96 protein-coding genes and 5 pseudogenes (1 of these 101 only partly in view) are annotated in these 113,823 nt (G+C 72.0%); 54 read left to right on the forward strand and 47 right to left on the reverse strand.

The window, feature by feature from the left end; all coding sequences use genetic code 11:
- Positions 1-38 precede the first annotated feature (38 nt).
- From ACFC1X_RS17145 to ACFC1X_RS17155, 3 genes are all read right to left on the reverse strand, one after another.
- Positions 39-290 carry a hypothetical protein gene (locus ACFC1X_RS17145; RefSeq protein ID WP_376354231.1) on the reverse strand — a complete coding sequence of 84 codons (252 nt, stop codon included), beginning with the start codon at positions 288-290 and terminating at the stop codon, positions 39-41.
- Positions 291-515: 225 nt separating this feature from the next.
- Entirely contained in the window at positions 516-2,000 is a 1,485-nt protein-coding gene (locus ACFC1X_RS17150) for a pyridoxal phosphate-dependent decarboxylase family protein (RefSeq protein ID WP_376354233.1), read from the reverse strand.
- A gap of 11 nt (positions 2,001-2,011) precedes the next feature.
- Entirely contained in the window at positions 2,012-3,448 is a 1,437-nt protein-coding gene (locus tag ACFC1X_RS17155; RefSeq protein WP_376354235.1) for an amidase, read from the reverse strand.
- 64 nt (positions 3,449-3,512) lie between these two features.
- On the opposite strand from ACFC1X_RS17155, the gene ACFC1X_RS17160 reads away from it, so the two are divergent.
- Complete coding sequence (locus tag ACFC1X_RS17160) at positions 3,513-4,172, forward strand: TetR/AcrR family transcriptional regulator (protein ID WP_376354237.1); 660 nt, start codon at positions 3,513-3,515, stop codon at positions 4,170-4,172.
- 143 nt (positions 4,173-4,315) lie between these two features.
- Here ACFC1X_RS17160 and ACFC1X_RS17165 read toward each other — a convergent pair whose 3' ends face one another.
- The 4 genes from ACFC1X_RS17165 to ACFC1X_RS17180 form a co-directional block, all read right to left on the reverse strand.
- The gene (locus ACFC1X_RS17165; RefSeq protein ID WP_376354240.1) at positions 4,316-5,443 is read right to left on the reverse strand and encodes an alpha/beta hydrolase; all 1,128 of its coding nucleotides are present in this window, start codon (positions 5,441-5,443) and stop codon (positions 4,316-4,318) included.
- A gap of 291 nt (positions 5,444-5,734) precedes the next feature.
- Positions 5,735-6,448, reverse strand: coding sequence for an SDR family NAD(P)-dependent oxidoreductase (locus ACFC1X_RS17170; RefSeq protein ID WP_376354243.1), 714 nt, complete (start codon positions 6,446-6,448; stop codon positions 5,735-5,737).
- Between the two features lie 66 nt (positions 6,449-6,514).
- Entirely contained in the window at positions 6,515-7,537 is a 1,023-nt protein-coding gene (locus ACFC1X_RS17175) for a zinc-dependent alcohol dehydrogenase family protein (protein ID WP_376354246.1), read from the reverse strand.
- Positions 7,538-7,694: 157 nt separating this feature from the next.
- A complete protein-coding gene (locus ACFC1X_RS17180) occupies positions 7,695-8,963 on the reverse strand; it encodes an MFS transporter (RefSeq protein ID WP_376354248.1) in 1,269 nt (422 codons plus the stop codon).
- Between the two features lie 137 nt (positions 8,964-9,100).
- On the opposite strand from ACFC1X_RS17180, the gene ACFC1X_RS17185 reads away from it, so the two are divergent.
- A complete protein-coding gene (locus tag ACFC1X_RS17185; protein WP_376354250.1) occupies positions 9,101-9,997 on the forward strand; it encodes a helix-turn-helix domain-containing protein in 897 nt (298 codons plus the stop codon).
- A gap of 128 nt (positions 9,998-10,125) precedes the next feature.
- Here ACFC1X_RS17185 and ACFC1X_RS17190 read toward each other — a convergent pair.
- The 3 genes and pseudogenes from ACFC1X_RS17190 to ACFC1X_RS17200 form a co-directional block, all read right to left on the reverse strand.
- Positions 10,126-10,479: pseudogene (locus ACFC1X_RS17190) on the reverse strand (transposase family protein); the annotation flags it as partial.
- 423 nt (positions 10,480-10,902) lie between these two features.
- A pseudogene (locus tag ACFC1X_RS17195) lies at positions 10,903-11,253 on the reverse strand (winged helix DNA-binding domain-containing protein); the annotation flags it as partial.
- 209 nt (positions 11,254-11,462) lie between these two features.
- Positions 11,463-12,179: a TetR/AcrR family transcriptional regulator C-terminal domain-containing protein gene (locus ACFC1X_RS17200; RefSeq protein ID WP_376354252.1), complete on the reverse strand. Its 717-nt coding sequence runs from the start codon at positions 12,177-12,179 to the stop codon at positions 11,463-11,465.
- Positions 12,180-12,456: 277 nt separating this feature from the next.
- Between ACFC1X_RS17200 and ACFC1X_RS17205 the strand changes: the two genes are divergently transcribed.
- The 6 genes from ACFC1X_RS17205 (at position 12,457) to ACFC1X_RS17230 (ending at position 19,126) form a co-directional block, all read left to right on the forward strand.
- Positions 12,457-13,941 carry an MFS transporter gene (locus ACFC1X_RS17205; RefSeq protein ID WP_376354255.1) on the forward strand — a complete coding sequence of 495 codons (1,485 nt, stop codon included), beginning with the start codon at positions 12,457-12,459 and terminating at the stop codon, positions 13,939-13,941.
- A gap of 33 nt (positions 13,942-13,974) precedes the next feature.
- Complete coding sequence (locus tag ACFC1X_RS17210) at positions 13,975-14,991, forward strand: isopenicillin N synthase family dioxygenase (protein WP_376354257.1); 1,017 nt, start codon at positions 13,975-13,977, stop codon at positions 14,989-14,991.
- 266 nt (positions 14,992-15,257) lie between these two features.
- The gene (locus tag ACFC1X_RS17215) at positions 15,258-16,235 is read left to right on the forward strand and encodes an isopenicillin N synthase family dioxygenase (protein ID WP_376354260.1); all 978 of its coding nucleotides are present in this window, start codon (positions 15,258-15,260) and stop codon (positions 16,233-16,235) included.
- A 35-nt stretch (positions 16,236-16,270) separates the two neighbouring features.
- Positions 16,271-17,032 carry a class I SAM-dependent methyltransferase gene (locus ACFC1X_RS17220; RefSeq protein ID WP_376354263.1) on the forward strand — a complete coding sequence of 254 codons (762 nt, stop codon included), beginning with the start codon at positions 16,271-16,273 and terminating at the stop codon, positions 17,030-17,032.
- Between the two features lie 53 nt (positions 17,033-17,085).
- Positions 17,086-17,814, forward strand: a complete 729-nt coding sequence (locus tag ACFC1X_RS17225) for an NAD(P)-dependent oxidoreductase (RefSeq protein WP_376354265.1) — start codon at positions 17,086-17,088, stop codon at positions 17,812-17,814.
- Positions 17,815-17,956: 142 nt separating this feature from the next.
- Positions 17,957-19,126: a hypothetical protein gene (locus tag ACFC1X_RS17230; protein ID WP_376354268.1), complete on the forward strand. Its 1,170-nt coding sequence runs from the start codon at positions 17,957-17,959 to the stop codon at positions 19,124-19,126.
- A gap of 377 nt (positions 19,127-19,503) precedes the next feature.
- On the opposite strand, the gene ACFC1X_RS17235 is transcribed toward ACFC1X_RS17230, so the two are convergent.
- The 4 genes from ACFC1X_RS17235 to ACFC1X_RS17250 form a co-directional block, all read right to left on the reverse strand.
- Positions 19,504-20,838 (reverse strand): FAD-dependent monooxygenase, encoded by a 1,335-nt coding sequence (locus tag ACFC1X_RS17235; protein ID WP_376354271.1) that lies wholly within the window; start codon positions 20,836-20,838, stop codon positions 19,504-19,506.
- On the reverse strand, positions 20,835-22,472 hold the full coding sequence (locus tag ACFC1X_RS17240; RefSeq protein ID WP_376354274.1) for a class I adenylate-forming enzyme family protein: 1,638 nt from the start codon (positions 22,470-22,472) through the stop codon (positions 20,835-20,837). Before ACFC1X_RS17240 ends, ACFC1X_RS17235 begins: the two co-directional genes overlap by 4 nt.
- A 40-nt stretch (positions 22,473-22,512) precedes the next feature.
- A complete protein-coding gene (locus ACFC1X_RS17245) occupies positions 22,513-23,010 on the reverse strand; it encodes an SRPBCC family protein (RefSeq protein WP_376354277.1) in 498 nt (165 codons plus the stop codon).
- Positions 23,011-23,178: 168 nt separating this feature from the next.
- Positions 23,179-24,183, reverse strand: coding sequence for a 3-oxoacyl-ACP synthase III family protein (locus tag ACFC1X_RS17250; protein ID WP_376354279.1), 1,005 nt, complete (start codon positions 24,181-24,183; stop codon positions 23,179-23,181).
- Positions 24,184-24,398: 215 nt separating this feature from the next.
- Between ACFC1X_RS17250 and ACFC1X_RS17255 the strand changes: the two genes are divergently transcribed.
- Positions 24,399-25,400: an amidohydrolase family protein gene (locus ACFC1X_RS17255; RefSeq protein ID WP_376354282.1), complete on the forward strand. Its 1,002-nt coding sequence runs from the start codon at positions 24,399-24,401 to the stop codon at positions 25,398-25,400.
- Positions 25,401-25,412: 12 nt separating this feature from the next.
- Positions 25,413-26,213: an arylamine N-acetyltransferase gene (locus tag ACFC1X_RS17260; RefSeq protein ID WP_376354285.1), complete on the forward strand. Its 801-nt coding sequence runs from the start codon at positions 25,413-25,415 to the stop codon at positions 26,211-26,213.
- Between the two features lie 71 nt (positions 26,214-26,284).
- Here the strand turns inward: ACFC1X_RS17260 and ACFC1X_RS17265 are convergent, their stop codons facing one another.
- Complete coding sequence (locus tag ACFC1X_RS17265) at positions 26,285-26,680, reverse strand: YybH family protein (protein WP_376354288.1); 396 nt, start codon at positions 26,678-26,680, stop codon at positions 26,285-26,287.
- A gap of 221 nt (positions 26,681-26,901) precedes the next feature.
- Here ACFC1X_RS17265 and ACFC1X_RS17270 point away from each other — a divergent pair, with 221 nt between their 5' ends.
- Entirely contained in the window at positions 26,902-27,570 is a 669-nt protein-coding gene (locus ACFC1X_RS17270) for a flavodoxin family protein (protein WP_376354291.1), read from the forward strand.
- Positions 27,570-28,346: a VOC family protein gene (locus ACFC1X_RS17275; RefSeq protein WP_376354294.1), complete on the forward strand. Its 777-nt coding sequence runs from the start codon at positions 27,570-27,572 to the stop codon at positions 28,344-28,346. The genes ACFC1X_RS17270 and ACFC1X_RS17275 overlap by 1 nt, the downstream gene beginning before the upstream one ends.
- 146 nt (positions 28,347-28,492) lie before the next feature.
- Here the strand turns inward: ACFC1X_RS17275 and ACFC1X_RS17280 are convergent, their stop codons facing one another.
- A complete protein-coding gene (locus ACFC1X_RS17280) occupies positions 28,493-30,094 on the reverse strand; it encodes a carboxylesterase family protein (RefSeq protein WP_376354297.1) in 1,602 nt (533 codons plus the stop codon).
- Positions 30,095-30,362: 268 nt separating this feature from the next.
- Here ACFC1X_RS17280 and ACFC1X_RS17285 point away from each other — a divergent pair, with 268 nt between their 5' ends.
- From ACFC1X_RS17285 to ACFC1X_RS17300, 4 genes are read left to right on the forward strand one after another with little or no spacing between them, the layout of a single operon-like run.
- Positions 30,363-31,571, forward strand: coding sequence for a 3-deoxy-7-phosphoheptulonate synthase (locus ACFC1X_RS17285; RefSeq protein ID WP_376354299.1), 1,209 nt, complete (start codon positions 30,363-30,365; stop codon positions 31,569-31,571).
- A gap of 5 nt (positions 31,572-31,576) precedes the next feature.
- On the forward strand, positions 31,577-32,380 hold the full coding sequence (locus ACFC1X_RS17290) for a 2,3-dihydro-2,3-dihydroxybenzoate dehydrogenase (RefSeq protein ID WP_376354301.1): 804 nt from the start codon (positions 31,577-31,579) through the stop codon (positions 32,378-32,380).
- Between the two features lie 24 nt (positions 32,381-32,404).
- Positions 32,405-33,088, forward strand: a complete 684-nt coding sequence (locus tag ACFC1X_RS17295) for an isochorismatase family protein (protein WP_376354303.1) — start codon at positions 32,405-32,407, stop codon at positions 33,086-33,088.
- Positions 33,085-34,983, forward strand: coding sequence for an anthranilate synthase family protein (locus ACFC1X_RS17300; RefSeq protein ID WP_376354306.1), 1,899 nt, complete (start codon positions 33,085-33,087; stop codon positions 34,981-34,983). Before ACFC1X_RS17295 ends, ACFC1X_RS17300 begins: the two co-directional genes overlap by 4 nt.
- Before the next feature lie 10 nt (positions 34,984-34,993).
- Here ACFC1X_RS17300 and ACFC1X_RS17305 read toward each other — a convergent pair whose 3' ends face one another.
- A complete protein-coding gene (locus ACFC1X_RS17305; protein WP_376354309.1) occupies positions 34,994-35,971 on the reverse strand; it encodes an NADPH:quinone reductase in 978 nt (325 codons plus the stop codon).
- A gap of 165 nt (positions 35,972-36,136) precedes the next feature.
- On the opposite strand from ACFC1X_RS17305, the gene ACFC1X_RS17310 reads away from it, so the two are divergent.
- The 3 genes from ACFC1X_RS17310 to ACFC1X_RS17320 all read left to right on the forward strand — a co-directional run bounded on the left by ACFC1X_RS17310 (position 36,137) and on the right by ACFC1X_RS17320 (position 41,263).
- Complete coding sequence (locus ACFC1X_RS17310) at positions 36,137-38,119, forward strand: FAD/NAD(P)-binding protein (RefSeq protein ID WP_376354542.1); 1,983 nt, start codon at positions 36,137-36,139, stop codon at positions 38,117-38,119.
- Positions 38,116-39,510, forward strand: a complete 1,395-nt coding sequence (pcaB, locus tag ACFC1X_RS17315) for a 3-carboxy-cis,cis-muconate cycloisomerase (protein WP_376354311.1) — start codon at positions 38,116-38,118, stop codon at positions 39,508-39,510. The genes ACFC1X_RS17310 and pcaB overlap by 4 nt, the downstream gene beginning before the upstream one ends.
- 547 nt (positions 39,511-40,057) lie before the next feature.
- Positions 40,058-41,263, forward strand: coding sequence for an IS701 family transposase (locus tag ACFC1X_RS17320; protein ID WP_376354314.1), 1,206 nt, complete (start codon positions 40,058-40,060; stop codon positions 41,261-41,263).
- Positions 41,264-41,343: 80 nt separating this feature from the next.
- Here ACFC1X_RS17320 and ACFC1X_RS17325 read toward each other — a convergent pair whose 3' ends face one another.
- Positions 41,344-41,499: a hypothetical protein gene (locus ACFC1X_RS17325; protein WP_376354316.1), complete on the reverse strand. Its 156-nt coding sequence runs from the start codon at positions 41,497-41,499 to the stop codon at positions 41,344-41,346.
- Positions 41,500-41,685: 186 nt separating this feature from the next.
- Between ACFC1X_RS17325 and ACFC1X_RS17330 the strand changes: the two genes are divergently transcribed.
- The 6 genes from ACFC1X_RS17330 (at position 41,686) to ACFC1X_RS17355 (ending at position 47,100) form a co-directional block, all read left to right on the forward strand.
- Complete coding sequence (locus ACFC1X_RS17330) at positions 41,686-41,919, forward strand: hypothetical protein (RefSeq protein ID WP_376354319.1); 234 nt, start codon at positions 41,686-41,688, stop codon at positions 41,917-41,919.
- A 767-nt stretch (positions 41,920-42,686) separates the two neighbouring features.
- A complete protein-coding gene (locus tag ACFC1X_RS17335; protein ID WP_376354321.1) occupies positions 42,687-43,181 on the forward strand; it encodes a hypothetical protein in 495 nt (164 codons plus the stop codon).
- Positions 43,091-43,897: a serine/threonine-protein kinase gene (locus tag ACFC1X_RS17340; protein ID WP_376354323.1), complete on the forward strand. Its 807-nt coding sequence runs from the start codon at positions 43,091-43,093 to the stop codon at positions 43,895-43,897. The genes ACFC1X_RS17335 and ACFC1X_RS17340 overlap by 91 nt, the downstream gene beginning before the upstream one ends.
- 1,158 nt (positions 43,898-45,055) lie before the next feature.
- Positions 45,056-46,048 (forward strand): dihydroxyacetone kinase subunit DhaK, encoded by a 993-nt coding sequence (gene dhaK, locus ACFC1X_RS17345; protein ID WP_376354325.1) that lies wholly within the window; start codon positions 45,056-45,058, stop codon positions 46,046-46,048.
- Positions 46,049-46,097: 49 nt separating this feature from the next.
- The gene (gene dhaL / locus ACFC1X_RS17350) at positions 46,098-46,697 is read left to right on the forward strand and encodes a dihydroxyacetone kinase subunit DhaL (protein ID WP_376354328.1); all 600 of its coding nucleotides are present in this window, start codon (positions 46,098-46,100) and stop codon (positions 46,695-46,697) included.
- Entirely contained in the window at positions 46,690-47,100 is a 411-nt protein-coding gene (locus ACFC1X_RS17355) for a PTS-dependent dihydroxyacetone kinase phosphotransferase subunit DhaM (protein ID WP_376354330.1), read from the forward strand. The genes dhaL and ACFC1X_RS17355 overlap by 8 nt, the downstream gene beginning before the upstream one ends.
- Positions 47,101-47,197: 97 nt before the next feature.
- On the opposite strand, the gene ACFC1X_RS17360 is transcribed toward ACFC1X_RS17355, so the two are convergent.
- Positions 47,198-47,989 carry a glycoside hydrolase family 75 protein gene (locus tag ACFC1X_RS17360; protein WP_376354333.1) on the reverse strand — a complete coding sequence of 264 codons (792 nt, stop codon included), beginning with the start codon at positions 47,987-47,989 and terminating at the stop codon, positions 47,198-47,200.
- A gap of 383 nt (positions 47,990-48,372) precedes the next feature.
- Here ACFC1X_RS17360 and ACFC1X_RS17365 point away from each other — a divergent pair, with 383 nt between their 5' ends.
- On the forward strand, positions 48,373-49,392 hold the full coding sequence (locus tag ACFC1X_RS17365; protein WP_376354336.1) for a fibronectin type III domain-containing protein: 1,020 nt from the start codon (positions 48,373-48,375) through the stop codon (positions 49,390-49,392).
- A gap of 521 nt (positions 49,393-49,913) precedes the next feature.
- On the opposite strand, the pseudogene ACFC1X_RS17370 reads toward ACFC1X_RS17365, so the two are convergent.
- A pseudogene (locus tag ACFC1X_RS17370) lies at positions 49,914-50,498 on the reverse strand (N-acetylmuramoyl-L-alanine amidase); the annotation flags it as partial.
- A 1,121-nt stretch (positions 50,499-51,619) separates the two neighbouring features.
- Between ACFC1X_RS17370 and ACFC1X_RS17375 the strand changes: the two are divergent.
- Positions 51,620-52,171: a hypothetical protein gene (locus ACFC1X_RS17375; RefSeq protein ID WP_376354339.1), complete on the forward strand. Its 552-nt coding sequence runs from the start codon at positions 51,620-51,622 to the stop codon at positions 52,169-52,171.
- On the opposite strand, the gene ACFC1X_RS17380 is transcribed toward ACFC1X_RS17375, so the two are convergent.
- From ACFC1X_RS17380 to ACFC1X_RS17395, 4 genes are all read right to left on the reverse strand, one after another.
- Positions 52,159-52,722, reverse strand: a complete 564-nt coding sequence (locus ACFC1X_RS17380) for a PadR family transcriptional regulator (protein ID WP_376354341.1) — start codon at positions 52,720-52,722, stop codon at positions 52,159-52,161. The genes ACFC1X_RS17375 and ACFC1X_RS17380 overlap by 13 nt on opposite strands.
- Positions 52,723-52,762: 40 nt before the next feature.
- Complete coding sequence (locus ACFC1X_RS17385; RefSeq protein WP_376354344.1) at positions 52,763-54,778, reverse strand: FAD-dependent oxidoreductase; 2,016 nt, start codon at positions 54,776-54,778, stop codon at positions 52,763-52,765.
- Positions 54,779-54,910: 132 nt separating this feature from the next.
- Positions 54,911-55,282, reverse strand: coding sequence for a hypothetical protein (locus ACFC1X_RS17390; protein ID WP_376354346.1), 372 nt, complete (start codon positions 55,280-55,282; stop codon positions 54,911-54,913).
- 56 nt (positions 55,283-55,338) lie between these two features.
- Positions 55,339-56,232, reverse strand: a complete 894-nt coding sequence (locus ACFC1X_RS17395) for a hypothetical protein (protein ID WP_376354349.1) — start codon at positions 56,230-56,232, stop codon at positions 55,339-55,341.
- Between the two features lie 253 nt (positions 56,233-56,485).
- Here ACFC1X_RS17395 and ACFC1X_RS17400 point away from each other — a divergent pair, with 253 nt between their 5' ends.
- Positions 56,486-58,564, forward strand: coding sequence for a SpoIIE family protein phosphatase (locus ACFC1X_RS17400; RefSeq protein ID WP_376354351.1), 2,079 nt, complete (start codon positions 56,486-56,488; stop codon positions 58,562-58,564).
- Between the two features lie 16 nt (positions 58,565-58,580).
- Here ACFC1X_RS17400 and ACFC1X_RS17405 read toward each other — a convergent pair whose 3' ends face one another.
- Positions 58,581-59,420 (reverse strand): putative protein N(5)-glutamine methyltransferase, encoded by an 840-nt coding sequence (locus ACFC1X_RS17405; RefSeq protein WP_376354354.1) that lies wholly within the window; start codon positions 59,418-59,420, stop codon positions 58,581-58,583.
- A 220-nt stretch (positions 59,421-59,640) separates the two neighbouring features.
- On the opposite strand from ACFC1X_RS17405, the gene ACFC1X_RS17410 reads away from it, so the two are divergent.
- The 6 genes from ACFC1X_RS17410 to ACFC1X_RS17435 all read left to right on the forward strand — a co-directional run bounded on the left by ACFC1X_RS17410 (position 59,641) and on the right by ACFC1X_RS17435 (position 64,312).
- Positions 59,641-60,123 (forward strand): MarR family winged helix-turn-helix transcriptional regulator, encoded by a 483-nt coding sequence (locus ACFC1X_RS17410; protein WP_376354545.1) that lies wholly within the window; start codon positions 59,641-59,643, stop codon positions 60,121-60,123.
- A gap of 64 nt (positions 60,124-60,187) precedes the next feature.
- Positions 60,188-60,793, forward strand: a complete 606-nt coding sequence (locus tag ACFC1X_RS17415) for a sulfite oxidase-like oxidoreductase (RefSeq protein WP_376354357.1) — start codon at positions 60,188-60,190, stop codon at positions 60,791-60,793.
- The gene (locus ACFC1X_RS17420) at positions 60,786-61,562 is read left to right on the forward strand and encodes a ferredoxin reductase (protein WP_376354360.1); all 777 of its coding nucleotides are present in this window, start codon (positions 60,786-60,788) and stop codon (positions 61,560-61,562) included. The genes ACFC1X_RS17415 and ACFC1X_RS17420 overlap by 8 nt, the downstream gene beginning before the upstream one ends.
- 162 nt (positions 61,563-61,724) lie before the next feature.
- A complete protein-coding gene (locus ACFC1X_RS17425) occupies positions 61,725-62,309 on the forward strand; it encodes a hypothetical protein (protein ID WP_376354363.1) in 585 nt (194 codons plus the stop codon).
- 97 nt (positions 62,310-62,406) lie between these two features.
- Positions 62,407-63,372 carry an acetylxylan esterase gene (locus tag ACFC1X_RS17430; protein ID WP_376354365.1) on the forward strand — a complete coding sequence of 322 codons (966 nt, stop codon included), beginning with the start codon at positions 62,407-62,409 and terminating at the stop codon, positions 63,370-63,372.
- 196 nt (positions 63,373-63,568) lie between these two features.
- On the forward strand, positions 63,569-64,312 hold the full coding sequence (locus ACFC1X_RS17435) for a GntR family transcriptional regulator (protein ID WP_376354368.1): 744 nt from the start codon (positions 63,569-63,571) through the stop codon (positions 64,310-64,312).
- Between the two features lie 11 nt (positions 64,313-64,323).
- Here the strand turns inward: ACFC1X_RS17435 and ACFC1X_RS17440 are convergent, their stop codons facing one another.
- Both ACFC1X_RS17440 and ACFC1X_RS17445 read right to left on the reverse strand, forming a co-directional pair.
- Complete coding sequence (locus tag ACFC1X_RS17440; RefSeq protein WP_376354371.1) at positions 64,324-65,049, reverse strand: class I SAM-dependent methyltransferase; 726 nt, start codon at positions 65,047-65,049, stop codon at positions 64,324-64,326.
- 4 nt (positions 65,050-65,053) lie between these two features.
- On the reverse strand, positions 65,054-65,641 hold the full coding sequence (locus ACFC1X_RS17445) for a PadR family transcriptional regulator (protein ID WP_376354374.1): 588 nt from the start codon (positions 65,639-65,641) through the stop codon (positions 65,054-65,056).
- Between the two features lie 71 nt (positions 65,642-65,712).
- Between ACFC1X_RS17445 and ACFC1X_RS17450 the strand changes: the two genes are divergently transcribed.
- The 4 genes from ACFC1X_RS17450 to ACFC1X_RS17465 all read left to right on the forward strand — a co-directional run bounded on the left by ACFC1X_RS17450 (position 65,713) and on the right by ACFC1X_RS17465 (position 70,113).
- Positions 65,713-66,123: a nuclear transport factor 2 family protein gene (locus tag ACFC1X_RS17450; protein WP_376354376.1), complete on the forward strand. Its 411-nt coding sequence runs from the start codon at positions 65,713-65,715 to the stop codon at positions 66,121-66,123.
- A 377-nt stretch (positions 66,124-66,500) separates the two neighbouring features.
- Positions 66,501-67,640 carry a transcription termination factor Rho gene (gene rho, locus ACFC1X_RS17455; protein WP_376354379.1) on the forward strand — a complete coding sequence of 380 codons (1,140 nt, stop codon included), beginning with the start codon at positions 66,501-66,503 and terminating at the stop codon, positions 67,638-67,640.
- A 126-nt stretch (positions 67,641-67,766) separates the two neighbouring features.
- Complete coding sequence (locus ACFC1X_RS17460) at positions 67,767-68,948, forward strand: D-alanyl-D-alanine carboxypeptidase family protein (protein WP_376354381.1); 1,182 nt, start codon at positions 67,767-67,769, stop codon at positions 68,946-68,948.
- A 106-nt stretch (positions 68,949-69,054) separates the two neighbouring features.
- Positions 69,055-70,113, forward strand: a complete 1,059-nt coding sequence (locus ACFC1X_RS17465) for a fatty acid desaturase family protein (protein WP_376354382.1) — start codon at positions 69,055-69,057, stop codon at positions 70,111-70,113.
- Positions 70,114-70,125: 12 nt separating this feature from the next.
- On the opposite strand, the gene ACFC1X_RS17470 is transcribed toward ACFC1X_RS17465, so the two are convergent.
- Genes ACFC1X_RS17470 through ACFC1X_RS17485 form a run of 4 tightly spaced genes read right to left on the reverse strand, consistent with a single transcriptional unit; the run spans position 70,126 to position 72,127 of the window.
- Positions 70,126-70,962 carry an undecaprenyl-diphosphate phosphatase gene (locus ACFC1X_RS17470; protein ID WP_376354384.1) on the reverse strand — a complete coding sequence of 279 codons (837 nt, stop codon included), beginning with the start codon at positions 70,960-70,962 and terminating at the stop codon, positions 70,126-70,128.
- Between the two features lie 39 nt (positions 70,963-71,001).
- Positions 71,002-71,376, reverse strand: a complete 375-nt coding sequence (gene crcB / locus ACFC1X_RS17475) for a fluoride efflux transporter CrcB (RefSeq protein WP_376354387.1) — start codon at positions 71,374-71,376, stop codon at positions 71,002-71,004.
- On the reverse strand, positions 71,373-71,792 hold the full coding sequence (locus tag ACFC1X_RS17480; RefSeq protein ID WP_376354390.1) for a CrcB family protein: 420 nt from the start codon (positions 71,790-71,792) through the stop codon (positions 71,373-71,375). The genes crcB and ACFC1X_RS17480 overlap by 4 nt, the downstream gene beginning before the upstream one ends.
- A 47-nt stretch (positions 71,793-71,839) precedes the next feature.
- Complete coding sequence (locus tag ACFC1X_RS17485) at positions 71,840-72,127, reverse strand: ArsR family transcriptional regulator (protein ID WP_376354392.1); 288 nt, start codon at positions 72,125-72,127, stop codon at positions 71,840-71,842.
- 198 nt (positions 72,128-72,325) lie between these two features.
- Here ACFC1X_RS17485 and ACFC1X_RS17490 point away from each other — a divergent pair, with 198 nt between their 5' ends.
- Positions 72,326-72,733, forward strand: coding sequence for a MarR family winged helix-turn-helix transcriptional regulator (locus ACFC1X_RS17490; protein ID WP_376354394.1), 408 nt, complete (start codon positions 72,326-72,328; stop codon positions 72,731-72,733).
- Here ACFC1X_RS17490 and ACFC1X_RS17495 read toward each other — a convergent pair whose 3' ends face one another.
- The 3 genes from ACFC1X_RS17495 to ACFC1X_RS17505 all read right to left on the reverse strand — a co-directional run bounded on the left by ACFC1X_RS17495 (position 72,734) and on the right by ACFC1X_RS17505 (position 74,149).
- The gene (locus ACFC1X_RS17495; RefSeq protein ID WP_376354397.1) at positions 72,734-73,117 is read right to left on the reverse strand and encodes a hypothetical protein; all 384 of its coding nucleotides are present in this window, start codon (positions 73,115-73,117) and stop codon (positions 72,734-72,736) included.
- Positions 73,118-73,160: 43 nt separating this feature from the next.
- Positions 73,161-73,562, reverse strand: a complete 402-nt coding sequence (locus tag ACFC1X_RS17500) for an SseB family protein (RefSeq protein ID WP_352153728.1) — start codon at positions 73,560-73,562, stop codon at positions 73,161-73,163.
- A gap of 116 nt (positions 73,563-73,678) precedes the next feature.
- The gene (locus ACFC1X_RS17505; protein WP_376354400.1) at positions 73,679-74,149 is read right to left on the reverse strand and encodes an SRPBCC family protein; all 471 of its coding nucleotides are present in this window, start codon (positions 74,147-74,149) and stop codon (positions 73,679-73,681) included.
- Between the two features lie 142 nt (positions 74,150-74,291).
- Between ACFC1X_RS17505 and ACFC1X_RS17510 the strand changes: the two genes are divergently transcribed.
- Both ACFC1X_RS17510 and ACFC1X_RS17515 read left to right on the forward strand, forming a co-directional pair.
- Positions 74,292-75,746: a glyceraldehyde-3-phosphate dehydrogenase gene (locus ACFC1X_RS17510; RefSeq protein ID WP_376354403.1), complete on the forward strand. Its 1,455-nt coding sequence runs from the start codon at positions 74,292-74,294 to the stop codon at positions 75,744-75,746.
- 147 nt (positions 75,747-75,893) lie between these two features.
- Positions 75,894-78,155: a hypothetical protein gene (locus ACFC1X_RS17515; protein WP_376354406.1), complete on the forward strand. Its 2,262-nt coding sequence runs from the start codon at positions 75,894-75,896 to the stop codon at positions 78,153-78,155.
- Positions 78,156-78,218: 63 nt separating this feature from the next.
- On the opposite strand, the gene ACFC1X_RS17520 is transcribed toward ACFC1X_RS17515, so the two are convergent.
- The 4 genes from ACFC1X_RS17520 to ACFC1X_RS17535 all read right to left on the reverse strand — a co-directional run bounded on the left by ACFC1X_RS17520 (position 78,219) and on the right by ACFC1X_RS17535 (position 86,369).
- Positions 78,219-81,608: a CARDB domain-containing protein gene (locus ACFC1X_RS17520; RefSeq protein WP_376354409.1), complete on the reverse strand. Its 3,390-nt coding sequence runs from the start codon at positions 81,606-81,608 to the stop codon at positions 78,219-78,221.
- A 380-nt stretch (positions 81,609-81,988) separates the two neighbouring features.
- Positions 81,989-83,434, reverse strand: a complete 1,446-nt coding sequence (gene argG, locus ACFC1X_RS17525) for an argininosuccinate synthase (protein WP_376354412.1) — start codon at positions 83,432-83,434, stop codon at positions 81,989-81,991.
- Positions 83,435-83,491: 57 nt separating this feature from the next.
- Entirely contained in the window at positions 83,492-84,931 is a 1,440-nt protein-coding gene (locus ACFC1X_RS17530; protein WP_376354415.1) for an NAD-dependent succinate-semialdehyde dehydrogenase, read from the reverse strand.
- Positions 84,932-85,100: 169 nt separating this feature from the next.
- The gene (locus tag ACFC1X_RS17535; RefSeq protein WP_376354418.1) at positions 85,101-86,369 is read right to left on the reverse strand and encodes an aspartate aminotransferase family protein; all 1,269 of its coding nucleotides are present in this window, start codon (positions 86,367-86,369) and stop codon (positions 85,101-85,103) included.
- A gap of 222 nt (positions 86,370-86,591) precedes the next feature.
- Here ACFC1X_RS17535 and ACFC1X_RS17540 point away from each other — a divergent pair, with 222 nt between their 5' ends.
- Positions 86,592-88,208: a PucR family transcriptional regulator gene (locus tag ACFC1X_RS17540; protein ID WP_376354421.1), complete on the forward strand. Its 1,617-nt coding sequence runs from the start codon at positions 86,592-86,594 to the stop codon at positions 88,206-88,208.
- Between the two features lie 10 nt (positions 88,209-88,218).
- Here the strand turns inward: ACFC1X_RS17540 and ACFC1X_RS17545 are convergent, their stop codons facing one another.
- The 4 genes from ACFC1X_RS17545 to ACFC1X_RS17560 are packed head-to-tail and all read right to left on the reverse strand — an operon-like array spanning position 88,219 to position 93,614.
- On the reverse strand, positions 88,219-90,600 hold the full coding sequence (locus ACFC1X_RS17545) for a beta-glucosidase (protein ID WP_376354424.1): 2,382 nt from the start codon (positions 90,598-90,600) through the stop codon (positions 88,219-88,221).
- Positions 90,597-91,415, reverse strand: coding sequence for a carbohydrate ABC transporter permease (locus tag ACFC1X_RS17550; RefSeq protein ID WP_376354427.1), 819 nt, complete (start codon positions 91,413-91,415; stop codon positions 90,597-90,599). Before ACFC1X_RS17550 ends, ACFC1X_RS17545 begins: the two co-directional genes overlap by 4 nt.
- Positions 91,412-92,299, reverse strand: coding sequence for a carbohydrate ABC transporter permease (locus ACFC1X_RS17555; RefSeq protein ID WP_376354430.1), 888 nt, complete (start codon positions 92,297-92,299; stop codon positions 91,412-91,414). Before ACFC1X_RS17555 ends, ACFC1X_RS17550 begins: the two co-directional genes overlap by 4 nt.
- Positions 92,300-92,309: 10 nt before the next feature.
- A complete protein-coding gene (locus tag ACFC1X_RS17560; RefSeq protein WP_376354433.1) occupies positions 92,310-93,614 on the reverse strand; it encodes an ABC transporter substrate-binding protein in 1,305 nt (434 codons plus the stop codon).
- Between the two features lie 320 nt (positions 93,615-93,934).
- On the opposite strand from ACFC1X_RS17560, the gene ACFC1X_RS17565 reads away from it, so the two are divergent.
- From ACFC1X_RS17565 to ACFC1X_RS17585, 5 genes are all read left to right on the forward strand, one after another.
- The gene (locus tag ACFC1X_RS17565; protein WP_376354436.1) at positions 93,935-95,506 is read left to right on the forward strand and encodes a PHB depolymerase family esterase; all 1,572 of its coding nucleotides are present in this window, start codon (positions 93,935-93,937) and stop codon (positions 95,504-95,506) included.
- A 113-nt stretch (positions 95,507-95,619) separates the two neighbouring features.
- A complete protein-coding gene (locus tag ACFC1X_RS17570) occupies positions 95,620-96,477 on the forward strand; it encodes a TetR family transcriptional regulator C-terminal domain-containing protein (RefSeq protein ID WP_376354439.1) in 858 nt (285 codons plus the stop codon).
- 40 nt (positions 96,478-96,517) lie between these two features.
- On the forward strand, positions 96,518-97,411 hold the full coding sequence (locus ACFC1X_RS17575) for a 3-keto-5-aminohexanoate cleavage protein (protein ID WP_376354442.1): 894 nt from the start codon (positions 96,518-96,520) through the stop codon (positions 97,409-97,411).
- A gap of 28 nt (positions 97,412-97,439) precedes the next feature.
- On the forward strand, positions 97,440-98,414 hold the full coding sequence (locus tag ACFC1X_RS17580) for a 3-hydroxyacyl-CoA dehydrogenase NAD-binding domain-containing protein (RefSeq protein ID WP_376354445.1): 975 nt from the start codon (positions 97,440-97,442) through the stop codon (positions 98,412-98,414).
- A complete protein-coding gene (locus ACFC1X_RS17585) occupies positions 98,411-98,893 on the forward strand; it encodes a thioesterase family protein (RefSeq protein ID WP_376354448.1) in 483 nt (160 codons plus the stop codon). The genes ACFC1X_RS17580 and ACFC1X_RS17585 overlap by 4 nt, the downstream gene beginning before the upstream one ends.
- 4 nt (positions 98,894-98,897) lie before the next feature.
- Here ACFC1X_RS17585 and ACFC1X_RS17590 read toward each other — a convergent pair whose 3' ends face one another.
- Positions 98,898-103,148, reverse strand: a complete 4,251-nt coding sequence (locus tag ACFC1X_RS17590) for a trypsin-like peptidase domain-containing protein (protein WP_376354451.1) — start codon at positions 103,146-103,148, stop codon at positions 98,898-98,900.
- Between the two features lie 231 nt (positions 103,149-103,379).
- Here ACFC1X_RS17590 and abc-f point away from each other — a divergent pair, with 231 nt between their 5' ends.
- Both abc-f and ACFC1X_RS17600 read left to right on the forward strand, forming a co-directional pair.
- Positions 103,380-105,032, forward strand: coding sequence for a ribosomal protection-like ABC-F family protein (gene abc-f, locus ACFC1X_RS17595; RefSeq protein ID WP_376354453.1), 1,653 nt, complete (start codon positions 103,380-103,382; stop codon positions 105,030-105,032).
- A gap of 84 nt (positions 105,033-105,116) precedes the next feature.
- Entirely contained in the window at positions 105,117-106,070 is a 954-nt protein-coding gene (locus ACFC1X_RS17600) for an aminoglycoside phosphotransferase family protein (RefSeq protein WP_376354456.1), read from the forward strand.
- Here ACFC1X_RS17600 and ACFC1X_RS17605 read toward each other — a convergent pair.
- Positions 106,060-106,719: pseudogene (locus ACFC1X_RS17605) on the reverse strand (class I SAM-dependent methyltransferase); the annotation flags it as partial. The gene ACFC1X_RS17600 and the pseudogene ACFC1X_RS17605 overlap by 11 nt on opposite strands.
- A gap of 2 nt (positions 106,720-106,721) precedes the next feature.
- Here ACFC1X_RS17605 and ACFC1X_RS17610 point away from each other — a divergent pair.
- Positions 106,722-107,063: an SDR family NAD(P)-dependent oxidoreductase gene (locus ACFC1X_RS17610; protein ID WP_376354458.1), complete on the forward strand. Its 342-nt coding sequence runs from the start codon at positions 106,722-106,724 to the stop codon at positions 107,061-107,063.
- Complete coding sequence (locus ACFC1X_RS17615) at positions 107,060-108,019, forward strand: alpha/beta hydrolase family protein (protein ID WP_376354461.1); 960 nt, start codon at positions 107,060-107,062, stop codon at positions 108,017-108,019. Before ACFC1X_RS17610 ends, ACFC1X_RS17615 begins: the two co-directional genes overlap by 4 nt.
- A 266-nt stretch (positions 108,020-108,285) precedes the next feature.
- Here the strand turns inward: ACFC1X_RS17615 and ACFC1X_RS17620 are convergent, their stop codons facing one another.
- Positions 108,286-108,567 carry a hypothetical protein gene (locus tag ACFC1X_RS17620; protein ID WP_376354464.1) on the reverse strand — a complete coding sequence of 94 codons (282 nt, stop codon included), beginning with the start codon at positions 108,565-108,567 and terminating at the stop codon, positions 108,286-108,288.
- 882 nt (positions 108,568-109,449) lie between these two features.
- Between ACFC1X_RS17620 and ACFC1X_RS17625 the strand changes: the two genes are divergently transcribed.
- Both ACFC1X_RS17625 and ACFC1X_RS17630 read left to right on the forward strand, forming a co-directional pair.
- Positions 109,450-109,746, forward strand: coding sequence for a hypothetical protein (locus tag ACFC1X_RS17625; RefSeq protein WP_376354466.1), 297 nt, complete (start codon positions 109,450-109,452; stop codon positions 109,744-109,746).
- A 404-nt stretch (positions 109,747-110,150) separates the two neighbouring features.
- Positions 110,151-110,657, forward strand: a pseudogene (locus tag ACFC1X_RS17630) (ABC transporter permease); the annotation flags it as partial.
- Positions 110,658-111,100: 443 nt separating this feature from the next.
- Here the strand turns inward: ACFC1X_RS17630 and ACFC1X_RS17635 are convergent.
- Positions 111,101-111,625 (reverse strand): MarR family winged helix-turn-helix transcriptional regulator, encoded by a 525-nt coding sequence (locus tag ACFC1X_RS17635; RefSeq protein ID WP_376354469.1) that lies wholly within the window; start codon positions 111,623-111,625, stop codon positions 111,101-111,103.
- Positions 111,626-111,720: 95 nt separating this feature from the next.
- Here ACFC1X_RS17635 and ACFC1X_RS17640 point away from each other — a divergent pair, with 95 nt between their 5' ends.
- A complete protein-coding gene (locus ACFC1X_RS17640; RefSeq protein ID WP_376354471.1) occupies positions 111,721-113,238 on the forward strand; it encodes an MFS transporter in 1,518 nt (505 codons plus the stop codon).
- Positions 113,239-113,509: 271 nt separating this feature from the next.
- Here ACFC1X_RS17640 and ACFC1X_RS17645 read toward each other — a convergent pair whose 3' ends face one another.
- Positions 113,510-113,823, reverse strand: partial view of an ABC transporter permease gene (locus ACFC1X_RS17645; RefSeq protein WP_376354473.1) — the final stretch only. 430 nt of this gene lie beyond the right edge of the window; 314 of the gene's 744 nt are visible here — the last part of the coding sequence; the start codon falls outside the window, past its right edge; its stop codon occupies positions 113,510-113,512.

Below are 113,823 nucleotides of genomic sequence, written 5' to 3' on the forward strand. Positions count from 1 at the left end.
GGCATTCGACCCCCTAACCCATGCGTTGGCGCGACGGGTCACCGGCCGTTCAGGAAGAACTTCGCCGGGACAAAGACCTCGTGGCCGGTTGGGAAGCGGACGCGTACCCCGGAGTCCGTCCACGTGGTGGATTCAACTCCGCCCGCGCCCAGATCGGCGTCGAGACCCACCCTGTGCCCGTACGACAGCCCGGGGTCCCTGCCGATCACCAGCTCGTAGGAATGTCGCCCGGACAGGCTGTGCTCATGCACCAGCCCCAGATAGTGAGGCGATGCGTCTTCGTAGGTCACCGACGAGGGTGCCCTGTTGCGGTACGTCACCTCGGACCGGGGCCACCACAGGGCCGTCATGAACAGAGCGGTCAGTACAACGCCCGCGACAGCGCCCCGCAGCGTCGGGCCGAGAGCGGCAAGGCGGCGAGGCCGCGCAGGCCGGCCGGACAGGCGAGCTGGGCGTGTATCGATGGCTGCTCCTTGATCGCGGATGAAGACGGACGGGTATACGGGTCACGCTCGCTAGAGATGATGCACATCCGGGACGTATGGTTCGCCACCGGCGGAGCGGGTTGGGACGTACAGCCCGTCCAGGAAGGCCAGTAGGAGTTGTTCCCGCAGTGCGGGCGTGGCCGCGTTCAAGAGGTGGTTGACGGTGGCCATGCGTTGCGGCAGTCGTCCGTCACCGCCGAGGTCGGCACCGGCCAGGAGCGCGGTGTACGCGTCCGGCGTGAGGGTGCTCGGATCGAGGCCGGCGACGAGAGCGAGGGTCTCGGCGTCCGGGGTTGCCGGGCCGGCCTGCAGGGCGGCCTCCATCGCCTCGGCGAGACACCTTCGGAAGTCGGTGAGGCTGTCGAGGGTCGCTCCGTGCAGCGAGATGTGGAGATTCGCCGGAGAGGACGCGTAGCGGAACTGCGGCTGGGTGAACCAGCCGCGGCTCTTCAACTCGTCGGCGAGCACGAAGATGTCGAGTTCGGGATCGGTGCTGACGAAGGCGGCCATGTTGCCGATGGGGTCGCCGAGCACCTTGAGGCGGGGTGTCGACCGCAGGTGGTCGATGACCTGCCGGGACGCGGTGCGGGTGCGTCGCGCGATGTCGAGGTAGCCCTCGTGGCCGAGGTAACGCAGCACGGCCCAGGCGGCACCGGTGGCACCGGCCGAACGGCTGCTCTGGACGGTGGTGTTGATGATCGTGTAGCCGGACCAGCGCGAACAGGCGAAGTGGGCGTGGCGCCGCAGTTCCGCGTCGCGGAAGAGGACGACGGACGCCCCCTTCGGGGTGTAGCCGTACTTGTGAAGGTCGGCGGACATGGAGGTGACTCCGGGCACGGAGAAGTCGAACGGCGGTATGTCGTCACCGAGTTCGCGAAAGAACGGCAGGATGAACGCGCCCACGCAGGCGTCCACATGGCACAGCACGCCTCGGGAGGCCGCCGTCGCGGCGATGTCCGCCACGGGGTCGAGCACCCCGTGGCCGTAGGAGAAGGCCGAGGCGACGACCAGGACGGTCCGCTCGTCCATCGCGGCGGCCATGGCCACGGGGTCGGCCGTGAAGGTGTCGGGGGCGACGGGCACGCTCACGGCGTCCAGCCCCAGGTACTGGGCGGCCTTGTAGAACGCCGCGTGAGCGGTCTCCGGCAGCACGATCGACGGCGTGGAGACGTCCGGCCGGCTGTCGCGTGCGGCGCGGACGGCGAGCATGATGGACTCGGTTCCGCCGGTGGTGAAGATCCCGCGGGCGTCCACACCGGCGTTGAGCAGGTCGGCTGTTGCTCCCACCACCTCGTTCTCCAGGACGGGGGTGCTCGGGAAGGCGTCCGGATAGAGCGCGTTGTTGGCCAGCAGCCGGCTGAAGGCGGTGGATCCCAGCTCGACCAGGTCGGGGTCACCGGAGTTGTAGGCGTAGGCCATCGCGTGTCCGTCGGTCACCCGCAGGTCGTGGACGCGGCTGGCCTCGAGGGCCTCCAGGACGCGGGCTGACGGCTGGCCGTGGGACGTCAGGCTCATGGGAGCTCCATTCACAGAGAGCGTCGGCGGGTGCCGACGCCGGTTCGGGAGAGGGCGAACGGGTAGCGGTGGCGCCAGGGCCGTGCCAGTTCCAGGCGACGGGCCAGCCTCAGCAGCAGCCCTTCGGCTCCGGGGCGCCCGATGAGCTGGATGCCGACCGGCAGGCCGTTCGGGCCCTCGCCCGCGGGGACGCTCACCGCCGGCAGGCCCGCGAGGTTCGCCGGCAGGGCGAAGGGCTCTGATCCCACGTGACTGATGTCGACACCGTCCACCTCGGTCGGGGCGGGACCGTCCGCGGGCCACGCCTCACCCACCGCCATCGGTGTGGCCAGGACGTCCACCTGCCCGAAGACCGAGCGCAGCGCGTCGGCGACGCCGGCGCGCTCCTGCCGTGCGCCGGCCAGGTCCGCCGCGGTGAAGCCGTCTGCCGCCTCGAGGGCCAGGCGTGTCAGCGGAGCCAGCGCCCGCGACCTCCGCGGCCACACTCCCCGGCGAGCGAGGTGGTCCTTGAGGAACGCCAGGTGGGTGACCAGGAAGACCGGGTAGGGGTTCGGCAGTCCGACTGCCAGGTCCACCTCGTCGAGCGCCGCGTCCTCAACCAGGACGCGGTACGCCTCGTGGACCACGTCGGTGACGGCCCTCCCGCACCGGGCGTAGCCCAGATCCGGCGACCACGCGATCCGCACGCCGGCCGGCAATGGTTCGTCGAGCCGTGGCAGTACGGGCTGACATGCCCCCTGGGCCAGCACGTCGAGCAGCAGCGCCGCGTCGGCGACCTCGCGGGCAAGTGGGAACGCCGAGTTCAGGGAGTCCCCGTCCTCGCCGGGCAGGAGAGCCTGGGTGGGCAGCAGTCCGACCAGACCGCACAGTGACGCCGGCGTGCGCAAGGAGCCCCCGGAATCGGTCGCCGTCGCGAACGGCACGAGCCCGGCTGCCACCGCGGCTGCCGATCCCCCGCTGCTGCCGCCCGGCGAGCGGGCCGTGTCCCAGGGGCTGCGCGTCACCCCGTTCGCCGGAGTGGCGGTGACGCTGTCCAGGCCGAACTCGGCGGTGGTGGTCTTGCCCACCGGTACCGCCCCCGCGGCGAGCAGACGCGCCACCCACACCGAACTCGCCCGCTCCGGCCCGGCATCGGCGCAAGCCAGTGAGCCGAACCCGGTCGGCGCCCCCGCCAGGGCCTGGAGGTCCTTCACCGCGAAGGGGACGCCTGCGAGCGGACCGGGGTCCCTCCCCGCGGCGACGGCCTCGTCGATCCTCAGTGCCGCGGCGCGAGCCTGTTCCGGCGTGTGGAGCGCGAAGGCGTTGATCGAGGGTGAGGAATCCAAGGAGTCCGCGGAGGCCGAGGAGAGCGACCGCACGACCTCCTCCGCCACCGCACGGGCCGACAGCGCCCCTGCCCGAACAGCGGAGGCGAGCTCGATGGCGGACCGCGAACCTGGAGATGGCATGGCGGGGACACTAAGATGCACTAACGCTGTTGTCAACAGCGTTAGTGCACGTAGGATGGAGCCCATGCCATCGACCAAACAGCCCCGCCGACGCCTGACCCGGGCTGAGATCCTCCAGGCGGCAGTGACCATCGCGGACCGTGTCGGGCTGGAGTCCCTCACCATGCGGACCCTGGCGACGGAGATCCGGTCCGACCCGACCGCGGTCTACCGGCACTTCCGTGACAAGCAGGAGTTGCTCGCCGCCCTGGTCGACCATGTCCTCGGCGACCTGAGGTACCCGTCGGGCACACAGGACTGGCGGGCGATCGCCCGGGAACTGGCCCTCTCCCTGCGCGACCTGCTGCGCACCCATCCCGGCGTGGCCATGCTGATCGCAAGCGGCCCGCCCACCCCGGGCAGCGTGGCGGCCACGGCCAAGGCGCTGCACCTCCTGGACGCCGCCGGCATGCCCCCCGAACTGGCCGTGCGCGCCCACCGTTCGGTGATCAGCTACGTGGTGGGGTGGGTACTGATCGAGCAGAACTCCGGCGCCCAGCAGGGCTCGTCACACTTCGCCTCGGCACTGCTCCTCGCCCAGCAGCACCCCGGCACGGACCCCACGGCCGTGGCCCGGGCGACCGCCCCGGACCGTTCGGCACCGGGCGAGTTCGAGTTCGGCCTCGACGCCTTCCTCGACGGGCTCAACACCCACCTGCCGGCCGAGGTCCGCGCACCGTCGTAAGAACGCGCGCCTCCCGCCGTCTCCTTGACCTGGCGGTCAGCAGCCGCACCGGCACCTGCCGAATGGCGTTGCCACCGGCGGGTCCACCTTCGATACATGTCCCGACCGTTCCCGGGAGTCCGCTTCTGCTGGAGCACTTCCGGTCAGGCGAGGTTCTTGGTGAAGAACTCGTCGAGCCTGTCGAAGGGGATGCGGTCCTTGCGGTCGTACAGGTCGACGTGGTCGGCGCCCGGGACGATCACGAGGTCGACGGTGTCGGGGGCCTTCGCCTGGACGTCCTCGGAGTAGCAGCGGGAGTGCGCGTTCGCGCCGGCCACCAGGAGGGCCTTGCGGGGCGCCAGCATGTCGATGTTCGCCATCAGCGGGAAGGCGAAGAACGACATCGGTGTGGTCCCGGTCCACGCGGTGGTGGAGTTGATCGAGCGCGGGTGGTAGCCGCGCTCGGTGCGGTAGTAGTCGAAGAAGATCTTCGTGATCGGGTCGGCGTCCGCCGGGAGGGTCTCGGGCAGGACGCGGTTCGAGGGGGCGACGTTGCCGTTCTCGTCGAAGGGGACCTCGTGGGAGAGCCGTGCGTAGGTGCCGTTCTCGGCGTCGATCCAGCGCTGTCGGCTGAGGTGGTCCACGACCTTCTGGCGCTGCTCAGGCGTGTAGTAGTCCTCGTGACCGCGGGACATGCTGCGCGACATGTCGTACATCGAGGCCGCGGCGACCGCCTTGATACGGCTGTCCGCAGCCGCAGCGGTGAGCGCCATACCGCTCAGGCCGCAGATGGCCTGCGCGCCGATCCGCTCGCGGTCGACGATCTTCTGCAGGCCGAGGAAGTCGACGGCGGCGCTGTAGTCCTCGGTGCAGACGTCGGGCGAGGCCACGTCGCGCACCGTGCCGCCGCTCTCCCCGGTGAAGGAGGGGTCGAAGGCGAGGGCGACGTAGCCGCGGCGGGCGAACTCGTTGGCGTAGAGCCCCGAGGACTGCTCCTTGACGGCGCCGAACGGGCCGCTGACCGCCAGGGCGGGCAGCTTGCCCCTGGCGCGCTTCGGCACGTAGAGGTCCGCGGCGACGTCGATGCCGTAGCGGTTCCTGAACCGCACCGAGGCCCGCTTGACCTTCTTGTCCAGCGCGAAGGTGTGGCCGCTCCTGGCACTGGCCTTGCCCTGTCCCGCGGCGCCCGCGGCGCGGCCGGTGTCCGCACCGAAGGAGGGCAGAGCGGTGAAGGAGGCGGCGGTGGCGGCGCCGGTTGCGGCGATCAGTCCGAGCGCTGTGCGACGTTCCATCGAGTGGACCTCATATTCGATCGGGGGAGGAAGGGCGCGACCGTCAGCCGTGTCGTGGCCGAGGCGCGATTCCAATGAACCGCTTCTGCGCCAGGCGTGGCAGGTCGGGTTTATGGGGGTACAAGCTCGACCCCTCACCCCGCGGGGTGAGGGGTCATAGCGTGGAGGCTCGCGCACTGGCACCTCCCGGACACCTGCGCCGCGTCAATCCCCCGCGTTCGCAAAGGCATTGGTCATGCGGCCTGGCTCTGGTGACCGGTGCGGCCAGGCGCGCCGGCCCAGGCGTTGCGGTCAGTCGAGGCGAACCCCCGTGCACTCCTGCAGGGCGTGCAGGAGCCGGTCCTGGAACTCGCGACTGCGCGTGGCGGGGTGCGGGTCCTGGGTGCGCTGGTGGTACCAGTACCCGCCGGTGGGCGGCGTGATGGCGTCGTGGGTGGCCAGCCGGACCTGGGTCTGGTGGCCGGCGACCAGGTCATCGGTCGCGCCAGGGCCGCCCATCCGGGTGGGCACCCAGCCGGGATCGACGATGTGGGCGGCCGTCCCCTCCCAGCGGGAGGCGACGGCCATGGCCAGGGTGGTCACCCACAGCTTGCTGTCCCTGTAGGAGGCCGTGCCGTCGGTCAACCGCGCAAGCCCGGTGGAGCCGCCCCGATGCATGGAGCTGCTCAGGTAGATGAGCCGGGACGGCTTGTCCATCAGGGCTGTCAGCAGGTAGGGCGCGATCGTGTTGACGGTGACCGCTTCGGGGGTGTGCATGGTGCCGGCGTTGTGGATGACCGCGTCGAAGCGGCCGAATGCGGCGGCCTGCCGGGCGAGGCCGGGAACCTCGGCGGTCTCGGCGAGGTTCCCGGTCACCACGCCCGCCCAGCGGCCCTCTCCCGCGGGCGCGGCGACCCGCGCCGGGGTGCGGGCGTGGACGACGACGTCGTGCCCGTCCCCCGCCAGCGCGGTCGCCGTCGCGTGGCCGAGCCCGCTGGAGGCTCCCGTCACCAAGATCAGGGCCATGTCGTTGGATTCTCCGTCCGTACGTGGGGAGGGGGGAGGACGCGAGCGGGGCTGCCGGCCCGGTCCTCAGAGGGTGAGCAGGACCTTGGTGGCGCGGCGCTCGTCCATCGCCTTGTAGCCCTCGGGGGCCTGCTCCAGGGGGAGGGTGAGGTCGAAGACCTTGCCGGGATCGATCTTCTTGTCCCAGATGAGCTGGATCAGCTCGGGCAGGAAGCGGCGCACGGGGGCGGGCCCGCCGAGGGTGTGGATGCCGGCGAAGAACAGCTCGATACCGGGAATCCGGACGTCGTGGTTGACGCCCACGTAGCCCAGGTGTCCGCCGCCACGCGTGGCTCCGACGGCCTGCATGAACGACTCCTGCGTGCCGACCGCCTCGATCACCGAGTGCGCGCCGAGGCCGCCGGTCATTTCCTTGATCTTGGCAACGCCTTCCTCGCCGCGCTCTTCCACGATGTCGGTCGCCCCGTAGTAGCGGGCCAGCTTCTGCCGCTCGGGGTGGCGTGACATGGCGATGATCCGCTCCGCGCCGAGTTCCTTGGCGGCCAGGACCGCCATCAGGCCGACCGCGCCGTCGCCGACGACCGCGACGGTCTTGCCGGGCCCGGCCTCGGCGGCGACGGCCGCGTACCAGCCGGTGCCCAGCACGTCGGAGGCGGCCAGCAGGGCGGGGATCAGCTCCGGGTCGGGCCGGCCGGGGGTGGCCACCAGGGTGCCGTCGGCCAGCGGGATCCGGGCCTTCTCGGCCTGGGTGCCGATGCCCGCGTGGACGAACTCGGCGTGCACGCACTTGGACTGGAACCCGGCCTGGCAGATCTCGCAGGTGTTGTCGGAGATGACGAACGACCCGACCACGAAGTCCCCGGGCTTGACGGTCTTGACCTGGGAACCGACCTCCTCGACCACGCCCACGTACTCATGTCCCATGAGCGTGTGGTCGGCGGGTTCGACGCCGCGGTACGGCCACAGGTCGGAGCCGCAGATACAGGTGGCGGTCAGCTTCACGGTGGCGTCGGTGGGCTCGACGATCCTGGGGTCCTCACGGTCCTCCACCCGGACGTCGCCGGCCGTGTACAGCACTACTCCGCGCATGTGCGCATCTCCTTCGATCTCGTGTGACGGCGCCTGGGCGCCTGGGTTCAGAAAGGCACGGCAGCCTCGCCGCTTCATGCCGTCCTGGGGCTGTGGTGCGGCGAGCCCACCGGGACGGTGTAACCGCCCCGGCGGGCTCGGCGGGGCACCAGGGGTTTCATCGCGGCCGGGCTGTCGGCCAGTCGAGCGACGGTGTCCGGCGGCGGCATCGGGCACGGGCGACGATGATCGTGGGGAACAGGGTCAGGGCGGCGACGGCCGCGCCGACCGTGGCGGGTCCGGCAGCACCGAGCGGCAGGACCAGAGCGCGCCCGGCGACCCAGGAGCCGGCTGCGGTCCCGGGGTTGAACGCGGCGACCGTCAACGCGGATCCCAGGGTGGGGGCCCGGCCCGCGAAGCGGACGGCGAGGGAGATCAGCACCGGGGTGGCCACGAACCCGAAGAACCCGAGCAGGACGACCAGCGCGACCGATGCCGCGGCAGAGCCGGGCAGCAGGCCGAGCGCCAGCAGGGTGAGCGCGGTCGCGGCCGCGGCCGCGACGGTTGTCGCATGCGGGCGCAGGTCCCCCAGGCGTCCTCCGAGCAGGAAGCCGGCCAGGGCGCCGCCGCCGAATCCCACGAGCACCAGCGGCACCAGACCGGGGGCGATACCCGCCCGGTCGGTCAGCAGCGGCGCGATGTAGGTGTACGTCCCCAGCACCGCGGCGTGGGTGGTGACGCAGGCCGCCAGTACCAGCCAGACCCGGCCGGAGCGCAGTGCGGACAGCTCGCTTCGGACCGACACCGCGTCACCGTGGCCCCGCGTCCTGTTCGGCACCCAGCGCGCGATCGCCACCATGGCGGCCGCAGCGAGGACCGCCAGGGCCCAGAACGGTCCGCGCCAGCCCACCAACTGACCGGCGAAGGCCCCCAACGGCACGCCGACGACGTTGGCGAGCATGGCGCCGGAACCGACCACGCCCACGGCCCGGGAACTCGCGGCCGGCCCCGCGGCGCGCGTGGCCACCACATTGGCCACCGCCCAGAACGCCCCGGTCGCCAGCGCGGTCACCAACCGTGCCGCCAGCAGCAAACCGAAGCCGGAGCCCAGCGCGGCCACCAGATGCCCGACAGCGAACAGGCCCAGCGCCAGCACCAGGGTCCACCGAGCGGGCAGCCGCAGCGTCAGCATCGCCATCACCGGCGCGCCGACGATCATGCCGAGGGCGAAGACGGTGATCAGCAGTCCTGCCTGGGCCACGCTCACCTGCAGGTCGCCCGCGATCTGCGGAAGCAGGCCCGCCACCATGAACTCGCTCGTGCCCATCAGGAACGTGCCCAGGGCCAGCACAAGGACGACAAGCGGGAGCCGCGAGGGCGAGCCCTCCGGGTCGTTGACCCGCAGGTCGCCGGCGGGACGCGAAGGTGCTGCTCGGGTGGTGCTCACTTCCTGGGTCTCCACAAGGATCGACATCGGGCTGCCGATCCCACGCAACCGGTTCTGTCACGCGCGAGGAAGGTCGTATCTATGGGGGGTACAGACTCAGCCTCCCTCCGCGCCGGACCGCGCCTACCGTGGAAGGCATGGACTCCCGCCCCGACAACCGCTCCGACATCCGGGACTTCCTGGCCGGCCGACGCGCCCGGATCACCCCCACGGAGGCCGGCCTGCCCACCCACGGCCGGCGCAGGGTCCCGGGACTGCGGCGCGAGGAAGTCGCCGTCCTCGCCGGCGTGAGCACCGAGTGGTACACACGGCTGGAGAAAGGCCACATCAACGGCGTGTCCGAAGACGTCCTGGACGCCGTCGCCCACGCCCTGCACCTGGACGAGGACGAACGCACCTACCTGTTCGACCTGGCCAAGGCCGCCCAGCCCGCCAGCCGCGCGCCGCGCCGCCGCAAGGCCCACGACATCCCGGCCCGCGTCCAGTGGCTGCTCGACTCCGTGACCCTGTCCGCGGCGTTCGTCACCAACGGCCGCCTGGACATCGTGGCCTCCAACGCCCTCGCCCGGGCCCTCTTCGCCCCCGTCTACGCCAGCGAGACCGTGGACGACCGCGGCCGCCCCAACTTCGCCCGCTACTACTTCCTCGACGCCAGCTCCCGCCACTTCGTCGACGACTGGGAGGAGGCCGCCGACATCACCGCCGCCCTGCTGCGCGCCGAAGCCGGCCGGTATCCGGGCGACAGGGCGCTGCGCGAACTCATCGGGGAGCTGTCCACCGTCAGCGCCGACTTCCGTACCCGATGGGCCGCCCACACCGTGCGCATCCACCATGGCGGCGTCAAGCACTTCCAGCACCCCGACGCCGGGCCCCTGAAACTCACCTACCAGCCCCTGGACCTGCCCCTCTCCGCCACCCAGGCGCACGCCCTGACCATCTACACCGCCGAGCCGGGCACAGGCGACGAAGACCGGCTCAAACTCCTGGCCAGCTGGGCCGCCACCCCGGCTGAGCCCCAGCGCCCTCCGGGCTGACCGCACCGGGCGCACTGCCCGATTTCGTCGCCGGGGCAAGTGCGCGCGGATGCATCCGGCTCGGTCAGGGACGGCACGGGGCCGAGCCTCGGACAGCCGCCGAGGCCGACTGCCCGGGGTCAGGGCTTGCGGTCGCGGACCGGGACGAGGGTGCCGTCCACGATCCACAGCCGCTCGACTGCGTCCTGGGAGGTGCGCGCCGGCTCGAGCGCGAGCAACGGGCCGAGGCGCTGGATCACCCGGCACACGGTCGCCGGTGAGACGCCGAACAGCGGGGCGAGCTGCCGCATGGTGAGGTTCGTGTGGTAATACACCGCCATAAGCAGCACCCACTCGGCCAGCGGCAGCCGCCACGGACGACCCCAGCCGCAGCCCTCGCCACCCCGTTCCCGGACCGCCCTCAACAGCCGACCGAACTGATCCACCCGCAACCCGGTGAACGTCTCCACCCACACCCGCTCGGCCCTCAACACCCCAGCCATACAACAGGCAGGTCGGAGCGGGTGCAGCTACCTGGGTACCGGCATCGACGACCCCGCCACCGGCCTGACGCCCATCGGCGCACGCGAGTACGACCAAACCAACGGCCGCTTGGTTTTGCCGTCATCCATGAGGACTTCGGTGGCGGCCAGGAAGCATTTGCACCCCGAAGCGTCACTCGACGGATCGGTTCTTTCCTGCGGGACCACCTGGGAATCAGCGATCAGTATCCCTGCGCCCGCTGGTGCAGCCCGCTCGCGCCCGCCAACTGACCAACTTCCGCAAAGCCCCACACCCTGGCCTGGGTCTCCATTCTTCGACGTCAGGGAAGACGAGCGAGGCTGTCGGGACTGATGGCGGGACCGCAGGGTCGCCCGGCTGGTCACCATTAGGTCGACCATCCACACCCACACCCACACCGCCGACGATTCGCGCAGCTGCTTCGGGGTGCGCGGCTCGGTCTCGACCAGCTCGCGGGCGAGGGCGGTGAGCCGGTCAAGGTCGGAGTTTGCCACTCGAGCGTCACGCTAGAAACCTTCAAGCCAGCGACGCGCCGCAGCGATTTCCCACCGGTCGCGAAGCCGTCGAGGCGGGCGGCGAGCGCGTAGTACGGCGGTTTGGTGTTCTGCGCCTGGAGCCCGACGAGGTGCGCGCGACGGCGTCCTCGGCGGACAGCGGGGCGCGGTGCAGCAGCAACTGCCGGGCGAGTGTGCCGCGGTTGAGGACACGGGTGCCGAGCACGGGGCGGATGCCTTCGCGGGTGCGTTGGGCGTCATGTGCCGTACGGTAGCGGGGGATGCGGACGGTTTCCGTCCTCAATCGGACCGACCGCGCCACGCGGTGCCACCCCACCGCCGGAGGCCACGCCGCCGGCCGTCGCCCCGCGGCGCCCCCGCCCCCGTCATCGGCCTCGCCACCCCCGCCGCGCCAACGCCCCGACACCGGCAGTCCCCGCGCGGACGCGCCCCGCGCCCCCGCCCCCCGCTCAGCGGCGCGTCTGGGTTGCGATGCCGGCGAGCAGCAGCTCCAGTCCGACCGCGAAGTTGGTGTCCCAGTCGACGTCGGAGATGTAGTCGTTCGCGGCGACCGTCGGGTGGGTGTCGCGCCTGCTTTCCAGGTACTCCCGGCCGAGGCGAGCCTCCTCCGCGGAGAGCTGGAGGCTGGACTGGGTGGCCGTGGCTCCCATGACGTGGTTGTACAGCGCCCACGTCGCCGCGTTGAGCCGCTTGCCGGTCAGCCCGGCGCGCACCAGCGCGGACTGCAGGAACTCCATCCAGTCCAGAAAGTTCGGGCCCATCAGGGGCCGCTGCCGGGCGGGCAGAGTGGCCGCCCAGGGGTGGCGCAGCATCGCCTGCCGCCAGTTTCCGGCCAGGGTGGCGATGTCGTCCCTGGGATCCTCGGCGTGGCGGTCCGGGACCCCGGTCTCACCGAAGATCGCGTCGACGGCCAGGTCGATCACGTCCCCCTTGGTGGAGACGTGCCAGTACAGGGTCGTCGCCCCGACCTGGAGCCGCTCGGCCAGACGGCGCATGGTGAGCCGCTCCATACCCTCCTCGTCCAGCAGGGCGACGGCGGCCCGGACGATGCGTTCCCGGGTGAGCGGCGGCTCCCCCTTCCTGCCGCGCGAGGCCCGGAGCCAGACGTTGGCCACTCCCGCGCCGGACCGGCCCTCCGTGCGCTCTTTGTCCGCTATGACGTCCACCTCCGCATGCCCGCGCCCGCCTCCCATGGGGCTTGACGCGTCCCTGAATCCGTGCCGGTCGAGTCTTGCACGTCCCGCGCGCCGGTCCCGCGGCCACCCGGGAGCGCCGCGTCACGCACAACGACCACGCGCACCAACTTCCTCTCGGATAAGGCCAGTTGGCGCCTTGCGCACACATCGGCGAACGCCACCGCGGGCGCACCGGTGCCCCGAGTTGTAGTAGGGTCATTCACCACTAGACCAACGTTCGAGTATCCCGACCATAGTGCGAGTAGTCGTGACAGACATCAAGCAGGACGTCCCCACTCCCCCCGTTCGGACCGGAAAGCGCTGGTGGACGCTTCCGGTCGTGAGCCTGGCCCAGTTGATGGTCGTGCTGGACGCGACCATCGTGAACATCGCTCTGCCCTCCGCCCAGCAAAGCCTCGTGATGTCCGATGCCGACCGGCACTGGGTGATCACCGCCTACGCCCTCGCGTTCGGCGGCCTCCTCCTGGTGGGCGGGCGGGTGTGCGGCGCGCTGGGCCACCGGCGGGCCTTCACCATCGGCCTGATCGGCTTCGCGCTGGCCTCCGCGCTCGGCGGCGCGGCGAACGACGCGGCGACGCTGTTCGCCGCCCGCGCCGGGCAGGGCGTCTTCGCGGCGCTGCTGGCACCGGCGGCGCTGTCCCTGCTGATCCTGACCTTCACCGACGATCGGGAGCGCGGAAAGGCCTTCGGCGTCTTCGCCGGCGTCGGCGCGGGCGGAGCGGCCCTTGGCGTGGTGGCCGGCGGGCTGCTCACCGAGTACGCCAACTGGCGCTGGTGCCTCTACATCAACATCCCGATGTCCCTGATCGCCCTGGCCGGCGTCCCGCTGATCACGCGGGACCGTCCGACCGGCAACCTCCGCAACCTCGACCTCCCCGGCGTGCTGCTGAGCGCAGCGGGCCTGGTTTCCCTGGTCTACGGCTTCACCCAGGCGGAGCCGCGCGGCTGGGGCGACCCGAGGGTGCTCGCCCTGCTGGTCGGCGGACTGCTGCTGCTGGCGCTGTTCGTAGTGGTGGAGGCCAGGTCGGCGCATCCGCTGCTGCCGCTGCGGATCCTCGTGCACCGGGTGCGGGGCACGGCCTTCGTGTCCGTGTGCCTGATGTTCATCGCGATGTTCGGCTTCTACCTCTTCGTGAGCTACTACACGCAGACGATCCTCGGCTACTCCCCCGTCAAGGCGGGCATGACCCTGCTGGTCAACGCCGTGAGCACCACCGTCGGCGCGATGCTCATCGCCGGGAAGCTGCACCGGCGCGTCGCACAGAGCGTCCTGATCGCGGGCAGTCTGCTGTCCTCCGCCGCCGGCATGCTGATCCTCACCCAGCTGGAGGCGGACAGCACCCAGGTGTTCTGGGTCTATCTGACCCCCTCCATGATCCTCACCGGCCTCGGCCTGGGCTGTCTGCTGGCGTCGGCGACCAACATGGCGACCGTCCAGCTCGACCCGGCCGACGCCGGCGTCGCCTCGGCGGCGTACAACACCGTGCAGCAGGTGGGCGCCGCGTTCGGCACCGCGCTGCTCAACTCCATCGCGACCAGCGTCACCGCGTCATATCTGCGGGACCACGGCCGAGGGCGGGACGAAGTCGCCGCCGGGACGGTGCACGGCTACACCGTGGCGCTCTGGGTGGCCTTCGCCGTCCTGGTGGCCGGTGCGCTGGTCGTCGTCCTGCTGTCGCGGGGCGGGGGACGGACTCCCCGACCGGAAGGGATGGCCGAAGCGACCAGCTAGACCGTCACGCCGCAGGAGGAGAAGAAAGTGGTCATGCAACGCAACCGGTCGACCGCCGCCGTCACCGACGGCTTCGTCCCCGTCATCGACCTGTCGTCGAGGAACACGCCGTCAGGCCGCCGCGCGATCGCCGAGGCCATCGACCAGGCGTGCACGGGTTCCGGGTTCTTCGTCATCGCCGGTCATGGGGTCCCGCGGGACCTCGTCGACCGCATGGTCGCCGTCACCTACGCGTTCTTCAGGCTGCCGGACCGGGAGAAGGACCTGGTGGCCCACCGGCCGGGGGTCTCCGGGTACCGCAGGTGCGGCGGTTCGACGGCCCGCAGTCTGGACCAGGAGACCCCGCCGGACCTGTGCGAGGCCTTCGCCGCGCATGTCACCGGCGAGCTGACCGACGCGGAGCGCGGCCGACTGGGCGACCAGTGGGCGACGTGGACGCTGGCCAACATCTGGCCGGAGCGGCCGGCGGGGTTCCGGGAGGTGTGGCAGGAGTACATGGCCGCGATGAGCGAGCTGGCCGACGACCTCATGCGCCTGTTCGCCCTCGCACTCCACCTCGACGAGGACTTCTTCACCGACAAGTTCGACCACCACGGCTCGTCCATCGCCGTCAACTACTACCCCCCGCAACACCAGCCCCCACTCCCCGGCCAGTACCGCCGCGGCCCCCACACCGACTTCGGCAGCCTCACCATCCTCCACCAGCAGGACGACCGCGGCGGCCTCCAAGTCCTCCAGAGCCCCGACACCTGGCGCGACGTCGCCGCCATCCCCAACAGCTTCGTCGTCAACATCGGCGACCTCATGGCCCTGTGGACCGGCGGACGCTGGGTCTCCACCATGCACCGCGTCATCAACCCCCCGCACGGCGACACCTCCTCCCGCCTCACCATCCCCTTCTTCTACCTCCCCAACCACGACGCCTCCATCGAACCGATGCGCCAGCGTCAGCGGCAACCGAGCGACTGCGACGCGCAGTTGACCGGCGGGGTGATCGCCGGGGAGTGGATGTCCTGCAAGATCCGGAAGATGTTCACCGGTACCGGGTGAACCCATGAACGGTCGGGGTCGCATCCGGTGGACCCCGACCGACCGCCACCGGCGCCTCCTGTTCCCCCGACGGACGCGCCGGTGGCGGCTCCGGCACTCCGCCTGTCCCGCCCCGTCCCGAGGAGATACGCGTACGAACCATGACGAGGTGACAGATTCACCCCCAGAGTATGGCAACGCATCATCCGCCCCTCCTAAGGTCGGGGCGGAAGACGCCGCCGGCGGAGGAACCGAGAGGAAACGCCGTGAGCAGTGATAAGTCGACCGTGACCGTGACCGATGGCTTCGTGCCGGTCATCGATCTCTCCTCCAGGGAGAGCCCGCGCGGGCGTACCGCGATCGCCGAGGCCATCGGCGGGGCGCTGCGCGGCTCGGGGTTCTTCATCATCGTCGGTCACGGGGTCCCGCAGGATCTCGTCGACCGGATGTTCACGGTGACGAACGGATTCTTCGAACTACCGGACGGACAGAAGGACCTGGTCGCCTCCCGTCCCGGCGTGTCCGGGTACCGCAGGGCCGGCGGCACGCTCGCCCGCAGTCTGGACCAGGAGACCCCGCCGGACCTGTGCGAGACGTTCGCCGCGCATGTCACCGGCGAGCTGACCGACAAGGAGCGAAGCCGGCTCGGCGACCAGTGGGCGAGCTGGACCCACCAGAACGTCTGGCCGGAGCGGCCGGCGGGGTTCCGGGAGGTGTGGCAGGAGTACATGGCCGCGATGAGCGAGCTGGCCGACGACCTCATGCGCCTGTTCGCCCTCGCACTCCACCTCGACGAGGACTTCTTCACCGACAAGTTCGACCACCACGGCTCGTCCATCGCCGTCAACTACTACCCCCCGCAACACCAGCCCCCACTCCCCGGCCAGTACCGCCGCGGCCCCCACACCGACTTCGGCAGCCTCACCATCCTCCACCAGCAGGACGACCGCGGCGGCCTCCAAGTCCTCCAGAGCCCCGACACCTGGCGCGACGTCGCCGCCATCCCCAACAGCTTCGTCGTCAACATCGGCGACCTCATGGCCCTGTGGACCGGCGGACGCTGGGTCTCCACCATGCACCGCGTCATCAACCCCCCGCACGGCGACACCTCCTCCCGCCTCACCATCCCCTTCTTCTACCTCCCCAACCACGACGCCTCCATCGAACCGATGCGGCCGTTCACGGACTCGCCCGCGATAGAACGCTTCGACACCGTGACCGTCAGCGAATGGGTTTCACGGAAGGTCCAGAAGATATTCACCTGAGCGTCCCGGCCGGCTGCGCAGAAAGGCACTGGAACATGCAGAAGAGCGTCCATCACGACCGGATCAGCGAGCAGTACCAGGCTTCCAGCACCCAGTACGACAGCGTCAAGAACCTGCCCTACGCCTTCGTGGAACGGGAGACGCTGCTCTCCGGGCTTCCGGACCTCACCGGCAAGCGGATCCTGGACGTGGCCTGCGGCACGGGATTCTATTCCCGGATGTTCAAGCGCTTCGGCGCGGAGAACGTCGTCGGCGTCGACATCGAGCAGAGCATGATCGACGTCGCCCGCTCCATCGAGGACGACCAGCCGCTGGGCATCTCCTACGAAGTGGGCGACGCCGCCGAGTTACCGGTGCTCGGCGAGTTCGACATCGTCGCCCCGATCTGGGCGTTCGTGCACGCCAAGGACACGGCCGAGTACCACGAGATGGTGGCGCGCTGCGCCGCGAACCTGGTGTCCGGCGGCACCATGGTCGCGCTGTGCTCCAACCCGGACATCGACCTGGAGCGGATGTCCGTCTATCCGCGCTACGGACTCTCCATCACGCCGAAGGAGAAGCACGGCGACCGCCAGGTCATCAGCATCGCGATGGACGTCGAACCGCGCGTCGCCTTCGACGGCTTCTTCTGGCCGGCCGGCACCACCGAGACGGCGCTGGAGAAGGCCGGGCTCGTCGACGTCCGGCGGCTGCCCAACCGCGCTCCCGGACACGTGGCAGGGCTGTCTGAGAAGGGCTACTGGGCGGACTTCGTCGCGAACCCGCCGTTCGCCCTCTACACGGCCACCAAGCCGTAGCCGGACGTACGGCCGGCATCGCAACGGCGGAACTCGCAGGACGGAGAAGGCTCTTGAAGCTCGCGGTGTTCGGAGCGAACAGTTCGACCGGGCGGCACCTCACCCGGCAGGCGCTCGACGCGGGTCACACGGTGACCGCCGTGGTGCGCCGACCCGAGGGATTCCCGCTGTCCGAGCCGGGGTTGCGGACCGTCGGCGCGGACGTGCTCGACGAGAGGGCGGTCGAGGAGGCGGTGGCCGGGCAGGACGCGGTGATCTCGATCCTGGGCGTGCCCTACCAGCGCCGCCCGGTGACCGTGCTCTCCCGCGGCATCACGCACATCACCGACGCCATGGCCGTGCACGGCGTCAAGCGGCTGGTCACGGTGACCTCGCGGCTGCTCGCCGTGCACGCACCGCGCATGACCGGGGAGAAGCCGCTCCTGGAGCGCTTCAGCTACCGCAGGGTGATCTACCCCGCCCTCACCACCCTCGGCCGCACCCTGTACGACGACATGGTGCGGATGGAGCAGATCGTGCGCGCCACGGACCTCGACTGGTCCATCGTGCGGCCGTCCGCCCTCTTCAACACCGACCGGGTCAGCGATTACCGCGTCGGTCCGCCGGAATCGCCGGGTCTTTATACGTCACGCATCGACCTGGCACATTCCCTGCTGCGTGAAGTGACCGAGGACGCCCATATCCACTCGGTATTCGCGGTGTTCACCACCGAGGGCATCCCGACCTTCGGCGACGTGGTGAAGAAGGAAGTCATGCGCATCGGTTCCTGGGATCACAAGTAGGCTTCAGGTCATGTCTGGTTGACCGGATGGCGACACCACCCATGGCGGGTGGTGTCGCCGTCCGTGCGTTGTGAGAATCTGAATTGGCGCGACAAAGGCCCGCCGTACACCCGAAGGAGAGCACCAAGGGGGAGATGGACCGGTGCACAAGGTTTCGCACCTCTCAGCATTTCTGGAGAATCTGAACTGGTCGCCCGAGCGGCTGGCGCGGGAAATAAACCGGCGGTACGGCGAGGGCACCGTCAGCCTGAAAGCTCCGTACGGCTGGGCCAAAGGCGCGTATCCGCGCGGGCAGGTGCCCCGCTTCGTCGCCTCGATACTCTCCGAGCAGCTGGGCAGAGCGATCGATATCAGTCAGATATGGCCGCAGCGTTTTCCGGACGCCCGGAGCGGTGGGGCCGGTCCGGGGCTCGGGGCTCCGTGGTCCGAGCAGCAGGTCGACCGCATCCTCGGGCTCCTTCTCGACCAGGAGGAGCACGGCACCGGGGAGTTGACGCAGTCGGCCGAGCCGGTGCCCGGCCCGGTCCTGGTCTCGCTCGCGGTCGACTGGCTCACCGCGGACACCACCTTGACGACCGCGCGCTCGGAGGGGCCCGAGCTGTCCGCGGGCATGGTCGACGTCCTGACCGACCGGATCGCCCGGCTGCGCAGGCTGGGTTCCGCGCAGAACGGGGCGCTGATCACGCAGTGGGTGGTGCACGAGCTGCGCTGGGCTCGGCAGGTCAGCGGCACTGCCGCCTACGAGGCGCCGATCGGCCGGCGGCTGTACGGCGCGATCGGGGAACTGGCTCAGCTCGCCGGCTGGCTGGCCGAGGGCCGGGGGCACTACGTGGAGGGGCAGCAGTACCTCCTGGCGGCCCTGCACGCGTCCGGGCTCGCGGGCGACCGCGATCTCGGGGTGTACGTCCTGTCCTGTCTCAGCTACCACCTGACGAAGTACGGCAGCGGCCGGGACGCACTGCGGCTCGTCAAACTCGCCGACATCGGCATGGAGAACGCCCGGCCCGGCGTCCAGCGTTCACTGGAGGCCACCCGCGAGGCATGCGCCCGCGTCGCGTCCGGCGAGGAGCCGGGCAGCACCGACCGGGACGGCGCGGCGGTGCACCGGATCGGGCTGGCGGAACTGATCGCCTCGGCCCTGCTGCGCCCGGACGACGAGGGTCCGTCGCCGCAGCCGGCCACGCCCGCTCGCCGCCCGGTCGCCGTGGCGAGCGGCCCCACGAGCCCGCCCTCGGGCTACGTGGGCTGCTGCGGCGAGGAAACCCGCACCGGCAACAACCCCGGGGGCACGGCCGGCAGCCCGGCCGCCTAGGACATGGCGCCGTGCGGGGCGTAGGGCGAGTCGGCGGTCAGGGCGAGGGGGCGGCCGCCCGACGCGCGGGTGCCGTCCGGCGCCGTCCCGGGCACCCGCCGAACGCCACCGACCGGACCGGGCCGGGCAGCCGGACGGCGAGTACGGCGCGGCACCGGCCCCGTCCGGAGGCCGTACGGCATCGCTGCCAGACCGGGCCGGGACGGCCGCCCGGACTGCGGGGGCGAGCGGCCGGGCGGCACATCCGGCCGTCCGTCGGGCGCGCCGGCCGAGTCGAGTACCTGCGCGGCGGATCGAACCCGGGGTCGTGCAGCGTCGGCTGTCAGGCAGGGCCGGGACGGCCGCCCGGACCGCGGGGGCCGGTCGGCGCGATGCGGTCACCCGTGGCGTGAGTGCCGTTCGGGGTGGCCCGGAGGGCCTGCGTGCGGGGGCCGTTGGGGAGCCGTGCGGCCGTCGGGCGAGTGAGGGGCGTCCGGAACCGTCGCGGCGGCGCCGCCGGGCGGTGTGGATGGTTCCTCGTCCGGATCGACCGGGAGCGTGGCGGCGAAGTTCCGGGCGCCGTGCAGCCAGGACACGTAGTCGTGCAGGTCGGTCGCCGTCAATGCGGTCAGCGCCGTGTCGCGGCGGGTCGCAGCCGGGCCCCGGGCGTGCCAGAGCGCGACGCTGTCCCGGGCGAGCCGGTGCACCCGCGCGGTGCGCTCCCGGCGGACCCGGTTGTAGCGGCGCAGCCGCGAGGCGAACCAGCGCGCCGGGCAGTCCAGCAGGTCGCCGAGGACCACCGCGTCCTCCAGGGCCATGCACGCGCCCTGCGCCGCGTAGTGCAGCATCGGGTGCGCGGCGTCGCCGAGCAGGGCGACCCGGCCGTCGGTCCACACGTCCACCGGTGCACGGTCGACCAGGACCCACGCCTTCCAGTCCGTACCCAGCTCCAGCAGCCGCCGTGCGGGGGCGCACAGCATGGCGAACTGCTCGCGCACCTCGCTCGCCGGCACCGCCCGGCCGGAGAAGGTCCCGGCCGGCCGGTTCTCCACGCTGGGCGCCAGGTTGAGCAGCCGGCCGCCGGCGATCGGGTAGTGCACGACGTGCCGCCCGGGGCCCGCCCACCACGTCACCGACGGGTGGCGCAGCTCGGACGGCACGCGCTCCATGGGCACCGTCGACCGGTAGACGGTGATGCCCGCGCTGCGCGGCGCGCCGTCCCCGACCAGCTGGGCGCGTACGGCGGAGTGCAGTCCGTCGGCGCCGACGAGGGCGTCCGCGAGGACCGTCCCCCCGCGGGCGAGCAGGACGCGCACGCCCTGCTCGACGTGCTCGTAGCCGGTGACCGCCGAGGACGGGCGCAGGTCGATCAGCCCGTTGTCCCGGCAGGCGTGCAGCAGCAGCCGGTACAGCTCGCCACGGTGCACGACCACGTAGGCGTGGTGGAAGCGGGCGCGGTACCGCTCGTCCAGCGGCATCCCGGTGACGTACCGGCCGGAGAGGCCGTCCATGAAGCGCAGTTCCCCGACGGGGACGGCGATCCGGCGGACCCGCGCGGCCAGTCCGAGCCGGTGCAGGGCGTGCATGCCGTTGGGGGCGAGCTGGATGCCCGCGCCTAGTTCGGTGAACGCGTCGCCGCGCTCGCACAGCACGACGCGGTGCCCGCGGGCGGCGACGGCGAGTGCCGCGGCCAGGCCGCCGATGCCGCCGCCGGCGATGGCGACGGTCGTCATGCCGGTGCCCCGGCCGGTCCCCCACCGGGACCGCCGCCCGGCCACCCGGGGCCGCCGTCCGCTGCCTCGCCGAGAGCGCCGCCCGCGTCGAGCAGCCGTGCCAGTTCCAGCCGTTTGATCTTGACGGTGGCCGTCTGCGGCAGATCCGCCTGCCGCCACTGCACGGGGGCGGCCATCTCCGGGAGGTCCGCCACCGCCGCTCGCCATGCCGCCCGGTCCAGTGGGCGGTCGCTCCTGGTGCACACCACCGGCCGGGGCGGCCCGTCGGCCGACGGGATGATCACCACCTCCGACACCTCGCTCAGCCGGGAGAACACACGGTCCTCCACCGCCAGCGTGCTGCCGAAGCCGGGTATCTCGTCCACCTCCCGGTCCATCAGGTGCAGACAGCCCCAGCGCGTGCGGTAGCCGACGTCGCCCATGCGCCACCAGCGGCCGTCGGCCTGCCGCTCGAAGCGGTCCGGCTCGCCCAGGTAGGTGCGGACCCGGCCGTCGCTGCTGACCTCGATGAACCCCGGCGCGGACGGGCCCGGTCGCTTGCCGTCCCGGCCGACCACCCGGACCGCGGTCATCCCCGGGAACGGGATGCCCACGCAGCGCCCGTCGGCCTCCGGGGAGCGGTGCCTTCCGTAGGAGCGGGCCACGGTCGGGCCGACCTCGCTCTGCCCGTAGATCTGGCCGAACCGGGGGGAGCGCCGGCGGGACGCGCCGATCAGGGTGCGCACCGTACGCGGGTGCAGCGCGTCGAACGTGCTGCTGAAGAACTTGACGTTGGCCAGCGGAGCGAGCGGGTCGCGGGCGAGTTCCTCCCAGCTCATGTAGGTGTTCGGGTGGGCTTCCAGGACGGCCGGGCGCAGTCGGGCGAACAGCCGTGCCACCCGCTGCGCGTCGGCGTCGGCGAGCACCGCGACCGGGAAGCCGCGCAGCAGGGCGATGGCCAGCGCGGTGAACAGGCGCGAGTGCACGAAGGAGACGTGGATGGCGACCGGTTCGCGCCGCCGCATCAGGGCGGTGGACCAGGACTGGGGCCGGTAGCGGGCTTCGAGGCTGAAGGCGGTGTGGACGGCCAGCTTCGGCAGGCCGGTGGTGCCGGAGGTGTGTGTCACCAGCGTCGGGTGCTCGGTCGGCAGTTCCAGGGCGGGGACGCGCGGGACGCCCGCCAGGTCGTCCAGGGCCGTGGCGCCTTCGTGGGCGCCGGCGGCCAGCAGGACCCGGCGGCTGAGGGTGAGGACGGTGGCGGGCAGCGAGCCGGTCAGCTTCGCCGCGTCGGTGATCAGGTACGGGCGGTCGACCCGGCGCAGCAGGGCCGCGACGGTGTCGCCGTCCAGGTGCGGCGACAGCAGGACCGGGACCGCGCCGATCCGGGTGGCCGCGATGGCGAGCAAGGTGATGTCGAAGGAGTTGCTCTTGTGAATCACCGTATGGTCGCCGGGCCGCAGTCCGGCGCGCCAGAGCCGGGAGGCGAGGTCGCTCACCAGGTCGGCGACGTCCGTCATCGTCAGGCTCCGGCCGCGGTCCGGCGCGATGTCCAGGTCGTGATCGAGGAGCAGGACGTTCGTCGGATACCGGGCTGCCGCCCGGTCGAACAGGGTGCCCAGCCTCATGCCGCGATTGCCTATGCGCTGGAGAATCATGCGTCGGTCTCGATCTCCTCGTAGGGACGCGAGCGCGGGGTCACGCGCTCTCGATGACCTGCTTCAGACGTCCGACGGTGGCGGACATGTCGGTGAACAGCTTGGCCTCCCATTCCTGGAAGAACCGCTTCTTCTCGTCGTCGGGCATCTCGGCGGTGATGCCCTGGATTCCTTCGGTGGCGGCGCCCATCCGGAAATAATGCGTGAGGGCGGTGCCGTTCGCTGCGGGGCGCAGGGTGAATCCCCAGACGCTGTCCTGGGTCCGGCCGGCCTCCGTCCGCATCGCCCAGGCGAAGCCGTGGGGCGGTTCGGCCGTCACGACCTCGGCCGTCGTGGTCCAGGTGCCGCGCACCACGGGGGCCCAGGCCACCACGTCGACGCGCCGGAAGTTGTGGCCGCGGAACACCGAGCCGCGCGCGCCGGGCTCACCGTCGATCCATTCTCCTCCGACGCATTCCTCGCTCCACTGGTGGCTGCGCGGAAGGTCGCTGACCACCGAGTAGACGAAGTCGACGGCGGCGGCGACGTGTGTTTCCACACTGACCTCGAAAAGGGGTTCCCTGTCGTTTCCCGGATTCTCTGACCGATTCACTGACCGATTCACTGACGGATTCATCGACGGCCCGTTTCCCTGTGCTTTCCGATGAGACACCGACATGCTCACCGGGTCCTCGCCACCCCGGCAACGGGACACCTGGCGAATTCGTCAGGTCCATTCGACGAGGGCCAGTCCGGCCGCCATGCCCCCGCCGAATCCGGCGAGCAGCACCAGGTCGCCGGGGGCGAAGCGGCCGGCCGCCCGGTCCAGGGTGACGGGGACGGACGCCGCCCCGGTGTTTCCGTACCGCCGCACGGTCGTGTGGGTGTACGCGGGTGCGAATCCGAGGTCCGTCGCGAGAGCCTCGATCATCCGGCCGTTGGCCTGGTGGGGCACGAAGTGCACGGGCCGGTCGCGGCCCGGCAGGTGGGTGTCCAGGAAAGAGCGGATCAGCGGCCCGACCCGGCTGTGGACGAAGCGCCGGACCGCCGGGCCGTCCATGGTGAAGTAGTGCAGGCCCTGTTCGACGGAGTCGGCCGAGGCGGGGATGACCGATCCGCCCGCCGGGACCCGGATCAGGCCGCGTTCCTCGGGGAAGGTGGCGAGCCGGGTGGCGAGCACTCCGGCGCCCGTGGTGGGGCCGAGGACCACCGCCCCGGCGCCGTCCCCGAAGAGCACGACGGTCCGCCGGTCGCCGGGGTCCAGGGTGCGGGAGTAGATGTCGGCGCCGACGACCACGGCGTGCCCCCCGGTGCCGCGGATCATGCGCTCCGCCGCGGTCAGGGCGAACACGAAGCCGCTGCACACCGCGTTGAGGTCGAAGGCGGGCGTGCCCGCCGGCGCCCCGAGCCCGGCCGCGACCGCGGCGGCGGTGGGCGGCTGGGGCGAGTCCGGCGTCGACGTGGCCACCAGGACCAGCGCGATCTCCTCGGCGCGCACCCCGGCGTCGTCGAGGGCGGCACGCGCGGCCATCGCCGCGAGATCCGACGTGGACTCGTCCGCCTTCGCCCAGCGGCGTTCACGGATCAGGGTCTTGCCGGCGATCCACTCGTCCGTCACCCCGGCCCGCGCCCCCACCTCGTCGTTGCCGACGACACGTCCGGGAAGGCAGGATCCGGTGCCGAGAACGCCGATCGTCTCCGCGTCGGGGACGGCTGCTGCGGGACTGGCCATGATGACTCGTTTCGGGTCGTCCGGTACGACAGCTCTGTTCCGGAACCTAACCGGCGACGCCGTCCCGCCCCCAGGAATTGCGGCGGGGAATGTCACCTCCGCCGAAGGTGACAGACTTCCCCGGCACCGCGTCGACGGTCTCCGCGGGGAAACGTAGCGTGGGGTGCCGAAATGCCCGTCCGTCCGGACAAGGGACCATGGACAGGGGACCATGCATGGGGACCAGCAATTCGGCATCGGCCCGCCCGCCTTGGGAAAACGCCGTCGACGTGCACCACCACATCCTCCCGGAATTCTATGTGTCAGAACTCAGGAAACTCGGGTTCGCGTCCACGCTGCCCGGGGTCGACCGGCCGGAATGGCGGGTGGAGACCAGCCTGTCGATGATGGACGCGCAGGGCATCCGGGCGGCGGTGGTCAACGTGTGGCCCGGGGTGCCGGCCGTGGACGCCGTCACCGGTGCCCGGTTCGCGCGCCGCGTCAACGAGTTCCTCGCGGGGCTCGTCGCCGCGCACCCCGGCCGGCTCGGCGCCTTCGCCGTACTGCCGCTGCCGCACGTGGACGCCGCGCTGGAGGAACTCGCCTACAGCATGGACGTCCTGGGCCTGGACGGGGTCGGCCTGGTCACCAACTACGGCGGGGTGTACGCCGGGGACCCGTCGCTGGAGGCGTTCCACGCCGAGGCCGCCCGGCGGGGCACCCCGCTGTTCGTGCATCCGACGGCGCCGCCCGTCGACCAGCCGACGTTCGGGCTGCCCGTCTCGCTGTGCGAGTTCCCCTTCGAGACGGTGCGGGTGGCGGCCCAGCTCCTGTACAACCGCACCCTGGAGCGGCACCCCGGGCTGCGGGTGATCCTGTCCCACGGCGGGGGCGGCGTCGCCTACTACGCCGCGCGGCTCGCCTGCGGTCCGCTGATCCGCGCCGACCTGGCGGAGCGGCTGCCCGACGATCCCCTCGCCAGTCTGCGCCGGCTCTACGGCGACACCGCCATGATCGGCGACCCGTACGCCTTCGGCTCGGTGCGCTCCTTCGCCACGGCGGACCGCGTCCTGGTCGGTACGGACTTCCCGTTCATGCCGGAGTCGTTCGGGGCGGCCAACGGCCGCTACATCGTGGAGAACGGTGGGTTCTCGCCCGAGGAGCTGGTGCGCATCGAGTCCGGCAACGCCCTGGACCTCTTCCCCCGATTGACCCGTCGATTGGCCGAACACCGATAGAAGGGACGTCAGTTGCTCTCCGAGACCATGGTCACCGCGTATCTGGACCGCATCTCCGCCCAGCGCCCCGCCCGCGCCGATCTGGCGTCACTGCGCACCCTGCAGATGCGCCATCTGCTCTCCGTGCCCTTCGAGAACCTGGGGTACCACCTGGGCGAGGAGATCCACATGGACGAGCGCGTCGTCCCGAAGATCGTCCAGGAGCGGCGCGGCGGCGGCTGCTACGAGGTCAACCCCGCCCTGTCCTTCCTGCTCCGCGGCCTCGGGTACGAGGTCTCCCTGATGCCCGGCCGCGTCTGGATCAAGGGCGAGCTGACGGCACCGCTGTGCCATCTCGCCCTCAAGGTCCGGGCGGACGGGCAGGACTGGCTGGTCGATGTCGGGTTCGGCCGCAACAGCCGCTACCCGCTGTCGCTGGAGTCGGACGCCGTGCAGGAGGATCCGCACGGCGCCTTCCGGCTCACCCCCGCCGACGACGGCGGCGTCGACGTGCGATCGGGCGACGCGCTCCAGTACCGGGTGTACGACGTGCCGTGCGCCGTCTCCGACTTCGGGCCCACCCTGTGGTGGTACCGCACGGCACCCGACTCACCGTTCCTGCAGAACCTGTTCTGTTCGCTGCCAACCGAGAACGGCCGGATCACGCTCAAGGAGGACCAGCTCACGCATGTCGTGGGCGGTGAGCGGGAGAGCCGGCGGCTGTCCGGCGAGGCGGAGATCCGCGAGGCGTACGACAAATGGTTCGGGATCAGGCTGGAGCGGCTGCCGGTGAAGGCGGCCGGGGGCGCCTCCGTACCGATGTCGTTCGACTGATCGAGGGACAAGCAGAACGCCGGGGCCTCCCGGCCGTCCGGGGCCGCGAACCGCCCCGGACGGCCGGGAGGTCACGCCGTTCCTGAGGGGTTGGAGATCAGATACCGCCAGCGCCCGTCCGGGCCCCGGCGGGCGACGTCCGTGGCGGTGCCCTCGGTGTGCACATGGCCGCCGTCCGGCCCGGCGCCGTCGTGGACGTAGTCGTTGATCAGCAGGGCGGTGTCGCCCACCACGTAGACCTGGCGCAGCGACACGGTGATCGGGACCCGGTCGCGCACCACGTCCGGCAGTGCCGCCCGTCTCGGTGCCCCCGCGGACATCCGGCCGGGCCGCATCACATGCCCCGCCTCCGGTTCGAAGAGGTCCTGAAGCAGGTCGAGGTCGCGCGCGTTGAAGGCGTCGGCGAAGACATACGGGAGATCGGCCGCGTCGGCGGGCGGCCCGGCGCTCGCGAAGGTGTCGGACATGACGTCGAGTACAACAGCCGGAGGTGTCGGCGGGCACCGCACCGGACGGATGTCTGTCAGCTTCGCCGGGGCCGGGAAAAGACGGCCGGGCAAAGGCAATTGCCGGTCCCGACCTGACAGATCGCGCGGACGGACATGGCCGCGCCGTCTTTCCGAAAGCCATGCTGCGGAGGGAATGCGCGCCCTGAAAGAATGAGATCGGTCGGCGAGGAGTGTGTCCCTTGACCCACATCACCATTGTGTTCCATTCCCGGAGCGGAAACACCTATCAGCTCGTGGAAAAGGCGGCGAAGACGGCGCTGGACGCCGGTGCCGAGGTACGCGTGCGCAAGGCACCCGACCTCCCCGACCCGATGATCCTCGACCGGGCCGCCCACGCCGAACTGGCGGCGGCCACCGAGGACGTGCCGGACGCCTCCCTGGACGACCTCGTCTGGGCGGACGCCATCATGATCGGCACGCCGGTGCACTACGGGCTGCCCGCGCCGCAGATCCTCAACTTCATCGACCACACCGGGCCGGTCGCCATCCCCGGCAGGCTGATGGACAAGGCCGTGTCCGCCTTCGCCTCGGGGTCGATGCCGCACGCGGGCCAGCAGGCGGCGATCCTCGCCCTGCACAACGCGTTCTGCCACTGGGGTGCCGTAATCGTGCCGAACGGTTCGGCCGCCGCGGTGCTGCACCGGCCGGGCAACGGGGCGCCCTACGGCACCGGCACGATCTCGCGGCACCAGGCCAACAGCGTCACCGAGGACAACTTCGGCGCGATCGAGTACCAGACGCTGCGCACCCTCCAGGTGGCAGGGGCCCTCACCCGGGGGCTGCGCCCCGAACCGAAGATCACCATGGTGAGCGACGAGCGGCTGCGCACCTTCGGCCTGGACATCTGATGCGTCTGGGCAGGACGGTGCGCGACACCCCGTGGCCGCACGGTTCGCCGTGCTGGGTGGAGGTGCGGCTCGGCGATCCGACACGGGCCGGCGCCTTCTACGGGGAGCTGTTCGGCTGGACGTTCTTCGACCACGGCCCGGACTACGACCACTATCTGACCGCCCGGCTGGACGGCCGCGCGGTCGCGGACATCGGCCCGCGGCCGTCCGAAGAGGCGGCCGGGGAGGCACCGGCGTGGCTGGTGTGCCTCGCGGTGGACGACGCCGAGGCCGCGGCGGACGCCGTCCTCAAGGCCGGGGGCGGGCTGCTGCTGCCGCCGTGCGACGTGGGGACGCACGGACGGTTCGCCGTCGCCGCCGACCCCGCGGGCGCGGAGTTCGCCGTCTGGCAGGCCGGCGAGTACCTCGGCGCCGAGATCGCCGGCGTGGCCGGGTCCGTGGTGCGGTACCACTGCCTGAGCACGGACGTCGAGGCGTCCCAGGGCTTCTACGCCGATGTCTTCGGGCATACCGTGCGGGGCGCCGGTGACGGCGGTGTCGTCCTCGAACTCGACGGGCGTCCGGTGGCGGGCCTCGGGGAGCCGCCCGCCGGGGTGCCGTCGCACTGGACGGTCGCCTTCGGTGTCGCCGACACCGACGCCGCGGTGGCGCGGGTCGTCGCCTTGGGCGGCTCGTTGCGTGCGAGCCCCTGCGACACGCTCGACGGGCGGTGCGCTCGGGTCGCCGACGAGCAGGGGACGCCGTTCGAGCTGCTCGCGGTCGGCGGCGCGGGCTGACGCGGGCGGCGCGGGGCGACCGGCAGGGGCCGGGCCGGCGGTGCCGGCCCGGCCCTCGCGTGCGGACGCCGGCATACGTGGTCGTTCTGTCTACGTCCTGCCCAGGTGCTGCCTTATGCACTGCCTACGTACTGCCTGCGTACTGCCTACGTGCGCGGATGCCAGCCGGCCGTGTCCCAGAACCGCAGTTGGTCCGCCTTCGGCAGCGCGCCGACCCGGGGCCCCGCGGGCTCGCCGAGGCACATCACGTCGGCGCGGTCGGGGGTGAACCGGTGCCAGTCGGGGGCGAGTCGGCTGCGCGGCACGCCGTCGCGCGCGAACGACGCGACCAGGTCGACGAGGGTCGCTGAGACCCGCCGCTCCAGCGGGCCGTCACCGAAGGTCCGGCGATGGTGCTCGGTGCCGTGGGTGCCGAAGAGGAACGGCGCGGTCGCCTCGTGCGGGGTGCCGATCCCGGGCGGGCGCACGGGATAGGCGAAGTGCAGGAGGTACCGAGGCGCCTCGCTCTCCCGCGCACCCCGCTCGGCCAGGCGGACGACCTGGTGCCGGAACAGGCTGTCCCCGACGATCTCCGTGTACAGGGAGAACGGGTCGCTCGGCCGCCCCTCCTCGCGGGCCAGGGCGCGGTAGTACCGGACGGCCTCCTCCGCGACGTCCCGCGAGACGCCGGGCCGCCCTTTGCGGAGGTGGGCGTGGACCACGCTGCGCAGGGCGCTCCCGTCGGCGGGGGGCGGATGGACCCCCGCCGTGTGGAACGAGCCCTCCGTCGCCGTGACGACGCACAGCACCGGCAGGTCGGGGACGGGCCGGTGGACGTCGTACGCGGGCATCAGGTCACCGTCGATCACGGGCCCGCGGTAGCAGCGGCCGGACGGTACCGGGTGGCCGTCGGGAGTGGCCGCGAAGTAGTCCTCCCAGGCGGCCAGCAGCTTGCCGGCGTCCACGGTCCGCAGACCGGGGACGTCGACGCCGAGCCGGTCCGCGAGGGCGTCGAACGCCGTGCGCGCGTCGTCGGGGTCCAGGCAGTAGGCCGGTGCCCACACATGCCCGGCGCTGATCGGGACGATCCGGCGGATCGCGCCCCGCAGCCGGGGCAGCAGGGCGAGCTGCCAGACACTGGAGCCGCCCGCGGACGTACCGCACAGGGTGATGTTCTCCGGGTCACCGCCGAAGCCCGCGACGGTGGAGCGCACCCACTCCACGAGGGCGATCTGGTCCTGGAGCCCCCAGTTGGCGCAGCGCCCGGTGTCCGGGTCGGCGAGCTGCTCGTGCCGTCCGAACCCCAGGGGGCCGAGGCGGTAGTTGCCGGTGACGACGACCAGGTCGCCGCGGGCGGCGAGCCGGGTGCCGTCGAGGGTGGGACTGCTGCCGCCGCCGACCTCCCAGCCTCCGCCGTGCAGATAGACCAGAACCGGCCGGCGGCCGTGCAGGTCCGGCGTCCAGACGTTGGCGTATCCGGCGTCCTCGGCGGTCGCGGGCACCGGTGCCGGTGCGGTGACCGGGGAGAGGCGACGGCGCTGGAGGAAGGCCGGGGGCGGGTCGAGCGCCTGCCGGGTCCCGGTCCACGGCGGGTGCGGACGCGGCGAGGCGAAGCGCAGGGCGCCGACGGGGGGCGCCATGAACGGCACCCCGAGAAACGCCGCGATCCGCCCGTCCGGGCCGGTGCTCGTTCCGCGCAGTGCGCCGGCGGCGGTGTGGGCCACCGGCGCCGGTGACCGGGTTTCCTCCGTGTCCTCCGTGTACCCCATCGCACCACGGTGGCAGCCCTCCGGACCGTGGGCCAAAATGCTTCCGCGGCATCTGTCAAGTACCCATAACTGACAGACTTCCGCCGACCTGACGAACCGGTCCACCGCGCCTTGGGCCGCCTCTCCCACTGGGGTGAGGGTGGTGGCGTACGCCCCACTCATTTCGGGTCACCGTTCGAATGACATCCGACATCGGGGCGAACTTTCCGATCATTCGCGATCGTCTCGGATCGCCAGGCGCAGGCTGGAGTCGGCGTTGACCAGTGACATGGTGTCAATTCCGCTGGAGAAGGCGGGACAGCAGCCGGAGTGGGCGGACCGGTCGCGGGTGCGCTGCGCGCGGGAAACCCTGGCCGGGCGGCCCGGACTCGTCGACGCGGCCGACGTACGAGTACTGCGGGCGGAGCTGGCGCAGGTCAGCGCCGGGGCGGCCGAGGTGGTACAGGCCGGCGACTGCGCCGAGGACCCGGCGGAGTGCACGGCGTACGACGTCGCCCGCAAGGTCGGCGTACTCGACCTGCTCGCCGACGCGATGCGGCGGGCCGAGGGCCGCCCGGTGCTGCGCGCGGGCCGGATCGCGGGCCAGTTCGCCAAGCCCCGGTCGCGGCTGACCGAGCGTGTCGGGGACCGTCAACTGCCTGTTTTTCGCGGCCACTTGGTCAACGGCCCGGCACCGGATATCCCTGCACGAACCCCGGACCCGCTGCGTCTGGTCACGGGCTACATGGCCGCCGCCGACATCATGGCCCACCTGGGCTGGGGCCGCGCCGACCTGCCGTCCCACCCGGTATGGACCAGCCACGAGGCACTCATCCTGGACTACGAACTGCCCCTGCTGCGCCGCACGCCCGGCGGCGGGCTGCTGCTGGCGTCCACGCACTGGCCGTGGATCGGGGAACGCACCCGCCGGGTCGACGGCCCGCACGTCGCCCTGCTCGCGCAGGTGCTCAACCCCGTCGCGGTCAAGGTGGGGCCGGGCATGGGCCGGGACGAACTCCTTGCCCTGTGCGAGGTGCTGGACCCCGAGCGCCGGCCCGGGAGGCTGACCCTCATCGTCCGGATGGGCGCCGGCACGGTGACCGAGCGGCTGCCGGCGCTGGTGCGCGCGGTGGCCGCGGCCGGGCATCCGGTGGTGTGGCTGGTCGACCCCATGCACGGCAACACCGTCGTCACCCGCGACGGACGCAAGACCCGCTATGTGCGCACCCTCCAGCGGGAGGTCCGGGAGTTCCGCGCCGTACTGGCCGAGGCCGGGGCGCACCCCGGCGGCGTTCATCTGGAGACGACACCGGACCGGGTGACCGAGTGCGTCACCGACGCCTGGGAGGCCGGCCTGGCCGGCACCGTCTACACGAGCTTCTGCGATCCCCGGCTCACCGCCGAACAGGCGCTGGAGGTGCTGACCGCGTGGACCGGCACCGGCCCACCGGTCCGGGCGGCCGAGGCGGCCGTGACGGGACAGGCGACAGGAGGGTGACCACCATGACCGCAGGGGCCATGAACGCGGGGACCGCTCCGACGGGCGGGGTGGCGCTCGTCACCGGTGCCGCGGGAGGCATCGGCCGGGCCGTGGTCCGGGCCCTGGCCGAGCAGGGCACGGCCGTGGCGGCCGTCGACCGCGACGGCGACGCACTGCGCCGGGCCACCGCCGAACTGACCGCAGCGGGCCTGCCCGTGACGGCCCACCCCGCCGACGTCACCGACGCAGACGCGGTGCTGGCCACGGTCGCGGCGGTCGAGGAGCGGCTGGGACCAGTGGAGTACCTGGTCAACGCGGCGGGGCTGCTGCGTATGGGCGAGGTCCGCGAACTGAGCGGACGGGACTGGGCGGAGATGTTCGCGGTCAACTGCGGCGGGGTCTTCCACGTGTCCCGTGCCGTGGTGGAGCGGATGGTGCCGCGCGGGCGGGGCGCGATCGTCACGGTCGCCTCGAACGCCGCCGCCACGCCCCGGGCGGGGATGGCCGGATACGCCGCGTCCAAGGCGGCGGCCTCCATGTTCACCAAGTCGCTGGGCCTGGAGGTCGCCCGCCACGGCATCCGCTGCAACGTCGTGGCGCCCGGGTCGACCGAGACCCCGATGCTGTGGTCCATGTGGCAGGACGACAGCGGACGCGCCCGCACCGTGGACGGCAGCGGCGCCGACTTCCGGGTGGGCATCCCGCTGGGCCGCATCGCCCGGCCCGAGGACATCGCCGCCGCGGTGCTGTTCCTGCTGTCGGAGCAGGCCGGGCACATCACGCTGCACGGCCTCACCGTCGACGGCGGCGCGTCGCTCGGCGCCTGAGCGGAACCGAGAGGAGACCTGACCATGCCCGGGATTCCCGCCATCGCCGCGTACCCGATGCCCGGCGGGCACGACCTGCCGGCCAACACCGCGCGCTGGACCGTGCGCGCCGACCGTGCCGTCCTGCTGGTGCACGACATGCAGCGCTACTTCCTGCGCCCAATCGCCGACAGCCAGCGCGCGGAGCTGATCGGCAACGTCGCCCTGCTGCGGGAGGGCTGCGAACGCCAGGGCATTCCCGTGGCGTTCACGGCGCAGCCCGGCAGCATGACCCGCGAGCAGCGCGGCCTGCTGATGGACTTCTGGGGTCCGGGCATGCGCCTGGACGCCGAGGACCGGGCCGTGACCGGCGAACTGGCGCCGCGCCCGCGCGACTGGGCACTCACCAAGTGGCGCTACAGCGCCTTCTTCCGTTCCGGTCTGCTGGCCCGGATGCGCGCCGAGGGCCGTGACCAGCTGATCCTGTGCGGGGTCTACGCCCACATCGGGGTCCTCGCCACCGCCGTCGACGCCTTCACCCAGGACATCCAGACCTTCCTGGTGGCCGACGCCGTCGCCGACTTCTCCGCCGAGGAGCACCGGCTCGCCCTCGCCTACGCCGCCCGCCGCTGCGCGGTGGTGGCGACCACCCGGGGCCTGCCCGCCGCCGGCGGCGTCCCGCTCATCGGGACAGGCGCTCCGGCGCCCGCGCGGAGGCCGACCGCATGAGCGCCGAGGAGACGGCCGCCCACGCGCTGCTGGACCGGATACTCGCCCCCGACCCTCCTCCGTTCGCCCTGCTCTACCGGCCGACCGCCACCGGCGCCGACCGGGTGGACGTCCTCACCGGCCCGGTCGGCGCGGTGGACCGCGTCGCCGACCTGCCGGTGCCCGAGTCGCCTCGGGGGCCCGCCGGGGCGGACGTACTGGCGCTGCTGCCCTACCGGCAGCTGGCGGAACGGGGCTTCCCCGCACCGGACGACGGACGGCCGCTGCTCGCCATGACGGTGCGTCAACAGGCCGTGCTGGACCGGGCCGTCCTGCTGGACCGCGTCCCCGACGTGGCCATCCGGCTGACGGACGAGCACTTCGACATCGACGACGCGGCGTACGCGGACCTGGTACGGCGCGTCCTCGCCGACGAGATCGCCAGGGGCGAGGGCGCGAACTTCGTCATCAAACGCCGTTTCCTCGCCGACGTCACCGACTACACGCCGGCCACGGCACTCGCGCTCTTCCGCCGTCTGCTGGCCCGCGAGTCCGGCGTCTACTGGACGTTCGTGGTCCACACCGGCGAGCGCACCCTGGTCGGCGCGACGCCCGAGCGGCACGTGAGCCTGCGCGACGGGACCGCCATGATGAACCCGATCAGCGGCACCTACCGCTACCCCGTCTCCGGGCCGACCCTGTCGGGGGTGATGGACTTCCTCGGCGACCGCAAGGAGACGTACGAGCTGTTCATGGTCGTGGACGAGGAACTGAAGATGATGGCCCGGGTCTGCGACAGCGGCGTGCGCGTGACGGGGCCGTTCCTCAAGGAGATGGCCCGCCTCGCGCACACCGAGTACCTGATCGAGGGACGCACCGAGCGCGACGTACGGGAGATCCTGCACACCACGCTGTACGCGCCGACCGTCACCGGCAGTCCGCTGGAGAGCGCGAGCCGGGTCATCAACCGGTACGAGCCGCAGGGGCGCGGCTACTACAGCGGCGTGATCGCGCTCATCGGCCGGGACGGTCACGGTCGGCGCACCCTGGACTCGTCGATCCTGATCCGCACCGCCGAGATCGACTCCCGGGGTCGGATGGCGATCGGGGTGGGCGCCACCCTGGTGCACGATTCCGACCCGGACGCCGAGGTGGCGGAGACCCGGGCGAAGGCGACGGGGCTGCTCACCGCGCTGCGGGCGGCGCCGCAGGAGGCGCTGGGCCGGCATCCGTCGGTGCGGTCGGCGCTGCTGGCCCGCAACGCGGGCATCGCCCGGTTCTGGCTGGACGGGCCGCGACCCGCCGACGCGGCACGGCCGGAGCTGCCGGGGCGGCGGGTGCTGGTCGTCGACGCCGAAGACACGTTCACCTCGATGATCGCCCATCAGCTGCGGTCGGTCGGCCCGGAGGTCACCGTGCGCCGCTTCGACGATCCTTACTCCTTCGCGGAGTACGACCTCGTCGTCCTGGGCCCCGGCCCCGGCGACCCGCTGCGCCTCACCGAGCCGCGGATCGCCCATCTGCACGCCGCCGTCAACCGGTTGCTCGCCGAGCGCCGGCCGTTCCTGGCCGTGTGCCTGAGCCACCAGGTGCTCAGCCATCGACTCGGCCTGGACGTGCGGCGGCGTGCCGCACCGCACCAGGGGGTGCAGCGGGCCATCGACCTCTTCGGCCGCCCGGAACGCGTCGGCTTCTACAACAGCTTCGCCGCGCACAGCGCGTCCGACCGGCTGAACACCCCGGACGCCGGGGACGTGGAGGTCTCCCGGGACGCCGCCACCGGCGAGGTGCACGCGCTGCGCGGCACGTACTTCGCCTCAGTGCAGTTCCACGCCGAGTCGGTGCTCACCCAGGACGGCGTACGTATCCTCGGCACCCTGCTGGCCGGGGTCCTGCCGCACCCCGTGCGGCCGTGAGCCCGGCCGCTCAGCGCGCGGTCAGCACCACGCGGGTCCCGCGCAGTTCGCCCGCCTCCAGCATCCGGTGGGCCTCCGCGGTCGCGCTCAGCGGCAGGGTCCGCACCTGCCGCGGGCGCAGCCGGCCCTCGGTGAGCAGGCCGTTGACGCGGTGCGCCGCCTCGGCGAGTTCGGCGGCCGGGGCGCCGGTGATGGCGAAGCCGACCACGGAGCGGTCCTGCACGTACAGCGGCCCGGCCGGCAGCACGGGCCGGGTGTGCAGCCCGGCGAGCAGGACGATCCGGCCGCGCCGGGCCAGCAGGCCGACGGCCGTGGCGAGGTCGTTGACGCCCGCCGCGTCCGCGTAGAGGTCGACGCCGTCGGGGCAGGCACGGGCCAGCGCGGCGCCGATGTCGCCGGACGTGCGGTCGACGACCACGTCGGCACCCAGCGCCCGGCAGTACGCGGTGTCGCGTTCCCGGGCGACGGCGACCACCCGGGCGCCCGCCCCGGCCGCGACGGCCACCATGGCGGCGCCGACGTTGCCGGCCGCCCCGATCACCACCACGGTCGCCCCGGCGCGCAGCCCGCCGTGCGTAACCAGGCCGAGGTGGGCGGTGGCGGCGGGGTGCAGCAGGGCCACCGCCGCCGCGGGGTCCACACCGTCCGGCAGCGGGTAGAGCCGCTCGGCGGGCACGACCGCGCGTTCGGCCGCCGCGCCCTGGCGCCCGCCGTGGCCGAGGCTGTTGCACCACACCCGCTGTCCGGGCTCGAAGCCCGTCACCCGCTCCCCCAGGGCGGCGACCCGGCCGACCAGATCGCGGCCCACCACGAACGGGAAGTCCACGGGCGTGGCGACCGCGCCGGACCGGATGAAGGTGTCGACGTGGTTGGCCGTCGTCACCTCGACGTCCACGAGCACGTCGCCGGCGCCCGGCCGGGGGTCCGGCAGTTCGCCGAACCGGATGGACGCGGCGGGACCGAACTCGTCGATGTAGGCAGCGCGCATGACCGGCATTCTTCAGCCGCGGCGGGGCCGCGGCCCGCGAGTCGCCCGACCGGCCCCGGAGTGTGTCAACTCCGGGTGCGCACAAGGCGGTGGACGGGACGCACTTGACTGATCGGTCGGCCCGTCGTTGCCCGTGCGGGGGCAGCGGCCCACGATCGAAGCGTGCTGAACGCCACCGCGCACGAGATCGCCGTTGTCGGCGCGGGCCCCCGCGGGCTCGCCGTCCTGGAGAGGCTGTGCGCCCACGAGCGGGCGCGGCCCTCGCACCGCCGGGTGGTCGTCCATGTCGTCGACGACGCCGCACCGGGCGCCGGCGCGGTCTGGCGCACCGACCAGTCCCGGCACCTGCTGGCCAACACCGTCGCCAGTCAGATCACCGTCTACTCCGACGCGGCGTCCCGTATCGGCGGTCCCGTGGAGCCCGGACCGAGCCTGTACGAGTGGGCGGCGGCCCTCGCCGACGCCGCGCGGGACGGTGCCGGCGGTGCCGCGTACGAAGCCGCCACGCTGGCGGAGGCGCGGTCGCTGACACCTGACTCCTATCCCACACGGGCCCTGTGCGGGCGCTACTTCGCCGAGTGCTTCCGGCGGACGCGGGACGGCGCTCCCGGCCATGTCGAGATCCGGCTCCACCGGTCCCGGGCCGTGGCCATGGCCGACACCCACGGCCGGCCGGGCGGACCGCAGGGCATCCGCCTGGCCGACGGCACGCGGCTGAACCACCTGGACGCCGTCGTCCTCGCCCAGGGGCACCTGCCGACCCGGCCGACGGCGCGCGAGGAGCGCACCGCGAGCCTGTCCCGGATCAACCACCTGACCTACGTCCCGCCCGCCAACCCCGCGGACGCCGACCTCGACGGCATCCCGGGCGGGCAGCCGGTCCTGCTGCGGGGCCTCGGGCTGTGCTTCTTCGACTACCTCGCCCTGTTCACCCTGGGCCGCGGCGGCCGGTTCGACCGCGTCGGCGACGGACTGGTGTACCGGCCGAGCGGCGAGGAGCCCCTCCTCCACGCCACTTCCCGGCGTGGAGTGCCCTTCCACGCCAGGGGCCGGAACGAGAAGGGGCCGCACGGGCGTCATCTGCCGCGGCTGCTCACGCCCGGCCGGGTGGGCGCCCTGCGCTCCCGCTCCGGCGGCGCGGCGACGCCGCTGTCCTTCACCGGGGACCTGTGGCCGCTCATCGCGCGCGAGGTGGAGACGGTCTACTACGAGACGCTGCTGGCGCGCCGCGGGCCGGCCGGCGTCGGCGCGGAGTTCGCCGCGCGTTACCTGGCCTGCGCCGGGGCGGCGGAGTGCGGTGCCGTGCTGGACGCCTACCGGGTCCCGGTGGCCGAGCGGTGGGACTGGGCCGCGCTCGCCGACCCCGCGCGGCAGTGTCGCCACGCCGACCGCGACTCCTTCCGGGCCTGGCTGCTCGCCCGGCTGCGCGACGACGTCCGGCACGCGCGCGAGGGCAACGTGAGCGGCCCGGTCAAGGCCGCCCTGGACGTCCTGCGCGACCTGCGCAACGAGGTGCGGCTCGCGGTGGAGCACGGGGGCCTGGACGGGGCGTCGCACCGCGACGAGCTGGAGCGCTGGTACACGCCGCTCAACGCCTTCCTGTCCATCGGCCCGCCGCCGCGCCGGATCGAGGAGATGATCGCGCTGATCGACGCCGGGATCCTGGACCTCACCGGCCCGGACACCCGGATCAGGATCGACACCCGTCGGCGCTGCTTCGTGGCCGACTCCGACACCGTCCCGGGGCCGGCCGTCCGGGCCCGGGTCCTGATCGAGGCCCGGCTGCCCGAACCCGACCTGCGGCGCACCGCCGACCCGCTGCTGCGGCACCTGCTGAACACCGAGGCGTGCGCCCCGTACCGCATCCGCGCCGCGGGTGACCGCGCCTACGAGACCGGTGGGCTGGCGGTGACCGGGCGGCCGTACCGGCTGGTCGACGCGCAGGGGCGGGCGCACCCGAGGCGCTTCGCCTACGGCGTCCCGACCGAGTCGGTGCACTGGGTGACGGCGGCCGGCATCCGGCCCGGAGTGGACTCGGTGACCGTCGCCGACGCCGACGCGATCGCCCGCGCCGCCCTGGACCTCGGCCCCAGCGTCGTGGACGACGGCGGGCCGGCGGCGGACACCCGCGTCGAGGTCGTCGTATGACGGCGAACGCCGCCGGGCGGAGCGGCGATCCGGCCCTGCTGGACGCCGGGCTGCTGTCCCCCGTGCGGGCGGGAACTCCCGTGGAGCGGGCCGTGTCCGACGTGGCGTGGCTCCAGGCGATGCTGAACGCCGAAGCCGCGCTGGCCCGCGCGCAGGCGGCGGTCGGTGCGATACCGGCGTCGGCGGCGCGGGCCGTCGGCGACGCGGCCCGAGCCGACCGGCTGGACCTGCGGCTGCTGGCCGTCCAGGCGCGGGAGAGCGCCAACCCGGTCGTCGCCCTCGTTCGGGAGCTGACCCGGGTGGTGGCCGCCGCGGACCCGGACGCCGCCGCGTACGTGCACCACGGTTCGACCAGCCAGGACATCTTCGACACTGCGGCGATGCTGGTCGCCCGTGACGCCCTGCGCCTGCTCCGCGCCGACCTGGCGCGCGTCGCCGAGGCGCTCGCCGGCCTCGCCCGGGAGCACCGCGGCACCGTGCTCGCCGGCCGCACCCTGGCCCTGCACGCCGTGCCCACCACCTTTGGGCTCAAGGCGGCCGGCTGGCGGCAGCTGGTGCTCGACAGCAGCGCCCGGGTGGCCGCCGTCCTGGCGTCCCTGCCCGTCTCCCTGGGCGGCGCCGCGGGGACCCTCGCGGGGTACGGCGAGCCCGGCGCCGGCACCGGTCGCCTGGTGGCGGCGTTCGCGGCGGAGACCGGGCTGCGCGCGCCGGTGCTGCCCTGGCACACGCTGCGCACACCGGTCGCCGACCTCGCCGCGGCGCTGGCGCACACCGCCGGGGCCCTCGGGAAGATCGCGGTCGACGTGCAGTCGCTGGCCCGCACGGAGGTCGGTGAGGTCGCCGAGCCCCATGTGCCCGGCCGGGGCGGCTCCTCGGCCATGCCGCAGAAACGCAACCCGGTGCTGACCACTCTGATCCGCAGCGCCGCGCTCCAGGTGCCCGCGCTGACCGCCGTACTGACCCAGTGCCTACTCGCGGAGGACGAACGCCCGGCCGGCGTGTGGCACGCGGAGTGGCTGCCGTTGCGCGAGTGCCTCCGGCTGACGGGCGGCGCCGCGCACACGGCGGTGGAACTGGCCGAGGGGCTGGTGGTGCGGCCGGACCGGATGCGCGTCAATCTCGCGCTGACCGGGGGTCGGATCGTCGCCGAGCGCCTGGTGGCCGCGTTCGCCCCGCTGCTGGGCCGGGCCGCCGCGCGGGAGCTGCTCGACCGGGCCACCGGGGCGGCGGAGCGGCACGGCCGGCCACTGGCCCGGCAGCTCGGCGCCGAGCCGGAGCTGGCCGGCCGGGTCACGGCGGCGGAGCTGACCCGGCTGTGCGACGCCGCCGGTTACCTCGGCGCCGCGCCGGACCTGGTGCAGCGGTCGCTCGGGCCGGACACCGACGCCTGAGGACGCCGGCCGCCCGCGGGTCAGCATCCGGGGTGACGCCGCTGACCAAACTGACCTTGCTCATGACCAGCTGACCGGTGGAGGAACTTGCGCCGCGCGGGCGCGCTGGGTTTGAATCTTAAAAGTTCTACGGGACTAGTTCGACCGTCGCGAATGCGAAGACACGAACCAAGGGGGAAGCAATGCAGGAGCTACGGAAGCCACGGGGGCTGACCGCACCGTCTCTCCTCCGTATCGTCCCAGGGATTTTCACCTCGGGCAGAAACGACTGATATTCCTCAAGTCGACGGTTCGACCGGCCCGGTGATGCGCCGCCTTCGCGGCGTTTCCAGCGCCACGGAGGATATCGCGGGCACGTCGGCCATGACGCCCGACCGCTGCCTGCCGCGCGTGTCCACGCCCGTGTGCGTGCATCGACGCGGCCCCCACTTTCACGCGCGGCCCGCCCTGTCCTGTTGACCACCGCCGATCCGCGTCCGCACGCACCAATCCGGTCGCGGCCGGGGCCGTGCCGCCATGCCTCGACTACGTCAGAAAAGGAAGCGGTATGACTCTCGAAACCGGCGATGTGCCGTGCACGGAATTCCCGTACGACGCTCTGGCGGAAATCGGCTGCGATGCGGCCGGAAGACTGGCTCTCGACCGCTCGGTGGCCGATCTGTCACACATCGTGTTCGCCTCGCTTCCGCGCGCCGATCAACGCCGTAAAGGGCTGATGTATTTACGCGGCTTACTGGGGGCGACCGGTAGGAAATCGATAAGGAATATCGCGGCTTTCCTCGGGGACCAGGTCAACGATCAGAGCCTGCATCACTTCATCAACGACTCGACCTGGGAATGGGTGCCGATGCGTCAGGCCCTGGGCCGTGATCTGGTGCGCCGGCTGCCGTTGCAGGCGTGTGTGCTGCACCCCATCGTCATCCCGAAGTCGGGCACCCACTCGGTGGGCGTGGCCCGGACCTTCTCGTGGGAGCGCGGCCAGGCAGTCACCGGGCAGCAGGTGATCGGCGTGTGGGGGGTCTCCGGGCGCACCGCGACTCCGCTGAACTGGTGGCTGCACCTGCCCGCGCACCGGGGGCGGGGCGAGCGGCCGTCGGTACTGCACCGGGCGGGTCCGAAGACACCGGAGGACTCGATGGTGAGCGCCTATCTGGAGACGGCCGCCCGGTTGCGTCTTCCGCGGCGGCCGGTGACGCTGAACGCCGAGCGGCTGGACGCGCTGAAGGTCGTCACCAGGCTCCGCGCGGCGGGTCTGCCGCACATCTCGCGCATCGCCGCGGACACCTGGCTGCTGCCCAGCGACCCCTCCCTGCCCGGCTGGGGCGCCAGTCCGCTCCAGGCGGGCCAGATCGCCCAGCTCGCCCGGACCGCCCGCAAGCCGGTGCTGCTGCCGAAGCACACCGGGGAGACGCCGGAGCTGGTCGCCACCGTACGGGTACGGCTGCCCACCGTGTCCAACGGGACGGCGCGGATCGCGGACGGCACGGAGCTGCTGCTGCTCGGGATCGGCCGCGGGGGCGTGGAGTGGCCCGAGGAGCTGTGGCTGACGGACATGGTCACGGCCGACCAGGCCATGCTGCTGCGGTTCGTCGGACACGGCCGGCGGGTGGAGCGCACCGGGGTCCCCCGCGCCGACCGGGTGGGCATCCGGGACTTCGCCGGCCGATCGTTCGCGGGCTGGCACCGGCACGCCACGCTGGCGTCCATCGCGCATGCGGCGGCCGAACTCGCCGCGGTGGAGGCGACGGCCTGAAGGGTGTTGCGAGCACAGATGCCATCGACTTCTCCGTCGGTGTCTCGGGCGTTGGATCTGGCGTCGGGTGCGGGCGCGTGTCAGCTGTGGTCGGCGGTCATGCGGTGGAGGACGAGGTGTCCTCGTTCGATGAGGACGGGGTCTTGCTTGGTCAGGCCGGCATGGAGGTAGGAGACGCCCGGGCGCGGGGAGAAGAGGGTCAGCGCCCGGCGCTCGGCGTTCGCTGATGGAAGCACCCCTGTTCGGCAGCACCGTTCCAGGCCGGAGAGACGACATATGCAAGTGCCAGCCGCGACCAGGCGGCTGGCAGACCCTGCAGTTGTAACAAGGCAACTGGGAGGACGAGGACCTGCCCGCCTTGGTCAAGATGGACCGGCGCATCGGCCCGCGTCGCGGACGTCTCTGACAGACGCATCGCCCTTGTGACCGGCCTGGACAACGCCACGGCCCTCCTCGTCGAGGAACCAGAGGACGTGGACGACGTGAGCCTGTGGATAGTCACCCCCGAATTCGAAGAAGCCATCAGACACAAGCGCGCAGAGCTCGATGCGGAGGTGCCGGCCGACGCCGAGGGCGGAGCTTCAGCAGTTGGTGTCCATGCCTCGGCACAGCGGCCCCGAATCGAAGAACTGCTGCGCGCGCGAGACCTTCGTTGAGGAACTCTTCGACGCGCTGCTGGACGAACTGGGCTTCCCTGCGGCTGCCCACTCCACGCAGCAGCCATAAGAAACGAAGTCTTAGCTGGTCAAACTGCATCTGAGCGGTGTACCAGCAGACGAGGAACCTGCTGTGCGCGCTCCGACACCGCAGCCCATTTACGAAGCACCGCCACGACAGCGGTCGTACGCCACAGTCACCCACAGATGGACACACCCTCGACAGGCACGACGCAGCGCATCGGGCTTAGAGCTTGCCCAATCCTCCCGCGCCCGCAAGGGACAGGTCAGGGACAACGCAGGACGGCCGGCGAACTGATCGCCACCAGCCCCTCAGCCATTCGGGCAGGTCAGCGTTCCCTTCCGCGCGGCTTCAGTGGCACCGCAGGCAGCGCGGGAGCAGGCAACGGGGCGCCCTCGTAGCCCTTCACCTCGCCCTCTCAGCAGCAAGGCCAACCGGCGAATCAACGCATCGGACACCCGGCGCCCCCTAGCCGACCGAGAATTAAGTCGATCACGTTTATGCCGGGTCGACCAGCGATTCGCCCATCCTTCCCGACTTGGTTCGGATGTGACCTCCCCAGATGCGGGGGTTCACTCAGCGGGCTCCTCGGGCACCACCGTGACGCCGTTGCCACGAGGCACTCGCCGTGATCCACATCGCCGCCATCGCGATGAACGGGGCTGTTTCCTCACCTATGGCATCGCCGAACGCGTCGAGTGGCGGACTGTCTCGGCGACCCGGGCCCACCGGGACAACCGTCCGAATGCAGACCCGTCAGGCCTCACGCGTTGCGAGCCTCGCCGACGACAACGTCCATCTGCCGTTGACCGCACGACTCGCGGCATCGCTCCTGGCCCTGCCCGAGGTCAAGGTGCGCTACCGAGGACAGCACCTCACTCGTCAGACGTGCATCAGTCGGGACGTCGACCTCAACCTGGACCTCGACCCAGTGATCCTCAAGGGCAAGGCACGGCCTCGACTGCGCGTCGTGGAATGGTCGGTCGACATGCGATCGAAGACACTGCACCTGTGCGACGAGCGAGGTGGGATGGTCACCGAGCACAAACTCGGCCGGATGCCGCCGGCGCCGATCCACTGGACGTCCTACCTGCAGCACAACGGCGCCGCCGCCGGCGGCCCCGTGCGGTGCTTCCGCTCGAGCGCACCGTGCGCTGGACACGCCAGATCTGCGAAGGCCTCGGCGCTGCACACGATGTCAAGGTCATCCATCGCGACATCAAACCCGACAACATCATGATCACCCGAAAGGGAGACGTGAAGCTTGTCGACTTCGGGCTGGCCTACTTAGCCGGTATCACCCAGACGCACACCATTGCTGGCACCCCCCTATACAAGGCACCCGAGCGGTGGCACGGCGATACCGGAAGCGAACGCAGCGACCTGTACTCCGTCGGCTGCGTCCTGTTCGAGATGCTGACGGGGCATCCGCCCTTCGGCAGCCCTCACGACGACCCGATGACCGTGGGCCGGATGCACCAGGACGATACGCCGGCGTTTCCGAGCGACCACCGCCCTGGCATTCCCGCCCAGTTCGACAGCCTCGTCCGGATTCTCTTGGCGAAGGACCCAGCCGACCGTCCCAAGAACGCCCGCGCGGCTGAACGCGCGGTAATCGAACTGTCGCATCTTTTGGACGCAACAGACGGCACCGTCGAACGCTCCGAAGTACCCGACACGCCCGGCAGTAGCACCAGCCTCTCCCAGCACATCGAGGCACTGGACTTGCGTATCTTCGAACTGGAAATCCTTCACGACCGTGGCGATCAACCTCTGATCGAAGCGCGCACCGAACACGCCGAACTCACCGGCCAGTCAGGTGACACCCGCGGAGCAGCCGCTCTGTACGACCGACTCGCCCGTGACTGCCAGGAGTTGTTCGGCCCTTACGATGTTCGTACGCTAGACGCTTTCGAAGGCCTCGCCCGGTGGAACGGCGCAGTGCGAGCGAACTGAAGAGCAGGATGTGGATCTTGGCGCCGGGTTCGCCCCGGTCGAGCGAATTCGACCATACGAGCTGCCCCCTTTCGCCTGCCCCGAGACACAGTCGACCAGAGCAGCGGACCAGTCGAGGCGCAACATCCCCTGCCCGGGCTCCATCCGCGCCGCGCCGGGGGGGGCAGAGGAACTTCGCTCTGGCATGCGCCCGCTGAATTCCGTATGCGTAGCCCGCAGGTCTGCCTCCAAACGCCCCTGCTGCTGGCGCCGGATTGCTCCCGCATCGTCCTTGGGTCGACGGGGTTCAACACTACGGCCGGCCGAACCGGCCCGACGAGAAGGGGCGGGTCACGCAAACCGTGGTGCCGCGCATGTATGCGGAGTTGATCGCCAATGACCGCCGACTCAGGCTCGGCGGGTACGGGGACTTCTTCATCACCCTCCTTACACGACACCAGAAGGCGACGCTGTGAGACGGGGGGACCTGCCCTGGCCCGACAGGTGGCAGCGCTGCCAAGACCCCGGTGGGTTTCGCGGGCGTGGCACAGCGCTGGGGGGATCACCAAGGGCAAGGTGCGAAGGCAGGGGCGTTTTGTGACGGTGGAGTTGGCCGGGTCGGGCAGACGGGGTTCGGCAGGATCGTCACAGCGCTGGTGCACCGCTTGTATGACGTGTCCGCGTGCGGAGGTGGTTCACGGGTGCGGCGGGGACCAGGGCATCGGCATCAAGGCCACGCACGGGCCCGGGTGCGGATCTTCTTCCAGTGAAGTACTACCTGAACGGTTCCCCGACCACGGCGCACACTCACGTCAAGCATGCTTGGACAGTCCACCAGGAGTGACCTGCTCAACCAGCGACCTGCTGGCCAGGGCCCACAAGACGCCGACATCCGGCACAGCCCGTTTCGGGGCATGGGCGCGCCCATGCCCGTCTCGCACGTGACCTTCGCTGCCGCAAGGCCGATACTGCCGACAGCAGGGATCCCGACCAAGCCGCACCCGACCGTCCGACGGACCTGACGAGCCGTCACCGAAGTCAGCATTGAGTCAGCATCAGTACCGCCAGAACCCGCTCCAAGCCGTCACGGAGCGCCAAGATCGAAAACCGCTCCCACCCACTCTGAACAGCAAAGACACAGGTCACTGACTGGCCTGCTAGGCTTCCCAGGAGGTACCCATGAAGATGCTCATCAACGTCCCCGAGACCGTGGTCGCGGACGCGTTGCGTGGTATGGCGGCCGCCCATCCCGAGCTGGCCGTGGATGTCGAGAACCGGGTGATCGTGCGGCGGGACGCGCCCGTGGCGGGGCAGGTGGCGTTGGTGTCGGGGGGCGGGTCCGGGCACGAGCCGCTGCACGGCGGATTCGTGGGGCCCGGGATGCTCGCGGCGGCCTGTCCGGGTGAGGTGTTCACCTCGCCGGTGCCGGACCAGATGGTGCGGGCCGCGGCGGCCGTGGACAGCGGGGCGGGGGTGTTGTTCGTCGTCAAGAACTACACCGGTGACGTGCTCAACTTCGACATGGCCGCCGAGCTGGCCGAGGACGAGGGCATCCAGGTCGCGAAGGTGCTGGTCAATGACGATGTCGCGGTAACGGACAGTCTCTACACGGCCGGGCGGCGCGGCACGGGGGCGACGCTGTTCGTGGAGAAGATCGCCGGGGCCGCCGCGCACGAGGGACGGCCGCTGGAGCAGGTGGAGGCGCTCGCCAAGCGGGTCAACGACAGCTCCCGCAGCTTCGGCTTCGCGCTCAGCGCCGTCACCACGCCGGCCAAGGGCGCCCCGACCTTCGACCTCCCGCCGGGTGAACTGGAACTGGGCATCGGCATCCACGGGGAGCCCGGCCGTGAGCGGCGTCCCATGATGACCTCGGGTGAGATCGCCGAGGCCGCCGTGGACGCGGTCCTCACCGACCTCGCTCCGCGCAACCCGGTCCTCGTGCTGGTCAACGGCATGGGCGCGACGCCGCTCCTCGAGCTGTACGGCTTCAACGCCGAGGTGCAGCGCATCCTCCGCGGGCGCGGGGTCGCCGTCGCCCGTACGCTCGTCGGCAACTACGTCACCTCGCTCGACATGGCGGGCGCCTCCGTCACCCTGTGCGAGATCGACGAGGAGCTGCTCGGGCTGTGGGACGCGCCGGTGAGCACCCCCGGACTGAGGTGGGGCATGTGACGGTGGACGGGGAAGGGATCGCAACGTACCTACCAGGCAAGGAGACACTGTGCTCGACGCCGACTTCTTCCGCCGCTGGATGACGGCCACCACCGCGTCCGTCGACCGCGAGGCGGAACGGCTCACCGCCCTCGATTCGCCCATCGGCGACGCCGACCACGGCAGCAACCTCCAGCGGGGGTTCAGGGACGTGGCGGCCGCGCTGGAGAAGGAGGCGCCGGACACCCCCGGCGCGGTCCTGATCCTCGCCGGACGCCGGCTCATCTCCACCGTCGGCGGCGCCTCGGGTCCGCTGTACGGGACGCTGCTGCGCCGTACCGGCAAGTCGCTCGGGGACGCGCCCGAGGTCAGCCGGGAGCAGTTGGCGGAGGCGTTCCGGACGGGTGTGGATGCCGTCATGACGCTCGGAGGTGCCGCGCCGGGTGACAAGACGATGATCGACGCCCTGGTGCCGGCCGTGGACGCCCTCGGTGACTCGTTCGCCGCGGCGCGTACAGCGGCCGAGGAGGGGGCCGAGGCGACCACACCGTTGCAGGCCCGCAAGGGCAGGGCGAGCTACCTCGGCGAGCGCAGCATCGGGCACCAGGACCCCGGGGCCACCTCGTCGGCACTGCTCGTCGCGGCACTGCAGGAGGCGGCCGGTGAGTGACGAGAAGCTGGTCGGGATCGTACTGGTGTCGCACAGCGCCGCGGTCGCCGGGTCCGTGGCGGAGCTGGCCAAGGCGCTGTCGGGCGGTGGCGCGGACGTCCCCGTCGCCCCTGCGGGCGGGACCGCGTCCGGCGAGTTCGGCACCAGCTCCGAGCTGGTGTCGGCGGCCGCCGCGTCCGTGGACCGGGGTGCGGGCGTCGCCGTCCTCACCGACCTCGGCAGCGCGGTACTCACCGTCAAGGCGCTGCTCGCCGAGGGCGACGAACTCCCGGACCGCACCCGTCTGGTGGACGCGCCGTTCGTCGAGGGCGCGGTGGCCGCCGTGGTGACGGCCTCGACGGGCGCCGACCTCGCGGCCGTGGAGGCGGCCGCCGCCGAGGCGTACTCCTACCGGAAGGCCTAGGGCCTCGGCCGGGGCGGTCGGGCGGTCGGTCGGGGGAGCCCGCCCGCCGCGGCGCGCAGCGCGGTGCGCAGGGTCGCGGCCTTCGGTCGCCCCGGTCTCAGTCGTCGCCCAGGAACTCCCGTACCAGCCGCTCCCCCTCCTTCTCCGCGGCCTCCAGGTCCTCGATGGGCTCGACCTCGCTGTCCTTGAAGACGATGTACGTCACGTCGGACGCCGCACCTCCCCCGTGCGGGTCGGCCGGGACGCCGAGCGCCTTCGCGGCGGCGTAGGACGCCTCGCCGATGAGGTCGGGCGGGCCGACGTCGCCGACGACCGCGTACCGCACCCGGCCCCCGTGGACGAGGGCGGCGAGCGAACCGCCGCGCACGTCGTCCTCGCGGTGGTCCCAGATGTCGCTCGGCTCGGGCACGACGACGTAGGGCAGGCGTTCGGCGTCCAGCGGGCCGCCGTCCGACCGGGTGAACGCGGTGGCCGGGCTGAAGTGCGGGTCGCTGCGGCTGTTGCACCGGTCGCCGGGCACCCCGTCGCAGTCCACGTCCAGGTCGGCCTTCCAGTACACGGCATCACGCTTGCCGCAGACCGGGATGTCCGCCGGCGACCCGGAGTCCTCGCGGTAGCGCCCGCGCGAGACGGGTGTGCAGTCCCGTACCTCGGCCAGCAGGTCGGCGGCGCGGACGGGTGCCTCTCGCGCGTTGCCCTTGGGGCGGTCCGGGACCGGTCCGATCCGGACTCCGGACCGGTTCGCGCGCCCCGGGACGTCCTGGGACCGGTCGTCGGCCAGGTGCCGCGCCGGGAGGTCGGCGCGGAACGGGTGCGGAGCGTCGGGGAACGTCGTGGGAGCGATCAGGGCGGCACTGGCCGCGACCAGCGTCAGCGACTGGACACGCACGATGTGGCCTCTCCTGGGGGACATGGGCGGGCACTCGGCCCCATATGTCCCCGATTCGGCCGTGCGGCCACCTTTCACAGGGCCAGACGGTGCACGCCCCGGTCCTCCGCGCCCGCCTCGGGGGGCGACCGGGGGCGGGCGCGCCGGGCCTGTTACGGCTCCCGGCACGCCCGGCCACCCGCGCCGGCACGGGATCTGCGACGACAGCGGTCCGCGCCTCCGGCCCGAACCCACCTGGAATCCCCCGGAGTTCGACCCTCAGGTGACTCAGCATACGTAACTCAGTGACGGCCCTCTTGATGTGATCGCGTCACGGGCGTCATATTGGTCCGGACCATTGCCGTCGCATCGAATCGGACCGACGCCCCACCGGAGGCTGAGCCGTGCGAGACGTACCCGTTCCCGCTGTCCCCGCTCCCGCCGCCGTCCCCGGCGTGTTCCTGCGCCGGTGCGCCCTGCCCCTGCTCTGCGGCGCGGCCGTCCTGCTGACCTCCTGCGGCACGGGCGCGGGCGGGGAGGGGGAGGACGGCGGGCTGCCCGGTGTCCCCATGGGCGTCACCGCCGAGGCGGGCAGCGCGACGACCGTGCACGTGATGTGGAACGCGCTGGACGGGGCCGAGACCTACGAGGTGTACCGCGGCGGCACGTTGGTCAAGAAGGTACCGGCGTCCGACCGCATGACGGACGTCACCCGGCTGCGCCCCTCGACGGCGTACGCCTTCACCGTGCGGGCGCGCGACGCCGACGGGCGGCTCGGGCCGCGCAGCCGGGAGGTGAAGGCCACGACCCCGGCCGCCGTCACCGACGCCTTGGCCCCCACCCGCCCGGAGGGCGCCAAGGGCCGGGCGGCGGGCGGCCGGGCGGTGCAGCTCACCTGGTCGGCCGCGAAGGACGACCGCAAGGTGGTGTCGTACGACGTCTACCAGGGCGACACGAAGGTGCACAGCGTCGGCGGCGCCCAGACGGCGGCCGTGGTCACGGGGCTGCGGCCGGGCACCCGTTACACCTTCACGGTGCGGGCGCGCGACGCCGCCGACAACGTCTCCCCCGCCAGTGCGGTCGTCCGGCTCTCCACCCCGGGATCCGACGACGGCCGCGCCTCCGCGCCCACCGGTCTGCGCGCGGCCTCCCATCTCGCCGACGGGGCGTACTACCTCGACCTGACCTGGATCCCGCCCCGGACCGACGGCCCGGTCGCCGAGTACCAGATCCACCTGGACGGCCGTCCGGCGACCTCCCTGGTCTACGGCGCCGAAGCGCCGCGCGACCTGGCCGAGTACAGCTTCTACGCGGGACGGGAGGCGGGTGTCACGCACCGGGTGCGGATCCGGGCCAGGCTGGCCGACGGCACCTGGGGCGGCTTCTCGGAGGAACGGAAGGTGACGTTGGGCGCGGGCGGCTGACCTCGGCGCGGCTCGGGCCGGGCGAGTTCGAGGGCCGTCACGAGGCCGCGCGCCGGCAACGGCGGCCTTCCAGTAGCGCGCGATGCTCATGACGCCTCCCAGTAGAGGCCACGCACGTACGCGGCGTTGATCGTGATCGGCTCCTGGTCGCTGGAGTCAGCCGGGTAGTACATGAACTCAAACCGCAACCGCTCGTTGGCGACGATGGAACCGCTGTTGTGGAAGTCCGGGAACGAGCTGCCGTCGGTGCCGATGCGTTCGATGATCGGGCCGTTCCAGCGGGAGCCGTTCGGACGCAGGTGGTAGAAGCGGCCCTGGAGCGTGGAGCCCGGCGGGACTTCCGCCTGAACTTGGGCCATGGCCTGGTAGTGGGACGCGCCGGTGAGCAGGTCCACCCCGTCGACGTTGAGCGTCATCCACTTCCGCGGCGTGATCCGCTGGTCGTCGCTGTCGTAGCGGCCGATCGCGTGCGGCATGTCTTCCTCCTCGGGATCGCCGGGGTTCCATCCGGCGGGGTGGGTGAGGCGTTCTTCGACCCGGGCGCGCATCGACGCCATCGTGAAGCCGCGCGGGTCGACCTTGCCGGGCTGCCACTCCAGGTGGCCGATCACCGAGCGCTCGTTCCAACCGTGGTGCCGGCAGACCGCGGCGGCCGCGCGCTCGATCGCGTCCATCTGCTCCGACGGCCAGGGGTCGTCGCCGTCGCCCAGGTTTTCGCACTCGAAGCCGTAGAAGTGCCGGTTGCCGTCGGTGTTCGACTCGTTGTCCGACGGCAGTGGAGTCTCGTTGATGACGGCGCGTAGGACGTCGTCGTCTCCCAGGCCGGCGTGGTTGGCGCGGCCGTAACCGACCAGGTGCACACGGCCGTCCTTGGTGATGACGCCCTGGCACAGAGGGCCGGGCAGACCCTCGTAGCCCTTCCGGCAGATCTCCACCGTGCGGGCGCTGCCCTTGGTCACGGTGTGGTGGATCATCACGCCGTTGACGGGCCCCCAGGGGCCCTTGTGGTTGCGGTTGTGGTTACGCCAGTCGCCGACTTCGACGACGACCAGGCCCTCGTCGCGGAGCGCCTGGAGAAAGCTACCTGCGCTCATGGGGTTGGCCATCACACACGCTCCACGCGCCGGTGGGCGATGTGCCGGGCGTCGTCCTCGCTGAGCCGGTACCTTGCGGTGCGGCCCGGGCTGGGTGGCTGGGACATGGTCAGCCTCCGATCAGGATCCGAAGTGGTCGTGCCTGACAGCACGGTGAGCGTGTCGGCCTCGCGACGGCCGAGCCGATCAGGGCGACGACAGCGAAGATGCCGGCCTGGGGCGAGTGGTCCGTCCGCCCGCCCCACGTGAAGGTCAGCGCGTTGGACGCGTAATCGGTCGCGGTGCTGTACGGCTCAACCGGCATGTCAGGGCTTCCTCGCCACGATGGTCTCTGCCACGTAGGGGCACTGGACTCGAAATGCCCGGCGGCTGCGAGGCCTACGCCTCCGAGGACACCGGCGAGGCTCGTGCGGCTGACAATCCGGCCAGTGTCGGAGGCTTGCGGCGTTTGAGGCTGCCGGACAGGGTGTCGGTGGCGACGCCGACGGTCTGCATACGCAGCTGGCCGCCGCCTGAGGAACGTTGCGAGCCTCCACTCGCGTGTGCGTTCATGCCTCCCCCTGACTCTCGCACCGTGGCCCCTTGCGGACCCGATGGCGTCGGTGCCGACCGTAGGTCCGTTGAGGGTTGGGCCGCGTCAGCCGCTGGTTGTGCTGTGCGGCAACCCTCGCGGTACCAACCGGCGCGCTACAGCTCGAGGTGTACGCGACACGGTGGACGTCAGACACACGTCAGCCTCGCCTGTGCAGGGCCCGGCCCCTGGCTGCCACGAGCGGGTCTCATGCCGCAATTGGATTTGAGTGGACGATTGTTTACTTAAACTCTCCCGACACCGCGCTTCGAAGCGGCCCGCTACCCAGCCATCGAATGGTCGGCTCGTGACGTCGCGGACGTGGGCCAGGCCGGCCGACGGCACCTGGGGCGGCTTCTCGGAGGAACGGAAGGTGACGGCGTTGGGCGCGGGCGGCTGAGCTCCGTCCGGCTCGGGCCGGGCGGCGTGTCACCTGGGCGGTCGCGCTCGGCATGCGGGTGCGGCCGCCGCACGGTTGGCTGCCACTGAGGGGGCACGGGCGTCCCCGATCTCGGCGACGCAAGGGATGTGCCGCCGACCGTGCCGCCGGAGGGCAGTCCACATGCGCATCTCTTCGCCATTTCTCCGCTCCGGCCTGACCGCGGCAGCCGCTGCCGCACTGCCCGTCGCCCTGGCCGCCGGGCCGGCTCTCGCCGGGCCGGGCATCTCGGTGAGCACCACCGGGACCACGGTGTCGGTCACCACCACGGCCTGCGCCCAGCTCAACGGCAGTTGGGGCACCGCCTCGCTGCTCACCAGCAGCCAGCGCGACTTCGCGCAGGGGCGCCAGGTGGCGCTGTCCGGCACCAGCTCCGGGCAGTCGGCGGCCTGGTCGGGCATTTCGCCGGGCACCTACACGGTGATCGTCATGTGCTCGAACAACAGCACCGCGGGCACCCAGACGGTCATCGTCTCCAGGGCGCCCTCCCCGTCCCCGAGCCGCTCGGCCACGCCCTCGCCGTCCGCGTCGCCGCGCGGTGTCATGGGCGGCCTGGGCGGGGCGATCCAGGACTACGGCACGGCGACCCTGGTGGCGGGCGGCGCGCTGGTGGGCGCCGGTGTCATCGGCGCGGCCTGGTTCCTGCGCCACCGCTCGAAGCCCTACCGGTTCTGAGCCCCGGGCCCCTCGGCGGGCAGCTCGGCGAACTCCGCCAGCGCGTGCCTGAGCCATCCCGTCCAGAAGGTCTCCAGGTCGATGCCGGCCCGCAGCACCAGGTGGCGCAGCCGGTCCTCGGCGCTGTCCCTGCCGGGCGGGAAGTCCCGCTCCTCGATCTCCTGGTACTCCGCCAACTGCCGCTCGTGCAGGTCTAGATGGCGGCGCAGGTCCTCCTCGACACCGGCGGTGCCGACCACCGCGGCGGCCCGCAGGCGCAGCAGCATCGTGTCCCGCAGGGGCTTGGGGTCCTGGGGTGCGGCGGTCCAGCGGGCCAGTTCGGCGCGGCCCGCGGGCAGGACCCCGTAGGACTTCTTCTGCCCGCGGGCCGGCTGCCGGCCGGGCAGCTCGCGGATCAGGCCCTCGCCCTCCAGCTTGCCCAGCTCGCGATAGATCTGCTGGTGCGTCGCCGACCAGAAGTAGCCGATCGACCGGTCGAACCGGCGGGTCAGCTCCAGCCCGGACGACGGCTTTTCGACCAGGGCGGTGAGGATCGCGTGCGGGAGGGACATGCGCTCATCCTAGGGATGCCGCGGGCCGCCCGGACGGCCGCTACAGCGCCGCCGCCAGTTCGGTGCCCTGCTTGATGGCACTCTTGGCGTCCAGTTCGGCGGCCACGTCGGCGCCGCCGATGAGGTGCGCGCTGCGACCGGCGGCGACCAGGTCGTCGTAGAGGCCGCGGCTGGGCTCCTGTCCGGTGCAGAGCACGACCGTGTCGACCTCCAGGACGGTGGACTCGTCGCCGATGGTGACGTGCAGTCCGGCGTCGTCGATCCGGTCGTAGCGCACGCCCGGGACCATGGTGACGCCGCGCTGCCTCAGCTCGGTGCGGTGGATCCAGCCGGTGGTCTTCCCGAGCCCGGCGCCGACCTTGGAGGTCTTGCGCTGGAGCAGGTGGACGACGCGCGGCGGCGCGGGGCGTTCGGGCGCGGCGAGGCCGCCGGGGGTGGCGTAGTCCATGTCGACGCCCCAGAGGCGGAAGTACGTCGACGGGTCCTCGTGCGCCTTGTCGCCGCCGTCGGTGAGGTACTCGGCGACGTCGAAGCCGATGCCGCCGGCGCCGAGGACGGCGACGCGGTCGCCGACGGGGGCGCCGTCGCGGAGCACGTCGAGGTAACCGACGACGCTGGGGTGGTCGATGCCGGGGATGTCCGGGGTGCGGGGCGTGACGCCGGTGGCGACGACGACCTCGTCGTGGCCGGTGAGGTCGTCGGCCGCGACCCTGGTGTTGAGGCGTACGTCGACGCCGTGCGCGGCCAGTTGGGTGCGGAAGTAGCGCAGCGTCTCGTCGAACTCCTGCTTGCCGGGGACCTTGCGGGCCACGTTGAGCTGGCCGCCGATCTCGCCGGCGGCGTCGAAGAGGGTGACCTCGTGGCCGCGTTCGGCCGCGCTGACCGCGCAGGCGAGCCCGGCGGGTCCGGCGCCGACGACCGCGACGCGCTTGCGCCGCCGGGTCGGGGTGAGGACCAGCTCGGTCTCGTGGCAGGCGCGGGGGTTGACCAGACAGGAGGTGATCTGCCCGCTGAAGGTGTGGTCGAGGCAGGCCTGGTTGCAGCCGATGCAGGTGTTGATGGCCTCGGGGCGGCCGGCGGCGGCTTTGGCGACGAAGTCGGGGTCGGCGAGCATCGGGCGGGCCATCGAGACCATGTCGGCGGTGCCCTCGGCGAGCAGCCGCTCGGCGACTTCGGGGGTGTTGATGCGGTTGGTGGTGACGAGCGGCACCGTTACCTCGCCCATCAGGCGCCTGGTCACCCAGGTGTAGGCGCCGCGCGGCACAGAGGTGGCGATGGTAGGGATGCGGGCCTCGTGCCAGCCGATGCCGGTGTTGATGATGGTCGCTCCGGCGGCCTCGACGGCCTTGGCGAGGGTGACCACCTCGTCGAGGGTGGAGCCGCCGGGCACCAGGTCGAGCATGGACAGGCGGTAGACGACGATGAAGTCCTCGCCGACCGCCTCGCGCACCCGGCGGACGATCTCGACGGGGAACCGCGTCCGGTTCTCGTACGAGCCGCCCCAGCGGTCGGTGCGGTGGTTGGTCCGCGCGGCGATGAACTCGTTGATCAGGTAGCCCTCGGAGCCCATGATCTCGACGCCGTCGTACCCGGCCCCGCGCGCCAGTCGGGCGGTGCGGACGTAGTCGTCGATGGTGCGCTCGATCTCGGCGTCGGTCAGCTCGCGGGGCACGTGCGGGCTGATCGGGGCCTGGAGCGCGCTCGGGGCGACCAGGTCGGCGTGGTAGGCGTAGCGGCCGAAGTGCAGGATCTGCAGGGCGATGCGGCCGCCCTCGCGGTGCACGGCGTCGGTGACGACGCGGTGCTGCTCGGCCTCGTCCTCGGTGGTGAGCCTGGCGCCGCCCGGGTAGGGGCGGCCCTCGTCGTTGGGGGCGATGCCGCCGGTGACGATCAGGCCCACTCCCCCGCGGGCCCGGGCCGCGTAGAAGGCGGCCATGCGCTCGAAGCCGTTCTCCGCCTCCTCCAGGCCGATGTGCATGGAGCCCATCAGGACCCGGTTGGGGAGCGTCGTGAAGCCCAGGTCGAGCGGGCTCAGCAGGTGGGGGTAGCGGCTCATCGGGGCCTCCGTGCGGGGTGTGGTGCCTCCGTTGTAGAGGAAGGCCGCCCCTTTATGCAACTAGTTGCACAAAGAGGCGGCGCACACCACACCGACGCACACCACACCGCCGCACCGCGGGGCCCGCTCGGCTCAGCGGCTCTCGAGCCGTACGTGCAGCTCGCGCTCCTGGTCCCCGGAGGCCATGCTCAGGTCGCGCACGGTGAACAGGGAGTCCAGGGTGGTGCGGAACCTCTCGATCGCCCAGTAGCCGCCCTGCACGTCGGCCTCCACGGACTCCCGGAGCCGGGCGGGGTCGCACTCGCCCCGGTGCGCGTCGGCCACGTCGAAGGTGCCGAGCCACACGGTCGGGCGGACCTCGTGGTACTCCCGGGTCACGTCGCCCGCGTGCCGGTCCGACCCGTAGCACGCGCACAGCGCGTCGAACACGGTCCGGGCGTCCTCCTTGCTGCACCCGCTCAGCTCCACGGAGACGGATTCCGGATGCAGTCGCTCAGCGTCCATCGTGATCGCTCCTCTCGCGGCCATACCACCAGAAAAGCACCACCTGGTGCCGAGCACTACCGGGTGAAGCGGTAGGTCTTGCTGTCGGTCAGCACGCAGAATCCCGGCGAGACGACGATCACCCGCAGGGTGCCGGTGCGGCGGTCGTAGTCGATGCCCTCCGTCTCGAAGTCGCCGGAGCAGGCGCTGCGCAGGGGCAGCTGCCGCAGGGCGGTGACGTGGCCGGTGACGTCCGCGGTGCCGTTGGGCGCGGCGGACAGGTCGATCCGCAGCAGGGGTTTGGTGATGCCGAAGAGAGTGCCCGCCGGGTCGTCCGAGGAGCACAGCAGGGTGGTCGCGTCGAGGAAGTCGCAGCCCTGGACGTCGCGCACGGCGTGGTCCAGGCGCACAGTGGCCGCCTGCGGGAGGTTCGCGGACGGCGAGGTGGCCGGGTTGACGCCGGGTGTCGGGAAGACCAGCAGCCGGTCCATGGTGCCCCACTCGCCGGAGAGCATCCACTGGCCGTCCGGCGAGACGGCGGACCAGGAGTTGTTCCGCGCCTCACCGGGGCTGAGCGTGTGCACGTACTCCGCCCAGCTTCCGTCGGGCTCCTGTACGCGGAACATCTTCGTGTTGCCGTCGTCGCGCTGGTACGGCTCGACGTAGTGGCCGTCGTAGGAGGCGTCGGGGTCGCCGACGTGGTTCCAGCCGCGGGTGCTGAGGTCCAGCGGGATGGTGCCGATGCCGGTGTAGCGGTTGGGGCTGCCGGCCGGGACCTCGACCGAGGCCAGGCCCTGGCTCTCGGTGAGCGGGTCGGCGCGGTCGGAGCCGACCTCGGTCCAGGTGTCGGCCCCGGACAAGGCGTCTGCGGCGGGTGCGGCGGTCGCCGGGCCCGCGAGGCCGGCGGAGAGGGCAAGGGCGGCGAGTCCGGTCAGGACGGTGTGACAACGTTGCCGGGCGCGCAGGGGCATGGCGGCTCCTCGGTGGGGGGCGGGCGGCAAGGACGGGGCGTGCGCGTTCGGCGCACAGTCTGGACCGCCCCACCTAGGCATGTACAGACCAACTCCGGACGCTTCGTGCGGCGGTCACCGCCGGGCCGGGAGATGCTGGAAGGAGTCCGCGGAGCCGCTCGGAATCGGCCCTGTGCGCGGCGGAACGCGGTAGAACAAAGGGAGTCGGCATCAGGAAGGCGTGCCGCGCGGAACGGTGAAGGCGGGGCGTGGGATGAGTGCATCCGGGTCTGCCGGGTTCGAGGGCGACGCGTCGCCGCGCGGCCCCGTGCGGCCCAGCGGACTGCTCGACCTGCTGAGCGTGGCCTCGGTCGTGCTGGACGCCGAGGGCCGGATCGTGCTGTGGAGTCCGCAGGCGGAGGAGCTGTTCGGCTACTCCGCGCAGGAGGCGCTGGGGCAGTACGCCGCCCGCATCATGGTCCACGAACGCCACCTCGACCTGGTCGTCAAGCTGTTCTCCGACGTCATGCGGACCGGACGGAGCTGGGCCGGGGCCTTCCCGGTCCGGCACAAGGACGGCGGCACCCGGCTGGTGGAGTTCCGCAACATGCGTCTGCTGGACGACCGCGGGGACGTCTACGCGCTGGGGCTCGCGGCCGACCAGTCGACGGTGCGGCGGCTGGAGCGCGACCTGGCGCTGTCCTCACGGGTGATCACGCAGTCCCCGGTCGGGCTGGCGGTGCTGGACACCGACCTGCGGTACGTCTCGGTCAACCCGGCCCTGGAGCGGATCAACGGCATCCCGGCCGACGACCATACCGGCCGGAAGATCCACGAGCTGCTGCCCCGGGTGGACGCGACCCGGCTGGAGGCCGCGGCACGGGAGGTGCTGGAGACCGGGGAGCCGGTGATCGACCGGCCCACGACCGGACGGACGCCCGCCGACCCGGACGAGGACCACGCCTGGTCCGTCTCGCTGTACCGGCTGGACGACGCCCTCGGCACGGTCCTGGGCGTGGCCGTCTCGGTCGTGGACGTCACCGAGCAGTACCGGGCGAGCGCCGAGGCCGAGGCCGCGCGGCGCCGGCTGGCCTCGGTCGCGGACGCCTCCGCCCGGATCGGCACCACGCTGCAACTGGACCGCACCGCGCACGAGCTGGCCGACGTGGCCGTGCCCGGCCTCGCCGACGTCGCCGCCGTGGATCTCCTTCAGGCCGTGGTGGAGGGCCGGCGCAGCAATCTGGGCCCGGCCGAACCGGCTGTGATGAGGGCGCTGGCCGTGCACGCGGACGACGCCCCCGACGCGCTGATGGCGGCCGACCGGCCCGGCCAGGTGGCCCGGTACGGGCCGGACCGCCTGGTCACCGAGTGCGTGCGCAGCGGGCGGCCGGTGTGGGTGGCCCGGGTGGCCGGTGCGGACCTGGAGCGCATCGCCCGTTCACCGGAGGCGGTGGAGCTGCTGCGCCGGGCGGGCGTGCACTCGTACCTGGCCGTCCCGCTGATCGCGCGGGGCGAGGTGCTCGGCGCCCTGGACCTGAAGCGGACCGCCAACCCGCTCCCGTTCGGGGAGGACGATCTGCTGCTGGCCAAGGAGCTGGCCGCGCGGGCCGCGCTGCAGATCGACAACGCCCGCTGGTACCAGAACGCCCGCACCACCGCCCTCACTCTGCAGCGCAGCCTGCTGCCGAGCCATCCGCCGGTGACCGGCGGCCTGGAGGTCGCCTCCCGCTACCAGCCGGCCGGGGCCACCAGCGAGGTCGGCGGCGACTGGTTCGACGTGATCGAACTGGAGGGGTGCAAGACCGCGCTCGTGGTGGGCGACGTGATGGGCAGCGGCATCGCGGCGGCGGCCTCGATGGGGCGGCTGCGGACCGCGACGAACACCCTGGCCGCCCTCGACCTGGATCCGGCGCTGCTCCTGGAGCACCTGGACCGCACCACTGCGGGCCTGGACCAAGCCATCGCGACCTGCGTCTACGCCGTGCACGACCCGCACGAGAGGCGGTGCCTGATCGCCAACGCCGGGCACCTGCCGCCGGTGCGGCTGCGGGCCGGGCACCCGCCGGAGCTGCTGGACCTGCCCACCGGGGTGCCGCTCGGCGTGGGCGGCGTCCCGTTCTCCACGACCGCCGTCGCCCTGGAGCCGGGCGACCGGCTGGTGCTGTACACCGACGGCCTCGTCGAGACCCGCCGGCACCCCCTGGACGAGCGGCTCAACGCCCTGCTCGCCCTGCTGGACGGCCCGGACCGCCCCCTGGAGGAGGTCTGCGACCAGCTCCTGCGCACTCTGCACGAGCCGGAGAACTCCGACGACGTGGCCCTGCTGATCGCCCGCGCCACGCCGCCCGCCTAGAGGTGCCGGTACCGAGCTAGTCCCGGACGCCTGTCACCACATGGGCGTACAGCTCCTCCGAGACCGCGACGCGGGTCGTCAGTCCGGCGCGGGTGAAGGCGGCGACCGCGGCGGGTGCCTGGGCCTCGCTCGTCTCGACCAGCAGGCAGCCGCCGGGCGCGAGCCAGCGGGGCGCCTCGGCCGCGACGCGGCGCAGCACGTCGAGTCCGTCGGCGCCCCCGTCGAGGGCGACCAGCGGTTCGTGGTCGCGGGCCTCGGCCGGGAGCAGGGCGACCTCGGCGGTGGGGACGTAGGGCACGTTGGCCGCGAGGATGTCCACCCGGCCGCGCAGGGCCTCGGGCAGCGCGTCGAACAGGTCACCGGCGTACACCCGGCCGCCCGCGTCGGCGAGGTTGCCGCGGGCGCAGCGCACGGCGGCGGGGTCGACGTCGGCGGCGTGCACCTCGGGCCGGTCCAGCGCGGCGGCCAGGGCCGCGCCGACGGCGCCGGAGCCGCAGCACAGGTCCACGACGACGGACGCCTGCGGCGCGTGGGCGAGGGCCTCGTCGACCAGGAACTCGGTGCGGCGGCGGGGGACGAAGACACCGGGGGCGACCGTGACGCGCAGGCCGCGGAACTCGGCCCAGCCGAGGACGAGTTCGAGGGGCAGGCCGGAGACCCGGCGGTCGATCAGGGCGGTGAGTTCCCCGGCGGTGCGGGCGGCGGCCATCAGGAGTGCCGCCTCGTCCTCGGCGAAGACGCAGCCCGCGGTGCGGAGCGCGGCGACGACGGCGTCACGCGACGGGCAGGCCGCGGAGGGCAGGGGGGAACGCGAGGAAGTGGAGAGCGAGGGGTGTGCGGGAAACGACGAGGCCATGGAAGCCGAGAGCCTTTCGGGAACCGAAGGGCGCTCTCGCGGTCAGCCGTCGGCGGTGACCGTGCTGCCGTGAGGTGAGAGCACCCGGGTCGACACAGCGGTAATGGGTCTCACCTCCCAGGCGTCCGGCGGCCGGGACGATCCGCGGCCGACGGTCACACTACCCCAAGTTGTACTCTGCAACCAGCGATGCGAGGGAGGACCCGTGACGGCTGCCGAGATGCCCGGTGCCGCGGCGGACGCGGCCGTGGAGACCGTCCAGCGCGAGATGACGGCCTTCGCCCGCCGCGCCCGCGCCTCGGCGGGGCGTATGCATCCGGAGCTGTCGCTGGTGTCGTACACACTCCTCGGCCACCTGGAGGAGCGGGACGGCTGCCGGGCCACCGACCTGGCGGCCCACTACGCCCTCGACAAGTCCACGGTCAGCCGCCAGGTGTCCGCGCTGGAGCGGGCCGAGCTGATCGAGCGGCGTCCGGACCCCGAGGACCAGCGCGTGCAGGTCCTGCACCTGACGCGGGCCGGGCGGCGCATCCTGGCGCAGGTCACCGAGAGCCGCCGGGCGGCCTTCCGGGAGCGGCTCGCCGACTGGCCCGACGAGGACCTGATCCGCTTCGCCGCGTATCTGGAGCGGTACAACGCGTGGCGGGGCGGTCCGCGGGGCGGGGACCCGGACCGGGGAACGCCGGCGGACACGTACCGTTGACGGCGTACGCACTGATCACGCAGGCCGCGAGCACCTCCCGCAGCGGCCCGAAAGGCTCCACCGCATGAACACCACCCGAGGCTTCGCCGGGCGCCCGCGCGCCGCCCGGCCGGGGCTGCCGCCCGGCCAGTACGACGCGGGCGACGACTGGCCCGTGCTGTCCGCCGAGGTCACGCCCGACCTCGCCCCCGCCGACTGGACCTTCCGGGTGGGCGGTCTTGTGGCCGAGGAGCGCACCTGGGACCTGGCCGAGGCGCGCCGGTTGCCCGCCTCGGCGTACGAGGGCGACATCCACTGCGTGACCGGCTGGTCGAAGTTCGGCGTGCGGTTCGGGGGCGTGTCCCTGGACGCCTTCCTGGAGGCGGTCCGTCCGCTGCCGTCCGCCACGCATGCCGTCGCCTACGCGCACACCGGCTACACCGCGAACCTGCCGCTCGCGGACCTGACCGGCGGCCGGGCCTGGATCGCCTGGGAGTACGAGGGGCGCCCGCTCGCCCCCGAGCACGGCGGCCCGGCGCGGCTGGTGGTGCCGCACCTGTACTTCTGGAAGAGCGTGAAGTGGCTCGCGGGCCTGGAGCTGCTCGACCACGACCGGCCGGGCTTCTGGGAGCAGAACGGCTACCACGCGCGCGGCAACCCCTGGGAGGAGCAGCGGTACTCCGGTGACTGAGACGGCCACACACACGGCGGGGGCCCACACGCCCCCCACGCGGTTCGCCGTGCCCGGACGCATCGAGGTGAACGGCCTGGTGGCCGGGGTCTGGCAGACGGCCACGCTGACGGAGATCCGCCGCGAGACGCCCCGCGCGTCCACCTTCCGGTTCGCCGTGCCCGGCTGGGCGGGCCATCTGCCGGGCCAGCACCTGATGGTCCGGCTCACCGCCGAGGACGGGTACGTGGCCCAGCGGCACTACTCGCTGGCGTCCGCGCCGGACGGCTCCGGGCACATCGAGCTGACCCTCGACCACGTGTCGGACGGGGAGGTGTCCGGCTGGTTCCACACGGTGGCGCGGCCCGGCGACCGGATCGAGGTGCGCGGCCCGCTGAGCGGCTTCTTCGCCTGGCCGGGCGACCGGCCCGCCCTGCTGCTGGGCGCGGGCTCCGGTGTGGTCCCGCTGATGTCCATGGTCCGGCACCACCGGGCGCGGGGGCTGACGGTGCCGCTGCGGATGCTGGTGTCCGCGCGCGGCCCCGAGGAGTTGATCTACGCGGGCGAGTTCGGCCCGGAGACCACCCCCGTCTTCACCCGGAGCGCCCCGGCCGGGACGCCCGTGGGCCGGCTGACCGCCGCGCACCTGGCCCCGCTGCTGTCCGAGCCGCCCGCCGGGGGCTGGGAGGCCTACGTGTGCGGGTCGAACGCGTTCGCCGAGCACGCGTCACGGCTGCTGGTGGCCGGGGGCCAGCCGGTGGAGCGCATCCGGATCGAGCGCTTCGGCTGACCCGCGGCGGAACTTCGCCGCGAGGGTGGGCGAGGCCCGCCGGACTGGGTACCAGTCCAGTACGGGCACTCGCACACTGGCGCGACCCGGAGGCGCGGGGGTTCCCCGCCCGTCATGGCCGTCCGTCCGCCTTCCGGTCGCGGTGATCGCGGGGAGGTCGACATGCGAACCCGGGTGCGCGGCTGGCGCTGGCGGCACAATCCGCTGCGCCGCCGGTCGGACGTCGTCGAGACCTGGACCCTGCTGTTCGTCGCCCTGCTGCTGTTCGTGGGCGCACCACTGCTGGGGGCCGCCACCGCCTGGTGGGGCTACGGCCAGGCGAAGGCGATCGTCGCGGAGCAGCGGGCGGAGCGGCACCGCGTGAGCGCCGAGGTGGCCGGCGACACCGGCGGCACCCTGCCGTCCGCCCAGCTCGACGGGCAGCACTCGTACCGCACGACGGTCCGCTGGACCACGCCGGACGGCGCGGAGCGGAGCACCACGGCGCGGGTCCCGGCCGACGCCCGGCGCGGTGACCGGGTCGACGTGTGGCTGGACTCGCGGGGGCGGAGCGTGCCGCCGCCGTCGGACGGCTCCCAGATCTGGCAGCACAGCGCCACCGTCGGCTCCTTCACCGCCATCGGTACCGGTCTCACGGTGCTCCTGCTGCACCGCGCGGTGCGCGGGGTGGCCCTCAGGCGCCGCATGAACGAGTGGGACCGCGACTGGGCCCGCACCGAACCCCAGTGGACGCACCGCCGCGCCTGACGGCGTCCCGCCCGCGACCTGGCCCGCCTTCCGGCCCCTCACGTACGGTGTGATCATCCGTACGGTCCGGCACGTGCTCCCGCAAAGGCGGTTCCCGATGGCCCTGTTCGATCTTCCGCTCGACGAACTGCGGTCGTACCGGAGCGCGTCGCGTGAGCCGGAGGACTTCGACGCGTTCTGGACCAAGACGCTCCAGGAGGCCCGCGAGCACGACCTGGACGCGCGCTTCGAGCCGGTCGACACGGGCCTGTCCACGGTGCGGGTGTACGACGTGACGTTCGCCGGGTTCGGCGGTCACCCGGTGAAGGGCTGGCTGACGCTGCCGGCGGCGGGGGAACCGTTGCCGCTGGTCGTGGAGTTCGTCGGGTACGGCGGCGGGCGCGGGCTGCCGCACGAGCACCTGTTGTGGGCGTCCACGGGCCGGGCGCACTTCGTGATGGACACCCGGGGGCAGGGCAGCGCCTGGGGCGGCGGTGGCGGGACGTCGGATCCCGTCGGCGGCGCGCCCGCGTATCCGGGCTTCCTGACCCGCGGCCTGGACGCCCCCGAGAACTACTACTACCGCCGGGTCTTCACCGATGCCGTGCGCGCCGTGGAGGCGGCCCGTTCCCACCCGCTGACCGACCCGGGGCGCACGGTCGTGCTCGGCGGGAGCCAGGGCGGCGGCATCTCGCTCGCGGTGGGCGGTCTGGTGCCGGACCTGGTGGCGGTCGCCCCGGACGTGCCGTTCCTGTGCGACTTCCCGCGCGCGACCACGATCACCGACCGGCACCCCTACCGCGAGGTCGGCCTGTACCTGAAGACGCACCGCGGCCGGACCGAGGACGCGCTGCGCACGCTGTCCTACTTCGACGGCGTGCACTTCGCGGCGCGGGGCCGGGCGCCGGCCCTGTTCTCGGCGGCGCTGGAGGACCAGACCTGCCCGCCGTCGACCGTCTTCGCCGCCTTCAACGCCTGGGCGCACGAGGACAAGGCGATCGAGGTGTACGACTTCAACGACCACGAGGGCGGCGGACCGTTCCAGCAGGCCGCCAAGGTGCGCTGGCTGCGCTCGTACGCCTGAGCCCGCCGCGGTCCCGGCTGCCGACGGCGGAGTTTCGGACACGGCGGTCGCGGCGGAGGCCGTACGCGGCGGGAGGCGCGGGGGGTGTTTCGGCCGAACCGGCGGACCGGCCTTCCCTGCTGGTTTAGACCAATGGTACTCCTGGTGGCGCACCGAGCCCGCACGGCTACCGTACGTGACCCTCAGGAGGCGCGGCATGGACCGCACCACCCCGCACGACGACCCTCTCGCCGACGACCGGCCGCTGTACTGGCGGGTGGCGGCACGACTGCTCGGCGAACTGCACGACGGCACCGTGCCGCCGGGCGAACGGCTGCCCGGCGAGCGCCGGCTGGCGGAACACTTCGGCGTGAGCCGGGAGACCGTCCGGCAGGCCCTGGACGTGCTGCGCCGGGACGGCCTGCTGACCACCGACCGCCGGGGCAGTCACGCCGCCCTGCCCGGACCGCCGGCCAGGAGACCGGCGCCGCTCGCCTTCCCGGTGGGCGCCCGTCCGGCCGAGCCCCGCACCGGCGACCGCGCCACCGTCGCCTGGGAGGCGCCGCCGCCCGAGCACGCGGCGGCGCTGGGGCTGGTGCCGGGCCGGCCGACGCTGGTGCACCGTTACGCGTCGGCGACCGCCGACGGAAGCGGCCGGCGGACGGCCGTGACCTCCTTCTCGGCCGTCGCGCTCGCCGAGGTCGAGGAGCTGGCCCGCTACCGCGACCGCGCCGACGGCGTGGCCTCGGCCCAACTGCGGCGGGCCTACGACTGGATGCGGAGGGCGGGCCTGACCCTGCATCACCGGGACACCATCACGCCTCTCACGGACGCGGCCTCGGTCCGGGTCGTGCGCCGGGTGCACGACCAGCACGACCGGCCGCTGGAGATAACGGAGCTTCTGGTGGACGCCCGACAGGACGCCCTGGTCTACGAGTTCACGCTGCCGGCCGCAGGCTGAACCCCCGCGCGCTACGCCGTACGCCGGGCCGTGACCAGCCGCACGCGCGGGCTGCCGTCGGGTCGCCGGCCGAACTCGGGCAGGGCGTGCAGTTCCGCCCGGAAGCCCGCGCGCGCGAGTTCCCGGCCGACGTCCCCGAGGCGGAACGTCCGGTAGTACATGACGAACGGAGGCCGCCACAGCGCGTTGCGCACCCGCATCGCGGCGTCGAAGCCGAGCAGCGTCCAGTACCCCGGGGAGCCGGGGCGGGGCGGCGCGACCACGGGGAAGGCGAACCGGCCGCCCGGCCGGAGCACGGACCGCACCTGCTCGAACAGGCCCGGCAGCTCCCGGGGCAGGAAGTGCCCGAACGCGCCGAAGCTCACCACGAGGTCGAACTCGGCGCCGAACGGCAGCGCACGGGCGTCCGCGCGCACCCAGGAGACCTCGGGGCCCGGGGGCACGGGGCGGCCGCGCGCGACCTCCAGCATGCCCGCGCTGAAGTCGACGCCCGTCACCCTCTCCCGGCACACCCGGGCCAGTACGTCCACGCTCGCGCCGGTGCCGCAGCACAGGTCGAGCCCGGCGCCGAACGGTCCCATCGGTGCCAGCGCCGAGGCCACGGCGTCGAGCACCCGGTCCGGCGTCCGGTAGGGGGTGTGGTCGAACTTCGGGGCGAGCAGGTCGTAGCCGTGCTCGACCGACGACAGTGCCTGGACGGCGAGTTCGCGCAGGGTGGGGCCTTCGGGGCTGAACATCGGCTCAGCCTAGAGGCTGCCCGGCGGGTCCGGCCGGCGTCCGCCGCTCGTCGAGCACGGTGAGGACGCGCTCGCACCAGCGGGCGTTGTCCCGTTCGAAGGTGATTCCGGCGAGCAGCGTGAGGTAGGGCCCGACGCGGTCGGCCTCCCGGAGGTGCCGCTCCTCCGTGCGCCCGTCCAGGAGGCGTTCACGTACGCGCTCGTAGCGGGCGAGCTTGCCCAGGGCCCAGGCCCTGCGCTCCTCGACCAGGGCGCGGACGGCCTCCGGGTCGGCGCCGTCCATCGCCTGCATCTTGATCAGGAACTCGTCGCGGACGGCGGTGGGGCGCCGGGTCGGCTCGACGGCGAAGGCTCCCAGCCGCTCCCGGCCGGCCTCGGTGAGCGAGAACAGCCGTTTGGTGGGCCTGCGTTCCTGCTGCACCGTCCGTGCCTCGATCAGCCCGTCGCCCGCCAGGCGCTCCAGCTCCCGGTAGAGCTGCTGCGGCGTGGCGGGCCAGAAGTTGGCGAGCGACACGTCGAACACCTTGGACAGTTCGTAGCCCGAGGCCTCCCCCTCCAGGAGAGCGGCCAGGACGGCGTACTTGAGAGACATATCGACACGCTAGCAAGCACGGACTAATCTACTCCGCACCTATTCAATTATTTTACTAGGAGGTAGCTGCGATGCAGGCATTCCGCTCGGCGGTCGAGGCGCACGACATCGACGCCGTCGAGGCACTGCTGGCCGAGGACGTGGTCTTCACCAGCCCCGTCGTGTTCAAGCCCTACCGGGGCAAGGCCATCACGGCCGCGATCCTGCGCGCGGTCGAGCGCGTCTTCGAGGACTTCCGCTACGAGCGCGTCATCGGCGAGGAGGGCGGCCGCGACCACGCGCTGGTCTTCTCGGCACGGGTGGGCGACCGGGAGATCGGCGGCTGCGACTTCCTGCACCTGGACGAGTCGGGCCGGATCGACGAGCTGACGGTGATGGTGCGTCCGCTGTCGGGCGCGCAGGCGCTCCAGGCGGCCATGGCCGCGCAGTTCGAGCGGATCGCACAGGAGGCGCAGGAGGCGCAGGCGGGTACGGCCGGCTGAGTCCGGCCCGGCACATGCGGAAGACCTGATTGCGGAAGCCGGAATAGGGACCGCACCGGCGGCGTTGACGGGTGTGGGACGTAGCAGCGTCCCATTCCCGTGCCCCTCCCACCACGTCCCGTGGTACGGTGCGGTCAGCACTTGTGTACGCCCCACTGGGGCGCCGGTGCCAGTTTCCTTCGGTTCGCCGACCCGCCCGCCGCCCATGCGGCCGGCGCGTCCGCTTCTCAGCACAACCTCGTGAGCAGGGTCTCCGTACCCGCGGTCACCGAGGTGCTGTTTCCGCCGTCCGGAGGCGTGTCGTCCGACCCCTCGCGCGGCTTCCCCCTTCCTTCCGCATGTCCCATGCCCAGGTGTCCTCGAAAGGACCGACCACCATGACCACCACACTCGAACACCCCCCTGTACAGCAGTCCCCGGCCGAGATCGCGAGCGGCGTCCTCGACCTCGAGACGGGCGGGAAGGGCCGCCTGCGGGGCGCGAGCCTCCAGCCCGAGCCGAACGACCTCGTCCTCTCCCCCGCCCTGATCCGCCGGCACGGCCTGCGCAAGGGCGACCTGGTCGAGGGCGTGCGCGGCGACCGGCGCACCCTGACCGACGTCGTCCGCGTCAACGGCCGTACGCCCGACGGCCGGGACGGCCGCCGGCACTTCCACGACCTGACCCCGCTGCACCCGCACGAGCGGCTGCGGCTCGAACACCGCGCGGCCGGTCTGACCGGGCGCGTCACCGATCTGCTCGCACCGGTCGGCAAGGGCCAGCGGGGCCTGATCGTGGCCCCGCCCAAGACCGGCAAGACCGTCCTGCTCCAGCAGTTCGCCGCCGCGGTGGCCGGCAACCACCCCGAGTCCCGGCTGATGGTGGTGCTGCTCGACGAGCGGCCCGAGGAGGTCACCGACATGCGCCGGTCGGTGCGGGGCGAGGTGTACTCCTCGACCTTCGACCAGAGCGCCAAGCAGCACATCGCGCTCGCCGAACTCGTCATCGAGCGCGCCAAGCGGCTCGTCGAGGCCGGTGAGGACGTCGTCATCCTGCTCGACTCCCTCACCCGGCTGTGCAGGGCGCACAACAACGCCTCGTCCTCCAGCGGCCGTACGCTCAGCGGCGGCGTCGACGCCGGGGCGCTGCTCGGCCCCAAGCGGTTCTTCGGCGCGGCCCGCAAGGCGGAGGAGGGCGGCTCCCTCACCATCCTCGCCACCGCCCTGGTGGAGACCGGCTCGCGCGCCGACGACTTCTACTTCGAGGAGCTGAAGAGCACCGGCAACATGGAGCTGCGGCTGAGCCGGGAACTCGCCGCCCGCCGGGTGTTCCCGGCCGTGGACATGACCGGTTCGGGCACCCGGCGCGAGGAGCTCCTGCTGTCCGCCCCCGAGGCCACCGCCGCGCGCGGGCTGCGGCGGGCGCTGGCGTCCCGGGACGGGCAGTCCGGCCTGGAGACGCTGCTGGAGCGGATGCGCCAGACCCCGGACAACGCCGCGTTCCTGCGGCAGGTCCAGCCGACCCTGCCGGCGGGCTGACCCCGCCCGGCCCGCCGGGCGATCCGGCCCCGCCGGGACACCCGGTCCTACGGCATACGGGTGCATGCGCGCCCGACTCGCCCCGGGCAGCGCGGCGGTTCGGGCGTCCGTTCCTACGTTTGCGGTATGACTATCGGATTCTCATCCCGGGCGACTCGATCCACCTGCATGCTCTGCGTGGCAGGCCTGCTGACGCTCATGCCCGCCGCCGCGGCCGCCCGGACGGGACAGCCGGACCCCGGGCCACCGGGCGGGCCCGGCCCGATGGCCCGGCCCGCGGCACTCTACGGCTCCGGCACGCAGGTCCGGCCCGGCCCCGCGGCCCCCGAGGTTCCCTATGTCTCCGCGCTGTCCTGGGTGGTCGCCGACGCCGGGAGCGGCGACGTGCTGGCCGCCCACGACGCGCACCGTCCGCTGCCTCCGGCCAGCACCCTCAAGACGCTGTTCGCCCTCACCGTGCTGCCGGTCCTGCCGGGCGGCGTCCGCCACGAGGTGAGCGCGGACGAGCTGTCCGGCATCGGTCCGGGCAGCAGCCTGGTCGGTGTCGTCGAGGGCCACACGTACCGCGTCTCCGACCTGTGGAACGGGGTCTTCCTCAACTCCGGCAACGACGCGGTGCACGTCCTCGCCTCGCTCACCGGCGGCTGGAGCGCGACGGCCGCCCGGATGCAGGCCGAGGCCCGTTCGCTCGGCGCCCTCGACACCCAGGTGCGCTCACCCGACGGCTACGACGCGCCGGGTCAGGTGTCGTCGGCGTACGACCTGGCGGTCTTCGGGCGGGCGGGGCTGCACAACCCGGACTTCGCACGGTACTGCGGCAAGATCGACGCGCTCTTCCCCGGCCGGGACGGGGAGGCGTACGGAATCATGAACACCAACCGCCTGCTCACCGGGGCGGACGGCGTGGAGCCGTACCCGGGGCTCATCGGCATCAAGAACGGCTACACCAGCAACGCCGGCAACACGCTGATCGCGGCGGCCCACCGCGACGGGCGCACCCTGGTGGTCACCGTGATGAACCCGCAGGAGGGCGGCGGCCACGCCGTGTACGAGGAGGCCCGCTCGCTGCTCGACTGGGGCTTCGAGGCGTCCGGTCTGGTCGAGCCGGTGGGCTCGCTGACGCCCCCGGACGACCGGCCCCGGCCGGGCCCCGAGGCGGCGGCGCCCGCGGCGGTCACACCGGCACGGGCCGCCGAGCACGAGCCGGGCTGGCCGGAGACCGGCGCCATCCTCGGCGTCGCCGGACTCGGCGCGGGCGTCGTGGCGCTGGCCCTGCGGCTCAAGCTCGTGCGCGACGACGGGAGTTGACGAGGGCGGGAGGAGGACCCCCGGGACGGAGGTGGTGCTGGCCACACCCCTCTTTCGGGGGCGGACGCCATTCTGCGGCCGACCGCGCGTTCACATACTGAAGCGCATGGCCAATCCAACGGTGCTCATCGAGAACTCCCCCGCGCGCGGACAGGAACAGCGACGCGAGAAGGGCAGCGACTTCTCCGAACTCTGCCGGCGCATAGCCGACGCGGATCTGCTCCGGCGCCGCCCGCTGTACTACACGGTGCGCTTCGGTGCCGTCGCCCTCGCGCTCGCGGGCGGCGTCGCCGCCTTCGTCACCCTGGGGGACAGTTGGAGCCAGCTGGTGGTCGCGGCGGCGCTGGCCGTCGTCTTCGGCCAGCTCGGACTGGCCGCCCACGACCTCGCCCACCGGCAGGTCTTCACCCGCCGGCGCCCCAGCGAGGCCGGCGGACTGCTGGTGGCCAACCTGCTGCTGGGCATGAGCTACGGCTGGTGGATGAACAAGCACACCCGCCACCACGCCAATCCCAACCACGAGGAGAAGGACCCGGACGTCTCCCCCGACATCCTCGTGTGGTCCCGGGGTCAGGCGAGCAGGGCGAAGGGGCTGCCGCGCTTCGTCGGGAAGCACCAGGCGGCCCTGTTCTTCCCGCTGTTGACGCTGGAAGGTCTCAACCTGAGTTTCAACAGCTTCAAGGCGCTGCGCGGCCCGTCCATGAAGCGGCCGGTGGTGGAGGGGTCGCTGCTCGTCGCGCACTTCGTCCTGTACTTCGGCGGCCTGTTCACGCTGCTGTCCCCCGGCAAGGCGCTCGCCTTCATCGCCGTGCACCAGGGCCTGTTCGGGATCTACCTGGGCTCGGTCTTCGCGCCCAACCACAAGGGCATGCCAATGATCGAGGAGGGCACGCGGCTCGACTTCCTGCGCCGCCAGGTCCTCACCTCCCGCAACGTACGCGGCGGTGTCTTCGTCGACGCCTTCATGGGCGGCCTCAACTACCAGATCGAGCACCACCTCTTCCCCAGCATGCCGACCCCCGCGCTCGCCAGGGCCCAGGCCGTCACCGAGGCGTACTGCGCCGAGCTGGGCGTCCCGTACCACCAGACGGGGCTGCTCGCCTCGCACCGCGAAGCCCTGCGGCACATGCGGAGCGTCGGGGAACCGCTGCGCGCCGCCCGCTGAGCGCGGTGGCGGTCAGCTCTGCAGCACGCCCGTGCCCAGCAGCCCGAACAGCAGGACGCCGACCGCGATCCGGTAGACGACGAAGGCGTTGAAGGAGTGCTTGGTGACGAACTTCAGCAGCCAGGCGATGGAGGCGTAGGCCACGACGAAGGAGACGAGGGTGCCGACCACCAGGGGCGCGGCACCCGCTCCCGCGCCCAGGGCGTCCTTCAGTTCGTACAGACCGGCGCCGGTCAGGGCCGGGATGCCGAGGAAGAAGGAGAGCCGGGTGGCGGCGACCCGGTCGAGGTCGAGCATCAGGGCGGTGGACATGGTGGCGCCGGAGCGGGAGAAGCCGGGGAAGAGGAGCGCCAGGATCTGCGAGCCGCCGACCAGCATGGCGTCCTTGAACGAGGTGTCGTCCTCGCCCCGCTTGTGCCGCCCGGTGCGGTCCGCCACCCACATGACCCCGCTGCCGACGATCAGTGAGCCGGCCACCACCCACAGGGAGGCGAGCGGGCCCTTGATCAGCGGCTTGGCGGCCAGGCCCACCAGGACGATCGGGATCGTCGCGCAGATGACCCACCAGGCGAACTTGTAGTCGTGGTGGTACCGCTCCTCCCGGTCCCGCAGCCCGCGCACCCACGCGGAGAGGATCCGCGCGATGTCCTTGTAGAAGTAGACGAGCACGGCGGCGATCGCGCCGACCTGGATGACCGCCGAGAAGCCGATGACGGAGTGGTCGTCCACGGGGATGCCCATCAGCCCCTCGGCGATCTTGAGGTGGCCGGTGGAGGAGACGGGCAGGAACTCGGTCACCCCCTCGACGGCTCCGAGGACGATGGCCTGACCGATGCTGATGGCGCTCATGAGACCCACTTCCTACTACACGCGGGCGAGCGCCCCCCGTCACGCCAGGAGCGCGTCGGCGAGTGTCACCCCCGCGAACACCGCCGCGAGGCCGGCCGCCACGCTCGCCGGCACGTTCACGGCGGCCGGGAGGCGGGAGCCCGTCTCGGTGAGGCGGAGCGTCTCGTAGGAGAAGGTCGAGTACGTCGTGAGGGCGCCGCACAGTCCGGTCCCGAGCAGCAGACGCAGGTCGGATCCCACGGCTCCGGCCAGCGTGGCACCGGTGAGCAGGCCCAGGACCAGGGAGCCGACGACGTTCACGGTGAAGGTGCCCCAGGGAAAGTCCGAGCCGTGCCGGGACTGCACCGCGCGGTCGGTGAGGTAGCGCAGGGGTGCTCCGACCATGCCGCCCACGACAACCAGCAGCCAGTTCATCGGGGGCTCCGCCTCCGCTTCAGTGTCCGGCGGGCCGCCCACGAGGCGAGCCACACCGCGGTGAGTGCCGCGAGCGGGGTGGCGGCGAGGCAGGCCAGACCGCTGCCCGGGTGGCCGTCCGCGAGCAGCCCGCGGATGTCGGCCGCGTAGGTGGAGAAGGTGGTGAAACCGCCGAGCACGCCGGTGCCGAAGAAGGGCCGGACCAGGCGGTGGACGTCCCACACCTCGGTGACGGCCACCATGAGCACGCCCATGGCGGCACAGCCGGCGACGTTGACCCAGAAGGTCGTCCAGGGGAAACCGCCGCTCCGCGTCGGCCACCACAGGGCGGCGGCGTAGCGGGCTGCGGCGCCGGTGCCGCCGCCGAGGGCCACGACCGCGACGACGGGTGCCTGGACACGCCACCCCTGCGTCATGGTCGTATGCCTCCCGCTCGCTCGACGGCGGGGTCAGGGTAGCCCGTCTACCAGCCCTTCTCGAACATCCGGGCCACCTCAGCGATGCGCACCTCGTCGCGCCGGTAGTACGTCCGCCCGCGGATCCTGCGGGTGCGCAGCAGGCCGAGGCGGGTGAGCAGGGCCAGGTGGGTCTCGGCCACCCGGCGGGGCACACCGAGCTTCGCGGCGACCGGGCCGGAGGGGACGCCGTGCGCGGCCGCGTCCACACGGCGCTGCGGCGGGAAGTGCGCGACCGGATCCTTGAGCCATTCCAGGATGTCGAGACGCGTGCCGTGCACGGGGGTCCTCGGCATCTCGCCCTCCCTCCGTCGGGCCCGCCCGTCCGTGTCCGTCCACTGTCCCGCAGCCGGGGTCCCGCTGTCCGGGAGTCCCCTTCCTTGTCCGGTACCCGACCCGCCGGAGCCCCGGGCTGTTTCTTGACCCCGGCTGTTTCTTGCACGCGCACTAGTTGCACACTCAAGAAACGGGCTTTCCGGTGCTACCGTGCAGGTATGGCAGTCAGGACGGCCGGTCTGCGGCTCGAGGAACGGTGGCGGGACATCCTCGCCGTGCACGCGCGCACGATGTGCGAGATCGACCGCGCGCTGCATCCGCACGGTCTGGGGGCGAGCGACTTCGAGGTGCTCGACCTCCTCGTGACCGAGGGGCCCGAGGAGGGCGCCCAGTGCCGGGTGCAGAACCTGGTCGGCCGGGTCCACCTGAGCCAGAGCGCGCTGTCCCGGCTCATCGCCCGGCTGGAGAAGGACGGACTGGTCGAGCGCACGATGTGCGCGGAGGACCGGCGCGGTGTGTACGTCGCCCTGACCCACCGGGGCCGGGACCTGCACGGCGAGGTACTGCCGCTGCAGCGGGCCGCACTCGCCCGCATGCTCGGCGACGACGACGAGCCGCGCCCCTGACTAGAGCCGGGTGAAACCGGCGAGGCGGGGCAGGACGACGAAGGGGAAGGACGCGCCGCCGGGGGTCTTGAGCGCCGCCAGGATGTCGTCGTCCGGCTCGCCGAACACCTCGAAGTGCTGCACGGTGCAGTGCTCCATCACCTCGCGGATGTACGGGTCCGACAACCGCCAGTGGGTACGGATGGCGTCGGAGTCGCGGTAGAGCTGGAAACTGTGCGCCAGCATCCGCTCCTCGTCGACGAAGACCTCCACCATGAGCTGGGGCCCGTGCTCCTGGGCGAACGCCACCGCTCGCGCGATGGCGCGCCGGAAGTCGTCGAGGCGGCCATCCGCGATGCGCATGGTGTTGCGGAAGAGAATGGTGTCGCTGTTCGTGATCTCCATGCGCCGAGTCTCGTACCTCAAGCGAAGTTGAGGTCAACTCGGCTCAGGGACGGGCCAGCAGGCTGCGCACGCCGTCCGACGTCAGGGTGAGCCGGTGCTCCGAACCGGCGTCGATCGACAGCGACAGGTCGTCGGCGGGCCACTGCGCGGCGAGGGCACCCAGCGGCACCATCCGGTAGCGGGAGACGTACGGCAGCAGGTCGGCCATCTCCAGCTCCGAGGTGAACACGGGCACCACCTGACGGCCGCCCTGCTGTTCCAGCACCGGCAGCGCCAGCATGCCGGGGTCGGCGGCCTCCTGGTCGTTCGTGTCGTCGGGCACGGGGACGAGGACGTCGCTGCTCGCGAGCGTGTCGAGCGCCGCGGTGTCCTCGGTGTTCTCGGCCAGCGTGTCCAGGGCACGCTGGGCGGGCGTCACGGGGTGGTCGTTCGCGGGTGTCTCCATGGCAGATTCCCTGATAGCGGCGGTCTACGGCCCGCGCGGACGATGGGCACGGACGCGGTCCAGACTCGCGTACCCGATCATCCGCGGCGCAATCATGAGCGCCGCGGATGCCGGACTCACTCCTTCCGCTCGGCCGCCTCCACCAGTGCGGCCAGCTTCGCCAGCGCCATCCGCGTGCCCGTCTCGTTGTCGGCGGCCGGCACCGCGTCGGGCAGACCGTCGTGGGCGACGACCACGTCCGTGCCGCCGCCCACGTCGGTGAGCGTCGTCGTCATGGTCATCCGGCCCTGGAACGCGGGGTCGGCGGACTCGAACTCCAGCACCTCCACGACCTGCTCGTCGGGCACGAGGCGGGCGAAGTGCCCGTGGTAGGTGTCGGTGTGCGCGGCGGACTTGCCGGTGCCCGTCGGCGCCTCGTAGGTGAGCGACACGCGGAAGGCGCCGCCCGCGCGGGCCTCGAAGGCGTGCACCCGGGCGGTCATGCCGTCCGGGACCCGCCAGGCGGCGACGGCCGCCGGGTCGAGCAGCGCGCGGTACACGGCGGAGCGCGGGGCGTTCACGTGACGGGAGACGCGGGTCGAGTGCATGGGCCCCACCCTTCCGCCCGCCCGTCCCCCGGGCAAGCACCCCCGGAAAGCGCACTCATCTGATCGCATGGGGGCCCACTTGATCGATCAACGGGATGGTGGGGTTAGCATATGAGCGCCGCCTAGCTCGAAAGATAGAGACGTGACTGTCAACGACGACTCGTTCACCAACTGGAAGAACCGCGAAGAGATCGCGGAATCGATGATCCCGATGATCGGGAAGCTGCACCGGGAGCAGGACGTCACTATCCTGCTGCACAGCCGTTCCCTGGTGAACAAGTCGGTGGTCAGCATCCTCAAGACCCACCGCTTCGCCCGCCAGATCGCCGGCGCGGAACTGTCGGTCACCGAGACGATGCCCTTCCTCCGGGCACTCACCACGCTCGACCTCGGTCCCTCGCAGATCGACATCGGCATGCTCGCCGCCACCTACAGGGGCGACGACCGCGGACTCACCGTCGAGGAGTTCACCGCCGACGCCGTCGCCGGGGCCACCGGCGCCAACAAGATCGACCGCCGCGAGCCGCGCGACGTCGTCCTGTACGGCTTCGGCCGCATCGGCCGGCTCGTCGCCCGCCTGCTGATCGAGAAGGCCGGCTCGGGCAACGGCCTGCGGCTGCGCGCCATCGTCGTCCGCGGGGGTGGCGGTCGTGCCGCCGAAGACATGGTCAAGCGGGCCTCGCTGCTGCGCCGCGACTCCGTGCACGGGCAGTTCCAGGGCACCATCACCGTCGACGAGGAGAGCAGCACGATCCTCGCCAACGGCAACGCGATCAAGGTGATCCACGCCGACGACCCCTCGCAGGTCGACTACACGGCGTACGGCATCAAGAACGCCATCCTCATCGACAACACGGGCAAGTGGCGTGACCGCGAGGGCCTGTCGAAGCACCTGCGTCCCGGCATCGACAAGGTCGTCCTGACCGCTCCGGGCAAGGGCGACGTCCCCAACATCGTGCACGGCGTCAACCACGACACCATCAAGCCGGACGAGCGGATCCTGTCCTGCGCGTCCTGCACCACCAACGCGATCGTGCCGCCGCTGAAGGCGATGGCCGACGAGTACGGTGTGCAGCGCGGTCACGTGGAGACCGTCCACTCGTTCACCAACGACCAGAATCTGCTGGACAACTACCACAAGTCGGACCGCCGCGGCCGGAGCGCGCCGCTGAACATGGTCATCACGGAGACGGGTGCCGCCTCCGCCGTCGCCAAGGCGCTCCCGGACCTCAAGGCGCGGATCACCGGCAGCTCGGTCCGCGTGCCCGTGCCGGACGTGTCGATCGCGATCCTGAACCTCCAGCTCGCCCGCGAGACCACCCGCGAGGAGGTGCTCGACCACCTGCGCGAGGTGTCGCTGACCTCGCCGCTCAAGCGCCAGATCGACTTCATCAGCGCGCCCGACGCGGTCTCCAGCGACTTCATCGGCTCGCGCCACGCCTCGATCGTCGACGCCGGCGCGCTGAAGGTCGAGGGCGACAACGCGATCCTCTACCTCTGGTACGACAACGAGTTCGGCTACTCCTGCCAGGTCGTCCGCGTCGTGCAGCACGTCTCCGGGGTGGAGTACCCGACGTACCCGGCACCGGCGGTCTGATCCGGAGTACGCGCGCGAGGGGCGGTGGGACACGGTTCCCGCCGCCCCGTCGGGTATCAGCCGGCCGCGGCCCGGGCATGCGTGTGATGGCGTTCCCGCCCGGACGCCCCGCGTGGCACGACGGCCGGCTGAAACGAGAATGGCTCCATGGACGCACTGGTTCGGCGCTCCCCCTGGGTCGGGGTCCTGACCTGGTGCGTGGCGGTGCTGAGCCTGACCGTCCTGGCCGCGGCGGCCGTCATCCGCAGCACGGTGCTCGACCCCGGGTTCTACGGCCAGGTGCTGGAGGACGAACGGGCCTACCAGCGGTTCTACGACGAGGTACTGGTGGACCCGGGCAGTACGCCGTTCACCAGCGAGCTGCTGGACCGGCTGCCGGTGCCGCAGTCGACCATCACCTCGAACCTCAAGGTCGTGATCCCGCCGGAGACCCTGCGGACCATGGGGGACCGTCAGATCGCCGAGGTGGTCCACTACCTGGAGGGCGACCGCGACCGGCTGCGGATCACGGTCGACCTGGAGCCCGTGGTCGCGAACGTCGAACGGCTCAGCCAGGCCTACTTCGGTGATGCCGTCGCCGCTCTCCAGGAGCGGTCGGAACCCGACTTCCAGGCCTTCGTGCAGCGCATGTCCGAACTGGTGGCGCGGGTGGTGGCCGGTGAGGCACCGCTGGAGGAACTGCCGTCGCTGCCGCTCTCGCACAGCCAGGCGGTCGCGGCCACGGACGCGCTGATGCCCCTGCTGCCGAGCGCCGCGCGCGCGGACCTGAGGCCCAGCGTGCAGACGGCCCTGGACCGCGGGGACCTCGCCTCGGCGCTGGCCGCGATCGCGCCGGTCGTCCTGACGGACCAGGTCCGGGCCGCCGCCGCCGAACTGCTGAGGGAGGCGAGGCAGGGCACCTGGGTCGTCTCCGTCGACATCGACCCCACCGCCGAGGCGCTGGCTCCGGTGGACCGCGTCCGGTCGGTGACCCGGCTCTTCCAGGAGGTGGTGGAACCGGCGGCGGCCGTGCTCGGCGCCGCCGCGCTCACCCTGCTGTGGCTCTCCACGCCCTCGCCCGCCAGGCGCCGGCTGATGCCGCTGGGCTGGGCGCCCGCGGCCGCCGCGGCGCTGCTGGCGCTGACGGTGCTGGGGCTGCGACTCACCCTGGGCGACGCGCTGTTCGGCCCGCCGCCCTCGTGGCCCCCGGCGGCCTCGGGTCTGCTCGCCGACGTCCAGGCCACCGCGCTCGACCGGCTCCTGACCACCGCCGTCGTCGTCGCCGTGATCCTGCTCGCCGCCGGCGCCCTGCTGATCCTCGTGGGCTGGGTCTGGGAGACCCGGCCCAGCGTGCCGGTCCTCACCGATCCGCGGCACGGTCCGACGCTGACCTTCGCCGTCACCGCCTGCGCGCTCGTCGGGACGATGGTGGCGCCGGTGGCGATCACCGGCTCCTCGCCGCGCATCTGCCAGGGCAGCGCCGAGCTGTGCGACGCCCGCTACGACGAGATCGCCCAGCTCGCCTCGCACAACGCGATGGCCACGACGGCGGACCGGTTCATCGGCCCGCTGCAGGACCCGGACATCGTCGGTCAGCTGGGCGCCGGGGTGCGCGTCCTGCTCCTCGACACCCACCAGTGGGAACGACCCGAGGAGGTCGCGGACCGGCTGAGCACCTCGGACTTCTCCCCCGACCTGCGCCGGCGGCTGACCGGGATCCTGGAGCGGGTGAACCCACCGCACCCGGGTCTGTGGCTGTGCCACTCGGTGTGCGGCGCCGGGGCGCTGGAACTGGTGCCCACGCTCCGCCAGATCGGTGACTGGCTGCGCGACAACCCCACCGAGGTGGTCACCCTGATCCTCCAGGACGGCGTGGACCCGGTGACGACCCAGAACGCCTTCCTCCAGGCCGGCCTCGCAGATCTGCTGTACCAGCCGGACCCGGACCCGGACCGCCCCTGGCCGAAGCTCAAGGACATGATCGACAGCGGCCGGCGGCTGGTCGTGTTCGCGGAGAAGGCGGACGGCCCCGCGCCCTGGTACCGGAACCTCTACCGGTACGGCATGGAGACGCCCTTCGCCTTCCGCAGCCCGGACGAGATGTCCTGCGTGCCGAACCGGGGCGGCTCGGACAAGCGGCTGTTCCTGCTCAACCACTTCGTCACGGCGGGCGGCGGGCTGCGGCTGGACGCCGGGACCGTCAACTCCCGGGAGCGGGTGCTGGAGCGGGCGCACAACTGCGAGCGGCAGCGCGGCAGGCCCGTGAACTTCATCGCCGTGGACTACGCGACGATCGGCGACGCGCTGGGCGCGGTCGAGGAGCTGAACGCCGAACGGCTGGAGGACGACGCCCGCGACCCCGTCGAACGGTCGCCGGACCGGCTGCGCGCGCGGGTCACGCCCGTACGGGACGGCGCGCCGGGCCAGTGACGGCACGGAGCCCGGCGACGCGGTGGTGCTCCGCGTCGCCGGGCGGGTACCGTCGGGCCGTGCCTACCTGTTGATCTTGAACTGGGAGCCCGGCTCGATCTGTACGTCCTCCTCCGCCGAGTTGGTGATGGTGACGTCGGTGAGGGTCGCGCTGCCGCGGGCGCCGCCCATCGCGAGGATGCCGGAACCGTTGTTGGACTTGTCGATGCGGACGTTGGTGATCTTCACGTCCGGCATCGCACCGCCTCCCGTCTTGAACTGGATGCCGTCGTAGGTCGAGTCGAGGATCTCGGTGTCCCGGATGGTCACGCCCGGGATGTCCTGGCCCTGCGCGAACAGGGTGATGGCGCCGAACTCCTGGTCCTCGTTCCAGAAGGCGCCGCCCGTGCGGTGCAGGGCGTTGCCCGCGATGAGGGTCTGGCCGGAGAAGGGCAGCGGGTCGTGGTCGGTGGCGAGCATGATGCCGGGGTAGTTCATGGTGTCGGAGATGACGTTGTTCTCGATGGTGTTGCCGTAACCGCCGTACACCGCGATGCCGTTGGCCCGCCAGGGCAGCTGGATGGTGTTGTTGCGGAAGTGGTTGTCGTGGCCGACGTCCACGGAGGTGTCCTTCACGTACTTGCTGGCCCACACGGCGAGCGAGTCGTCGCCGGTGTTGCGGAAGGACGAGTTGTAGACGGTGGAGTTGCGGGTGCCGTTGGCGAAGTTGATGCCGTCGGCGTAGGTGTTGCGGATGCGCACACCGGTGAACTCCAGGCCGTCGCCGGGGCCCCACAGCTCGGGGATGTTCGAGTAGTCGCGGCCGGCCCAGACGCCGACGTTGGCGTGCTCGATCCACACGTTGGTGATCTTGGTGTCCTTGCCGAAGCGGCCGTTGAGTCCGACGCCGCCCTCGTGGTTGCCGTCGCCGCCGCGGATGGTGCCCGAGCCGAAGATGGCGATGTCCGAGATCTTGGTGTTGTCGTCGATGTCGAAGCCGAAGTTGCCCTCGTGCGGGTGGTTGATGCCGCCGGCCTCGTGCGGCGGGGTCAGCGTGTAGAGCTGGGAGTGCCACATCCCGGCGCCTCGGATGGTGACGTCGCGGATGCCGACCTGGTTGAACTGGCCGCGGTTCTGCGGGTCGTCGGTGAGGATCTTCTGCTCCTGGCGCCACTGTCCGGCCGGGATCCAGACGCACTCGATCTGGCCGTTCTGGTCGGCGGTGACGGCGCGCTGGATGGCGTCGGTGTCGTCGAGGCCGTCGCCGGGGACGGCTCCGTACTGGGTGATGGAGGTGCAGTTCGCCGGCTTGGCCGCCGGGGGCGCGACCTGCTCCAGGTCGATCAGGTCGATGACGTAGAAGGCGGCCGTGTCGCCCGCGTCGCGCTGGAGGCGGAACTCGGTGCCCTGCGGGAAGGTCTTGTTCAGCAGGGCGTGGGACTCGTCGAACAGGCGTCGCGCGTCGCCGCCGGGCCGGTTGGTGAGTCCTTCGGGGTCGTCGGTGCTGCCGTACAGCCAGCTGTGCTTGGAGGACAGGCTGAGCTTCTGCACGAACTGGCCGTCGGCGTAGAGGCTGATGGTGGCCTGCGCTCCCCCGCCGCCCGGGGCGTCGGGGATGGAGTTGCGCACCACGATGGAGTTGGTGGGTGTGGTGGAGGTGAACTCGACGTGGTCGCCGGCGGAGTCGAGCCGGACGGACTCGCGGCCCGAGGACTCGGTGCCGAAGTTGGTGTGTCCGAAGGTCCGCTTGGCGTCGGAGGTGAGCAGCGTGCCGTCGTACCGGCCGTCCTCCGCCTCGTACTCGGTGTACGGCACGGCGGCGCCGCGTCCGACGACGAGGGACTTGGCGAGCACGTTGTTGTTCTCGTTGGTCTCGTCGACGACGTCGGTGGCGTCGGCGGACGCGGTGAGCGTGACACCGCCGCCGGTCGCCTTCCAGGTGCCGCTGACGGGCACGTTCACCGTGGCTCCGGCGGCCACCTGACCGGTGGTGCCGTTCAGCGTGGTGGAGCCGGCCTGGATCCGGGTCACCGAACCGGCCGCGGCGGCGCTGGTGCCGCGGTTGTGCACGGCGACGGTGAAGGAGACGTCGGCGCCCACGGCCGGGTTGGCCGGGTTCGTGGTGATGGACCGCACCTCGAGGTCGGGGCCGGGCGCCCGGCCGACGACCAGCCGGTCGGTGGCGGTGCGGCTGTTGTTGGTGTCGTCGAGTTCGGCGACGGTGTCGCGGGGGTCGGCGACCGCGGCGACCGCGTAGCTGCCCGCCGCGTGGGTGCCGGTGGCGATGGCGACCTCGGCGGACTGGCCGGGGTCGAGCGCGGGGACGGAGGCGCTGCCCGCGGCGGCGCCCTCCACGGTGACCTCGGTGGTGGTCGCGGCCGAGCGCGCGGTGCCGGCGTTGCGGACCGTGGCGTTCACGGTGACCTCGTCGCGCTCGGAGGGCGCGGCGGGTGACCAGTCGAGGCCGGTGACCGTGAGGTCGGGCGCGGGTGCGGCGGTGCCGAGGACCTGGAACTCGGCGACCTGGCCGCCGGGCGCGCCGGTGTTGGAGAAGAACCTGAGCCGCACGTCGGCCATCCGGCCGCTGACCGGGATGCTCACGGTGTTGGCCTGGCCGGGGCTGAAGGCGTAGTCGGCGCGGTCGCGCAGCGAGGTGAACCCGCTCGCGCCCTCGGCGCGGCCGAAGACCTGGATGCTCTGGGTCCGCGCGGCCCACACCGGGTCGGGGTTGAGCTTGACCACCACGCCGCTGACGTCCGCGTCGGCCCCGAGCTTGACGGTGAGGTCGGCGGGGTGTCCCGCGGCTTCCCAGTACGTCGAGGTGGAGTCGTCGGTGGCGTTGGCGGCGACGTAGGACTGGGTCGACGAGGTGGCCTCGACCGGCTTGTTGCGGGCGAGGTTGGTGCCGGTGGGCGGCGGGCCGGGGTCGGTCTCGTCGCCGTAGACCTCGAGTTCGGACAGTTGCGCGGCGTTCCAGCCGGTGTTGCCGGTGATGTCGACGCGGATGTAGCGGGCGTCGGCGGAGGAGCCGAGGTCGACGGCGACGGTGTTGGCGCGGTCGGGGCTGAACGCGCGGGCGTCCGCCGCGGCGAGGGTGCGGAAGGTGGAGCCGTCGGTGCTGCCGCGCACGGAGAGGCTCTGCCTGCGGCTCTCCCAGCCGGCGGGCAGTTTGAGGACCACCCGGTCAACGTCGCGGGCGGTGCCGAGGTCGACCTGGAGCCACTGGGGGAAGGAACCGGCCGGTCCCTCCCAGTAGGTCGCCTGAGTGCCGTCGGTGGCGTTCCCCGCCGGGTAGGCGCCGTGCGAGCCGCCCGCCTTGGCCGGGCGGCCGAGGGCCAGGTTGACGTCGGCGGCGGCCTTCGCCGGGGCGGCCTGCGCGGTGGCGGCCAGGGGCAGCGGCAGCAGCCCGACCGTCATCAGCCCGGCTACGGCGGCGCCGGGCAGCGACCGTCGGCCGAGAGATCTCCATCTCATGGGGGTCCTCTGTTCCGTGGGGAGGCGGGTTTCGGGGAGCGCGACACAGTCCGACTGGGAGGGAGAGCACCGATTCTGCGCGCCAATTGAGCAGGACAGTCGATTCTTTGCGGAAAGTGCGTCATCAGGTTTCTAGCGCGTCACCGGTTTGTCAACGGTCTTGGTTGAGGCGGGAGTTGGCACGTAATTGACTTGCGTCGCTTGCGGGCCTCTTACGTAGGGCTTGAACTGCGCAGGGGCGAACTGACGGACGCGGAAGCGTCGTTCCAAGCTCGTAAGTCACGCAAGTCATGCACGAGGGTGAGCAACAGAAAGGCCGGCCCGACGCCGTGAGGCGTCGAGCCGGCCCTTGCCGGTGCGGGGTCCCCGGAGGGGACGGATCAGTCGGTGCCGGACTCCATGGCGGCGCGGTCGAGCAGCTCGTCCTCGGCGGAGACCTGGCCGCGCGAGGCGATGGCCTCGGCGCCGCCCTCCGGCATGGCGCCGATCAGCCCGGTCGCGGCGGCCTGGGCGGCACCGATGGCGGGGTTGGCGGTGCCGATCAGACCGAGCCCGGCGTACTGCTCCAGCTTGGCGCGCGAGTCGGCGATGTCGAGGTTGCGCATGGTGAGCTGGCCGATCCGGTCGACCGGGCCGAACGCGGAGTCCTCGGTGCGCTCCATCGACAGCTTGTCCGGGTGGTAGCTGAACGCCGGGCCCGTGGTGTCGAGGAGCGAGTAGTCCTCACCCCGCCGCAGCCGCAGCGTGACCTCGCCGGTGACCGCCGAGCCGACCCAGCGCTGCAGCGACTCCCGGATCATCAGCGACTGCGGGTCGAGCCAGCGGCCCTCGTACATCAACCGGCCCAGGCGCCGCCCCTCGGCGTGGTACTGGGCGAGGGTGTCCTCGTTGTGGATGGCGTTGACCAGACGCTCGTACGCGGTGTGCAGCAGGGCCATGCCGGGGGCCTCGTAGATGCCCCGGCTCTTGGCCTCGATGATCCGGTTCTCGATCTGGTCGGACATGCCCATGCCGTGCCGGCCGCCGATGGCGTTGGCCTCCATCACCAGGTCGACCGGGGAGGCGAACTCCTTGCCGTTGACCGTGACCGGGCGGCCCTGGTCGAAGCCGATCGTCACGTCCTCGGCGGCGATCTCGACGGACGGGTCCCAGAACCGGACGCCCATGATGGGCTCCACGGTCTCCACGCCGGTGTCGAGGTGCTCCAGCGTCTTGGCCTCGTGGGTGGCGCCCCAGATGTTGGCGTCGGTGGAGTACGCCTTCTCGGTGGAGTCCCGGTAGGGGAGGTCGTGGGCGACGAGCCACTCCGACATCTCCTTGCGGCCGCCCAGCTCGGTCACGAAGTCCGCGTCCAGCCACGGCTTGTAGATCCGCAGCTGCGGGTTGGCGAGCAGGCCGTACCGGTAGAACCGCTCGATGTCGTTGCCCTTGAACGTGGAGCCGTCGCCCCAGATCTGGACGTCGTCCTCGAGCATCGCCCGCACCAGGAGCGTGCCGGTGACGGCGCGGCCGAGCGGCGTGGTGTTGAAGTAGGCGCGCCCGCCGGAGCGGATGTGGAACGCCCCGCAGGTGAGCGCGGCCAGGCCCTCCTCCACCAGCGCCGCGCGGCAGTCGACCAGGCGCGCGATCTCGGCGCCGTAGGTCTTCGCACGGTCGGGCACCGAGGCGATGTCGGGCTCGTCGTACTGGCCGATGTCGGCGGTGTACGTGCAGGGCACGGCGCCCTTGTCACGCATCCACGCGACCGCGACCGAGGTGTCGAGGCCGCCCGAGAAGGCGATACCGACGCGCTCGCCGGCGGGAAGAGAGGTGAGGACCTTGGACATAGGAAGAGTATGCATGATGACGCATGACCATGCAAAGCCCGTCGCTCAATCTCCTCCTCACCGGGTCGGCAGCGCCACGTACTGGTACTCCAGGAACTCCTCGATCCCGACCCTGCCGCCCTCCCGGCCGAGGCCCGACTGCTTGACGCCGCCGAAGGGGGCGGCCGGGTTGGAGACCAGGCCGGTGTTGAGGCCGACCATGCCGGTCTCCAGGCGTTCGCTGACCCGCAGGCCGCGGTCCAGGCCCTCGGTGTAGAGGTAGCCGACGAGGCCCCAGGGGGTGTCGTTGGCGCGGCGTACCACCTCGTCCTCGTCGTCGAAGGTGAGGATCGCCGCGACGGGGCCGAAGATCTCCGTGTCCATGAGCGCGCTGTCCGGGGAGACGTCGGTGAGCACCGTGGGCGGGTAGAAGCAGCCGGGGCCCTCGGGTGTCCGGCCGCCGACCAGCACCCGGGCGCCGCGCTGCACCGCGTCGGCGACCAGTTCCTCGACCTTGGCGCGTCCGGCGGCGTCGATGAGGGGGCCGACGTCCACGCCGTCCCGGGTGCCGGGGCCCACGACCAGCGCCTCCATCCGCCGGGCCAGCCGCCGCGAGAACTCCTCGGCCACCGGGCGGTGCACGAAGAAGCGGTTCGCGGCGGTGCACGCCTCGCCCATGTTGCGCATCTTGGCGATCATCGCGCCGTCCACGGCGGCGTCCAGGTCCGCGTCGTCGAAGACGATGAACGGCGCGTTGCCGCCCAGCTCCATCGAGGTCCTGACGACCGTGTCCGCGCACTGCGCGAGGAGCAGCCGTCCGACGGCGGTCGAGCCGGTGAAGGACAGCTTGCGGATCCGGCCGCCGCGCAGCAGCGGTTCGCACACCTCTCCCGCCCTGGAGGTGGGGACGACGTTCAGCACGCCGTCCGGCAGTCCGGCCTCCTTGAGGACGGCGGCGAGGGCCAGGCTGGAGAGCGGGGTCTGCGGAGCCGGCTTGTGCACCATCGTGCAGCCGGCCGCGATCGCCGGGGCGATCTTGCGGGCGCCCATGGCGAGCGGGAAGTTCCACGGGGTGATCAACAGGCAGGGCCCGACCGCGCGCCGGGAGAGCAGCATCCGGTTGCGTCCGTCGGGGAGGAGGCCGTGGCCGCCGTCGATCCGGACGGCCTCCTCGGAGAACCAGCGGAAGAACTCGGCGGCGTAGGCGACCTCGCCCCGGGCCTCGGCCAGCGGCTTGCCCATCTCGGAGGTCATCAGGCGGGCGAGTTCGTCCGTGCGCTCCAGGACGATCTCGTGGGCGCGGCGCAGGATCTCGCTGCGCGCCCGCGGCGCCGTGCGGGCCCACGCCTCCTGCGCCTGGACGGCGGCGTCCTCGGCGAGCCGGGCGTCCTTGGGTCCGGCGTCGGCGACGTGGCGGACGGTCTCGCCGGTCGCGGGGTCGTCCACGGGCAGGACGGCGCCGTCCGCCGCGTCCGTCCACGCGCCGCCGATGAACAGCTGGGTCGGTGTGTCGGTCATGGGGTCCCTCCTGGTCGCCCGGCCCGGAGGCCGGGCTCGGTCTGCGTGTGCTCGGTCCGCCGGGTCCGCCTCACGAGGGCGGCGGCCATCGGGGCGCCGGTCCGCCCGCTCCCGACGGTCCGCGCGCACCGGCCCGCCTGCCCGCCTCACGGCGACGGCGGCCGTCGGATCACCCGTCCGCCGCCCCCGACGTCCCGGCCTCGACGGCGGCGGCCCAGGCCCGCAGGCCCTCGTCGACGGCCGTCTCGTCGATCACCAGCGCGGGGATCATCCGGACCACCTGGTTCCAGGCTCCGCAGAGCAGCAACAGCAGGCCCTCGTCGACCGCGGCCCGCTGGACCCGGGCGGCGGTCCCAGGGTCCGGGTCCCCGTTCTCGGTGACGAACTCGCTGGCCAGCATCAGTCCCATGCCCCGGACATCCCCGATGGCGGGCGTCCGCGCCGCCACCTCCTCCAGTCCGCGGCGCAGGCGCGCGCCCATGGCCTCCGTGTTCTCCACCAGCTTCTCGTCGCGTACGACGTCGAGGGTGGCGCAGGCCGCCGCGCAGGCCACCGCGTTGGCGCCGTACGTGCCGCCCTGCGAGCCCGCCCAGGCCTTGCCCATCAGTTCCTCGGAGGCCGCGATCGCGGACAGGGGGAAGCCGCTGGCCAGGCCCTTGGCGGTGATCAGGATGTCGGGGGTGACGCCGAAGTGCTCGTGACCCCAGAACCGGCCGGTGCGGCCCACGCCGGTCTGCACCTCGTCCAGGATCAGCAGGAAGCCGTGGCGGTCGGCGCGCTCGCGCAGGCCCTCCATGAAGGCGCGGGTCGCGGGCACGTAGCCGCCCTCGCCCAGGACCGGCTCGACGATGACGGCGGCGGTGTCGGCGGGCGAGGTGATCGTCTGGAGGGTGTAGTCCAGCTCCTGGAGGGCGAAGCGGGTGGCGGTCTCCTCGTCCCAGCCGTAGCGGAAGGCGGTCGGGAAGGGGGTGACGACCACGCCGCTCATCAGCGGCGAGAAGCCGGACCGGAAGCGGGTGCCCGAGGTGGTCATGGACGCGGCGGCTACGGTGCGTCCGTGGAAACCGCCGTGGCAGACCAGCACGTTGGGGCGGCCGGTGGCCTGGCGGGCCAGGCGCAGCGCCGCCTCCACCGCCTCGCTGCCGGAGTTGGTGAAGAACAGGCTGTCCAGACCGGCCGGCAGGACCTCGCCGAGCTTGTCGACGAGGCGCCGCAGCGGCTGGTGCATGACGGTCGTGTACTGGCCGTGGACCAGGGTGCCCACCTGCTCCTGGGCGGCGGCCACCACCCTGGGGTGGCAGTGGCCGGTGCTGGTGACGCCGATGCCGGCGGTGAAGTCCAGATAGCGGCGGCCGTCCTCGCCATGGATGTGGACGCCCTCGCCCCGGACGGCCACCACGGGCGTGGCCTGGCGAAGGTGCGGCGACAGTGCGGTCATGCTCGTCTCCCGGCGTGATCGTCGGTCTGCTGCGTGCCCCGAGCCTTCCCGCCGGGGCGGGCCCGCCAACGCGTGATCTGTCCGGCGCGGGCGCGGTATCCGGACGATGTGTCAACCGTCCGGCGCCGCGCGCGCCGCCGGTCCGCGCCCGCGCCGCCCTCCGAGCGCTCTTGCGCAGGTCAAGGAGGCTTGTCAGAGTGACCAGGGGCACAGGGAGGCACCGTGAGCGAGAACCGGCACCCGGGCCCGGAGGGCCGTCCGCCCACCGTGGCCGACGTGCTGGCCCTGCCGGTGCTGGCCGGGGGCGAGCCGCGGGTGGTCACCGGCGCCGACCGCGTGGACCGCCCGGTCCGGTGGGTCCACGTCACCGAGCTGACGGACCCGGCGTCGTTCCTCAAGGGCGGCGAGCTCGTCCTCACCACGGGCATGCCCCTGCCCGAGGACCCGGCGGGGGTACGCCGCTACGTCGACGAACTCGCCGACGTCGGTGCCGCCGCCCTGGTCATCGAGCTGGTTCGCCGCTACCACCGGCCGCCCGACGCCCTGGTCCAGGCCTGCCGGGCGCGCGGGCTGCCCCTCGTCACGCTCGCCCGGGACGTCAACTTCCTGGAGGTCACGCAGGTCGTCCACGCGCTGATCCTCGGCAGCCAGGCGGACGCGATGCGCAGGACGCAGCGGGTCCACGAGGCGTTCACCGCGCTCACCCTGCGCGGCGCCGGTCCGGAGGACGTGGTGCGCGCGGCGGCGGAGATGAGCGGACGCACGGTCGTGCTGGAGAACCTGGTGCACCGGGCCCTGGTCTGCGAGCCCTCGGGCAGTACGGCGCAGGCCGCGCTCACCGGCTGGGAGCGGCGCTCGCGGACCACACCGGCCACCGACCGCACGGGCCTGGCCGGTCCCGAGGGCTGGCTCGTGGCCCCGGTGGAGTACCAGGGCGAGGGCTGGGGGCGGGTGGCCATGCTGCCGGGCGGGGACCGGGCGTTCGGCCCCGAGGACGTCACCGTGCTGGAGCGGACCGCGATGGCCCTCACCATCGCCCGTCTCACCCACGCCACGCCCTGGGAGCGCACCGCCCACCGCACCGCCCTGCGGGACCTGGCCGAGCGGCGCCACCGCTCCCCCGCGGACGCGCGCGCCCGGGTCGCGGCCCTCGGGCTGCCCGCGTCGGACGCCCGCTTCGTCGCCGTACTCGCGGACCTCCCGGGAGAGGCCGACGCAGCGACGGCCGAGGCCCGGCTGTCCGAGGAGCTGAGCACGTCGGGGGCGCGGGCGCTCGTCGGTCTGCTCTCCCCCACCCGCCTGGGCGTGCTGCTGGCGCTGCGCCCGTCGCCGCCCTGGCGCGAGGCCGTCGAGCGGCTGAGCCGGGGCGTGCTGGGCGCCGCTCCGGACGCGGTCGTGAGCGTCGGCTCCCCCGCCCCGGATCTCGACGGCGTCGCGCGTTCCTTCGGCGAGGCGGCCCGGGTGGCCGAGGCCACCGAGCCGGGCCGGCCCCCGCCGCCGGACCGGTCCTTCCACGAACGGGCGGACATCGGCCTGGGCCGGCTGCTGTTCGCACTGCGCGACGACACCCGCGTCCAGGACTACGCGGAACGGCAGTTGGGCCGGCTGCTCGACCACGACGCCCGGCACGGCACCGACCTCGTGACGACCCTGCGCGGCTATCTGGACGCCGCGGGCAACAAGACCGTCGCCGCCCGGTCGGCCGGGCTGTCCCGGGAGACCGTCTACCAACGGCTGCGGACGATCGAGCGGTTGCTCGGGCGCGACCTGGAGTCCGGCGAGCAGCGCACCGAACTCCATGTCGCGCTCCAGGCGCTCGATGTGCTGCGGGGCGACTGACCCGGGCGCCTCAGCCGCCCGCCGACGGTTCCTGCCCGAAGACCGCGTGCAGCCGCCGCGTGTGGTCGACCCGCCGTTGCCGACCGGTGAGGGTGACCGTCGCCGTCAGGGGCGGCGCGGTGCTGGACGCGGCGAACCGCAGCTCCAGCGCGCCGGGTTCGACGATGCGGTGGCCGTCGCGCCCCGTGAAGGAGGCGAGGTCGGCCGGGACAACGGCGCGCACCCTGCGGGCCTCGCCGGGCGCCAGCGGCACCCGGGTGTAGCCGACGAGGCGCCGCACCGGCTGGACGACGGAGGCCACCGGGTCGTGCAGGTAGAGCTGGACGACCTCGGTGCCGTGCCGTGCGCCGGTGTTGCGGACGGTCAGAGCCAGGGAGAACTCGCCGTCGGTGGGCGCCTGTTCCACGTCCACCGCGAGGTCGCTCCAGGCGAACGTGGTGTACGTGAGGCCGTGCCCGAAGCCGAAGGCGGGCGTCGGGTCGATGCTGGACACCTCGCTGGCGTGGGCGAGCCGCGCCCCCAGGTAGGTGGTCGGCTGGGCACCGGCTCCGCGGGGCACGCTGACCGGCAGCCGCCCGGAGGGACCGGTACGCCCGCTGAGCACGCCCGCGAGAGCGGAGGTCCCCTCCTCACCGGGGAAGAAGGACTGCACGATCGCGGCGGCCTCCGTCACGGCCCGGCCCAGCGCGTAGGGCCGGCCCGCGAGGAGCACCGTGACGACCGGCCTGCCGGTGTCCAGCAGCGCGTCGAGGAGCGGTTGCTGGGCGCCGGGCAGGGCGAGCGACTCGACGTCGCAGCCCTCACCGCTGGTGCCGCGTCCGAAGAGTCCGGCGCGGTCGCCCAGGACGGCGACGACGACGTCCGCCTCCCCGGCCGCGCGGACGGCCTCGGGGAGGCCGGAGACGTCTCCGTCGTCGATGCCCGTGCCGTGGGCGAGCGTGAACTCGGTGTCGGGGAACTCCGCGGCCAGGGTGGCGCGCAGGGTGGGCAGGTCGATGCCGACCGGGGTGGCGGGGTGGTGGACGCCGATGTGCTGGGGGAAGGAGTAGCAGCCGAGTACGGCGGTGGGCTCGTCGGCGTTGGGTCCGACCAGGGCGATGCGGCGCGGCCGGGCGAGCGGCAGTGTGCCGTCGTTGCTCAGCAGCACGACCGCTTCCTCGGCGACCGTGCGGGCCAGTGCGCGGTTGCGGGGCCCGTCCAGGTCGATCCGGCCGCGCAGGGCCTCCGGGTCGTCCAGGTCGGCGCCGTCCAGTGCGGCGGGCACCGGGTTCCAGTCCGGGTCGAGGAGCCCGAGCAGCGCCTTCTGGGTGAGCACCCGGCGCAGGGCGCGGTCGATCACCTTCTCGGGGACCCGGCCGGCGGCTACCGCCTCCACCAGGGGCGCGCCGAACGTCTTGACGGTGGGCAGCTCGACGTCGACGCCCGCCCGCAGCGCGGCACCTGCGGCCTCCGCCCAGTCGGCGGCGATGCCGTGCAGGGTCTTGAGGAAGGCGATGCCGAAGTAGTCGGCGACGACGGTGCCGTCGAAGCCCCAGGTGTCGCGCAGCAGCCCGGTGAGCAGGTCCTCGTCGGCGGCCGCGGGGACGCCGTCGGTGTCGGTGTAGGCGTGCATCACCGACCGGGCGCCGCCCTCGCGGATCGCCATCTCGAAGGGCGGCAGCAGGACGTCGGCGCGCTCGCGCGGGCCCATCGGGGAGGGCGCGAGGTTGCGTCCGGCGCGGGAGGCCGAGTAGCCGGCGAAGTGTTTGAGGGTGGCGACGACACCGGCGTCCTCCAGGCCGCGCACATAGGCGGAGCCGATGGTGCCCACGAGGTAGGGGTCCTCGCCGATGGTCTCCTCGACCCTGCCCCAGCGGGCGTCGCGCACCACGTCCAGGACGGGTGCGAGGCCCTGGTGGACGCCGACGGACCGCATGTCGCGGCCGATGGCGGACGCCATGCGGTGCACCAGGTCCGGGTCGAAGGTGGCGCCCCAGGACAGCGGGACGGGGTAGGCGGTCGCGCCCCAGGCGGCGAAGCCCGCCAGGCACTCCTCGTGCGCGACCGCGGGGATGCCGAAGCGGTTCGCCGAGGCGATGCGGGCCTGGGTGCGCAGCAGCGAGAGCGCGCCGAGCGCCGGGTCGACGGGGGCGGTGCCGAAGGGCCGGGTCAACTGGCCCAGGCCGGTGGGCAGGAGCGCGTCGAGGTCGACCGCCTCCTCCATGTCGTGCTGGTGCGGGGCTACGTCGCCGCCCTCGTCGGACGCGCCGACCCAGACGCCGTACAGCTGGGCGATCTTCTCCTCGGGGGTCATCGCCTCGATGAGCGCGGACACCCTGGTGGTGACGGAGAGGTCGGGGTCGTTCCAGAGGGGGATTTCGGGGTGGGTCTCAACCGCCACGTTGTGGGTCACTTTCCTCCGACGCCCATCAGGCCCTGGACCAGGGCGCGACGGGCGAACAGGTAGACGAGCAGGACGGGCACCATGGACAGCACCACGGCTCCCAGCAGGCCGGGGATGTCGATGCCGTGTTCGGTCTGGAAGTTGTAGAGGCCCAGGGTGACGACCTTGGTGGCGTCGGACTGGGTCAGGACGAGCGGGAACAGGAAGCCGTTCCACGCCTGGAGGGCGGAGAACACGACGATCGTGGACAGTCCGCCGCGCGACAGCGGCACCACGAGCTGGAAGAACATGCGCCGCGGGGTGGCGCCGTCCATGGTCATGGCCTCGAACAGCTCCGGGGAGATGTCCCGCATGGCGCCGCTGAGGATCAGCGCCGACATCGGGAGGCAGAACGCGGTCGTGGGCAGGATGACGCCGAGCAGGTTGTCGTAGAGCCCGGCCTCGCTGATCAGGTAGAACATCGGCACGATCACGGCCTGGGCGGGGATGGCGAGGCCGAGCAGGAAGAGCCGGAAGACCGCCGAGGTGGCGCGGCCCCGGCTGCGCACGATGGCGTAGGCGAGGGGCGGGACCAGCAGCAGGACGAGGCCGACCACGCAGGCCGTGACGACGAGGGTGTTGAGGAAGTACCGGCCGAAGCCGGAGTCGAAGGCGCCGGTGTAGTTGTCCAGGGTGAAGCTGTCCGGCATCGAGACCGGGCCGTTCTCGGCGTAGTCCTGCCGGGTGCGCAGGGTCGCGGCGAGCAGCACGTACAGCGGCAGGCCGACCAGGAGAAGCCAGCCGAACGAGCCGGCGCCGGCCAGGTAGTTGGGTCGGCGCCTCATGACACACCCTCCGTGGAACTGCGCATCTTGTCGTAGCCGGAGACCCGGACGACGATCAGCGAGATGACCGTGGCCGCGACGACCAGGGCCAGGGCGATCGCGGAGCCGGTGCCGTAGTCGAAGCTCTTGAACGCCTTGTCGTACATGTAGTAGGCGCTGATGGTGGTGTCGGTGCCGGGGCCGCCCTGGGTCAGGATGAGGACCGTCTCGAACGTGGTCAGGCCGCCGACGATCATCAGGATCATCGAGGTGATCATGGCGGTGCGCAGCTGCGGCAGGGTGATGTGGAAGAACTGCCGGTAGCGGCCCGCCCCGTCGATCTCCGCCGCCTGGTACAGCACCTGCGGGACGGCCCGGGCGGCGCCCTGGTAGATCAGCGTGTGGAACGGGGTGAACTGCCATGTGCTGACGAACGCGAGGACCCCGATGGCGGTGGCCTGTTCACCGAACAGGTTGCCGTCGCCGAACAGCCAGGTGGCGCCGGCGGGGATGCCGAAGTTCGGGTCGAGCAGCGCCCGCCACAGCACGGACACGGCCGTGGCGGACAGCAGCAGCGGGATGAAGTAGATGACCGACAGGACGGCGCGGTTGCGCTGGTGCCCGGCGGCCCAGACGCCGAGCAGGATGCTCAGCGGGGTCTGGAGGGCCACGCCGAGCACGGTCAGCAGCAGGGTCAGCCAGACGCTGTTGAGCATGACCGGGTCGTCGGCGAGGCGCGACCAGTTGTCGGTGCCGACGAACTCGGGCGGGCTGATGCCGTCCCAGCTCATGAAGGACAGCACCGCCACCATGATGAGCGGCACGATCGCGAAGAGGGCGAAGAACACTGCGGCGGGCAGCGCCCAGACGAAGCCGGGCCGGGCGCTCGTGGTCTGTGTGGTCATGGGCCGTTCGTCAGTCGGTCGGGAGGGCCTGCATGGCCTTGATGAAGCCGTCCGTGTCGAGCTGTCCGTTGAAGAACTGCTGGATGGCCTTGTGCATGTCGGAGCTCGCCTTCTGCGGGTACGCCTGGTCCCAGGACAGCTGGAACGACGGGGCGTCGGCGACGAGGTCGTACTGGAAGCGCGAGTACTCGGGGGTGCCCGAGCCGTCGATGAACTTGTCGGTGTTGGTCGTGGTCGGCAGGTTGCCGACGTCCAGTTGCGCCTTCACGAACTCGTCGGAGTACATGAGCTTCAGGAACTCGGCGACGGCCTCGGGGTGCTTGGTCTTCTTCATCACCGAGTAGTAGTTGTTGGTGTTGCCCGCGACGGCGGCCGGGTCGCCCTTGCCGCCCTCGACGGTCGGGAAGGCGCTGTATCCGAGGTCCTTCCGGGCGAACTCCTCGTGGTCCGTGAGCTGCTGGGAGTAGTACCAGGAACCCATCAGCTCGAAGCCGGCCTTGCCCGAGGCCATCAGCTGGACCGAGCCGCCGTTGGTGTACTTGACCGAGTCGTAGTTCTTGCCGAAGGCGCCGGTGTCGACCAGCTCCTTGATCATGCCCAGGGCCTTCCTGCTGTCCGCGCTCTCCCAGGCGCTCTTGTCGCCCCCGACGGCCTTCGCGAACAACTCCGGTCCGGCTGTGCGGTCGTAGAGGTACTGGAACCACATCTGGGTCGGCCAGACGTCGCCGCCGCCGAGCGCGATCGGCGTGACCCCCTTGTCCTTGAGCTTCTCCACCGCGTCGAGCAGCTCGTCCCAGGTCTTGGGCGGCTCGACGCCCGCGTCGTCGAGGACCTTCTTGTTGTGGAAGAGCAGGACCGGCTGGGTGCCGCGCATCGGGATGCCGTACGGCTTGCCGTCGACGACGGCGCTGTCGAAGACGGACGGCAGGAACTTCTTCCTGAGGTCCGGGTCCTTCTCGATGAAGCCGTCGAGCGGCAGCAGCAGGCCGGCCTCGACGAACGGCTTGATGCTGCCGCCGCCCCAGTTGAAGAACACGTCCGGGGCCTGCGGCGTGCTGATGATCGTCTGGAGCTTCTTCTGGTAGTCGGCACCGGGGATGGTGTCGAGGACGGCCTTGACGTCGGAGGTCTTGTTGAAGGTGTCGACGATCCGCTGTTCGACCTTGTTGCTCGCGTCCCCGTAGACCAGAACATGGATCTTGCCGTCGTCGGACGACGCCCCGCCGTTCCCGTCGCCGCAGGCCGACAGGCTCAGCGCCAGGGCGAGCGTCGCGGCGGTGGCGACGAGTCCGGGCAAGCGCGCACGTTTCTTCATCGTCTGCCTTTCGAAAGTTTCGGTGCCGTCACCGAAAGCTCATGGTGTCGGACAGTAAAGTCAGACGGGAATCTTGGTCAATGGCCGTGCGGACGCGGACTCAATTCGTTATCGATCGCTTCCGACAGTTTCGAAGCCCGTACCGATGGCCGGGAGCTGACGGAGCACGGCGCGGTCCGGCACGGCATGTGCACTTGGCACAGGGAGCGAGCACGCCGTATGTGGTCCGCACCGGTCGTCGTGGCGGGAGCCCGGTCCTACTGTCCAGCCAGCAGTTGAGACCCACGTCACAAACCCCCACGTGCCGTAGGAGTGTTGCGATGCCCCACACCCATCCCTCAGCCATGCCGACGGCGCGCGGCGGCGTCCGTGCCTGGGCGGCTCTGCTGACCGTGCTGATCGCCGCGGCGGCGTTCCTGTCCGTACCGTCGGGAACCGCCCGCGCGGCCGCCCTCCAGGAGGTGACCGGGTTCGGTTCCAACCCCGGCAACCTGCAGATGTTCCGGTACGTCCCGGACGGCCTCCCGGCAGGCCGTCCGCTCGTCGTCGCGATGCACGGATGTACGCAGAACGCGGCCGCCTACGACGACGAGACGGGCTGGACGGAGATGGCCGACCGGCTGCGGTTCGCGCTGCTGCTCCCCCAGCAGCGCAGCTCGAACAACGCCAACTCGTGCTTCAACTGGTTCGAGAACGGCGACACGTCGCGCGGCTCCGGAGAGGCTCTCTCCATCGTCCAGATGATGGACCGGATGCGCGCCGACAACGGCGTGGCGGCGGACCGTTCGTTCGTCACCGGGCTGTCGGCCGGCGGGGCCATGGCGTCCGCGATGATGGCGGCGTATCCCGACCGGTTCGACGGCGGCGCGGTCGTCGCCGGGATCCCGTCGCGGTGCGCCACGAGCCTGGCCCAGGCCTTCGGCTGCATGAGCCCCGGCTCGGACCGGACGCCCGCGCAGTGGGGCGATCTGGTGCGCGGCGCCTCGTCCCACGGCGGCCCGTGGCCGACCCTGTCCGTCTGGCACGGCACCACCGACACCACGGTGGCGCCCATGAACCGGCGCGAACTCGTCGAGCAGTGGACCGACGTGCACGGCACCGACACCACCCCGGAGACCTCGGACACCGTCGGCGGCTATCCGCACCTGGTCTACGAGGACGCCACGGGCCGCCCGGTCGTCGAGTCGTTCGAGATCACCGGCATGGGCCACGGCCAGCCCGTCGACCCGGGCAGCGGAAGCGGCCAGTGCGGACGGGTGGCCGCCTACATCCTCGACGTGAACATCTGCGCCGCGCACCACATCGCGCGGTTCTGGGGTCTCGACGCGGGAACCGATCCCGACCCGGACCCCGGTACGCGGACGGTGACCCTGGCGAACGACGACAGCCGCGACGGTTACGTCAAGGCGGGCGCCGACGGCGCCGGTCCGGCGGTCGGCACGCTGGAATCCCTCTACGGGCTGGGCGTGGGCCGGGGCGCGGACGGCAAGGACAACCGGGCGGTGCTCTCCTTCGACACCTCCTCGCTCCCCGACGACGCGGTCGTCGACAGTGCCAGGCTGTCCGTCACGTACGCGGGCGGCAGCGGCGATCCGTGGGGAGACCCGGCCGCCAACTCCCTGACGGTGGACGCGCACACCGGCTGCCTCGGCGCGTGCACGATCGAACCCTCGGACTGGTCCGCGTCCCCGACCGCGACCGGGATCGCCACCGTCCCCCGGTTCACCTCGGGCGCCGCGCCCTCCACCGAGTTCTCCGGCCCCGGTCTGCGGGCCCTCGACCCGACCGGCACCACCCAGCTGAGGCTCCGCTTCCTCCAGGCCCCCGGCGCCACGGCGTATGTCTTTGTCGCGCCCGGTGCCGCGGCGAAACTCACCGTCACCTTCCACTGAACGGGAGATCTCCTGACTTGCGTGCCAGTCAGGATCTCAATACACCCTTCCAACAGGGCTTCCAGTTCGTGCGCTGTTGAGTTTTCCGCAACACGCCTCTAAGGTCGTGGCCCGTGGAAACCGACGACGTCATCGAAGGCGCGCCTGCCGCCGACACCGCCGCCCGCGTCCGTGAGGTCATCGCGGACGCGGGCGTCAGCCAGCGCGAGTTCGCGCGCCGTGTCGTCATGGATCCGTCCAAGCTCTCGCGCTCGCTGAGCGGCACCCGCCGCTTCACGGCCGCGGAGCTGGCACGGATCGCCGACGAGGGCCGGGTCGACGCGGGCTGGCTGCTCGGCACCCGGCCCCTCGAGAAGGCCACGGCGCCGGTCGCCGACGTCGAGGGCGGGCGGCCGCTGCAGATCGTCCGCGAGACGGTCCGGCTGATCGCCGAGCACGGATTCCACGCGGTGCGGGTCGCGGACATCGCCCGTGCCTGCGCCACCAGCAGCGCCGCGATCCACTACCACTTCCCGGGCCGCGCCGAACTCCTGGAAGCGGCCGTGCGCTGGTGCATGGACGAGGACACCGCGCGCCGTGCCGCCCGGCTCGCCGAGGCGGACGACGCGGCGGCGGAGCTGCGCCAGCTCATCGCGCTGCAGACGCCGCGCACCGCGCAGCAGCGCCGCCAGTGGGCGGTGTGGCTCGACCTGTGGGCCGAGGCCGCGCGCTCCACGGGAGTGGGCCGACTGCACTCCGAGTACTACCGGCAGTGGCGGGAGACCGTCGCCGACGTCGTACGCCGAGGTGTCGGACAGGGCGTGTTCCGTGCCGACGTCGATCCACCCGCCGCGGCACTGACGCTGACCGCGCTGATCGACGGCCTGGCGACGCACGTCCTCTCGGTGAGCGGACCGGCGTCCGACAGCGCCGCGGACGCGATGCACGCGGCACTGACCACACACGTCACGCACACGATCCTGGCCGACTAGCTCCAGCGGCCACGGAAGCCAGATTTCGGGAGGCCCCCGCATGCCCATGACCGAGAACGTCATCATCACCTGCGCGCTCACCGGCGCCGGCGACACCGTTCGCAAGAGCCCCCACGTCCCCGTCACCCCGGAGCAGATAGCCAGGAACGCCGTGGAGGCGGCCGCCGCCGGAGCGGCCGTCGTCCACATCCACGTACGCGATCCGGAGACCGGCGATCCGTCCCGCGACCCGAAGCTGTACCGGGAGGTCGTCGAGCGCGTCAAGGAGACCGGCACCGACGTCGTCATCAACCTCACCGCCGGCATGGGCGGCGACCTGGTCATCGACCCGGACGACCCGCTCACCCACCTCCCCGGCACCGACCTCGTCGGCGGTCTGGAGCGCCTCCCGCACGTCGAGGACCTGCTGCCCGACATCTGCACGCTGGACTGCGGGTCGCTCAACTTCGGCGATGGCTCGAACCTCTACGTCTCGACGCCCGACATGCTGCGTGCGGGCGCGCGACGCATCCAGGAGCTGGGCGTGCGGCCCGAACTGGAGATCTTCGACACGGGTCAGCTCTGGTTCGCCAAGCAGTTGCTCGCGGAGGGGCTGCTCGACGACCCGACCGTGTTCCAGCTGTGCATGGGCATCCCGTGGGGCGCGCCCGCGGATCCCGGGGTGCTCCAGTCGATGGTCAACATGCTGCCGGACGGCGCGCGATGGGCGAGTTTCGCGCTCGGCCGGATGCAGATGCCGTGGGTCGCGCAGTCGATCCTGCTCGGCGGCCACGTCCGCGTCGGCCTGGAGGACAACCTGTACCTCGGCAAGGGCAACAAGGCGACCAACGCCCAGCTCGTCGAGCGTGCCGTGACCATCACCGAGTCGATCGGCGCACGCGTCGCGACACCGGACGAGGCCCGCGCCACTCTCGGTCTCAAGCCGCGCAAGTAGTCCGCCGCCACGACGAAGGATCCCTCTCATGACCTCATCACCGGAGTTCACCTCGCCGGAGAACGTCCGCCGAGTCGCCTGCGTCGGCGCCGGAGTCATCGGCGGCGGCTGGGTCGCCCACTTCCTGGCCCGCGGCTACGACGTGACCGCCTGGGACCCGGCGCCCGACGCCGGGCAGAGGCTGCGCCGCCTGGTCGACGCGGCGTGGCCGACGCTCACCTCGCTCGGCCTCGCCGAGGGCGCGTCGACGGACCGGCTCACGGTGACCGACACTCTGGAACAGGCCGTGGCCGAAGCGGAGTTCGTTCAGGAGAGCGCGCCCGAGAAGCTCGACCTCAAGCGCGATCTGCTGGCCCGCCTGGACGCGGCGACACCGCCCGGCGTCGTCATCGCCTCCTCCACCTCCGGCTATCCGATGACCGACATGCAGACGACGGCCGCGGACCCGTCGCGCCTGGTCGTCGGGCACCCCTTCAACCCGCCGTACCTCATCCCGCTGGTCGAGGTCGTCGGCGGCGAGCACACCGACGCGACGGCGGTCGCCTGGGCCTCCCGCTTCTACGAGGTCGCGGGGAAGTCCGTCATCACGATGGACAACGAGATACCGGGCTTCATCGCGAACCGCCTCCAGGAGGCCCTGTGGCGCGAGGCGCTGCACATGGTCGCGAGCGGCGAGGCGACGGTCCGGGACATCGACCTGTCGATCACCGAGGGCCCCGGGCTGCGCTGGGCGGTGATGGGACCGATGCTGACGTTCGCGCTCGCGGGCGGCGAGGGCGGCATGGCGCACATGCTGGACCATTTCGGCCCGTCCCTGAAGTCGCCGTGGACGCGCCTCGAAGCGCCGGAGCTGGACAAGGAGTTGTACGACGCCGTGGTGGCGGGCTGCGACGAGGCGGCGGACGGCCGCTCCATCGCGGACCTGGTGGCCGAACGCGACCGGGGTGTCGTCGACGTGCTGCGCGCCACCGGCCGCCTGGACCGCGAGGAGAACCCCCGATGACGAAGCTCCCGCTGTTCCACAGCACGGTCCGCCCGGAGTGGGTCGACTACAACGGCCACATGAGCGAGGCGTTCTACGTCCTCGTCTTCGGTCACGCCACGGACGCGCTGATGATCGAGACGGGCCTGGACTCCGGCTACCGCGAGTCCACGGGCTGTTCCCTCTACACGGTGGAGTCCCACGTCCGCTATCTGCAGGAGGTGCCCGAGGCCACCCACCTGGTCATCCGCACCCGCGTGCTGGGAGCGGCGGCACGCAAGGCGCGCTTCGTGCACGAGATGTACGTGGTCTCCGAACCGGGGTCGGAGCCGACGCCGGACGCGGCCCCGGTGGCGACGACCGAGCTGCTCGCGGTCCACGTCGACCAGCGGGCGGGGCGGGCCGCCGAGTTCCCGGACGCGGTCCGGCACCGCTTCTCGGAGCTGACCGAACCGGCGCCGTCCTGGGCGGGCCGCTCGATCCGTGCCGTGACCGCCTGACCCCTCAGGAACAGGGCGGCTCCTCGGGCGTGCCGTCGGGCAGCAGCGCGCGCTCGGCACCGGTGTAGTCGCGTCCGGCGGCCTCGCACAGGGCGCGGAACTGCGTCTCGGGGCGCAGGTCGAGGTCCTGCCGCAGGACACCGGATTCGACGATCAGCCGGTGCCCGTCGAGACGTACGGAGCCGGGGACGTACGGGACCGAGAAGCCGTCGCCGTCGAGGCGGGCGAAGTGCAGTCGTCCGTCCCGCACGGCGAGGACGTACTCGTCGCGGGTCAGGCCGACGAGTTTGTCGCCCGTCGGCCGCGGAATGCCGTGGGTGGACTGCTTGCGGCCCGCCACGTCCCAGACCCGGGTCTGACCGTCGGTGTTGACGACCGCGAGGTGCCGGCCGGTGGGGTCGAAAGCGAGCGCGTCGCTGTACGTCCCGTCGGTCAACGACTGGTCGAGGGAGTTGACGGGCGCGCCCCGCAGGGTGCTGACCAGCCGGGGTTCACGCAGGTCCCACAGCCGGATCTCACCGCGCCCGGCGCCACCGGTCGTGACGGTCGCGACCTGTCCGGGATGCCCGGGCCGTGCCACGAACTGGTAACCGAGGAAGACGTCGTCCAGGGTCTCGTCGTCCGCCGCGCCCCGACGCACCGAGAACGGCTGGGTCGTCACTTCTCCGTCGGCGGCGTCGAGCCGCGCCAGCTCGCCCTCGTCGGTGAGCGCGGCGACGGCGCTGCCGCCGACGGCGACCACGCCCTGGAGGTACTCGAAGTCCGGCAAGGTGGCGTCCAGGGCCACGGGCCGCCGGCTGAGGTCGGCCGTCGCGTACGACCAGTACAGCCCGCCCTCCCGGTCCCACAGCACGAGGCGTCGGGAGTCGGCGGTCCAGGTGACTTCCCAGTCCGCCGACTGACCGGTGACCGGTTCGGGAAGGGGGGCCGACCGCAAGCGCTCGCGGGAGGTGTCCAGGACCGCGAGCCGGCCCTCCTGGGCCCGGGCGTAGTACCGCCCGTCAGGAGACGCAGCCTCCGCGGTCGCCGAGCTGGTGGAGTGGAAACGGTGGCTGCCGACCGGCTCGGCCCGGGCCTGAACCAGGGTCGAGCCCACGGCGGCCAGCACCGTCAGCCCGCCCCCCTTCGCCGGGACGGCGGCGACCCCCGATCCGAACACGGTCGGGTCACCCGAGTACGGAATCCGGGTGAGGTAGGTGCGGCCGGTGCGTGCGTCGGTCAACACCTGTTCCTGGTAGCCCAGCCCTTTGAGCATCGCGGTGTCGAGGTTGAGGTACTCGACGGTGTAGCGGCCGGTGGCGTCGGCGAGGTGCCCGCCGACCGGCAGTTCGTAGGACCGTCCCGGTGTCCGGCCGAGCTCCAGTGCCTTCCCGGTCCAGGTGCGGTCGAGCTCCAGCGCCCTGCCGTTGTCGACGTGGGCGACGATCCCGCCGCCTGCCCGCAGGCCGGCCTCCAGGCCCGAGTCGGCCACCCGCCGGGAGTACAGCTGGTCCCCGGACGCCACGTCCCGCACCTCGACGACGCTGCCGCCCGGCACCATCGTGTTGAGCACCGCCACCGCGTCGGCGTCGGCGGTGAAGGCCACCTCGTCCGCGCCGTGCGCGATCGCGAGCCGGTGAACCGCCGTCGTTCCGTCGCCGAAGCCGTCCCACACGGCGACGACGGCCGGACTGCACCGGTCTCCATCGGTGACGCACCCGTCCAGGGCTTCGATGGCCAGCAGCAGCCGTTCGCTGTCTCCGCTGAAGTCCAGGCTCGCCGAGAGCTGCCCGTCGACTGCCAGGGGCCCCGGCTCCAGCGTCGCCGGGCGGGTCGCGCCGTCCTCGGTCGTCGTCCGCCACAGGCGCACGCCCTCCGCGCCGGCGGCGGCCGCGACGAACCGGCCGTCGGGGCTGACCGCGATGCGCAGTTTCCCCTCGGGCACGTCGCTCAGCTTCCTCGCTCGGGGCTTACCGTCCAGGGCACCGGTGATCACGGTGAGCGTCGAACGTTCGCCGTCCGACGCCTCCGACTCCACCACCAGCACCCGGCCGTCCTCGCTCGCGGACAGACTGCCGACGCTGCCGTCCCACAGAGAGGGATAGGTGCCGGTGACGTACTGCGCCCGCACGTACTGGTTCAGCAGCGCCTGCCGGGTGCGGGGGGTGTCCCCCGCGTGCCAGGCGGCAAGGGCCAACTGGAGCGCACCGCCGGGGTCGTTGGGCGGGCGGTCGTCCGCGGCCACGGCCAGGAGACCCGCCGCCTGGGTGCGGAGCTGCTCGTTGGCCCGCTGGAGATTCTGATACGTGGTGACCGCCAGGACGACCGCGAGGACCGTCAGTACCGCCAGCCCCGCCCTGGCGGTCCGCCACAGCCGGGCGCGGCGCCGTACGTGCCGTCCGCTGAGGCGGATGTACTCCCGCTCGGCTTCGGGGATGTCGTCGGGGTCGGGGTGCGTGGCCAGCCGGCGTTCGGCCTCGGCCAGATCCGTGCCGCCGAGCAGCCGCTCGGGCTCGTGCTGCTGGGACCGCCACCGGGCCAGGTCGGCGCGTATCTGTTCCTGCCACAGCCGGAAGTCACGGGACTCGGCGAGCCAGCCCCGCAACAGAGGCCAGTGCACGGTCAGCGCCTCGTGCGCCAGGTCGACGATCTCCTCGCCCTCCTCGCCGCCCGACGCGCGGGAGAGCACGACGAGCTTGTCCGGCGCCAGCCCGCGCGCGAGCGCGACGAGTTCCGGGGCGAGGTCGGTGGTGCGGGCGGGCCTGCGGGTGAAGGCGCCGCCGTTGCCCGGGCGGGCGAGCTGTACGAAGAGCCGCCGGGCGAGGGGCTTGTCGGACGCCGACAGGTTCTCGTAGGCCTGGTCGGCGTAGTGGACGAGGGCGCCCGTGACACCGCCCAGACCGTCGTACGCCGCGTGGGTGAGCATGGCGCGGTCACGGAGCCGCCACAGCTCGGTCAGCGCGAACTGAACGAGCGGCATCCGGCCGGGTTCGGCCCCCGCGTCCGCGACGATCCGCTCCGGCAGGCCCGCTTCGAACCACAGCCCGGGCATGGCGTCGACCGGCCCGGTCACCGCCTGTTCAAGGTTCTCGGCGGTGAGAGGCGCGAGGAACTCGACGGCGTCGCTGACCAGTTCGGAGGCGTCCGCCGTGATCAGCGCGTCGAGCGAATCGGGGCGGGCCGTCGCCACGACCCGCAGCTCCCCGCCCGCCAGGCCGGCCAGCAGGGCGAACAGATCCCGGCCCGCGTCGGGTTCGGCGGCTGCGTACTCCTCGAACTGGTCCACGAACAGCAGATGCCGTGCCCCTCCGCTCCGGGCCAGCACACGGGCCCGCAGTCCGGCGGTCACTCCCTGGCCCGAGCCGAGCAGCCCCGTCAGCTTCTCCGCCGCGGCGAGACGGTCGACCTCGCCCAGCTCCGGTTCCAGTACTCCGGCCAGCACGTGCGCGACGACCGCGGCCGGCGGCACCCGGGGCTCCGCGCGCAGCTCCGTCACCTCCGCCCCGGCCGCCCGCAGGGCGCTCAGCACACCGGCGCGGACGACGGAGGATTTGCCGCAGCCCGACGGTCCGGTCACCAGCGTCAGGGGACGCCCGCGCACGGCGGCGAGCAGCCGCTCGGTGTCGGCGTCCCGGCCGTGGAAGAACTCCGCCGTCTCCTCGGTGAACGCGGTCAGGCCCTGGAACGGGCAGCGCGGCTCCAGCGTCTCCTCGTCGATGAGATCGGCCGACGGCAACAGGTACGCGGTGCGCGTGCTCAGATCGGCGGCGACCGTCATACCGACGACACCGTTCTTCGTGTCGTCCCAGACCGGCCCCCCGCTGAAGCCCTTCGCGATGGGCGGTCCCGGCTCGTCCGCCTCCATCTGCACCCAGCCGGCGCCCTGCCCGGCGCGCAACGTCCCGTAGGCCCAGAGGCCCTGGCCGGCGCCGGCCGGGAACCCCATCGTGCGGAATCCGTGCCCCCACACCCCCGCACCGTCGATCAGCGGCGCGGGCCGAGCGCCCTCGACCGGCCCGTCGAGCCGCAGCAACGCGACATCGGCACCGCCCGGCCGCCAGGAGGCCACGGTCGCGCGCATCCGTGGACGGCCCTTGATCAGGGGGAAGTCGAACTCGACGGGCTCGTCCGGCGGTTCCGCCCCGCCGACGGTGTGCGCGCAGGTGCACAACAGGTCCTCCGCGACCAGGAACCCCGCGCCGGCCACCTTGCCGGCACTCGTGAACACCCGAGCCAGCGACGCCTCCAGGACGTCACTTCTCCGTAATGCCGCCATGGTCCGTCACTCTACGCACGAACGCATGTCGCGTGTCCCTGCCCTGGACGAATGGCCTCAAGGGGCGGGTGCTGCGGATCACGGACCTCGCGCTCCACACGCATTGCGACGAGACGAGCCGTCTCGTATAGTGGGGGGCATGGCTTTCCTCTTCTTCGTCTGAGTCCGGGCCCGGCCCATGCCGCCGTTTCTGCCGCCCGCTGACCCCCTCGCATGCCCTGGGAAAGACCTATGCGCGACCGCGCTCGTACCGTCCTGCCCACCACCGTCCCCGCCGTAGCACAGTTGTCCGTGAGGTCCGTCACCAAGTCCTACGGCACCCGGATGGTCCTCGACCAGGTCTCCTTCACCGTCCGGCCGGGCGAGAAGGCCGCGGTCATCGGTGAGAACGGCTCCGGCAAGTCCACCTTGCTGCGGCTGCTCGCCGCCGCCGAGCCGCCGGACGCCGGGGAGATCACCGTCCGCTTTCCCGGCGGGACCGGCCATCTCGCCCAGACCCTCGACCTCGACGCGGACCGCACCGTGCAGGACGCCGTCGACCTCGCTCTGACCGAGCTGCGCGACATGGAGCGAAGGCTCCGTGCCGCGGAGGAGTCACTCGCCGACGCGTCGGACGAGGAGCTTGCCGTGTATGGCGAGCTGCTGACCGCTTACGAGGAACGCGGCGGATACGAGGCGGACGCCCGTGTGGACGTCGCCATGCACGGGCTCGGGCTGGCGGGGATCACCCGGGAGCGCCCGCTCGGCTCACTCTCCGGCGGCGAGCAGTCGCGCCTCGCCCTCGCCTGCGTCCTGGCCGCCGCTCCCGAACTGCTGCTCCTGGACGAACCGACGAACCACCTCGACGCGACGGCCGTGCGCTGGCTGGAGGAACACCTGCGCGCACACCGCGGCACCGTCGTCGCGGTCACCCACGACCGCGGCTTCCTGGAGCGCATCGCCACCACAATCCTGGAGGTCGACCGGGACGAGTGCACCGTGCGCCGGTACGGCGACGGCTGGGCCGGCTATCGCGCCGCGAAAGCCGCCGCCCGGCACGGCGCGGAGCAGCGGTACGCGGACTGGGTCGAGGAGGTGGCCCGCGCGCAGGAGTTGCTGGAAGCCGCGGGCAGACGGCTGGCCACCACCGGCCGCGACCCGAAGCAGGGCTTCGGCAAGCACCGCCGCTCCAGCGAGGCGAAGCTCGGCGGACAGGTGCGCTCGGTGCGGGAGCGCTTGGACCGGCTGCGGCGCAACCCGGTGGCGAAGCCGCCCGTACCGCTCCGGTTCACGACGGCGCTGTCGTCGGCGCTCGGCGGCCCGGCCCAGGGCCCCCTCGCCGAACTCGACAACGTACGGGTCGGGGAACGGCTGCGCCTGGACGGGCTCCTGACGATCGAGCCCGGAGGACGCCTCCTTGTCACGGGCGAGAACGGCGCGGGCAAGACGACGCTGCTCCGCGTCCTGGCGGGCGACCTGCGGCAGGACGCCGGTACGGCGCGCCGCCCCGCCCGGATCGGCTACCTCGCCCAGGAACTGCCCACGCACGCCACGCGGCTGCCGCTGCTCGCCGCGTTCGCCGCCGGGCGGCCCGGGCTGCCGGAGGAGTACGCCGAACAGCTCCTGTCCCTGGGTCTGTTCCGCGAACAGGACCTGCACGTCCCTGTTGCCGCCCTGTCCGTGGGGCAGCAGCGGCGACTGCAGATCGCGACCCTGGTGACCCGGCCCGCGGACCTTCTCGTCCTCGACGAGCCGACCAACCACATCGCACTCGACCTGGCCGAGGACCTGCAAGCCGCACTCGCGGCGTACCCGGGAGCGGTTGTCGCGGTCTCGCACGATCGCGAGTTCCGCGCGCACTTCGCAGCCGAGCACCTGGCACTGCGCGCCGGCCGCAGACGCTGACCCGGCTTGGCCCGCTCGAGATCACCGTCAGCGGCAGCGCCCCGAACCGCTCACCGACCGTCAATCCACGGGAACCAGGGATCCATGACCACCTTCCTGACACCACGACAGCAGGCAGACCGCACCTCCGACGCCGTCGAGGCGGCCGTCGCGGCCGGGCGTGGGCTCGACCTGACCGTCACCGAACCCGCTGTGCTCCACGACCTCTTCTCGGTCGTCGTCCACCTGGCCCCCTCGCCGGTCGTGGCCCGAATCCCCACCGTCCTCCCCCGCCCGGACGACCTGGCCGCCATCGCCCGCCGCCAGCAGGACGAGCTGGACGTCACACGATGGCTGGCCGACCACAACACCCCGGTGATCGCGCCCAGTCCGCTCGTGCCGCGCGAACCCGTGCAGCGCGACGGGTTCTCGATGACTTTCTGGCCGTACGTCGAGGAGGCCCGGGACAAAGAACCCGACTACGTCGCGAACGCCGAGAGCGTCGCCGACCTGCACGCGGCCCTGCGCGCCTACCCCGGCCGCCGCCTGGAGTTCCTGTCCGCGGCCGACCCGCAGTTCATCGCGGACAGCCTCGCCGTGCTCGACCGGCATCCCGAGCTGATCGGAGCCGCCGAGCTGGACCGGGCCCGCCGCGAATGGCAGCTCCTCGAACCCCTCGTACGCTCACGGAGCGCCTTCGAGACCCGGTTCCCCCGCGCCGACCTCCAGCCCATCCACGGCGACTCCCCACCCGCCAACGTCTTCAACGCGGTGGACGGCGGCCTCTTCGCCGACTTCGAACTCGTCACACTGGGGCCCGTCGAATGGGACCTGGCCGGGCTCGGACCCGAGCACGAGGCCGCCTACAACCGCGGCGCACGACACAACGGCACCAGGCCACTCGACGACGAGGTCCTCGCCTTCGTCAACGCCCTGGTCATGCTGCGGGTCATCGCCACACTCACCCTGGTCCCGCAGCTCCCCGAACTCATGCGGTACCTCAAACCCACGGTCGACCACTGGCAGACGACGCCCTTCACGGCCGACCTCAGCACCTGAGGCCACCGTCGGCGGGCTCGCAATCACCTGCCGGACGACCTTCGGCAAGCGTGCGGAACGCGGTCACGAGCAGCGTGTCGGCGGCACGCGGGCCCACCGCACCCGGCAGTACCTCGGCGCTGATCCGGGTGAACCCGGCCCCATCAAGGAGCTGCGTCCACACCTGCTCCTGGAGCACCCAGCGGCGCATGGTTGCCGCGGCGCCGTCCGGTGTCTTCGCGCCGATGTCGGTGTGCTGGACGTCGGGGTGAGCGGACTCGCCGCCAAGACGGTGAGCGAGAGTGGAGAACACGATCCGCCCGCCGGGCCGCAGCGCCGCAGCCGCCGCCGGCAGCAGTTCGTGCGGTTCGACGAAGTCGACGGCGCCGAAGACGCTGTAGAGCACGTCGTAGGTGTCGCTGGTGCCCCGCAGGTACCGGGTCACGTCTGCTTGGATCAGGCGCAGCCGCGGGGCGAGGTGGCCGTACAGGCCGGCGGCCATGGCGTGCTGGGCGGGCGAGGCGTCGAGGGCAACGACTCGGGCGGGCTGGTGGTGGACGGCCAGGTGGGCGGCGTGCCGAGCGGCCCCGGCGCCCAGATCGACGACGCGCCTGCCGGTGATGTCGCCGAGGACTTCGGCCCCGGTGCCGCTGTCCTGACCCCAGCTCCAGCATGTACGGCGCGTCGAAGTTTGCCCTGGAGGGCATCTCCGAGGCGCCGCACGGAGAGTTGGCGCCGCTCGGCGTGCGTGTCACGCTCGTGGAACCGGGCGGATTTCGCACGGACTTCCTCAGCGGCCTCAGCATCCAGGTCGAGCCTTCCGCTATTCAGGACTACGCCGTCGGTGCGGGAGCGGTGCGCGAGGCACTGGCGCGGAAGGGCGGCCACCAGCCAGGGGATCAGGTGAAGGCGTCCAAGGCCATCGTCGACGTCATCGAGGCTGACCAGGCTCCACTGCGCCCGTATCCGTCAACGCGATCTCTTCGGACATCGGTCGTACCATTTCGGCGATGAGCGAACCCATGGCCAACGAAGTCACCTTTGCCAACGGCGCGGTGAACCTGACCGGATCCGTTGCCTTCCCCCGCCGGGGAGCAGCTGCCGTGCCCGGGATCGTCCTGATCGGTGGTTCCGGCCCTGCCGATCGGGACAACGACACCTACTTTCCGCCGTTGCGTCAGCATCTCGTGGACGCGGGCTTCGCCGTGCTGTCGTACGACAAGCGTGGTGTGGGTACCTCGTCAGGGGACTGGCGCAAGGCCACATTGGAGGACTTCGCTGCCGATGCCGCGGCTGCGCTCACTTTCCTGCGCGCACAGCCGGAGGTGCAGAGCACCAGGGTCGGGATGTTCGGCCACAGCGAGGGCGGGTGGGTGGCTTTGCGGGCCACCGCCGGCCGGGAAGATCTGCCGTGGGTGGTTACCAGCGGCTGCCCCGGAGTCACCCCGGCGGTTCAGGAGCGTCACGAGCTGGCCAACATTGTGCGAGCGGGACCTTCCCCACATACGGAGCGGACGCTGAGCAGGGCGCTCGATCTGTATGACAGCCTCATGGAGGCTGGGCGACGCGATGCGAGCTTTGAAGAGCTTGAAGGGCTCGTTGCCGCAGCGGGGAATCCTTCTTGGCCGGGCAGGTTGTGGGGAGAGCTGGACCCCAGTCTCTGGGAATTCCTCAAGCGCAAGCAGGACCACGATCCACTGCGCGATGCGCGACGTCTGAGCTGCCCGCACCTGGCCCTCTTCGGTGCAGCCGACCCAGTCGTGCCGGTCGCCGAGAGCATCGGCTTGTTCAGCGCGGCGGCAGGTCATGCCGAACGCCACCCTCATGCGACTCTGACCGTCGAAGTCTTCCCCGGCTCTGATCACCGCGTCCAGGTGGACGACGGGTCCTGTTTTGCTCCGGGCTACCTCAAAACCGTGGCACGGTGGCTCACAACTCGCGACGCTGCGCCCGGCCCCGCCTCCAGTTAGGCGGCCAAGCGCGGTGCTGCCCTCACCCACGAGTAACGTCCGCGCCGTGGCCGCAAGCTGCGATGTCCCCGCCGAGCAGTTGCCGGCGACGACGTACAGCCCGGCACGGAGACCAGCCGGTGAGACCACGGAAGTACGGCACCGACGGGGAACTCCTCGGCGAGTAGGCCGCACGAACGAGCGTCGTGCCCCCAGTTGCTGCGGCCGGCGGTGTCAGCAGGCTCGGTCGGCGCGTGTGAGGACCTTCGATCTCGCCCCAGGGTGAGTCAGGCGCCGCAGATGCGCTGGGCCTGAGATGCCGTCCTGTCGCGATCGGCCTTGGCGTCGGCCACCGCCTCATCGCCGACGACGCCCGGGTGCCCACCTTGAGCGACGAGGTCCTTGTACCACTTCACCATGTCTTCGTAGTCCTTCTCCGCCATTTCGGCGACCGCTTGAGCCTTGGCACAGTCGCCTTGCGCGACGACTGGCGCCGCGTGTGCTGCCGAGGACAGAGCGACGACCAGGGCGGCCGTGGCCGCGCCGACGACCAAGCGTACAGACATCATGGGAAACCTCGCACTATGAGTGAACGAGACACTACGACCTGAGTTCAACCCACCGGCTCGAGTCGGCGGTTGCTACGCACTTGCCGAAGGGATTTGGGTCACCCTGCTGCTCTTGGCAGCGCCATGCGGCACCGCCTACATGGACGGTTACGGCGGAGCCACTCGCACTGCGTGCTTGATAGCCATTGGCGACCTCAAGAGCGGTGGAACACGACATGTCTGCGCTGCCGAACACGGCGAGCCCGCGGACGGTGTCCGATCCGCAATACTTGCCGGGCGCCGCTTCTACGCTCCCGGGGGCGGACAACGCAGTAAGAGCCGACACCCCCAGCACCGCGACTACTGCCAGACCGCCCGACACGATTCGTGCGAACGATTGCATGCTGAAGTGTTCCTTCCCCTCCGCCAGCCTGACTGGCGGCCGCGCCGCCGCAGGAGCGCACGCACCTCCACCAGATTCACCCACTCGGACCAGCCCTGCCACTCGGACAGCGCTACGGCTCGCTGGGGCAGCTCCGGACCAGCAGCGCTTTGCACGGGCCGTCGAGGCTCGGTCCCGGCACCTCGTGGACGACGTGGCCCTCGGCTGGGACACGCTGGACACTGACCGCTGTTCATCCCCACTGCCGTGAACCGATGATGGAGCTGCGGGCCGAGGCTGGGGAGAGCCTCCGCAGGATCGTCCCGGCTTGCCCGGCGCGTTGCCGGTGCGGACCTCGGGCAGCTGTCCAGAGGCCGGCGCCGCGCGCGAGTGGCCTCACACTCACCGCACCCTGTCGGGTGTGTCGACGCGGCGTTCTCCGTCTGGTTGCTGGAGTCGAGCTTCCGTGGACTCGCTCGCAGTGGCGTGCGGTGATTCCTCTCGGCCTGCTCCTCGCGGCCATGAACGTGACGTATTTCCAGGCCATCAGCCGTCTGCTGATCTGCGTGGCCGCGACCGTGGAACTGCTCGGACCGCTCGCCGTGTCAATCGCCCTGTCCCGTCCGTTGGAGCACCTCGCGGTGGCGTTGCCGACACTGGCGGGCGTATTGCTGCTGACGGGCCCGGGTGCCTCGCTGTCCGCCGCCGGACTGTGGGCATCGTTGACCCTTCGCTCAAGAAGGGGTCTCCGCCTTGGGCCGAAGCTGATCGGTGATCACCTGGTCCGGGCGACATCGCTGCGTATTGAGCGGTCGTGAAAGATCCGTCATGGTCTGAATGGTCGAGCAGTGGAGTCGACGTGGTGGAGGCACTGATCGACGCTTGGTCTCCACCACGGAACCCAGGAGAGACTGCCTGTCGCGACGAGGGAAGCGAGGCAGCCTGGCTGTACAGAACGGCAAGCCAAGGGGGCTCACCTCACGGGACGAAGCTTCCTTGCCTCCCTGAGCTCAGCTTGGAGCTCGCCTACAGCCAGGGGGACTCATGCCGCTTGGGGCGAACGAGGGTTGCGCCAGCGGCCGAAACGGCATACCACCGCGGGAGAGGAACCGCCGGACGAGTGTGCGGCCGGAAGTGCCTACTCGAGATTGCCCCAGGCGTCGAGGGGCAGACCACAGGCCCAGGGCATCGCCAAGGCAGCCGGTCACTGGCTGACGCGGCTGGCATCATGGCCCGCTTCCGTACGATGGCGATCCATCGCGGTTCGGTCCTCATCGGGCATGTGGCCGGCAGCGTGCTGCGGTCGATGATCAGCGTGACCCTGGTCGGTGCCGTCGCCGTGGCCATCGGGTTCCGGTCGGCGGACGCCACCGTCCTGGAGTGGCTCGCGGCCTTCGTGCTGCTGACACTGGTCGCCCTGGCGTTCACCTGGATGGCGATCGCGGTGGGGACGGCCAGCCCGAACGGCGAGGCGGCGGGCAACAACGCGGTGCCGCTGGTGATCCTGCCGTTCATCTCCAGCGCCTTCGTCCCGGTCGACGCGATGCCGGGCTGGTTCCAGCCGGTCGCCGAGTACCAGCCGTTCACGCCGGCCATCGAGACTCTGCGCGGTCTGCTGCTCGGAGGCGAGATCGGACACAACGGGTGGCTCACACTGGCCTGGTGCCTGGGCCTGGCAGTCCTCGGCTACTTCTGGTCGAAATCACTGTTCAACCGCGAACCGCGGTAGCACGCGGAACTGGTCAACTGGCGCGTCGGTGGGCCGAGGCTTGGGCGGGGAACCTCGCTATCGGGCAAAGGGGCCTGCACGGCTCGCGAGGGGCTGGTCGAGGAAGGCGGCCTTGCGCGAATTCGACCGCAAGGGCGGCCATCGGAGGACCCCGACGGCACCGATCGCATCCGGGAGGAGCTGCACATGGGCGACCCACATCCTCCCCGGCCCCGCTGGATACCGGGCCATGGCCGACGCCATCGTCCTAGCCGCGCTGGAGCAGTGAACAGGCGCTCCCCCAGGCGCTCCCCCGCACCGGCCGCAGGGCAGAGGCGTGGTCGATTGCCGACCGGATCCCAGTCCAGACGTCGAGCAGTCCGAACCTAGGTGCGTAAAGCGGGGCGTGGGCGACGAGGATGAGCGGGTAGGAGGAGGTAACTGGGCGGCGCAGAGCAAGCCGGTCAGGGAGTTCGTCCATCAGGGGCACGAAGGGAACGCGGTGTCACCGCGTCCTGTGTCATCAGGTGGCTGTCCATGGTGGTGTTCAGGTCGGCCATGAACGCTTCGACCTGGTTCAGGAACTGGGGCGGGTAGTGAGACATCACGGCGTCGAGGCGGTGGGCGAGCGGGCCGAAGAACTCGTCCGCCCGTTCCTGGATGTGCCCGCCGCTGCGCAGCGTGACGATGCGCCGGTCGGAGTGTTCGCGGGCCCGCGTGATGTGCCCCGCTGCTTCGAGACGGTTCAGCAGCGCGGTGGTAGCGCCCGTGGACAGGGAGATCCGCTCGCTCAGCCGCGCCGGTGACAGAGGAGTGCCGCGCTCCTCGGCAGCGGCGATCTCCAGGACCGCGGTCGCATCCGTGGAGTGCAGGCCCAGCCAGGCGGCGAAGCGGCGACTGAGCTCGGCGTAGTGGCCGCCGTAGATCCTCAGCGACTCCATCAGCCGCTCACGCTGCTCCGCGACACCGTCGCGCACGGCTTCTTCCATGCCTTCGCCCTTCTCTCCTGTCACGCGGTCCGCAGGGCATCCCGCTTTGACAACCTACCGTCACCACTTTACCTTCATGATGGAATTACTTCACCATGGAGGTATCTGACGTGCGCGACCCGTCCCCCACCCCTGACGAGACGACCGAGCCCTACCGATGGCGATGGCTGATCCTGGCGGTGATGATCGTCGCGGAGTTCATGGATCTCCTGGACGCCTCGATCGTCAACGTCGCCGGACCGGACCTGGAGAAGTCCCTCGGTGCCGGTTCCGTCGGACTGCAGTGGGTGATCGGCGGCTACGCCCTCACCCTGGGCGCCGGGCTCGTGCTCGGAGGCCGGCTGGGCGACCGCTACGGCCGGCGCCGGATGTTCATGATCGGTCTCGCGGCCTTCACCGCTAGCTCGCTGCTGTGCGCGGTCGCGCCGAACATCGAGTCGCTGATCGCCTTCCGCCTGCTGCAAGGCACCGCCGGAGCGATGCTGCTGCCCCAGGGCCTGGGCCTGCTGCGGGAGAACTTCTCCGGCCCCGAACTCACCAAGGTCTTCGCGATCTTCGGACCCGTCCTCGGCCTGGGCGGCATCATCGGCCCCGTCCTGGGCGGTTTCCTCATCGAGGGCGACTTCTTCGGCCTGGGTTGGCGGTCGGTGTTCCTGATCAACCTGCCCATCGGGGTCGCGGCACTGGTCGTCGCCGGGAAGATCGTGCCCAGGAAGGCGGGCGACCGCACGGTACGTGTCGACGTGACTGGCGCCACCCTGGTCGTGGCTTCCTGCGCCCTGCTGGTGCTGCCGCTCAACCAGGGGCAGGAGGACGGCTGGCCGCTGTGGACGTGGCTGTCCATGGCCGCCGCGGCGATCGGGTTCGCCCTCTTCGCCCTCCAGCAGCGCCGTACAGCCGCCGCAGGTCGCGAGCCGCTGGTGACCCCGGGGTTGCTGCGCAAGCCGGCCTTCACTGTCGGCCTCGGCGGTATCGCCCTGTTCTTCGGCGGGCTCATCGGCACCCAGCTCGTACTGACCCTGTTCCTCCAGATCGGCCAGCACTTCACCGCCGGTGACGCGGGACTGGGCAACCTGCCCCTCGCGGTGGGAACCGCGCTCGGCGGCGCCATCAGCGGCGCGTTCCTCGCGGACAAGATCGGCCGCAAGGTGCTGCAGATCGGACCGCTGGTCCAGCTGGCCGGCGTTGCCGTGCTGTGGTTCGAGCTCGACGGTCTCGATGCCGCCTCGTTCGCGATCTGGGACATCGTTCCCGGCGCGGGGGTGGCGGGCATCGGCGCCGGCATGGTGATCGCCGCCCTGTTCAGCTTCATCCTGGCCGCAGTCGACGACGACGAGATCGGATCCGCTTCCGGTGTCCTGTCGGCGGTCCAGGCGGTCGGCGGTTCCATCGGCGTCGCGGTCTTCGGCTCGGTGTTCTTCGCTCAGGCCGAGACCGGTGACTTCACCGGCGGCTTCCACCGTGCGCTGTTCGTCCAGGCGTGCCTGCTGGTGGCCTTCCTCGCGATCACCTTCCTGCTGCCCAAGAAGGGCCGCCCCGAGGAAGAGCAGCACGGCATCACCCCCGAGGCGACTGCCGACGGCTCCGGCACCAAGCAGCACCTCACCGTGTGAGCCCCGGCCGGGGACCGCGCACGACAACGGCCCGCGGCCGGCCCGAACGGACCAACGTGGACTTGCGAGGTGCCGGTCGGGACGGCGATGCCCGCAAGACGGGCACCTAGAAGGCACCCTGCGGGCCCATACACCCAGGATGAGATCACGCGTGATCTCAGGCGACACCACTGACATGCGGCCCTTCCTCGTGCCACCCGCTACGGCCACCAAGTATGACGTGCGGTGCGCCGGTCGAGGGCGCCCCGGGTCGGCGATTCCCACAACGCACCTAAGCCGTACGCCGCTTGAACAGTGCTCCCGAAGCAGCCGCCGAGACGGCGAGGATGCCCGTGCACCAGGCGAGCGCCACCCACCCCGTCGAGCCCACCGGCTGCCCGAGCAGCAGTCCGCGTACCGCCTCGATGACATGGGTGACGGGCTGGTGGGCGGCGAAGCCCTGCAGCCACGACGGCATGGTGTCGGTCGGCACGAAGGCGCTGCTCGGGTAGGGCAGGAAGCTCACGAAGAACGTGAAACCACCGGCTGCCTCGGGGGACTTGACGAGCAGGCCCACTGCGGCGGACAGCCAGGAAAGCGCCGCGA

This window comes from Streptomyces sp. NPDC056128, assembly GCF_042263835.1.
In the GTDB taxonomy this organism is placed as follows: Bacteria; Actinomycetota; Actinomycetes; order Streptomycetales; family Streptomycetaceae; genus Streptomyces.

Coding starts and splice junctions, on each gene's coding strand:
- ACFC1X_RS17150 (WP_376354233.1), bottom strand. CDS start 2,000: ATGAGCCTGACGTCCCACGGCCAGCCGTCAGCCCGCGTCCTGGAGGCC.
- ACFC1X_RS17155 (WP_376354235.1), bottom strand. CDS start 3,448: ATGCCATCTCCAGGTTCGCGGTCCGCCATCGAGCTCGCCTCCGCTGTT.
- ACFC1X_RS17160 (WP_376354237.1), top strand. CDS start 3,513: ATGCCATCGACCAAACAGCCCCGCCGACGCCTGACCCGGGCTGAGATC.
- ACFC1X_RS17165 (WP_376354240.1), bottom strand. CDS start 5,443: ATGGAACGTCGCACAGCGCTCGGACTGATCGCCGCAACCGGCGCCGCC.
- ACFC1X_RS17170 (WP_376354243.1), bottom strand. CDS start 6,448: ATGGCCCTGATCTTGGTGACGGGAGCCTCCAGCGGGCTCGGCCACGCG.
- ACFC1X_RS17175 (WP_376354246.1), bottom strand. CDS start 7,537: ATGCGCGGAGTAGTGCTGTACACGGCCGGCGACGTCCGGGTGGAGGAC.
- ACFC1X_RS17185 (WP_376354250.1), top strand. CDS start 9,101: ATGGACTCCCGCCCCGACAACCGCTCCGACATCCGGGACTTCCTGGCC.
- ACFC1X_RS17210 (WP_376354257.1), top strand. CDS start 13,975: ATGCAACGCAACCGGTCGACCGCCGCCGTCACCGACGGCTTCGTCCCC.
- ACFC1X_RS17220 (WP_376354263.1), top strand. CDS start 16,271: ATGCAGAAGAGCGTCCATCACGACCGGATCAGCGAGCAGTACCAGGCT.
- ACFC1X_RS17235 (WP_376354271.1), bottom strand. CDS start 20,838: ATGACGACCGTCGCCATCGCCGGCGGCGGCATCGGCGGCCTGGCCGCG.
- ACFC1X_RS17240 (WP_376354274.1), bottom strand. CDS start 22,472: ATGATTCTCCAGCGCATAGGCAATCGCGGCATGAGGCTGGGCACCCTG.
- ACFC1X_RS17250 (WP_376354279.1), bottom strand. CDS start 24,183: ATGGCCAGTCCCGCAGCAGCCGTCCCCGACGCGGAGACGATCGGCGTT.
- ACFC1X_RS17255 (WP_376354282.1), top strand. CDS start 24,399: ATGGGGACCAGCAATTCGGCATCGGCCCGCCCGCCTTGGGAAAACGCC.
- ACFC1X_RS17265 (WP_376354288.1), bottom strand. CDS start 26,680: ATGTCCGACACCTTCGCGAGCGCCGGGCCGCCCGCCGACGCGGCCGAT.
- ACFC1X_RS17275 (WP_376354294.1), top strand. CDS start 27,570: ATGCGTCTGGGCAGGACGGTGCGCGACACCCCGTGGCCGCACGGTTCG.
- ACFC1X_RS17280 (WP_376354297.1), bottom strand. CDS start 30,094: ATGGGGTACACGGAGGACACGGAGGAAACCCGGTCACCGGCGCCGGTG.
- ACFC1X_RS17285 (WP_376354299.1), top strand. CDS start 30,363: ATGGTGTCAATTCCGCTGGAGAAGGCGGGACAGCAGCCGGAGTGGGCG.
- ACFC1X_RS17290 (WP_376354301.1), top strand. CDS start 31,577: ATGACCGCAGGGGCCATGAACGCGGGGACCGCTCCGACGGGCGGGGTG.
- ACFC1X_RS17295 (WP_376354303.1), top strand. CDS start 32,405: ATGCCCGGGATTCCCGCCATCGCCGCGTACCCGATGCCCGGCGGGCAC.
- ACFC1X_RS17300 (WP_376354306.1), top strand. CDS start 33,085: ATGAGCGCCGAGGAGACGGCCGCCCACGCGCTGCTGGACCGGATACTC.
- ACFC1X_RS17305 (WP_376354309.1), bottom strand. CDS start 35,971: ATGCGCGCTGCCTACATCGACGAGTTCGGTCCCGCCGCGTCCATCCGG.
- pcaB (WP_376354311.1), top strand. CDS start 38,116: ATGACGGCGAACGCCGCCGGGCGGAGCGGCGATCCGGCCCTGCTGGAC.
- ACFC1X_RS17320 (WP_376354314.1), top strand. CDS start 40,058: ATGACTCTCGAAACCGGCGATGTGCCGTGCACGGAATTCCCGTACGAC.
- ACFC1X_RS17335 (WP_376354321.1), top strand. CDS start 42,687: ATGCAGACCCGTCAGGCCTCACGCGTTGCGAGCCTCGCCGACGACAAC.
- dhaK (WP_376354325.1), top strand. CDS start 45,056: ATGAAGATGCTCATCAACGTCCCCGAGACCGTGGTCGCGGACGCGTTG.
- ACFC1X_RS17375 (WP_376354339.1), top strand. CDS start 51,620: ATGCGCATCTCTTCGCCATTTCTCCGCTCCGGCCTGACCGCGGCAGCC.
- ACFC1X_RS17380 (WP_376354341.1), bottom strand. CDS start 52,722: ATGTCCCTCCCGCACGCGATCCTCACCGCCCTGGTCGAAAAGCCGTCG.
- ACFC1X_RS17385 (WP_376354344.1), bottom strand. CDS start 54,778: ATGAGCCGCTACCCCCACCTGCTGAGCCCGCTCGACCTGGGCTTCACG.
- ACFC1X_RS17390 (WP_376354346.1), bottom strand. CDS start 55,282: ATGGACGCTGAGCGACTGCATCCGGAATCCGTCTCCGTGGAGCTGAGC.
- ACFC1X_RS17395 (WP_376354349.1), bottom strand. CDS start 56,232: ATGCCCCTGCGCGCCCGGCAACGTTGTCACACCGTCCTGACCGGACTC.
- ACFC1X_RS17400 (WP_376354351.1), top strand. CDS start 56,486: ATGAGTGCATCCGGGTCTGCCGGGTTCGAGGGCGACGCGTCGCCGCGC.
- ACFC1X_RS17405 (WP_376354354.1), bottom strand. CDS start 59,420: ATGGCCTCGTCGTTTCCCGCACACCCCTCGCTCTCCACTTCCTCGCGT.
- ACFC1X_RS17410 (WP_376354545.1), top strand. CDS start 59,641: ATGCCCGGTGCCGCGGCGGACGCGGCCGTGGAGACCGTCCAGCGCGAG.
- ACFC1X_RS17415 (WP_376354357.1), top strand. CDS start 60,188: ATGAACACCACCCGAGGCTTCGCCGGGCGCCCGCGCGCCGCCCGGCCG.
- ACFC1X_RS17425 (WP_376354363.1), top strand. CDS start 61,725: ATGCGAACCCGGGTGCGCGGCTGGCGCTGGCGGCACAATCCGCTGCGC.
- ACFC1X_RS17430 (WP_376354365.1), top strand. CDS start 62,407: ATGGCCCTGTTCGATCTTCCGCTCGACGAACTGCGGTCGTACCGGAGC.
- ACFC1X_RS17435 (WP_376354368.1), top strand. CDS start 63,569: ATGGACCGCACCACCCCGCACGACGACCCTCTCGCCGACGACCGGCCG.
- ACFC1X_RS17440 (WP_376354371.1), bottom strand. CDS start 65,049: ATGTTCAGCCCCGAAGGCCCCACCCTGCGCGAACTCGCCGTCCAGGCA.
- ACFC1X_RS17445 (WP_376354374.1), bottom strand. CDS start 65,641: ATGTCTCTCAAGTACGCCGTCCTGGCCGCTCTCCTGGAGGGGGAGGCC.
- ACFC1X_RS17450 (WP_376354376.1), top strand. CDS start 65,713: ATGCAGGCATTCCGCTCGGCGGTCGAGGCGCACGACATCGACGCCGTC.
- rho (WP_376354379.1), top strand. CDS start 66,501: ATGACCACCACACTCGAACACCCCCCTGTACAGCAGTCCCCGGCCGAG.
- ACFC1X_RS17460 (WP_376354381.1), top strand. CDS start 67,767: ATGACTATCGGATTCTCATCCCGGGCGACTCGATCCACCTGCATGCTC.
- ACFC1X_RS17465 (WP_376354382.1), top strand. CDS start 69,055: ATGGCCAATCCAACGGTGCTCATCGAGAACTCCCCCGCGCGCGGACAG.
- ACFC1X_RS17470 (WP_376354384.1), bottom strand. CDS start 70,962: ATGAGCGCCATCAGCATCGGTCAGGCCATCGTCCTCGGAGCCGTCGAG.
- crcB (WP_376354387.1), bottom strand. CDS start 71,376: ATGAACTGGCTGCTGGTTGTCGTGGGCGGCATGGTCGGAGCACCCCTG.
- ACFC1X_RS17480 (WP_376354390.1), bottom strand. CDS start 71,792: ATGACGCAGGGGTGGCGTGTCCAGGCACCCGTCGTCGCGGTCGTGGCC.
- ACFC1X_RS17485 (WP_376354392.1), bottom strand. CDS start 72,127: ATGCCGAGGACCCCCGTGCACGGCACGCGTCTCGACATCCTGGAATGG.
- ACFC1X_RS17490 (WP_376354394.1), top strand. CDS start 72,326: ATGGCAGTCAGGACGGCCGGTCTGCGGCTCGAGGAACGGTGGCGGGAC.
- ACFC1X_RS17495 (WP_376354397.1), bottom strand. CDS start 73,117: ATGGAGATCACGAACAGCGACACCATTCTCTTCCGCAACACCATGCGC.
- ACFC1X_RS17500 (WP_352153728.1), bottom strand. CDS start 73,562: ATGGAGACACCCGCGAACGACCACCCCGTGACGCCCGCCCAGCGTGCC.
- ACFC1X_RS17505 (WP_376354400.1), bottom strand. CDS start 74,149: ATGCACTCGACCCGCGTCTCCCGTCACGTGAACGCCCCGCGCTCCGCC.
- ACFC1X_RS17515 (WP_376354406.1), top strand. CDS start 75,894: ATGGACGCACTGGTTCGGCGCTCCCCCTGGGTCGGGGTCCTGACCTGG.
- ACFC1X_RS17520 (WP_376354409.1), bottom strand. CDS start 81,608: ATGAGATGGAGATCTCTCGGCCGACGGTCGCTGCCCGGCGCCGCCGTA.
- argG (WP_376354412.1), bottom strand. CDS start 83,434: ATGTCCAAGGTCCTCACCTCTCTTCCCGCCGGCGAGCGCGTCGGTATC.
- ACFC1X_RS17530 (WP_376354415.1), bottom strand. CDS start 84,931: ATGACCGACACACCGACCCAGCTGTTCATCGGCGGCGCGTGGACGGAC.
- ACFC1X_RS17535 (WP_376354418.1), bottom strand. CDS start 86,369: ATGACCGCACTGTCGCCGCACCTTCGCCAGGCCACGCCCGTGGTGGCC.
- ACFC1X_RS17550 (WP_376354427.1), bottom strand. CDS start 91,415: ATGAGGCGCCGACCCAACTACCTGGCCGGCGCCGGCTCGTTCGGCTGG.
- ACFC1X_RS17555 (WP_376354430.1), bottom strand. CDS start 92,299: ATGACCACACAGACCACGAGCGCCCGGCCCGGCTTCGTCTGGGCGCTG.
- ACFC1X_RS17560 (WP_376354433.1), bottom strand. CDS start 93,614: ATGAAGAAACGTGCGCGCTTGCCCGGACTCGTCGCCACCGCCGCGACG.
- ACFC1X_RS17565 (WP_376354436.1), top strand. CDS start 93,935: ATGCCCCACACCCATCCCTCAGCCATGCCGACGGCGCGCGGCGGCGTC.
- ACFC1X_RS17575 (WP_376354442.1), top strand. CDS start 96,518: ATGCCCATGACCGAGAACGTCATCATCACCTGCGCGCTCACCGGCGCC.
- ACFC1X_RS17580 (WP_376354445.1), top strand. CDS start 97,440: ATGACCTCATCACCGGAGTTCACCTCGCCGGAGAACGTCCGCCGAGTC.
- ACFC1X_RS17585 (WP_376354448.1), top strand. CDS start 98,411: ATGACGAAGCTCCCGCTGTTCCACAGCACGGTCCGCCCGGAGTGGGTC.
- ACFC1X_RS17590 (WP_376354451.1), bottom strand. CDS start 103,148: ATGGCGGCATTACGGAGAAGTGACGTCCTGGAGGCGTCGCTGGCTCGG.
- abc-f (WP_376354453.1), top strand. CDS start 103,380: ATGCGCGACCGCGCTCGTACCGTCCTGCCCACCACCGTCCCCGCCGTA.
- ACFC1X_RS17600 (WP_376354456.1), top strand. CDS start 105,117: ATGACCACCTTCCTGACACCACGACAGCAGGCAGACCGCACCTCCGAC.
- ACFC1X_RS17610 (WP_376354458.1), top strand. CDS start 106,722: ATGTACGGCGCGTCGAAGTTTGCCCTGGAGGGCATCTCCGAGGCGCCG.
- ACFC1X_RS17615 (WP_376354461.1), top strand. CDS start 107,060: ATGAGCGAACCCATGGCCAACGAAGTCACCTTTGCCAACGGCGCGGTG.
- ACFC1X_RS17620 (WP_376354464.1), bottom strand. CDS start 108,567: ATGATGTCTGTACGCTTGGTCGTCGGCGCGGCCACGGCCGCCCTGGTC.
- ACFC1X_RS17625 (WP_376354466.1), top strand. CDS start 109,450: ATGAACGTGACGTATTTCCAGGCCATCAGCCGTCTGCTGATCTGCGTG.
- ACFC1X_RS17635 (WP_376354469.1), bottom strand. CDS start 111,625: ATGGAAGAAGCCGTGCGCGACGGTGTCGCGGAGCAGCGTGAGCGGCTG.
- ACFC1X_RS17640 (WP_376354471.1), top strand. CDS start 111,721: ATGGAGGTATCTGACGTGCGCGACCCGTCCCCCACCCCTGACGAGACG.